Annotated in this window: 102 protein-coding genes, 1 tRNA gene and 2 pseudogenes (2 of these 105 cut by a window edge); 41 read left to right on the top strand and 64 right to left on the bottom strand. The window is 62.1% G+C overall.

Annotation, left to right across the window (positions count from 1 at the left end; all coding sequences use genetic code 11):
* The 4 genes from AC1RL5_RS09740 to AC1RL5_RS09725 form a co-directional block, all read right to left on the bottom strand.
* Positions 1–422, bottom strand: partial view of a 5-oxoprolinase subunit C family protein gene (locus tag AC1RL5_RS09740; protein WP_072451006.1) — the 5' end (the start) only. The gene continues 496 nt to the left of window position 1, outside the view; only the first 422 of its 918 coding nucleotides appear in the window; it begins with the start codon at positions 420–422; the stop codon falls past the left edge of the window.
* Positions 419–1,123: a 5-oxoprolinase subunit B family protein gene (locus AC1RL5_RS09735; RefSeq protein WP_072451007.1), complete on the bottom strand. Its 705-nt coding sequence runs from the start codon at positions 1,121–1,123 to the stop codon at positions 419–421. Before AC1RL5_RS09735 ends, AC1RL5_RS09740 begins: the two co-directional genes overlap by 4 nt.
* Positions 1,120–1,872, bottom strand: coding sequence for a 5-oxoprolinase subunit PxpA (locus AC1RL5_RS09730; RefSeq protein WP_011059851.1), 753 nt, complete (start codon positions 1,870–1,872; stop codon positions 1,120–1,122). Before AC1RL5_RS09730 ends, AC1RL5_RS09735 begins: the two co-directional genes overlap by 4 nt.
* A 72-nt stretch (positions 1,873–1,944) precedes the next feature.
* Positions 1,945–3,228 carry an MFS transporter gene (locus tag AC1RL5_RS09725; protein WP_492589271.1) on the bottom strand — a complete coding sequence of 428 codons (1,284 nt, stop codon included), beginning with the start codon at positions 3,226–3,228 and terminating at the stop codon, positions 1,945–1,947.
* Between the two features lie 137 nt (positions 3,229–3,365).
* On the opposite strand from AC1RL5_RS09725, the gene AC1RL5_RS09720 reads away from it, so the two are divergent.
* Positions 3,366–4,286: a LysR family transcriptional regulator gene (locus tag AC1RL5_RS09720; RefSeq protein ID WP_093404118.1), complete on the top strand. Its 921-nt coding sequence runs from the start codon at positions 3,366–3,368 to the stop codon at positions 4,284–4,286.
* A 108-nt stretch (positions 4,287–4,394) separates the two neighbouring features.
* On the opposite strand, the gene AC1RL5_RS09715 is transcribed toward AC1RL5_RS09720, so the two are convergent.
* Genes AC1RL5_RS09715 through AC1RL5_RS09705 form a run of 3 tightly spaced genes read right to left on the bottom strand, consistent with a single transcriptional unit; the run spans position 4,395 to position 6,255 of the window.
* The gene (locus AC1RL5_RS09715) at positions 4,395–4,937 is read right to left on the bottom strand and encodes a DUF2937 family protein (protein WP_011059848.1); all 543 of its coding nucleotides are present in this window, start codon (positions 4,935–4,937) and stop codon (positions 4,395–4,397) included.
* 10 nt (positions 4,938–4,947) lie between these two features.
* Complete coding sequence (locus AC1RL5_RS09710; protein ID WP_011059847.1) at positions 4,948–5,724, bottom strand: class II glutamine amidotransferase; 777 nt, start codon at positions 5,722–5,724, stop codon at positions 4,948–4,950.
* 33 nt (positions 5,725–5,757) lie between these two features.
* Positions 5,758–6,255, bottom strand: a complete 498-nt coding sequence (locus AC1RL5_RS09705; protein WP_011059846.1) for a hypothetical protein — start codon at positions 6,253–6,255, stop codon at positions 5,758–5,760.
* A gap of 100 nt (positions 6,256–6,355) precedes the next feature.
* Here AC1RL5_RS09705 and AC1RL5_RS09700 point away from each other — a divergent pair, with 100 nt between their 5' ends.
* Positions 6,356–8,410: a S9 family peptidase gene (locus AC1RL5_RS09700; protein ID WP_207239879.1), complete on the top strand. Its 2,055-nt coding sequence runs from the start codon at positions 6,356–6,358 to the stop codon at positions 8,408–8,410.
* Positions 8,411–8,512: 102 nt separating this feature from the next.
* A complete protein-coding gene (locus AC1RL5_RS09695; RefSeq protein WP_011059844.1) occupies positions 8,513–8,986 on the top strand; it encodes a cyclic nucleotide-binding domain-containing protein in 474 nt (157 codons plus the stop codon).
* Positions 8,987–9,016: 30 nt separating this feature from the next.
* On the opposite strand, the gene AC1RL5_RS09690 is transcribed toward AC1RL5_RS09695, so the two are convergent.
* The gene (locus AC1RL5_RS09690; protein WP_011059843.1) at positions 9,017–9,328 is read right to left on the bottom strand and encodes a hypothetical protein; all 312 of its coding nucleotides are present in this window, start codon (positions 9,326–9,328) and stop codon (positions 9,017–9,019) included.
* A gap of 75 nt (positions 9,329–9,403) precedes the next feature.
* Between AC1RL5_RS09690 and AC1RL5_RS09685 the strand changes: the two genes are divergently transcribed.
* The 4 genes from AC1RL5_RS09685 (at position 9,404) to AC1RL5_RS09670 (ending at position 11,636) form a co-directional block, all read left to right on the top strand.
* The gene (locus AC1RL5_RS09685; RefSeq protein ID WP_015634551.1) at positions 9,404–10,090 is read left to right on the top strand and encodes a spermidine synthase; all 687 of its coding nucleotides are present in this window, start codon (positions 9,404–9,406) and stop codon (positions 10,088–10,090) included.
* A gap of 49 nt (positions 10,091–10,139) precedes the next feature.
* Positions 10,140–10,517 carry a YajD family HNH nuclease gene (locus tag AC1RL5_RS09680; protein WP_011059841.1) on the top strand — a complete coding sequence of 126 codons (378 nt, stop codon included), beginning with the start codon at positions 10,140–10,142 and terminating at the stop codon, positions 10,515–10,517.
* 197 nt (positions 10,518–10,714) lie between these two features.
* Entirely contained in the window at positions 10,715–11,182 is a 468-nt protein-coding gene (locus tag AC1RL5_RS09675; RefSeq protein WP_011059840.1) for an RNA methyltransferase, read from the top strand.
* Positions 11,183–11,264: 82 nt separating this feature from the next.
* Positions 11,265–11,636, top strand: a complete 372-nt coding sequence (locus AC1RL5_RS09670) for a YgaP family membrane protein (RefSeq protein WP_011059839.1) — start codon at positions 11,265–11,267, stop codon at positions 11,634–11,636.
* Between the two features lie 43 nt (positions 11,637–11,679).
* Here AC1RL5_RS09670 and AC1RL5_RS09665 read toward each other — a convergent pair whose 3' ends face one another.
* Positions 11,680–12,915: a hypothetical protein gene (locus AC1RL5_RS09665; protein ID WP_207239878.1), complete on the bottom strand. Its 1,236-nt coding sequence runs from the start codon at positions 12,913–12,915 to the stop codon at positions 11,680–11,682.
* A gap of 45 nt (positions 12,916–12,960) precedes the next feature.
* Positions 12,961–13,410, bottom strand: coding sequence for a YcgN family cysteine cluster protein (locus tag AC1RL5_RS09660; RefSeq protein ID WP_015634549.1), 450 nt, complete (start codon positions 13,408–13,410; stop codon positions 12,961–12,963).
* A 274-nt stretch (positions 13,411–13,684) separates the two neighbouring features.
* On the opposite strand from AC1RL5_RS09660, the gene AC1RL5_RS09655 reads away from it, so the two are divergent.
* Positions 13,685–14,278 (top strand): nitroreductase family protein, encoded by a 594-nt coding sequence (locus tag AC1RL5_RS09655; protein WP_207239877.1) that lies wholly within the window; start codon positions 13,685–13,687, stop codon positions 14,276–14,278.
* 113 nt (positions 14,279–14,391) lie between these two features.
* On the opposite strand, the gene AC1RL5_RS09650 is transcribed toward AC1RL5_RS09655, so the two are convergent.
* The 4 genes from AC1RL5_RS09650 to AC1RL5_RS09635 form a co-directional block, all read right to left on the bottom strand.
* Positions 14,392–15,324, bottom strand: a complete 933-nt coding sequence (locus AC1RL5_RS09650) for a D-2-hydroxyacid dehydrogenase (protein WP_093404133.1) — start codon at positions 15,322–15,324, stop codon at positions 14,392–14,394.
* 120 nt (positions 15,325–15,444) lie between these two features.
* Positions 15,445–15,738, bottom strand: a complete 294-nt coding sequence (locus AC1RL5_RS09645; RefSeq protein WP_011059834.1) for a YcgL domain-containing protein — start codon at positions 15,736–15,738, stop codon at positions 15,445–15,447.
* Positions 15,735–16,868 carry a ribonuclease D gene (gene rnd, locus AC1RL5_RS09640; RefSeq protein WP_011059833.1) on the bottom strand — a complete coding sequence of 378 codons (1,134 nt, stop codon included), beginning with the start codon at positions 16,866–16,868 and terminating at the stop codon, positions 15,735–15,737. Before rnd ends, AC1RL5_RS09645 begins: the two co-directional genes overlap by 4 nt.
* Before the next feature lie 122 nt (positions 16,869–16,990).
* Complete coding sequence (locus AC1RL5_RS09635) at positions 16,991–17,653, bottom strand: class I SAM-dependent methyltransferase (protein WP_492584556.1); 663 nt, start codon at positions 17,651–17,653, stop codon at positions 16,991–16,993.
* A 163-nt stretch (positions 17,654–17,816) separates the two neighbouring features.
* Between AC1RL5_RS09635 and AC1RL5_RS09630 the strand changes: the two genes are divergently transcribed.
* Positions 17,817–18,605 carry a transporter substrate-binding domain-containing protein gene (locus tag AC1RL5_RS09630; protein ID WP_019093311.1) on the top strand — a complete coding sequence of 263 codons (789 nt, stop codon included), beginning with the start codon at positions 17,817–17,819 and terminating at the stop codon, positions 18,603–18,605.
* Here AC1RL5_RS09630 and cynR read toward each other — a convergent pair.
* Positions 18,578–19,468 (bottom strand): transcriptional regulator CynR, encoded by an 891-nt coding sequence (gene cynR, locus AC1RL5_RS09625; protein WP_011059830.1) that lies wholly within the window; start codon positions 19,466–19,468, stop codon positions 18,578–18,580. The two genes, AC1RL5_RS09630 and cynR, sit on opposite strands and share 28 nt — an antisense overlap.
* Before the next feature lie 109 nt (positions 19,469–19,577).
* Here cynR and AC1RL5_RS09620 point away from each other — a divergent pair, with 109 nt between their 5' ends.
* The 5 genes from AC1RL5_RS09620 (at position 19,578) to AC1RL5_RS09600 (ending at position 24,181) form a co-directional block, all read left to right on the top strand.
* A complete protein-coding gene (locus AC1RL5_RS09620) occupies positions 19,578–20,237 on the top strand; it encodes a carbonic anhydrase (protein ID WP_011059829.1) in 660 nt (219 codons plus the stop codon).
* Positions 20,238–20,273: 36 nt separating this feature from the next.
* Positions 20,274–20,744, top strand: a complete 471-nt coding sequence (cynS, locus tag AC1RL5_RS09615; RefSeq protein ID WP_011059828.1) for a cyanase — start codon at positions 20,274–20,276, stop codon at positions 20,742–20,744.
* 208 nt (positions 20,745–20,952) lie between these two features.
* Positions 20,953–22,137, top strand: a complete 1,185-nt coding sequence (locus AC1RL5_RS09610; RefSeq protein WP_019093310.1) for a cyanate transporter — start codon at positions 20,953–20,955, stop codon at positions 22,135–22,137.
* Positions 22,138–22,153: 16 nt separating this feature from the next.
* Positions 22,154–23,062 carry a DMT family transporter gene (locus tag AC1RL5_RS09605; RefSeq protein ID WP_207239874.1) on the top strand — a complete coding sequence of 303 codons (909 nt, stop codon included), beginning with the start codon at positions 22,154–22,156 and terminating at the stop codon, positions 23,060–23,062.
* A gap of 180 nt (positions 23,063–23,242) precedes the next feature.
* Positions 23,243–24,181 carry a LysR family transcriptional regulator gene (locus AC1RL5_RS09600; protein ID WP_072451020.1) on the top strand — a complete coding sequence of 313 codons (939 nt, stop codon included), beginning with the start codon at positions 23,243–23,245 and terminating at the stop codon, positions 24,179–24,181.
* A 3-nt stretch (positions 24,182–24,184) separates the two neighbouring features.
* Here the strand turns inward: AC1RL5_RS09600 and AC1RL5_RS09595 are convergent, their stop codons facing one another.
* The 7 genes from AC1RL5_RS09595 to AC1RL5_RS09565 form a co-directional block, all read right to left on the bottom strand.
* Positions 24,185–24,550, bottom strand: a complete 366-nt coding sequence (locus AC1RL5_RS09595) for a 5-carboxymethyl-2-hydroxymuconate Delta-isomerase (RefSeq protein WP_011059824.1) — start codon at positions 24,548–24,550, stop codon at positions 24,185–24,187.
* A gap of 82 nt (positions 24,551–24,632) precedes the next feature.
* Positions 24,633–25,820 (bottom strand): low temperature requirement protein A, encoded by a 1,188-nt coding sequence (locus AC1RL5_RS09590; protein ID WP_492589269.1) that lies wholly within the window; start codon positions 25,818–25,820, stop codon positions 24,633–24,635.
* Between the two features lie 237 nt (positions 25,821–26,057).
* Complete coding sequence (locus AC1RL5_RS09585) at positions 26,058–26,978, bottom strand: LysR substrate-binding domain-containing protein (RefSeq protein WP_011059822.1); 921 nt, start codon at positions 26,976–26,978, stop codon at positions 26,058–26,060.
* A gap of 99 nt (positions 26,979–27,077) precedes the next feature.
* The gene (locus tag AC1RL5_RS09580) at positions 27,078–28,406 is read right to left on the bottom strand and encodes an MFS transporter (protein ID WP_492589268.1); all 1,329 of its coding nucleotides are present in this window, start codon (positions 28,404–28,406) and stop codon (positions 27,078–27,080) included.
* A 72-nt stretch (positions 28,407–28,478) separates the two neighbouring features.
* Positions 28,479–29,411: a 3,5-dioxohexanoate:acetyl-CoA acetone transferase gene (gene kce / locus AC1RL5_RS09575; protein ID WP_011059820.1), complete on the bottom strand. Its 933-nt coding sequence runs from the start codon at positions 29,409–29,411 to the stop codon at positions 28,479–28,481.
* 99 nt (positions 29,412–29,510) lie between these two features.
* The gene (locus tag AC1RL5_RS09570; protein WP_011059819.1) at positions 29,511–30,299 is read right to left on the bottom strand and encodes an SDR family oxidoreductase; all 789 of its coding nucleotides are present in this window, start codon (positions 30,297–30,299) and stop codon (positions 29,511–29,513) included.
* Entirely contained in the window at positions 30,296–31,012 is a 717-nt protein-coding gene (locus AC1RL5_RS09565) for a GntR family transcriptional regulator (RefSeq protein ID WP_011059818.1), read from the bottom strand. The genes AC1RL5_RS09570 and AC1RL5_RS09565 overlap by 4 nt, the downstream gene beginning before the upstream one ends.
* Positions 31,013–31,308: 296 nt before the next feature.
* Between AC1RL5_RS09565 and AC1RL5_RS09560 the strand changes: the two genes are divergently transcribed.
* The 5 genes from AC1RL5_RS09560 (at position 31,309) to AC1RL5_RS09540 (ending at position 38,475) form a co-directional block, all read left to right on the top strand.
* A complete protein-coding gene (locus AC1RL5_RS09560; RefSeq protein WP_492589267.1) occupies positions 31,309–33,429 on the top strand; it encodes a 3-hydroxyacyl-CoA dehydrogenase NAD-binding domain-containing protein in 2,121 nt (706 codons plus the stop codon).
* Between the two features lie 17 nt (positions 33,430–33,446).
* Positions 33,447–34,628 (top strand): acetyl-CoA C-acyltransferase, encoded by a 1,182-nt coding sequence (locus AC1RL5_RS09555; RefSeq protein ID WP_207239871.1) that lies wholly within the window; start codon positions 33,447–33,449, stop codon positions 34,626–34,628.
* Positions 34,629–34,638: 10 nt separating this feature from the next.
* Positions 34,639–35,826 carry an acyl-CoA dehydrogenase family protein gene (locus AC1RL5_RS09550; RefSeq protein ID WP_103407534.1) on the top strand — a complete coding sequence of 396 codons (1,188 nt, stop codon included), beginning with the start codon at positions 34,639–34,641 and terminating at the stop codon, positions 35,824–35,826.
* 10 nt (positions 35,827–35,836) lie between these two features.
* Positions 35,837–36,970 (top strand): acyl-CoA dehydrogenase family protein, encoded by a 1,134-nt coding sequence (locus AC1RL5_RS09545; protein ID WP_047284350.1) that lies wholly within the window; start codon positions 35,837–35,839, stop codon positions 36,968–36,970.
* A 251-nt stretch (positions 36,971–37,221) separates the two neighbouring features.
* A complete protein-coding gene (locus AC1RL5_RS09540) occupies positions 37,222–38,475 on the top strand; it encodes an OprD family outer membrane porin (protein WP_072451347.1) in 1,254 nt (417 codons plus the stop codon).
* 56 nt (positions 38,476–38,531) lie between these two features.
* Here AC1RL5_RS09540 and AC1RL5_RS09535 read toward each other — a convergent pair whose 3' ends face one another.
* The 3 genes from AC1RL5_RS09535 to AC1RL5_RS09525 are packed head-to-tail and all read right to left on the bottom strand — an operon-like array spanning position 38,532 to position 42,639.
* Positions 38,532–39,500: an NAD(P)H-dependent flavin oxidoreductase gene (locus tag AC1RL5_RS09535; RefSeq protein ID WP_093404159.1), complete on the bottom strand. Its 969-nt coding sequence runs from the start codon at positions 39,498–39,500 to the stop codon at positions 38,532–38,534.
* Between the two features lie 31 nt (positions 39,501–39,531).
* Entirely contained in the window at positions 39,532–40,887 is a 1,356-nt protein-coding gene (locus AC1RL5_RS09530) for an MFS transporter (RefSeq protein WP_083533702.1), read from the bottom strand.
* A gap of 48 nt (positions 40,888–40,935) precedes the next feature.
* Complete coding sequence (locus AC1RL5_RS09525) at positions 40,936–42,639, bottom strand: long-chain fatty acid--CoA ligase (RefSeq protein WP_492589266.1); 1,704 nt, start codon at positions 42,637–42,639, stop codon at positions 40,936–40,938.
* Positions 42,640–42,961: 322 nt separating this feature from the next.
* Here AC1RL5_RS09525 and AC1RL5_RS09520 point away from each other — a divergent pair, with 322 nt between their 5' ends.
* Together AC1RL5_RS09520 and AC1RL5_RS09515 are read left to right on the top strand one after the other, a co-directional pair.
* Positions 42,962–43,411 carry a PaaI family thioesterase gene (locus AC1RL5_RS09520; protein ID WP_015634532.1) on the top strand — a complete coding sequence of 150 codons (450 nt, stop codon included), beginning with the start codon at positions 42,962–42,964 and terminating at the stop codon, positions 43,409–43,411.
* 158 nt (positions 43,412–43,569) lie between these two features.
* Positions 43,570–44,358: an IclR family transcriptional regulator gene (locus AC1RL5_RS09515; protein WP_015634531.1), complete on the top strand. Its 789-nt coding sequence runs from the start codon at positions 43,570–43,572 to the stop codon at positions 44,356–44,358.
* A gap of 379 nt (positions 44,359–44,737) precedes the next feature.
* On the opposite strand, the pseudogene AC1RL5_RS09510 reads toward AC1RL5_RS09515, so the two are convergent.
* The 19 genes and pseudogenes from AC1RL5_RS09510 to AC1RL5_RS09420 form a co-directional block, all read right to left on the bottom strand.
* Positions 44,738–46,171: pseudogene (locus tag AC1RL5_RS09510) on the bottom strand (two-partner secretion domain-containing protein); the annotation flags it as partial.
* A gap of 318 nt (positions 46,172–46,489) precedes the next feature.
* Positions 46,490–48,886, bottom strand: a pseudogene (locus AC1RL5_RS09505) (two-partner secretion domain-containing protein); the annotation flags it as partial.
* Between the two features lie 311 nt (positions 48,887–49,197).
* Positions 49,198–52,188, bottom strand: coding sequence for a two-partner secretion domain-containing protein (locus tag AC1RL5_RS09500; protein WP_492589265.1), 2,991 nt, complete (start codon positions 52,186–52,188; stop codon positions 49,198–49,200).
* Positions 52,189–52,331: 143 nt separating this feature from the next.
* Positions 52,332–53,474 (bottom strand): fimbrial protein, encoded by a 1,143-nt coding sequence (locus AC1RL5_RS09495; protein WP_239690660.1) that lies wholly within the window; start codon positions 53,472–53,474, stop codon positions 52,332–52,334.
* A gap of 217 nt (positions 53,475–53,691) precedes the next feature.
* Positions 53,692–56,751 carry a two-partner secretion domain-containing protein gene (locus AC1RL5_RS09490; RefSeq protein WP_072451029.1) on the bottom strand — a complete coding sequence of 1,020 codons (3,060 nt, stop codon included), beginning with the start codon at positions 56,749–56,751 and terminating at the stop codon, positions 53,692–53,694.
* Positions 56,752–56,826: 75 nt separating this feature from the next.
* Positions 56,827–58,578 carry a ShlB/FhaC/HecB family hemolysin secretion/activation protein gene (locus AC1RL5_RS09485; protein ID WP_492589264.1) on the bottom strand — a complete coding sequence of 584 codons (1,752 nt, stop codon included), beginning with the start codon at positions 58,576–58,578 and terminating at the stop codon, positions 56,827–56,829.
* Positions 58,553–59,311: a fimbria/pilus periplasmic chaperone gene (locus AC1RL5_RS09480; RefSeq protein ID WP_492589263.1), complete on the bottom strand. Its 759-nt coding sequence runs from the start codon at positions 59,309–59,311 to the stop codon at positions 58,553–58,555. The genes AC1RL5_RS09485 and AC1RL5_RS09480 overlap by 26 nt, the downstream gene beginning before the upstream one ends.
* Complete coding sequence (locus AC1RL5_RS09475; protein ID WP_158267415.1) at positions 59,311–61,887, bottom strand: fimbria/pilus outer membrane usher protein; 2,577 nt, start codon at positions 61,885–61,887, stop codon at positions 59,311–59,313. Before AC1RL5_RS09475 ends, AC1RL5_RS09480 begins: the two co-directional genes overlap by 1 nt.
* Positions 61,888–62,062: 175 nt before the next feature.
* Positions 62,063–62,806: a fimbrial biogenesis chaperone gene (locus AC1RL5_RS09470; RefSeq protein WP_072451033.1), complete on the bottom strand. Its 744-nt coding sequence runs from the start codon at positions 62,804–62,806 to the stop codon at positions 62,063–62,065.
* Positions 62,807–62,833: 27 nt separating this feature from the next.
* Positions 62,834–63,400 carry a fimbrial protein gene (locus AC1RL5_RS09465; protein ID WP_093404178.1) on the bottom strand — a complete coding sequence of 189 codons (567 nt, stop codon included), beginning with the start codon at positions 63,398–63,400 and terminating at the stop codon, positions 62,834–62,836.
* 1,731 nt (positions 63,401–65,131) lie between these two features.
* Positions 65,132–65,659 carry a fimbrial protein gene (locus tag AC1RL5_RS09460; protein WP_072451038.1) on the bottom strand — a complete coding sequence of 176 codons (528 nt, stop codon included), beginning with the start codon at positions 65,657–65,659 and terminating at the stop codon, positions 65,132–65,134.
* Entirely contained in the window at positions 65,656–66,141 is a 486-nt protein-coding gene (locus AC1RL5_RS09455) for a fimbrial protein (protein WP_072451039.1), read from the bottom strand. The genes AC1RL5_RS09460 and AC1RL5_RS09455 overlap by 4 nt, the downstream gene beginning before the upstream one ends.
* Before the next feature lie 14 nt (positions 66,142–66,155).
* On the bottom strand, positions 66,156–66,638 hold the full coding sequence (locus tag AC1RL5_RS09450) for a fimbrial protein (protein ID WP_083533719.1): 483 nt from the start codon (positions 66,636–66,638) through the stop codon (positions 66,156–66,158).
* Positions 66,639–66,652: 14 nt separating this feature from the next.
* Positions 66,653–67,180: a fimbrial protein gene (locus tag AC1RL5_RS09445; protein WP_239690662.1), complete on the bottom strand. Its 528-nt coding sequence runs from the start codon at positions 67,178–67,180 to the stop codon at positions 66,653–66,655.
* Complete coding sequence (locus AC1RL5_RS09440; RefSeq protein ID WP_072451040.1) at positions 67,173–67,466, bottom strand: hypothetical protein; 294 nt, start codon at positions 67,464–67,466, stop codon at positions 67,173–67,175. The genes AC1RL5_RS09445 and AC1RL5_RS09440 overlap by 8 nt, the downstream gene beginning before the upstream one ends.
* 42 nt (positions 67,467–67,508) lie before the next feature.
* Positions 67,509–68,261, bottom strand: a complete 753-nt coding sequence (locus tag AC1RL5_RS09435; RefSeq protein ID WP_176876745.1) for a fimbria/pilus periplasmic chaperone — start codon at positions 68,259–68,261, stop codon at positions 67,509–67,511.
* Between the two features lie 107 nt (positions 68,262–68,368).
* Positions 68,369–70,930: an outer membrane usher protein gene (locus AC1RL5_RS09430; protein ID WP_239690663.1), complete on the bottom strand. Its 2,562-nt coding sequence runs from the start codon at positions 70,928–70,930 to the stop codon at positions 68,369–68,371.
* 562 nt (positions 70,931–71,492) lie between these two features.
* Entirely contained in the window at positions 71,493–72,056 is a 564-nt protein-coding gene (locus AC1RL5_RS09425) for a fimbrial protein (protein ID WP_072451042.1), read from the bottom strand.
* Between the two features lie 171 nt (positions 72,057–72,227).
* Complete coding sequence (locus AC1RL5_RS09420; protein WP_072451043.1) at positions 72,228–72,854, bottom strand: response regulator transcription factor; 627 nt, start codon at positions 72,852–72,854, stop codon at positions 72,228–72,230.
* Between the two features lie 202 nt (positions 72,855–73,056).
* Here AC1RL5_RS09420 and AC1RL5_RS09415 point away from each other — a divergent pair, with 202 nt between their 5' ends.
* Both AC1RL5_RS09415 and AC1RL5_RS09410 read left to right on the top strand, forming a co-directional pair.
* Positions 73,057–74,268 carry an EAL domain-containing response regulator gene (locus AC1RL5_RS09415; protein WP_072451044.1) on the top strand — a complete coding sequence of 404 codons (1,212 nt, stop codon included), beginning with the start codon at positions 73,057–73,059 and terminating at the stop codon, positions 74,266–74,268.
* Between the two features lie 254 nt (positions 74,269–74,522).
* Positions 74,523–78,026 (top strand): transporter substrate-binding domain-containing protein, encoded by a 3,504-nt coding sequence (locus tag AC1RL5_RS09410; protein ID WP_492589262.1) that lies wholly within the window; start codon positions 74,523–74,525, stop codon positions 78,024–78,026.
* A 38-nt stretch (positions 78,027–78,064) separates the two neighbouring features.
* On the opposite strand, the gene AC1RL5_RS09405 is transcribed toward AC1RL5_RS09410, so the two are convergent.
* Together AC1RL5_RS09405 and AC1RL5_RS09400 are read right to left on the bottom strand one after the other, a co-directional pair.
* On the bottom strand, positions 78,065–78,361 hold the full coding sequence (locus tag AC1RL5_RS09405; protein ID WP_143031427.1) for a hypothetical protein: 297 nt from the start codon (positions 78,359–78,361) through the stop codon (positions 78,065–78,067).
* 676 nt (positions 78,362–79,037) lie between these two features.
* On the bottom strand, positions 79,038–79,238 hold the full coding sequence (locus AC1RL5_RS09400; RefSeq protein WP_219737568.1) for a hypothetical protein: 201 nt from the start codon (positions 79,236–79,238) through the stop codon (positions 79,038–79,040).
* A 153-nt stretch (positions 79,239–79,391) separates the two neighbouring features.
* Between AC1RL5_RS09400 and istA the strand changes: the two genes are divergently transcribed.
* Positions 79,392–80,891 carry an IS21 family transposase gene (istA, locus tag AC1RL5_RS09395; protein ID WP_106286594.1) on the top strand — a complete coding sequence of 500 codons (1,500 nt, stop codon included), beginning with the start codon at positions 79,392–79,394 and terminating at the stop codon, positions 80,889–80,891.
* Entirely contained in the window at positions 80,884–81,687 is an 804-nt protein-coding gene (gene istB / locus AC1RL5_RS09390; RefSeq protein WP_093404189.1) for an IS21-like element helper ATPase IstB, read from the top strand. Before istA ends, istB begins: the two co-directional genes overlap by 8 nt.
* Positions 81,688–82,066: 379 nt before the next feature.
* Here the strand turns inward: istB and AC1RL5_RS09385 are convergent.
* From AC1RL5_RS09385 to dapA, 5 genes are all read right to left on the bottom strand, one after another.
* Positions 82,067–82,156, bottom strand: a tRNA-Ser gene (locus AC1RL5_RS09385).
* Between the two features lie 84 nt (positions 82,157–82,240).
* Positions 82,241–82,954 carry a phosphoribosylaminoimidazolesuccinocarboxamide synthase gene (gene purC / locus AC1RL5_RS09380; protein WP_011059799.1) on the bottom strand — a complete coding sequence of 238 codons (714 nt, stop codon included), beginning with the start codon at positions 82,952–82,954 and terminating at the stop codon, positions 82,241–82,243.
* Between the two features lie 28 nt (positions 82,955–82,982).
* Complete coding sequence (locus AC1RL5_RS09375; protein WP_011059798.1) at positions 82,983–83,741, bottom strand: MBL fold metallo-hydrolase; 759 nt, start codon at positions 83,739–83,741, stop codon at positions 82,983–82,985.
* A 4-nt stretch (positions 83,742–83,745) separates the two neighbouring features.
* Positions 83,746–84,861, bottom strand: a complete 1,116-nt coding sequence (gene bamC, locus AC1RL5_RS09370; protein WP_072451049.1) for an NlpB/DapX family lipoprotein — start codon at positions 84,859–84,861, stop codon at positions 83,746–83,748.
* 17 nt (positions 84,862–84,878) lie between these two features.
* Complete coding sequence (gene dapA / locus AC1RL5_RS09365; RefSeq protein ID WP_011059796.1) at positions 84,879–85,757, bottom strand: 4-hydroxy-tetrahydrodipicolinate synthase; 879 nt, start codon at positions 85,755–85,757, stop codon at positions 84,879–84,881.
* A gap of 327 nt (positions 85,758–86,084) precedes the next feature.
* On the opposite strand from dapA, the gene AC1RL5_RS09360 reads away from it, so the two are divergent.
* Positions 86,085–86,645, top strand: a complete 561-nt coding sequence (locus tag AC1RL5_RS09360; RefSeq protein ID WP_011059795.1) for a glycine cleavage system transcriptional repressor — start codon at positions 86,085–86,087, stop codon at positions 86,643–86,645.
* A gap of 9 nt (positions 86,646–86,654) precedes the next feature.
* Entirely contained in the window at positions 86,655–87,128 is a 474-nt protein-coding gene (locus AC1RL5_RS09355) for a peroxiredoxin (RefSeq protein ID WP_072451050.1), read from the top strand.
* A 36-nt stretch (positions 87,129–87,164) separates the two neighbouring features.
* Here AC1RL5_RS09355 and AC1RL5_RS09350 read toward each other — a convergent pair whose 3' ends face one another.
* Together AC1RL5_RS09350 and AC1RL5_RS09345 are read right to left on the bottom strand one after the other, a co-directional pair.
* The gene (locus tag AC1RL5_RS09350; protein ID WP_047284335.1) at positions 87,165–88,235 is read right to left on the bottom strand and encodes an AI-2E family transporter; all 1,071 of its coding nucleotides are present in this window, start codon (positions 88,233–88,235) and stop codon (positions 87,165–87,167) included.
* Between the two features lie 40 nt (positions 88,236–88,275).
* The gene (locus AC1RL5_RS09345) at positions 88,276–88,515 is read right to left on the bottom strand and encodes a sulfurtransferase TusA family protein (protein ID WP_011059792.1); all 240 of its coding nucleotides are present in this window, start codon (positions 88,513–88,515) and stop codon (positions 88,276–88,278) included.
* Positions 88,516–88,747: 232 nt separating this feature from the next.
* On the opposite strand from AC1RL5_RS09345, the gene AC1RL5_RS09340 reads away from it, so the two are divergent.
* Positions 88,748–90,181 carry a M48 family metalloprotease gene (locus AC1RL5_RS09340; protein WP_492589261.1) on the top strand — a complete coding sequence of 478 codons (1,434 nt, stop codon included), beginning with the start codon at positions 88,748–88,750 and terminating at the stop codon, positions 90,179–90,181.
* Between the two features lie 75 nt (positions 90,182–90,256).
* On the opposite strand, the gene AC1RL5_RS09335 is transcribed toward AC1RL5_RS09340, so the two are convergent.
* The 4 genes from AC1RL5_RS09335 to rpoE form a co-directional block, all read right to left on the bottom strand.
* A complete protein-coding gene (locus AC1RL5_RS09335) occupies positions 90,257–91,687 on the bottom strand; it encodes a DegQ family serine endoprotease (RefSeq protein ID WP_011059790.1) in 1,431 nt (476 codons plus the stop codon).
* A 224-nt stretch (positions 91,688–91,911) separates the two neighbouring features.
* The gene (locus tag AC1RL5_RS09330; protein WP_011059789.1) at positions 91,912–92,868 is read right to left on the bottom strand and encodes a MucB/RseB C-terminal domain-containing protein; all 957 of its coding nucleotides are present in this window, start codon (positions 92,866–92,868) and stop codon (positions 91,912–91,914) included.
* Between the two features lie 8 nt (positions 92,869–92,876).
* Positions 92,877–93,464, bottom strand: a complete 588-nt coding sequence (locus tag AC1RL5_RS09325) for a sigma-E factor negative regulatory protein (RefSeq protein ID WP_011059788.1) — start codon at positions 93,462–93,464, stop codon at positions 92,877–92,879.
* Between the two features lie 31 nt (positions 93,465–93,495).
* Positions 93,496–94,077 (bottom strand): RNA polymerase sigma factor RpoE/AlgU, encoded by a 582-nt coding sequence (gene rpoE / locus AC1RL5_RS09320; RefSeq protein ID WP_007930230.1) that lies wholly within the window; start codon positions 94,075–94,077, stop codon positions 93,496–93,498.
* Positions 94,078–94,635: 558 nt separating this feature from the next.
* Here rpoE and nadB point away from each other — a divergent pair.
* On the top strand, positions 94,636–96,252 hold the full coding sequence (gene nadB, locus AC1RL5_RS09315) for an L-aspartate oxidase (protein ID WP_093404192.1): 1,617 nt from the start codon (positions 94,636–94,638) through the stop codon (positions 96,250–96,252).
* On the opposite strand, the gene AC1RL5_RS09310 is transcribed toward nadB, so the two are convergent.
* Together AC1RL5_RS09310 and AC1RL5_RS09305 are read right to left on the bottom strand one after the other, a co-directional pair.
* Positions 96,221–96,673, bottom strand: coding sequence for a protein YgfX (locus AC1RL5_RS09310; protein WP_093404195.1), 453 nt, complete (start codon positions 96,671–96,673; stop codon positions 96,221–96,223). The two genes, nadB and AC1RL5_RS09310, sit on opposite strands and share 32 nt — an antisense overlap.
* Positions 96,657–96,911: an FAD assembly factor SdhE gene (locus tag AC1RL5_RS09305; RefSeq protein ID WP_011059785.1), complete on the bottom strand. Its 255-nt coding sequence runs from the start codon at positions 96,909–96,911 to the stop codon at positions 96,657–96,659. The genes AC1RL5_RS09310 and AC1RL5_RS09305 overlap by 17 nt, the downstream gene beginning before the upstream one ends.
* Positions 96,912–97,060: 149 nt before the next feature.
* Between AC1RL5_RS09305 and ygfZ the strand changes: the two genes are divergently transcribed.
* Both ygfZ and AC1RL5_RS09295 read left to right on the top strand, forming a co-directional pair.
* Positions 97,061–98,002: a CAF17-like 4Fe-4S cluster assembly/insertion protein YgfZ gene (ygfZ, locus tag AC1RL5_RS09300; RefSeq protein WP_011059784.1), complete on the top strand. Its 942-nt coding sequence runs from the start codon at positions 97,061–97,063 to the stop codon at positions 98,000–98,002.
* Positions 98,003–98,039: 37 nt separating this feature from the next.
* Positions 98,040–98,861 (top strand): HDOD domain-containing protein, encoded by an 822-nt coding sequence (locus tag AC1RL5_RS09295; RefSeq protein WP_011059783.1) that lies wholly within the window; start codon positions 98,040–98,042, stop codon positions 98,859–98,861.
* A 7-nt stretch (positions 98,862–98,868) separates the two neighbouring features.
* Here AC1RL5_RS09295 and AC1RL5_RS09290 read toward each other — a convergent pair whose 3' ends face one another.
* Both AC1RL5_RS09290 and AC1RL5_RS09285 read right to left on the bottom strand, forming a co-directional pair.
* The gene (locus AC1RL5_RS09290; RefSeq protein ID WP_492589259.1) at positions 98,869–100,254 is read right to left on the bottom strand and encodes a sensor histidine kinase; all 1,386 of its coding nucleotides are present in this window, start codon (positions 100,252–100,254) and stop codon (positions 98,869–98,871) included.
* Positions 100,247–100,918 (bottom strand): response regulator, encoded by a 672-nt coding sequence (locus AC1RL5_RS09285; RefSeq protein ID WP_011059781.1) that lies wholly within the window; start codon positions 100,916–100,918, stop codon positions 100,247–100,249. The genes AC1RL5_RS09290 and AC1RL5_RS09285 overlap by 8 nt, the downstream gene beginning before the upstream one ends.
* 236 nt (positions 100,919–101,154) lie before the next feature.
* Here AC1RL5_RS09285 and AC1RL5_RS09280 point away from each other — a divergent pair, with 236 nt between their 5' ends.
* The 5 genes from AC1RL5_RS09280 to AC1RL5_RS09260 all read left to right on the top strand — a co-directional run bounded on the left by AC1RL5_RS09280 (position 101,155) and on the right by AC1RL5_RS09260 (position 106,570).
* Positions 101,155–102,447: an OprD family porin gene (locus tag AC1RL5_RS09280; RefSeq protein WP_072451053.1), complete on the top strand. Its 1,293-nt coding sequence runs from the start codon at positions 101,155–101,157 to the stop codon at positions 102,445–102,447.
* Between the two features lie 79 nt (positions 102,448–102,526).
* A complete protein-coding gene (locus AC1RL5_RS09275; RefSeq protein ID WP_011059779.1) occupies positions 102,527–103,513 on the top strand; it encodes a Bug family tripartite tricarboxylate transporter substrate binding protein in 987 nt (328 codons plus the stop codon).
* 58 nt (positions 103,514–103,571) lie between these two features.
* Complete coding sequence (locus AC1RL5_RS09270) at positions 103,572–104,030, top strand: tripartite tricarboxylate transporter TctB family protein (RefSeq protein WP_093404201.1); 459 nt, start codon at positions 103,572–103,574, stop codon at positions 104,028–104,030.
* 1 nt (position 104,031) lies between these two features.
* Positions 104,032–105,546, top strand: coding sequence for a tripartite tricarboxylate transporter permease (locus AC1RL5_RS09265; protein WP_011059777.1), 1,515 nt, complete (start codon positions 104,032–104,034; stop codon positions 105,544–105,546).
* The gene (locus AC1RL5_RS09260; protein ID WP_011059776.1) at positions 105,539–106,570 is read left to right on the top strand and encodes an AbrB family transcriptional regulator; all 1,032 of its coding nucleotides are present in this window, start codon (positions 105,539–105,541) and stop codon (positions 106,568–106,570) included. Before AC1RL5_RS09265 ends, AC1RL5_RS09260 begins: the two co-directional genes overlap by 8 nt.
* A gap of 154 nt (positions 106,571–106,724) precedes the next feature.
* Here AC1RL5_RS09260 and ung read toward each other — a convergent pair whose 3' ends face one another.
* Complete coding sequence (gene ung, locus AC1RL5_RS09255) at positions 106,725–107,417, bottom strand: uracil-DNA glycosylase (RefSeq protein ID WP_041120579.1); 693 nt, start codon at positions 107,415–107,417, stop codon at positions 106,725–106,727.
* Between the two features lie 132 nt (positions 107,418–107,549).
* On the opposite strand from ung, the gene dspII reads away from it, so the two are divergent.
* Positions 107,550–108,662, top strand: coding sequence for an enoyl-CoA hydratase/isomerase DspII (dspII, locus tag AC1RL5_RS09250; protein WP_492589258.1), 1,113 nt, complete (start codon positions 107,550–107,552; stop codon positions 108,660–108,662).
* Between the two features lie 115 nt (positions 108,663–108,777).
* Here dspII and AC1RL5_RS09245 read toward each other — a convergent pair whose 3' ends face one another.
* The gene (locus AC1RL5_RS09245) at positions 108,778–109,173 is read right to left on the bottom strand and encodes a hypothetical protein (RefSeq protein ID WP_065364737.1); all 396 of its coding nucleotides are present in this window, start codon (positions 109,171–109,173) and stop codon (positions 108,778–108,780) included.
* A gap of 274 nt (positions 109,174–109,447) precedes the next feature.
* Positions 109,448–109,657, bottom strand: a complete 210-nt coding sequence (locus AC1RL5_RS09240; RefSeq protein WP_492628923.1) for a hypothetical protein — start codon at positions 109,655–109,657, stop codon at positions 109,448–109,450.
* A gap of 339 nt (positions 109,658–109,996) precedes the next feature.
* Between AC1RL5_RS09240 and AC1RL5_RS09235 the strand changes: the two genes are divergently transcribed.
* The 4 genes from AC1RL5_RS09235 to AC1RL5_RS09220 all read left to right on the top strand — a co-directional run.
* Positions 109,997–111,484, top strand: coding sequence for a sensor domain-containing diguanylate cyclase (locus AC1RL5_RS09235; RefSeq protein ID WP_072451055.1), 1,488 nt, complete (start codon positions 109,997–109,999; stop codon positions 111,482–111,484).
* Complete coding sequence (locus tag AC1RL5_RS09230) at positions 111,477–111,695, top strand: cysteine-rich CWC family protein (protein WP_072451056.1); 219 nt, start codon at positions 111,477–111,479, stop codon at positions 111,693–111,695. Before AC1RL5_RS09235 ends, AC1RL5_RS09230 begins: the two co-directional genes overlap by 8 nt.
* Before the next feature lie 29 nt (positions 111,696–111,724).
* Positions 111,725–112,417 carry a pseudouridine synthase gene (locus tag AC1RL5_RS09225; protein ID WP_077933484.1) on the top strand — a complete coding sequence of 231 codons (693 nt, stop codon included), beginning with the start codon at positions 111,725–111,727 and terminating at the stop codon, positions 112,415–112,417.
* Positions 112,418–112,742: 325 nt separating this feature from the next.
* Positions 112,743–113,171 carry the 5' end (the start) of an alpha/beta fold hydrolase gene (locus AC1RL5_RS09220; RefSeq protein ID WP_015634505.1) on the top strand. The gene runs 456 nt beyond the window's last position, so only the first 429 of its 885 coding nucleotides appear in the window; the start codon lies at positions 112,743–112,745; the stop codon falls past the right edge of the window.

Below are 113,171 nucleotides of genomic sequence, written 5' to 3'. Positions count from 1 at the left end.
GGGCCACCCAGGGCTTCACGCAACACACTGGCGCAACTGCCCAACACCTTGGGCGCGTCGAAACCGCCAGGGGCGGCCAGATAGGCCCGGGCCCCAGAAAATGGCTGGGTGAATCGCAGCCGCTGGCCCTTTTGCAGGATGAAACTGCGCCCCGGGGTCAAAGGCCGCTCATCCACATAGGCCCCAAGATCAGCCCCGGCCAAAGCTAGCAGGCAATAGTCCTCGGCCTGCAGGGTGAAACCGCCCAGGGTGATTTCCACCACCGGCGCATCCAGGGCATTGCCCAGCAGCCAGTTGGCCCAGGACATCGACACCCAGTCCAGCGCCCCGCCCTGGGTCACGCCCAGGTGGCGCACGCCAAAGCGCCCGGCATCCTGCAGCAGGCACAGCGGGGTGCTGGCCTCGATCGTCAGTCGGCTCATGCCGGCACCTCCAGTGGCGTGTCATCGCCCCCCAGGCGCAGGAACTCGGCCCGCTCCACTGGGGCAAAGCGCACCCGGTCCCCCGGTTGCATCAGGCTGTAGCCGTCGCGCTCGCGGTCGAACAACCGGCTCGGGGTGCGGCCGATCAGGTTCCAGCCCCCCGGCGATACCACCGGGTAAGCCGCGGTCTGCCGTTCGGCGATCCCCACACTGCCCGCCGCCACCCGCTTGCGCGGGGTGTTCAGCCGCGGCGCCGCGAGCGCCTCCTCCACCAGCCCCATGAAGGCAAACCCGGGAGCGAAGCCCAGGGCAAACACTTGATATTCACGCTGGCTGTGACGCTCGATCACCTCGGCCACCGGCAGCCCGCTGCGCCGGGACAACAGCACCAGTTCCGGCCCGACACTGAGGTCGTACCACACCGGCAGCACGTGCTCGCGCCCGGCCTGGGTGGTGCCGGGCGCCAGGTCGGCCAAGGCGATCTCGATCCGCTGCCGGGCCTCGGACGGGCTCAGGGCCAGCAAATCGTAATGCACCATCAGCGTGGTATAGGACGGCACCAGGTCGACCAGAGACTCGCCGAAGGCCCGCCGCAGCCCTTCGGCGGCGGCCAGCATCCAGGGCATGTTGTCCTCGGCGATCACCTCGAACAGCCGCACCATCAGGCAGTCGATGGCGACTACTTCAACCTGTGGCTTCATAGGCCGGACTGCTGGTTCAGGGCCTCGCGAATGCGCTGCACCGCCGCCACCGAACTGGCGTTGTCGCCATGCACGCACAGTGTGTTGGCGTGCAGCAGCAAGGCGCTGCCGTCGCTGGCGGCCAGGGGCTCGCCGCGGGCGATGGTCAGGGCCTGCTGGAGGATGGTTTGCGCGTCATGGTGCACCGCCCCCGGCAACTGCCGCGACACCAGATGCCCGGCGTTGTCGTAGGCGCGGTCGGCAAAGGCTTCGAACCACAGGGTCACGCCGTACTCATCGCCCAGGGCCTGGGCCGCGCTGTTGTCGCGGGTGGCCATGAGCATCAGCGGCAGTTGCGGGTCGTAGGCTGCCACGGCCTGGATCACCGCCCGCAGTTGCGCAGGCTTGGCCATCATGTCGTTGTACATCGCGCCATGGGGTTTGACGTACTCGACCCGGCCACCCTGGGCCCGGCAGATGCCGTCCAGTGCTCCGACCTGGTAGTGCAGCAGGTCCTGGATCTCCTCGGGCGAGTAGCTCATGGAGCGGCGGCCGAAGCCGGCCAGGTCCTGGTAGGCCGGGTGCGCACCGATGCGCACGCCATTGGCCAGGGCCAGGGCCACGGTCTTGCGCATGATGCCCGGGTCGCCGGCGTGGAAACCGCAGGCGATGTTGGCGCAGTCGATAAAGGGCATGACTTCGGCATCCAGGCCCAGGGTCCAGTTGCCAAAGCTTTCGCCGATGTCGCAATTCAATAACAGGCGGCTCATGGTCAGTGTTCCTGTGTTTTTTATAAGGGGTCCGCTGCGGGGCAGCGCTGGCAATGCCCCGCAGATTATCAGTTAGCGTGCCTCAAGTTCCTTGCCGCGGGTTTCCGGCAGGCTCAAGACTGCCAGCACCACCACGCCGTAGGACACCGCGGCAAAGGTGCCGATGGCTGCGCCCAGCGGCACATGCTGGCTGAGCAGGCCGATCAGCAGGGGGAACAGCGCCGCCAGCGCCCGGCCGCTGTTGTAGCAGAAACCCTGGCCGGAACCGCGGATGCGGGTGGGGAACAGTTCGGTGAGGAACGCTCCCATGCCGCTGAAGATGCCCGAGGCGAAAAAGCCCAGGGGAAAGCCCAGCCAGAGCATCACCGCGTTGCTCACCGGCATTTGCGTATAGAGCAGGACGATGGTGAAAGAGCCGGCGGCGAACAGTACGAAGTTCTTCTTGCGCCCGAGAATATCGGTCAGGTAGGCGCTGATCACATAGCCCATGTAGGAGCCGAAGATCACCATGGCCAGGTAGCCGCCGGTGCTCAGCACGCTCAGGCCGCGCTCGGTCTTGAGGAAGGTCGGCAGCCAGAAAGTGATGGCGTAGTAGCCGCCCTGGGCCCCCGCCGCCAACAGCGATGCGCGCAGGGTGGTGCTGAGGATCCCCGGGGCGAATATCTCGTAGAACCGGGCCGGGTTGCTGGGCTCTTCCCGGGCCCGGGTTTGGCGATAGACCTCAGGATCCTTGACCAGGCGGCGGACGAAAATCACGAAGATCGCCGGCAGGATGCCCAGCAGGAACAGCCCGCGCCAGGCGTCTTCCGGCGGCAGCAGGGAAAACAGCAGCGCATATAGCAACGCCGTTATGCCCCAGCCCAGGGCCCAGCCGGACTGCACCATGCCCACCGCCTTGCCACGGTTCTTGGCACGGATCACCTCGCCGATCAGTACCGCCCCGGCGGTCCACTCGCCACCGAAGCCGAAGCCCATCAGGGTCCGGGCGATCAGCAACTGCTCGTAGTTCTGCGCCAGGCCACACAAAAAGGTAAAGAATGCGAACCACAGGACCGTGAGTTGCAACGTGCGTACCCGGCCAATGCGGTCGGAGAGGATCCCGGCGATCCAGCCCCCCAGGGCGGAGGCCAGCAAGGTACTGGTATGGATCAGCCCGGCTTCGGCGGAGGTGATGCCCCACAGTGCGATCAGGGTCGGGATCACGAAACTGAGCATCTGCGTGTCCATGCCATCCAGGCCATAACCGAGCTTGCAGCTCCAGAATGTCCGGCGCTCCTGCTGGTTGATGTCCCGGTACCAGTCAAACGGGCCGGCGCGGCGCGGGGCCTTGGCGGCCAGTGTTTCGGGCGCACTCATGGCGATCTCCAGGGTAATTTATTGGTGTTGTTCTGGGCCCCGACGACGCATATCGTGGGTTGGCGCATTCTTCGGCTCGAGCGCCAACTGCGTCCAACTAATAAAAACTGCCCTTATGCATAAGAAAAGTTGATCCCATGAACCTCAAGTTCCTCGAAACCTTCGTCTGGGTCGCGCGGCTGAAGAGCTTCAGCCACACCGCGGAAAAACTCTTTACCACCCAGGCGGCGATCTCCAGCCGCATCGCGGTGCTGGAGGGCGAGCTGGGCGTGAAGCTGTTCCTGCGCGACTCCCGGGGCGTCAGCCTGACCCCGGAAGGCGTCAAGGTGCTGGAGCACGCCGAGCAGATGCTCGACACCCTGCAGGTGCTGAAACAGTCCATCCAAGCGCCGTCGAGCAAGGTCGGGCGGGTTCGCATCGGGGTCATGGATACGGTGATCCACACCTGGCTCAGCCCCCTGGTGGCAGAGATGATGGACCACTACCCGCAGGTGGAAATCGAGCTGGTGGCCGACACGTCGCTGAACCTGTGCGAACAGTTGCAAAAGGGCTTTCTGGACCTGGTGCTGCAAACCGACCTGCTGCGCCAGGAAAGCATCCGCAGCCTGGAACTGGCCAGCTATCCCATGGGCTGGATCGCCGCCAGCAACTCGATCTACAACCGCGACTACGCCAACGTCGCCGAGCTGGCCCGGGAACGGATCGTCACCTACTCGAAGAACTCCCTGCCCCACCAGCAGGTGCTGAGCCTGATGCAGGCCAACGGCGTGCTGGCGCCGCGGCTCAACTGCGTCAACTCGGTGTCGGCCATCACCCGCCTGCTGCGGGACGGCTTCGGCATCGGCGCCCTGCCGCCGGTGCTGGTGCGCGAGGAACTGGCCCGGGGCGAACTGACCCTGCTGGCCATCGAACAGCGCCCGCCGAACCTGCAAGTGGTGGTGTCGTGGCGGGTGGGAGTGGAATTGGTGGAGGACATAGTCGAGCTGTGCCAGCGCGTGGTGCAGCGCTATGGGCAGAAGGTCGGCGCGGATTACCTGGTGCTCATCGAACCCCAGTGAACATCGCCATCCCCTCTCTCGTAGGAGCTGGCTTGCCAGCGAAGGCGATCTTCAGTCAGGCGCAAGCCACGCGGCCCCCTTCGCCGGCAAGCCGGCTCCTACAGGGGGTCAGAGGCCTTTGAGGTCGCGCTCTTCAATCGGGCGGCTCTGGCGCAGGCGCTTGCCGCCCAGCACTACCCAGTCGATCAGCCGGTACAGGCATTCCAGGCCGAAGGACAGCAGCAAGGCGCCACTGATACCCCAGATCATGGCTTCCGGGGTCAGCAGGATCTGGTAGCTGTAGCCGTCCCAGGTTTCCTTGCGGATTTCCGGGTCGGGGGCCAGGGCCACTTGCAGCAGGCGGATGTACCAGGGCCCCTGCATCGCCTGGTATTGCTTGTCCAGGGCCAGCTGGCGGCTGAGCAAGCCGCTCAGGCTCTCGGCATCGCTGCGAAACACCGGATCGTCGCTGGCCCGGTAATGGGCCACCAGGGCGTTCATGTCGCCCTTGAAGAATTGCTGCGCGGTGCCCTGGAAGCCCTGCAGGCTGTGCTGCGACTCGATCAGATGCGCCTCGACGCGCTTGGCGTAATCACTGATGAAACCCGGCACTTGCACACCGATCAACAGGCCGGCGGCGAACAGCACCAGCCGCAGATAACTGAGCAACATAGGGATGTCCTTATTCGGTCTGGCCATGGCTGACGCATTCACCGCGCCGCCACAGGCTCCACTGGCCCGGCTGGTAGCGGGTCCAGGTTTCGTTTTCGGTCAAGGGTTCAGTGGCGATCACCGTGACCACGTCGTTGGGCGTGGTTTCGGCCTGGAAGTCGACGATCACATCCACATCCTTCAGCCGCGCCGGGCCGAATGGGGCGCGCCGGGTGATCTGCGCCAGTTTGGTCGAGCAATAGCAGAACAGCCAGTCACCGTCGCTGAGCAGGCCGTTGAACACGCCCTTGCTGCGGTATTCGCTGCAGGCCTGGATCAGGGTCGGCAGCAGCTCCTCGATTTCCACCGGCTCGGGAAAGGCGGCCCGCACCCGGTTCAGCAGGTCACAGAAAGCCGCTTCGCTGTCGGTATCGCCTACCGGGCGGTAGAAGCTGGCCTGGGGCTGGAAATCCGCCAACTGGCCATTGTGCGCAAAGCACCAGTTGCGGCCCCACAGCTCGCGGACAAAAGGATGAGTATTGGCCAGGCAGACCTTGCCGACGTTGGCCTGGCGGATATGGCCGATCACCACTTCGCTCTTGATCGGGTAACGCTGAACCAGGTTGGCCACTTCCGACTCGCTGCTGGCCGCCGGGTCCTGGAACAGGCGCAGGCCGCGGCCTTCATAGAAAGCGATGCCCCAACCGTCGCGATGGGGGCCGGTGCGGCCGCCGCGCTGCATCAGCCCGGTAAAGCTGAAGACGATATCGGTCGGTACATTGGCGCTCATGCCCAACAACTCACACATGCTCGGACTCTCGCTTCAATGCCGGGGGCAGCGTTACAAACGCGGTTCGACCCGCGTATTCAGAGGGGTGCCGGCTGCAGGCTGGCGGCCGTAACGGTCATTGCCGGCGCCACCGAAGGGCTGGTCATCCTCCACTTCGGCAGCCTTGGCGGCAGCTTTCGCCGCTTCGTTGCGTTCCCGGCGCTCCCTGGCCGCGCGCTCGATGGGCCAGCGGATCAGCACGAACAGCAGGTAGACGCCAAAGGCGATCATGCCGTACATGAACAGATCGGATACCGCACGCCAGGCGTTGTTGCCGACCTTGAAGGCTATATCCAGGGCGGTGATGGCCACGGCCGGGGCAAATTTTTCCTTGACCGGGTCGATGATGGTCGGGCTGAACAGCAGCACCGCCACCAGCACTCGCAGCGGCTCGCGCAGCCAGCGCCACATCCAGCGGGTCAGGCGCATCCACACCAGCAGGCAGCCCAAGGCGGCGAAGGCATAGAGCCCCCAGGCGATCAGATAGTCGTTCTCGGTCATGGTGTCCATGGCAAGGCAGGCAAAGAGGCGCTTATGATAACGACTTTTGCCGTGTCAGGCTGCACCGCCGTCTGCCCAGCCCTCATTTGTCATCGCCCGAGAGCCACCCATGCCCTTAACCGCCAACGACAGCAGCGCCCCGATTGCCCACAAGGCCGAAGGCGCTGACCCGTATGCCTGGCTGCAGGAACGCGACACCGACGCGGTGCTCGATTACCTGAAGGCTGAAAACAGCTACCTGGACGCCCAGTTGGCGCATCAGGGGCCCCTGCGTGAAACGCTGTTCCAGGAGATCAAGGGGCGGATCCTCGAAACCGACCTGTCCCTGCCCTCGCCCTGGGGCCCGTACCTGTACTACACCCGCACCACCGCCGGCGACGAATACGCCCGCCACTACCGCTGCCCGCGCCCGGCGGACGACAGCCTGACGGTGGACGAAAGCCGCGAGCAACTGCTGCTGGACCCCAACGCCCTGGCCAATGGCGGCTTCTTCTCCCTCGGGGCCTTCAGCATCAGCCCCGACCACCAGCGCCTGGCCTACAGCCTCGATACCACTGGGGAGGAAATCTACACCCTGTTCGTCAAGGAACTGGCCAGCGACAAAGTCAGCGAGCTGTCCTTCGACAACTGCGACGGCAGCATGACCTGGGCCAACGACAGCCTGACCCTGTTCTTCGGCGAGCTGGACGATACCCACCGCCCGCACAAGCTGTTGCGCTACCGGCTGGATGGCACCGCCGCCGAGGAAGTGTTCCACGAGCCGGACGGACGCTTCTTCCTGCATTGCTACCGTTCCAGCTCCGAACGCCAACTGCTGCTGTCCCTGGGCAGCAAGACCACCGGCGAGACCTGGGCCCTGGACGCCACGCAGCCACAGCTGCCGTTCACTTGCCTGGCGCCGCGGGTCGAAGGCCATGAATACGATGTCGACCACGGCCTGCTGGACGGCCAATGGACCTGGTTCATCCGCAGCAACCGCGACGGCATCAACTTCGCTCTCTACCAGGCCGCGGACAACGGCGTGATCCCCGAGCAGGACGACTGGCAACTGCTGGTGCCGCACAACCCCGAGGTGATGCTCGACGGCGTGACCCTCAACGCCGCCGCCATGACCCTGAGCCTGCGCGAAGGCGGCCTTCCGATCATCGAAGTGCACCCCCGGGACCTGCCGGTGTACCGCGTGCAACTGCCGGATGCGGCCTACAGCCTGCACGTGCAGAACAGCCTGGAGTTTTCCAGCGAGCGCATCCGCCTGCGCTACGAGGCCCTGAACCGCCCGGCCCAGGTGCGCCAGCTGCAACTGGCCGACGGCCAGCAGCAGGTGCTGAAGGAAACCCCGGTACTGGGCCCGTTCGACCCCGAGGCCTACGTCAGCCAGCGCCTCTGGGCCACCGCCGCCGACGGCACCCAAGTGCCCATCAGCCTGGTGGTCAAGCGCGACTGCCTGGGCCAGCCGACGCCGCTGTACCTCTACGGCTACGGTGCCTACGGCGAAAGCCTGGATCCCTGGTTCTCCCACGCCCGCCTGAGCCTGCTCGATCGCGGCGTGGCCTTTGCCATCGCCCACGTGCGCGGCGGCGGCGAGTTGGGTGAGGCCTGGTACCGCGCCGGCAAGCAGGAACACAAGCAGAACACCTTCAGCGACTTCATCGCCTGCGCCGAACACTTGATCGCCCAGGGCCTGACCAGCGCCCAGCAGTTGGCCATCAGTGGCGGCAGCGCCGGCGGCCTGCTGATCGGCGCGGTACTCAACCAGCGCCCCGAGCTGTTCAAGGTCGCCATCGCCGAAGTGCCCTTCGTCGATGTGCTCAACACCATGCTCGACCCGGAGCTGCCACTGACCGTCACCGAATACGACGAATGGGGCAACCCCGAGGAGCCCGAGGTCTACGCACGGATCAAGGCCTACGCGCCCTACGAGAACGTGCGCGCCCAGGCCTACCCGGCAACCCTGGTGATCGCCGGCTACAACGACAGCCGCGTGCAGTACTGGGAAGCGGCCAAGTGGGTGGCCAGGTTGCGGGCCACCAGGACCGACGACAACCCGCTGCTGCTCAAGACCGAGCTGGGGGCCGGCCATGGCGGCATGAGCGGGCGTTACCAGGGATTACGTGACGTAGCCCTCGAATACGCCTTTATCCTGAACATTCTGGGCCTGGCCTGAGGAACTCCCGGCGGCGTTCCTGTCTTAACCCAGAACGCCACCGGCAACCGCCGGACCGGGCCCGCGCCCGTGTAACAGACACAAGAAAAAGACCGTGACCCCATGTCCGAACCCACCTTACTGAACAACGAGATCCGCGACTGGCTGATGGACTGCGGCCTGTTCGACCAGTTGTTGCCCGCCGACTTCAACGCTGCGGCCGGCTACTTCAGCATCAGCAGCATCGCCGAGGGCGAAGCGATCTTTCATGAGGGCGATGCCGGCAGCTTCATGTGCATCATCCACAGCGGCCAGGTAGCTGTGCAAAAGCGCAACCACGACGGCCAGCCCCTGACCATCGCGACCCTGCGCAGCGGCCGGGCCTTTGGCGAAATGGCGGTGCTCGATGGCGAGCGACGTTCGGCTACCTGCGTGGCCGCCAGCCATTGCCAGTTGCTCAACCTGGGCAAGGACTCCCTGGAGAAGATGCTCAACGATGCGCCAAAGATCGCCGCCAAGATCATCCGCGCCCTGGCCGTGTCGCTGTCCAAGCGGCTGCGCATGGCCGACGGCCAGTTGCTCGCGCAGCAGATCTGAGCCCCGGGGTACCCACGCCCACTACATCCATCAACCCTGAACCTTGGGTTTGCTGTCGTTCTGCTCCAGCCCTGGCAGGGTCTGGTCCTTGGGCGGCTTGGGCATGTCGATCGGCGGCAGCAGGGGCGCGCTGCCACTGCTGCCGGCTTTCGGCGTGCTGGGCGGGGTGACTTGCGGATAAGGCGTAGGGGTCGCGGTACCCGGGGTGCCGAGGGTCGGCGCCGGGGTCACCACCGGGGCACTTTGCGGCTCGTCGGCCAAAGCCGGGCCGGCACCAAGCGCCAGGGCAGCGGTGAGGGCGAGCGCCGCTTGGGCAATCACCGTTAGAATAGTGCGCTTCATCAATGGCTCCATTGCTATTGTCTGGCGTCAGGCTACTCCCAACCGGGGCGTTTTGCCTTCCTCAATGAGATCTCCATGAAACGTTTCGTACTGCTGGACACTACTGCGATTCCTGAAAACGGCGGTGCCTTGTGCCTGTTCGAATACGGTGAGGATTTCGTCATCAAGATCCAGGGCGGCGACGGCGGCCAGTTGATGAACACACGCATGCACGGTTCCGAGGACGCCCTGGCGCAGATCCCTTGCAGCAAGGTCGCCGGGCGCCCGAACTCACGGGTGCTGATCGGCGGCCTGGGCATGGGCTTCACCCTGGCCGCGGCTCTCAAGCACCTGGGCAAGAGCGCCGAGGTGGTGGTCGCCGAGCTGGTGCCCGGGGTGGTGGAATGGAACCGTGGCCCGCTCGGCGAAAAGTCCGGCCGGCCGCTGCTGGACCCGCGCACGGTGATCCGCCTGGAAGACGTGGCCAAGGTCCTGCAGGCCGAGCCCCAGGGCTTCGACGCGATCATGCTCGACGTCGACAACGGCCCCGAAGGCCTGACCCAGAAAGCCAACAGCTGGCTCTACTCCAGCGCCGGCCTGGCCGCCTGCGCCCGGGCCCTGCGGCCCAAGGGCATTCTTGCGGTGTGGTCGGCCAGCGCCGACCGGCAGTTCTCCGAGCGCCTGCGCAAGGCCGGCTTCAAGGCCGAGGAAGTACAGGTCTTCGCCCATGGCAATCGCGGCACCCGGCACACCATCTGGATTGCCGAGAAGCTCAAGGCCTGAGCTAAACTTTGTCCATTACCGTCATTAGTCCTTCTACAAAGGTGAACCCATGAGTTCGTCCACTCCCCCGTCCAACACCGCCAAGCTGGACCGTATCCTTGCCGACGCCCAGCGCGACCGGGAAATGGGCTACCGCGACAAGGCACTGAAAATGTACCCCCATGTCTGCGGCCGCTGCGCCCGGGAGTTCTCCGGCAAGCGCCTGAGCGAGTTGACTGTGCACCACCGCGATCACAACCACGACAACAACCCCCAGGACGGTTCCAACTGGGAACTCTTGTGCCTGTACTGCCACGACAACGAGCACTCGCGCTACACCGACCAGCAGTACTTCGGCGAAGGCTCCCTGAGCACCCCGAAAGTCGCCAAGGCGACCCACAACCCGTTCGCCGCCCTGGCCGGGTTGATGAAGAAAGACCCGGAGTAAGCACCAGCCGCCGGGCATATTGTGGCCAGCGAGCGTGCTCCCGTTCGGCGGCAAGGCAGCCGTAAACCCTGTGCCCCCGGCCGGCCTGCTACACCGCATTGGCCGGCGTCGGGAGCAAGCTCCCTCGCCACAACAAGCCACCGAGCCGTGGGCAATCCTCGTATAATCGCGCTCTTTTCCCCCAAGGCGCTTTGTTCGTGGCAAACAAAAGGTACAGCTGCATCGGTTTGTATAACCCCAAGTCACCGGAGAACGTCGGTTCGGTGATGCGCGCCGCCGGCTGCTATGGCGTCGCCTCGGTGTTCTACACCGGCAAGCGCTATGAGCGGGCCCGCGACTTCGTCACCGACACCAAGAAGGTCCACCAGGACATTCCGCTGATCGGCATCGACGACCTGAAGAAAATCCTCCCCCTGGGCTGCATACCGGTGGCCGTGGAACTGGTCGAGGGTGCCCGCCCACTGCCCGAATACACCCACCCGGATCGCGCCCTGTACATCTTCGGCCCGGAAGACGGCTCCCTCGACAAGGAGATCCGCGACTGGTGCGAGGACGTGGTCTACATCCCCACCACCGGTTGCATGAACCTGGCAGCGACAGTCAACGTGGTGCTCTACGATCGCCTGGCCAAGGGCAACAACACCCGCTCCGGTCCCAAGTTCTGAGCACACGCCGGTCATTGTCCGGGAACCTGTGACGCCTTCGTGCAGTCAGCCTTGTATCCCTTACCGCCCTTGGAGACAGATCATGAGCGAGCGCAAACAGCTGCAAACCATCGAATCGACCCCGTTCCAGAGCCAGCCCACCCAGAATGTCCAGGGCTGGGAGCGCATCGGCTCGCTGGCCGGCGGCGTGGTGATGATGGGCAAGGGCCTGCGCCGTGGCGGCGTATTCGGCCTGATCCAGGTAGCCATCGGCGGCGTGGCCCTGGCCCGGGGCATCACCGGGCACAGCTCGGCGAAAAGCCTGCTGGAGAAAAGCCGCCAGGACATGAACAACGTGCGCAACAAGATCGAACGCGCTGCAGAAGAGCTGCGCAACCTGAAAGCCGATGCCGAAGCCGCCGGCCGCAACGCCAAGGCCGCCAGCAATGATGAAGTGAAGGTGCCCAAGGCCTGAAGCCGGGGCGTCCTCATGGACGCCTGGGGCCAACCGCGCCGGGTCAGCGCAGCAGGCTGGTGTCGAGGACCCTGGAGGACTCGCCCAGCACGCTTTCACTGAGCTGGATGAATTCGGCGGTGCTGACGCTTTCCAGGCGCATCGCCGCTTGCAGGACATCGTCCAGGGAGCGCTTGTTGCGGGTCTTGAGGCGAATCTCTCGATCCAGCTCCTGCAATAGCAACACCGCCTTGGCCACTGTGGCGCTGTCCACCTGTTCGCCGCGCAGGCTGGTGACCTTGTGGCCGTCCCGGGCCAGGCGCTTCTCCAGCACCTGGTAACGTTCATCGCTGATGCCACCGGCACGGCGCAGCAGCTCGATGGCGTAGTACTGCGCCAGCCCTTCACTGATCCAGTCGCTGCGCTGGCTGTCGTTGATCCGTGCCAGAGATTGCACCAGCTCCCGCAGCAAGGGGCTGGCGCCGCTCTCGCTGACCAGCGGCAGGCGGCTGTGCAGGAACAGTGAATCGCGCCCGGCCAGGCTGCCGCGCCACATCGGATCGGCCGCGCCGACGATCAACAGCTTGCTCGGCTGGCGGGGAAACACCGCCTGCACCTGCGGCCAGACAAAGGTCAGCAGGGTCAGCACATCCATGCGCCGCATGCCCTGGCCCAGTGGCGAGACCACGCTGACGTCGGTTTCCCCCAGGCGCGTGCGGCGGCTGCCCAGGGTGCCGGCGAGCATCCAGCCGGCGGGACGGTCGAACAGCCGCGAGGGGTTGTCGATGCGAAAACGGTGCTTGCCAATCCGCGGCCAGGCGGTCTCGATGCTCTTCCAGCTGGCTGGCAGTTCGAAATCCAGGCGCGCCACCAACTCGATGCCGTCCTGCTGGTCCAGGTGCGCCGGCGGCACCAGGGTTTCGCCGCGCAGCAGGGCCCAGTTGGCAGTACTGCGGCTGTCATAGCTGCCCTTCTTGATGCTGTGGTTCAGGCGTACCCGGTAGCTCAGGCTGGCCTTGCCGCTGGCCGGGCGCCAGACCCCACGCTGACCGCCGGCACCGGCGGGGGCGGCCTGCCATTGGCCGTCAGCCTTGAAGTCGCTGTAGTCGCCGGTCGAGCCCAGATCGAAATCCAGGCTGCGCAGCGCCGCGCCGTCGGCCAGGGTCAGGCGCACTTCGGCCTGATCGCTCTGGGGCAGGAAGCGCACGTGATAATCCAGATCGACCTTCTTCGCCGCAAACGCCGATGCGCTCAATGCCAGCATCGCAGCGGCCAGCGCCAGCTTCGCCCCCACCCTCATACCCTCTCCTTGCTATTGAAACCTTGAAGCCGGCGCGGCGAACCCTCAGCCTGCGCGGAAAATCAGATGATCCTCCCAATCCTCTTCCGCCACGCTGCCTTCGGCGAGCATGCGGCCGGACTGGGAAATACGTTCGTGGTGCACCGCATCGCGGTCGCCGCACACCAGGTGGTGCCACAGGGGCAGGTCCTTGCCCTCGCTCACCAGGCGGTAGCCGCAGGTGGGGGGCAGCCACTTGAATTCGTCGGCCTTGCCCGGGGTCAGCTGGATGCAGTCGGGCACCGAGTCGCGGCGGTTGGGGTAATCGCTGCACTGGCAGGTCTTGAGGTCCAAAAGCTTGCAGGCGATGCGTGTGTAATAGACGCTGTTGTCGTCCTCGTCTTCAAGCTTTTGCAGGCAGCACAGACCGCAGCCATCGCACAACGACTCCCATTCGTCCTGGTCGAGTTGTTCGAGGGTTTTGCGTATCCAGAAAGGTTCGACTTTGGCGGCCATGGCTCAAGCATCAGTATCCGAGGGTGAAAAGGCCGCCAGTCTAGTGCCGAAGAACCGGCGGGCCAAGCGCTGGCGACTGTCGGTAGGCCAGGACTTGTCAGCGGGCCATGGGCACAGTAGCTTTGCCCCTCGGACCGACCCGCGTCCGTGTGCCATTAACGCTTGACCGCGTTGCACCCGGCAAACCGCACGGGGTCAGGAATACCCCTTCGCTCAGCTCATCTGCGCTTGCCGGTTTATTCCACTCATCTCACATGCTGCCAGGAGTTTTTCCATGAGCGCCAACACTCGCGTTGCCGACTACGCCATCCACCCGCAGTTCACCCAGCGCTGGTCGCCCCGGGCCTTCACCGGCGAAAGCATCCCCGAAGAAACCCTGCTGAGCTTCTTCGAAGCCGCACGCTGGGCGCCTTCGGCATACAACTCGCAGCCCTGGCGCTTCCTCTATGCCCGCCGCGACACGCCGAACTGGGAACGCTTCCTCGGCCTGCTCAACGAATTCAACCGTGGCTGGGCGCAACACGCTTCGGCCCTGGTGATCGTGATTTCCAAGACCACCTTCACCGTGCCCGGCGCCAGCGAGGAAACCCCGGCCCTGTGGCACACCTTCGACACCGGTTCGGCCTGGGGCCACCTGGCCCTGCAAGCCAGCCTCAGTGGCTGGCACACCCACGGCATGGCCGGTTTCGACCAGGAACTGACCCGCAAGGAACTGAAGATCCCCGAAGGCTATGCCGTGCACGCCGCCGTGGCCGTGGGCAAGCTGGGAGACAAGTCGACCCTGGCCGACTACCTCCAGGCCCGGGAAGAGCCAAGCCCGCGTCGCCCCCTGAGCGAAACCGTGGCCGAAGGCGATTTCAACCTCTAAAGCCGCGATCGCCTCTGTAGGAGCGAGCTTGCTCGCGAAGCCCTGAAGGGCGCCGCGCTTGCCTGGCAAGCGCGGCTTTCGCGAGCAAGCTCGCTCCTGCGATCAGGTCCGTTTCAGTAGCCGCGAGCGAAATCCACTTCGCCGCGCAGGGCCTGCCCAGCCTGATAAGCCCGCAGGTTGTCGACGAACAACTGCACCATCAATTCCGGCGAGGTCGGCGCCGAACTGTGGCCCGTCAGCAGCAAGCCCCAGGCGGTCCAGAACGGATGCCGTTGCGGCAAGGGCTCCTGGCGGCAGACATCGATCACCGCCCCCGCCAGATGCCCATCCTTGAGGGCCTGCACCAGGTCCGCATCGACCACCGCCACGCCCCGGCCAACATTGATGAACAACCCCGTGGGCTTGAACTGCTTGAACAGCGCCGCGTTGTACAGGTCGTGGGTGCTCGGGGTGTTGGGCAGCAGGTTGACCACGTAGTCCACCTCCCCCACCAGGCGCCCCAGGTCTTGCAGGCCGGCCACTTCGATAAAGGGCGCCTGCTCCCGGGGCTGGCTGGCGATGCCGTACAGCTTCACGCCAAACGGCAGGAGGAACTGCGCCACGCTCTGGCCGATGTCGCCGGTGCCGACGATCAGCACCTTGCGCCCCACCAGGCTCTGGCCCAGGCGGTTGTCCCACTTGCGCTCGACCTGGCTCACCAGGCGCGCCAGCACCTCGCGCTCATGGCCCAGGATGTAGGTCAGCACGTACTCGGCCATCACCTGGCCGAAGATGCCCACGGCCCGGGTCAGGCGGTAGTGCCGCGGCAGGCCGTCGGCCAGCAGCGGGGTAATGCCGGCCCAGGTGGATTGCAGCCACTGGGGCTGGTGCCCCTGGCGCAGCAGGGTGGCCAGCAGGTCCGGCTGCCCCAGCCAGACCGGACAATCCGCCGCCAACCGTGCCAGCTCGGCGGAGTCGCCACTGGTCAGCACTTCCAGCTCCGGGGCCGCCTGACGCAACAGGCGGGCATAAACAGCGTGATCGTGTTCGGCAATCAGAACGCGCATGGCTCAAACCTTAAAAAACGGTGCAGGCAGCCGCCGACGGAGAATCGCTCCATCGATCAAGGCGGCTGCCAGGTCAGTCAGTTGCACTTACAAGGACGCCCGGGACCGGGCGTCTACAGGTCAGACCGGATCATTGCGACGCAGCAGCTCTTCGGGCAAGTGCTCGATGTACTCGTCCTCTGCCGGTGGCATCTGCAGGTGGTAGCCCTGCTTGTCGAGGTTTTCCAGCACCTGGTGGATGTCCTCGCGGGACAGCTTGCGCTCCGGGCTCAGCACCAGGTCGAAGGCATGTTGCGGCTTGCCGAAGGCCAGCAGCAGGTTTTCCGGCACGCGTTCCAGAGCCTCGCTTTTAAGCACGTAGAGGTACATCTCGTTCTTGCGCGGGCTTTTGTAGATGGAGCAGATACGTTTCAAGGCTGTTCTCCGGCGGTGGCCAGGCTGTCCAGCAGCGCCTGGCCCATCAATTCGCGGCGCCAGCCACGCAACGAATCAGGCAATTGGTAAGGCCCGTTGGGGAAGCCGCTCTTGAGCAGGCTCTCCAGGGTTTTCTTGCGCAGCATCACTTCCGGGGCGATCCCCAGGCGCTCGGCCTGGGCCTGGCCAACGGCCTTGAGGCGCTTGAGCAGGGCTGCGGCTTCGATCGGCAGGGGTTCGGGCACGGCCGGCGGCCATTGATCCGGGCCGACGCTGGCGGTGCGCTTGATCAGGTCGAGGAGGAACTCGCCGTCCTGGCGCACGGTACGCGGGTGCATGTCTTCGATCTTGGCCAGCGCCGACAGGTTGTCCGGCTGGGTCTTGGCCAGGGGCCACAGGGCATGTTCGCGCACGATACGGTTGCGCGGCAGGTTGCGGGCACGGGCCTCGCGCTCGCGCCAGGCACACAGCTCACGCAAGACCGCCAGCTGGGCGCGGGACAGTTTCCAGGCCAGCTTGGCTTCGCGGTAGACCTCGTAGGGGTCCACTTCGCGGCGCAGGTTGGCCACCAGCTCGGCGCCGTCTTCCAGCACCCAGCGGTACTTGTCCTCGGACAACCTGGGCCGCAGTTCGGTGAACACCTGGGCCAGGTGCACGGCGTCTTCGGCGGCGTAGCTGACCTGGGTTTCCGACAGCGGGCGCTGCAGCCAGTCGGAACGGGTCTCGCCCTTGGGCAGATCGATGCCCAGGACTTCCTGCACCAGGCGCGAATAGCCCATGGAGAAACCCAGGTTCAGGTAGGCGGCCGCCAGTTGCGTGTCGAACAACGGCGCCGGCAGGCTGCCAGTCAGGCGCAGCAGGACTTCAAGGTCCTCGCTGCAGGCGTGCACCACCTTGACCACTGCCGGATTCTCCAGCAGGGCCGCCAGTGGCTGCCAGTTGTCGATGGTCAAAGGGTCAATCAGGTAGGCGCGCTGCCCATCGCCAATCTGCAACAGGGCGGCAATGGGATAGAAAGTGTCGACCCGCATGAATTCGGTGTCGAGGGCGACGAATGGCAACTGCTGCCACTGGGCGCAAAGCTGACCGAGGCTATCGTTGTCGCGAATCCAATGTATATCGATGGCCACACGGCTCTCCCTTGAAGAATGGCGCGCAGTATATATCGCCTCCGGCGATTTCCGAGCATTCACCCGACAAGAGCAAGTGAGAAACCATCTGCCGGAGGGCAAGAATAGTCCGAGACTCTGGGCTAACCCTGTTTTCTCAGCACATAGACTCGCGAAGGCGCCCAACCGGGCAGCAGGTCCCGATGGTCGAGCACTTCAAAACCGGCTTCGCGGAACTCCGCTTCCAGCCGCACCTTGCTGGCCAGCGGCGGCATGCCGGAGCTGGCAGAAGCGGGTCGGGCGATCTGCAACAGCGGTTCGATCCGCGTGGCCAGGATCACCGTGTCCCGGCTGACCCGGTAGAACTCGCGCAGCAGGGCCAGGCGATCCTCGCCCCGGGTCACGTGGGCAAAGAGTTGCATGCAGATGATGCAGTCCACCGCATTGGCCGACAGGCCGATATTGAACGCCGAGCTGTGAAAGGTCTTGACCCGTTTCAGCAGGCTGGCCGGGTGGTGGGTCTGGGCATGGTTCAACATGTCCTGGGAAGGGTCCGCCGCCAGAATCACCCGGTTGCCGTGCTCGCCCAGCACCGGCCAGTAGCGCCCGGCGCCGCAGGCCACATCCAGGATCAGCCCCGGCTCGCCGGCTTCCTTCAGGGCGTGACGCACCAGGCGTGCCGTGCGCCAGACGGCCAGGCGCACGCCAATCCCGGCTGGCCGGGGCTCGCGGCAGACGCGCGCGTGCTCCTGGTCGTAGCGCCGAGCGAACTCCAGTTCGATGGACGGTGGGGGATGGGACGACATGAACGGCGAACTCTTTTTGGAATCCAGGGGCCACAGGTTAACGTGCCATTCGTGAAAAAAAGGTCGAAAGCCCGCATCGCCTTCCAGCACCGGTACTTGCCTTGCCTGGCCGGCGGCTGGCGCCAATAATGCTCCGCCCCCCTGCCCCTCAAGGAACGATTCCATGCTCCCGCGCCTGCTGTTGTGTACCCTGCTGGGCCTCAGCGCCCCTGCCCTGAGCTTCGCCCAGGAGCCCACCTCGCACCTGGACCAGGTGATCGAGCGCGGCCACCTGACGGTCTGCACCACCGGCGACTACAAGCCCTACAGCTACCTGCGCGACGACGGTCACTACGAAGGCATCGACATCAGCCTGGCCGAATCCCTGGCCGAGAGCCTCGGGGTGCGGGTGAAGTGGGTCAACACCACCTGGAAAGGCCTGATGGCGGACTTCCAGAGCCAACAGTGCGACATCGCCGTCGGCGGTATTTCTGTGTCACTGGAGCGGCAGAAAAAAGCCTTCTTCAGCCAGCCCCTGGGCATCGACGGCAAGATCCCCCTGGTGCGCTGCCAGGATCTCAAGCGCTACCAGACCCTGGAACAGATCAACCAGCCCGAGGTGCGCCTGATCGAGCCACCGGGCGGCACCAACGAAATCTTCGCCCGGGCCCACCTGCCCAAGGCCAGCCTGACCCTGTTCGCGGACAACGTGACGATCTTCGATCAGTTGCTGACCCACCGCGCCGACGTGATGATCACCGACGCCTCGGAGGCGCGCTTCCAGCAACGGCACAAGCCGGGGCTGTGCGCAGTCAACCCCGAGCGCTACCTGCAATACAGCGAGAAGGCCTTTCTCCTGCCCCGGGACGATGTGGCCTGGAAAAGCTACGTCGACCAATGGCTGCACCTGAGCAAGGCCACCGGCGCCTACGACCGGGTGGTCAATCAGTGGCTGGCCGCGCCCTCGTCCTGATCCAGCAGCAGCTGCCGGAAAGCCTGGCAGGCGGCGCTGCGATAGGCGCCCTTGCGCCCCAGCAGCACCACGCTGCGCGGCGCTGGTGGTGACTGCAAGGCCAGGGTGCGCAGCCCCGGCTGCTCCCGGGCAATGGAGCTGGGCAGGATGGTCGCCAGTTGCCCGCGCCGGACCATCTCGACAATCGCACTGACCGAATTGGCCTCGGCGGCGATCGGCGGGGCAATGCCCTGCTGCCGGCAATACAGGTCGATGTGCCGGCGGGTGGCGAAGTCGGCGCTGAGCAGCACCAGGGGCTGGCGGCCCAGGGCCTCGGCACTCAGGGGCAGGCGCTCGGGCTGCGGATACTGCGGGCCGACCATCAGGCTCAGGGTCTCGATGAACAGCGCCTGACTCTCGATCTCCGCCAGGTGCTCGCCGGCGAAGGCGATACCCAGGTCCAGGCGGTCTTCGGCCAGGGCCGCCTCCAGGCGGTCCTGGGTCATTTCCTCGATGCTCAGGCCGATTCCCGGGTGCTGCCGGTAAAAGCGGCTGAGCAAGGGCCCGGCCAGGTAGGCGGTAAAGGTCGGGGTCAGTGCCAGGCGCAGCGAGCCGCGGCTCAGGTCCTGCACATCGTGGATCGCCCGCCTGGCCGCCTCCAGGTCCTGCAGGGCGCGGCGGGCATAGGCGACATAGGCCTGGCCGGCATCGGTGAGGCGCACGCTGCGCCCGGAACGGTCGAACAGCGGCGCCCCCAGGCCCTCCTCCAACTGCTTGATCTGTTGCGACAGGGTCGGCTGGGACACATGCAGCGCCTCGGCAGCCCGGGTGAAGTTGCAATGCTCGGCCACGGCCAGCAGGTAACGGATATGACGCAACAGCATGGGGAATTCCAACTATAGGCTGTACTTATGGAAAGAATAATAAGCCGGTCTTGGACGCTATAGCTGAAAACTTCCATCCTTGCCCCATCAGCGACGCAAGGAGAACCCCATGCAGAACATCATCGACGGCTTCCTCAAGTTCCAGCGCGAAGCCTTTCCCCAACGCAGTGAACTGTTCAAGCAACTGGCCAGCACCCAGAACCCCGGCACCCTGTTCGTCACCTGCTCCGACAGCCGGGTGGTGCCCGAACTGCTGACCCAGCAAGAGCCCGGCGACCTGTTCGTGATCCGCAACGCCGGCAACATCGTGCCCAGCTACGGCCCCGAGCCGGGTGGCGTATCGGCCACCGTGGAATACGCGGTGGCAGTACTGGGGGTGAGCGACATCGTCATCTGCGGCCACTCCGACTGCGGCGCGATGACCGCCATTTCCACCTGCAAGTGCCTCGACCACCTGCCCGCCGTGGCCAACTGGCTGCGCCATGCCGAGTCGGCCAAGGTGATCAATGCCGCCCGCCAGCACGCCTCGCCCGCCGAGCACCTGGACGCCCTGGTGCGCGACAACGTGATCGCCCAACTGGCCAACCTCAAGACCCATCCTTCGGTGGCCCTGGCCCTGGAGCAGGGCCGGCTCAACCTGCATGGCTGGGTCTATGACATCGAGAGCGGCGCCATCGTCGCCCTCGACGGCAACACCCAGCGTTTCGTCTCCCTGGCCGAGTACCCGCACACCTGTGCCCTGGCCAGCCAAGCTTCCAGCGCTGCCTGAGCAGCCCCCGTTTCGTCACTCAAGAGGAGTCACCCCATGCTGCAATCCCAATTCGCCCAAGCTCCACGCCTGGCCCTGGCCGACACCATCATCGACGCCAAGGCGCGCAAGAACCTGTCGTGGCAGGACCTCACCGACGGCACCGGGCTGAGCCTGGCTTTCGTCACCGCCGCTCTGCTGGGCCAGCACGCCCTGCCGGCCACCGCCGCCGACCTGGTGTGCGACAAGCTGGGCCTGGACCAGGACGCCAGCCGCCTGCTGCAGAGCATTCCCCTGCGCGGCAGCATCGCCGGCGGCATCCCCACCGACCCGACCGTGTATCGCTTCTATGAAATGCTCCAGGTCTACGGTTCGACCCTCAAGGCCCTGGTCCACGAGCAGTTCGGCGACGGCATCATCAGCGCCATCAACTTCAAGCTGGACATCAAGAAGGTCGAAGATCCGGAAGGCGGTTCCCGCGCAGTGATCACCCTGGACGGCAAGTACCTGCCGACCAAGCCGTTCTGATCCCGGGTTGCAGGTTGCTCCAGCGGTAGGTGCCTGCCGGGCGTGCGTATCGTCCGGTTTGCGGCCCTGCGGCCCGGATCGCGGCCTGCGGCAGCGGCTACAGGTCCGCGGTGTTATTTAGTTTTTAAATAACACCGCGGACTTTCTGATTTGCCCCCACTCCAGACCGAGCCGCCTAATCGGGTCCTTGTTTGTTGAAGGTCCGACCATGGAAAACGTTCGTGCAACTTCCCGCCCCGCACTCTGGCTGATGGTCAGTGTGATTCTGGTGGCGCTCAATCTGCGTCCGTCGATGGCCGCCGTCGGCCCGCTGCTGTCGGGCATTCGCGGCGATATCCCCTTGAGCTTCAGCCTGGCTTCCCTGCTGACCATGCTGCCGGTCATGGCCATGGGCCTGGCGATGTTCTTCGGCATGGGCATCAGCCAGCGCCTGGGCGAGCACCGCACCGTGGTCCTGTCGCTGCTGGTCATCGGCCTGGCCACGGTCTCGCGGCTGTTCATGGATTCGGCAGCCGAGCTGATTCTCAGCGCGGTGCTGGCCGGCATCGGCATCGCCCTGATCCAGGCACTGCTGCCGGCGCTGATCAAGTCGCGCTTTGCCGACAATGTCTCGTTGTTCATGGGCCTGTACGTCACTTCGATCATGGGCGGTGCAGCGCTGGCCGCGTCGTTCTCGCCCCTGGTGATGAACCACAGTGGCAGTTGGCGCCTGGCCCTGGCGATCTGGGCCGCCCTGGCGCTGCTGGCCCTGGTGTTCTGGTACGCCCAGCGCGCGGCCCTGCCCAGGCTGCCGGGCAAAGGTGGAGCACGGGAGTCCTTTGCCGGTAATCGCCGGGCCTGGCTGCTGGCGGTGTTCTTCGGCCTCGGCACCGCTTCCTATACCTGCGTGCTGGCATGGCTGGCGCCCTACTACGTGGAGAACGGCTGGAGCGAGCAGAACGCGGGCCTGTTGCTGGGCTTTCTCACCGCCATGGAAGTGATTTCCGGGCTGGTCACCCCGGCCATCGCCAACCGCAGCCAGGACCGGCGCCTGGTGCTGGTGGCCCTGCTGGTACTGATCATCGCCGGCTTCTGCGGCCTGATCCTCAGCCCCAAACACCTCAGCCTGCTGTGGCCGTGCCTGCTGGGCCTGGGAATCGGCGGGCTGTTTCCCATGAGCCTGATCGTCTCCCTGGACCACCTCAGCGACCCGCGCCGCGCCGGTGGCCTGACCGCTTTCGTGCAGGGCATCGGCTACCTGATTGCCGGGCTGTCGCCGTTGCTGGCGGGGATGATCCGCGACCAGCTGGGCAGCTTCGAATGGGCCTGGTGGTCACTGGCCGCGGTGATGCTGGTAATGATCCTCATGGCGCTGCGCTTCGATCCGAAGCATTACCGCCAGCACATCCGCTGAGCCGGGAGAGGCCATCATGAACCCGGTGAACTTCACCCAGGCCAACCTCGGCATGCTGCTGTGGGCGGTGCTGATTGCCGCTTCGTTCTTTGCCGCCGCCGAGGTCAGCCAGGCCATCGACCCGGTGCTGCTGACCGCCCTGCGCCTGTTGTTCTCGGCGCTGATGTTCGTGCCTCTGTTGTGGCTCAAGGGTTCGGCGCCCATGACCCTGGCCGGCTTGCGCGCCCATGGGCTGCTGGGCCTGCTGCTGGCGCTGTATTTCGGTTCGCTGTTCGAAGCCCTGCGCCATACCTCGGCGGTCAACACCGGGACCCTGTTCACCCTGGTGCCGCTCCTGACCCTGGTGTTCGAAGCCTGGCTGCTGCCTGGCAGCGGCCTGCGGCGCCGCCTGCTGCCGATGCTGGTGGCGGGGGCCGGGGCGCTGCTGCTGATCCTCAAGGGCGGCGCGCCAGGGCAATTGCCGTCGCTATACGCCATGGGTATCTACGCCCTGGGCTGCCTGGCCATGGCCGCCTACTCGCCGCTGAGCCAGCGCTTCACGGCCGGCAGCCTGCAAGGGCGCAGCCCGGCGGCCATGACCTTCTGGAACATGCTGTTCGGATCGCTGTTCCTGTTTGTCGCCAGCCTGGCCAGTGGCGGCTGGCGCAGTGCCGCGCTACTGCGCGGCAACGACCTGCTGTGGCTGCTGTACCTGGCGCTGTTCGCCACCCTGGCAACCTTCTGGCTGCTGCATCGGGCCATCGGCGTCATCGCCCCGTCCACGGTGATTTCCTACATCTACCTGAGCACCCTGTTCCTCACGCTGTTCCACTGGTTGTGGCTGGGCCAGGGGCCACAGTTGACAGAAATGCTCGGCGCCCTGCTGGTGGCCCTGGGCATGCTCGGCCTGGTGCGCGGCAGCCGCCCGACAGCCGCGGCGGCCTGAAATCTACCCGGGACAAGCACCATTGCAGTGCGCGAAACTGCGCAGGTCGTGTTATCGGACATTTATGTCCCGATGCTGTCCGCGAATCCCCGCCCCGGGCATTTAATTAGGACGATCGTTCCGCTAGCATCGATCCGGTTTGCGCGCCACCGGCGCCAGGTGCTCAGCGGGATGGAACGGATGCTCATCAGCAATGTGCTCAGAAAACTCGACATGCAGGACCTCATGGTCTTTATCGCGGTGTACGAGCAAAGCAGTGTCACCGGGGTTTCGGAAACCCTCTGCGTCAGCCAGTCGACCGTCAGCTACTGCCTGAAGAAACTGCGCAACGGCTTCGAGGACGAACTGTTCATCAACACCCGCACCGGCATGCGTCCGACCTACAAGGCCACCAGCATGTACAACCACGTGCTGAGGATCCTGGAGAGCATCAACCTGTGCCACAGCGGTGTGCCGGCCTTCGACCCGACCCGCCAGGCCGTGACCTTCAACCTCTGTGCCCCGGAATACTTCGAGCTGCTGATCCTGCCGCGCCTGCTCAAGGGCTTCGACTACGCCGACCTGCCGGTGACAGTCAACGTGCAGAAGCTGGAAAGTGATATTCCCGCCGAGGACCTGCGCGATGGCAGCGTCGACCTGGTGATCTGTTTCGGGCCCGACTTCCATCGCGGCCACGCCGACTTCAAGTCGCAGATGCTGCTGGAGGACGACCTGGTGTGTGTCTTCGACAAGCGTGCGACCCCGCCCAGGGAACCGCGCTTCAGCCTGCAGTCGTTCGTCGAGCGGCGGCACGTGTTTCCCACGCCCTGGACGTCGGACAGCAACATGGTGGACGGCTGGCTGGCGCGCCAGGCCCACAAGCGGCAGATCGTCGCCCGCTCCAACAGCTACAGCGCAGCGCTGAAGATGATCACCGGCACCGACTTCCTCCTCACCCTGCCCCGGCGCATCCAGGCACTGCTGGCCAACGAGGCAGTGTTCAACCATTGCGAGGCCCCCAGCGGCCTGCCGGGATTCAGCCTGGACATGCAATGGAGCCAGCACACCGATCAGGACAGCGCGCAGACCTGGTTCCGTGAACAGATAGTCAAGGTCTGCGCCGAGCAGGGCCTGGCCTGATCCTCAGCGGCCGACGGCGGCCTTGCTGTAGGACGCGCGGTCGATATCGACGATCTCCACGCACAGTTGCACCTGGACATCCGCCGGCCACGGCGCCAGATCCTGCAACACCGCCAGCAGGCTCTCGGACAACTGCTTCTTGACCTCTGGCGAACGGCCGCTGAGCAAGGCCAGCTTGACGTGGACAAAGCCGCGCTCGCCAATCCCGGTGCCGACCCGGAACGCTTCGACCTTGACTGCGCGGCTCTTGATGTCGAACTCGTCGGAGAACTGCCCGGACGCCACCAGCCCATGATTGAGTCGCAGCAGCGCCTTGTCGACGTCCAGTTGCGGCAGGTTGGCGGTGTATTCCATATGCAGGTGCGGCATGGCAAAGCTCCCGGTCAGTCAGGGGTAAAAAGGCGCTCCATACTACACAACCCGCCCCACGCCGCCGCAGTAGCCGTTAGCCTCATTGCCTGGACGCCGCCCTTTCCCGCAGGGCCAGGGTTTCCCAGGCCGCCACCAGCAGCATCACCAGGGTGGTCAGGCTGCCCAGCGCCAGGGCGGAAAACCACTGGTTCCAGGCCGCGGGCAACAACAGCAGCAAGGCCGCGAGCCCGGCCAGGTGCGACAGCGGCGGCAACGGCCGCTCGTTCATCACCCACTTGAACAGCGCGCAACCCAGCAGGAACAGCCAGGGCCCGCCGAGGATCACCAGCACCGCGGCCTGGCTGGCATGCTGCGGGTGCACCAGCACCAGTTCGTCGGCCACCGCACTGACGATGATCCCGGCGACGATCAGCACATGCAGGTAGGTGTAGGCAATACGTGCCTGGCGCCCCGGGTCGCTGGAGTGGGCGATGCGGTGGTGGGCACGCTCGGCGCCGCTGTCGAAATACACCCACCACATGGCAATGCTGCCCAGCACCGCCACCACGAAAGCCAGTACCCCTTCGGCACTGGTGGCCAGCTCGGCGAAGGTGGCGCCGGTGACCAGCAGGGATTCACCCAGGGCGATGATCACGAACAGAGCGCAGCGCTCGGCCATGTGGTTGCCTTCGACATTCCAGTCTTCCAGGGTCGAGCGGCCGAGCCCCGGTACCCAGAAATACAGCGACGGCGACAGCACCTCGATGGCCAGGGCCAGCCCCCAGCACGCCAGGCGCTGCGGGCCTTCGAGCAGGCCACCGGTGATCCAGAAAACGCCCGAGAACATCAGCCACAAGAGGATCCGCTGGAAGTTGCGGGTCATGTTCAGCGGCTCGCCGCGCACTGCCCACAGTGAATAGGCGGTGCGCCCCACCTGCATGAACACATAGGCGCCGGCGAACAGCAGCCCACGCTCGCCGAAGGCCTGGGGAATCGACGAGGACAGCAGCAACCCGGCCACCATCAGCACGAACAGGCCGAGGCGGATTGGCAGGGCTTCCGGGTCCAGCCAGTTGGTGATCCACGAGGTGAAGATCCACACCCACCACACCGCCACCATCAGCAACGCCACCTGCAGCGCTCCGCCCAGGGACAGATGAGCCAGCAGGGAGTGGGACAGTTGGGTCACGGCAAACACGAACACCAGGTCGAAGAACAGCTCGACCATGCCAACCTTGCCGCTGTCGTGGCTGCCACGCCCACGCAACAGGGAACGGGAACGACTCATGGGCACACTCCACCGATCAATGTTTCAACAGACGATTCACACAGCAAAGCAGCCGCCTGTGCCTATGCCAAGCTGGCGGCCTCCGTTCACTGCACCGCTGTCGCCGCTGCCGCAGGCTGCGACCCGGTCCGCAGGACTGGCAAGGCCGCCACCCGATCCGCCAGGCAGACCGCATGGGCAGGTTTGGGGCCCGCTGCGCGGTCCATCGCAGCCTGCGGCAGCGGCTGCAAGGCACGATTAGCTCGCGAGGGGCGCCCGCTCGCTCATGAAGGCTTCCAGCCGCGAGCGCAGCCAGCGTTCGGCGGGGTCGGTGTCCACATGGCTGAGCCAGACCATGGACAGGTCCAGGGTCGGGGTCTTGAACGGAAACGGCTCGCAGTACAGTTGCCCCGAGGCGGCCATGGCGGCGGCGGCATAGTCGGGCAGGCTGGCGATCAGCTTGGTGCCGGCGAGCAGGGCCGGCAGCGAGCTGTACTGGGGCACCGACAACACGACCTGGCGGGTGCGGCCGATCTCCGCCAGCCACTCATCGGCGAAGCCGGCGACATTGGCGGTGTGGGACACCAGCACATGGGGCCGCGCGCAGTACTCATCGAGGGTCAGCGGTGTGTCGCTGGCATCGGCCCGCAGCACGCTGGGCTGGATATGCCGCAGCAGCTTGCGCTTGGCGTTGGCCGGCAGGCCGCGGGTCTGGCTGATGCCCACGGTGATATCGCCGGACGCCAGCAGGTCGGGAATCCGCCAGTAGTCCACGTGCTGCACCACGACCACCACTTGCGGCGCTTCCTGGCGCAGGGCCCGCAGCAGGGGGGGCAGCAGGCCGAACTCGACATCGTCGGACAGGCCGATGCGAAAGGTCATGGTGCTGCTGGCGGGATCGAAATCGTGGGTCAGGCTCAGGGCCGAGGACAGTGCGTCCAGGGCCGGCGACAGGTGCTGGATGATCTGCTCGGCACGGGCCGTGGGTTCCATGCGATGGCCGACGCGAATGAACAGCGGGTCGTTGAACATCGCCCGCAGGCGGTTGAGCGCGGAACTGATGGTGGGCTGGCCGAGGAACAGCTTCTCCGCCACCCGGGTGACATTGCGCTCGAGCATCAGCGCCTCGAACACCACCATCAGGTTGATATCGGCCTTGCGCAGTTCATTGCGATTCATTGATGTTGCCCCCGGTCCCCAGACGGGAAGCAGTGTAGAAAGGCCGGAGGGCTGGCGTCCAGGCAAGATCTGCCAAGCGACGCCGCCCCCGGGCAGACCTCAGGCGGAGTTTCTCGCCAGCCCACTCGCCCTTTGCTCACAGCGGTCCTCCTGGCCCTGGCGCAAACGCAGGGCCGCCAATGCCGCCACCAGCAGCACCAGGGCAATCACCTTGAGGCCATTCATGGCATTGCCGGTGCTCATCTCGATCGCGCCCATCACCGAAGGGCCGACAAAACCGCCCAGCAGCCCGCAGGAATTGACGAAGCCCAGGCCACCCGCCAACGCCGCGCCTTTGAGCCGTGAAGCCGGGTACAGGAAGATGATCGACTGCACCACGAAGAACATCAGCGCCGCCACGCAGAACCCCAGCAGGCTGAATACCGGCCCGGAAAACGCCGCGATCGACAGCCCCGCCGCCATCACCAGCAAGCCACAGACCAGCAGGCGCCGCGAGCGTTGCGGGCTGTTGGCCAGCCGGGGCAAGGCGATAGCCCCGACGGCTGCGGCGATCCAGGGCAGCGAGGTCAAAAGGCCAACGCTCATGATGCTCAGGTTGCCGTACTTGCCGATGATGCTGGGGAGGAAAAAGATCACGGTGTAGATGGTGATCTGATGGCAGAAGTAGACAAAGATCGCCAGCAGGATCTGTGGCGTGAAGCATTGCCGGAACGAGTGCCCGCCCTGCCCCGCGCCCTCGTCGGCTTCCCGGGCCAGGCGCTGTTCGATGGCCGCCGCTTCCTCGGCGCTCAGCCAGGGAGCACGGCTCGGGCGGTCCGGCAGGCGCCGCCATACCACCCAGGCGAAGAACACCGCCGGCAGGCCTTCGAGCAGGAACATCCACTGCCAGCCGTGCCAGCCCAAAAGGCCGTCCATCTTCATCAGCGCCGCGCCCAGCGGGCCGCCAATGATATTGGCCAGGCACACCCCCAGCAGGAAATAGCCGGTGGCCCGGGCCCGCTGCTGGCGGTCGAACCAGTAGGTCAGGTACAGCATGACCCCGGGAAACAGCCCGGCCTCGGCAATCCCCAGCAGCAGGCGCAGCACATAGAAGGAGGTCTCGCCCTGGACGAAAGCCATGGCGGCGGAGATCAGCCCCCAGGTCACCATGATCCGGGCGATCCAGAAGCGCGCGCCGACCTTGTGCATGATCAGGTTGCTCGGCACTTCGGACAGCGCATAGGTGAGGAAGAACAGTCCGGCCCCCAGCCCGTAGGCCGCGGCGGAAATCCCCAGGTCCACATCCAGCTGATGCTTGGCCAGGGCGATATTGGTGCGGTCGAGAAAACTCAGGACATAGGCCGCGATCAGCAGCGGCATCAGCTTGAGGAACATCAGCCGGGTCAGTTGTTGCGGGGCCCGGGGCGGCGCGGCGGTTGCAGTATTCATGGGCATATCCCTTTGTAATTGTTATGCGGGATCGCCAGCGCCCGGAAGGCGCCGGCAGCGGGCCTGCGGGGCTTAGAACGCGACCTGGTCGCGTCCCTTGAGCCCGAGCAGGGTGCGGGCTTCGTCCGCCGTCGCCACCCGGCCGCCCAGGGCCTCGATGACGCTGCGGATGCGTCGTACCTGGTCGGCGTTGCTCGCCGCCAGCTTGCCGGGGCCGTCCCACAGCGAGTCCTCCAGGCCGACCCGGGCATGGCTGCCCATGGCCAGGCCCATGGTCGCCAGGGGAATCTGGTTGCGCCCGGCGCCGAGGATCGACCAGTGATAGGCATCGCCGAACAGCCGGTCAGCGGTGCGGCGCATGTGTGCCAGGTCCTCGGGGTGGCCGCCGATGCCGCCCCGCAGGCCGAACACCGACTGGATGAACAGCGGCGCCTTGAGCAGGCCGCGCTCCAGGAAATGCGCAGCGGTGTAGAGGTGGCCGATGTCGTAGCACTCGATCTCGAAGCGCGTGCGGTTCTCGGCACAGGCGCTGAGGATATGGGCGATATCGCGGAAGGTATTGCGGAAAATCCGGTCGTCGCTTTCCTCCAGGTACGGCCGCTCCCAGTCGTGCTTGAACTCGGTGAAGCGGTTGAGCATTTCGTACAGGCCGAAGTTCATCGAGCCCATGTTCAGCGAGGCCAGTTCCGGCTTGAACTCCAGCACCGGTTGCAGGCGCTCCTCGACACCCATGGTCGGCGCGCCGCCGGTGGTGAGGTTGATCACCACGTCGCAGGCGGCCTTGATCTGCGGCAGGAAGCGCCGGAACAGCTCGGGGTCCTGGCTCGGCCGGCCGTCCTCCGGGTCCCGGGCATGCAAGTGGACGATGGCCGCCCCGGCCTCCGCGGCGGCGATGGCCTCGGCGGCGATCTCCCCGGCCGTGACCGGCAGGTGGGGCGACATGGACGGGGTATGAATGGCACCGGTAACGGCGCAAGTGATGATGACGGGTGTTTTTCCAGGCATGACGGTACTCCGACTTTTATTCTTGATGAAAAAAATCCCAGGGTGTCGCTACAGGTTTCAGCGCCGGCGGTCCTCGCCGGCGCGGCCAGCCGGCGGGAGCTAGAGGTATTCGACGTTGCCGTCGACGCTGATCGCCTGGCCGGTGACGTTGCATGCCGCCGGCGAACAGAGGAACAGCGCCATGGCCGCCACGTCTTCGGCACTGACCATGCGCTTGAGAGAGATCTTCTCCAGGTACTGCTCGCGCATCTGCGCCACCGGTACCCCGGTCTGTTCGGCCCGGGCCTGGATCACCGCCTCCATCCGCGGCCCCTCAACTATCCCCGGCAACAGCGCGTTGACCCGGATATCGCTGGCACCCAGCTCCGCCGCCAAAGACTTCATCAACCCGACAATCGCCCATTTGGTAGCGGCATAGGGCGTGCGCCAGGCGTAGCCCAGGCGCCCGGCCACGGAGGCGATGTGCAGCAGGTGGGCCTTGTCCGATGCCTTGAGCAGGGGCACCGCGTGGTGGGCGAAGCGGTATTGCGCGGTCAGGTTGATATCGATGGTGCGCTGCCAGTCGGCATCGCTGACGGCATCGATGCCCGCGGTCGGCCCGGCAATGCCGGCGTTGTTGACCAGCACATCGAGGCCACCGAAGTGCTGCACCTGAAGCTTGAACAAGGCTTCGATCTGCGCCGGGTCGGCGACATCGGTACGGGTTGCCAGGGCCTCGGGGTAGCGATCGCGAAAGGCCGCCAGGGCCGCTTCACTGACATCGCACACATGCACCTGGGCGCCGGCTTCAAGGTAGGCAGCGGCCAGCACTTCACCGATGCCCGCCGCGCCACCGGAAATCATCACCCGCAAGCCCGGATAAGGCTGCAAACGCTGAAGGATGCTCATGCCCGGCCTCCTTTGCGCTGTGCTGCGCCGTCGCTCTTGGCCAGCAGGCGGCCCAGGGAATCCGCCGCCTGCATGATGTCGTCGGTGACCGCTGCTCGCGCCGCCGGGCCATCGCCGGCGACCAGGGCCTCGACGATTCGGTTGTGGGCTTCCATGGAACGTTGCAGGTGGGCCTTGTCCGGCGCCACCAGGGCGAAGCAGGGGCCCATGTGCAGCCAGAAGTTCTCCACGGCGGCCATGGTCAGTTCGGCCCGGGCCACTGCATAGATGCGCCGGTGGAAAGCGAAGTTGGTCCACAGGTAGCGGGAGACATCCACCTCGTCGGCGGCCTTCTGCATCTGCCGGCAGAGATCGGCGATCTCCTGCATATCGGCCTTGTGCAGATGCTGCACGGCCTTTTCCGCCAGCAGCCCCTCCAGGGCCACCCGTGCATCACGGATTTCCCGCAGGCGCTCCACCGTCATCATGCGTACCCGCAGGCGGGAGGTTTCCGTGACCTCGAAGGCATTTTCCGCACTCAAGCGCTGCAGGGCTTCACGCACCGGCATCGGGCTGGAACCCAGGGCTTCGGCCAGGCCACGAATGGTCAGTTTCTGGCCGGGCTGGAATCGGCCACTCATCAAGGCTTCGCGAATCTGTCGATACACCTGTTCCTGCAAGGTATCGCGAGAAACCTGACGCAAGGTAGGCAGGGGGATAGGACCTTCGGACATGGGGGTGACACCTGTGTTGTGATTCTTGTGGGCAGCAATATGTGATCACAAATCAAATATGTCAAATATTCATCCTCAAGTCTCTGAAGCAATCAAGGGCTTAAATCAAGTAAAAAGAATCTTTTTATTCCGCACTGCGAAACACTATTCCGTATTGACCCACTAATTTATTGATGACAGGATTATTTTCACCAGCCGATTCAAACAGCGGAATCCAATCCTGATTTCCGTTCAGCGCCCGGAGCCCCTGGGCAACCATCGGCCTCACGCTGCCCTTTCCTCCGGAGACTGCTGCAATGAGTCGCGACACCGCCCAGCCCTCTGTGGCATCCGCCCTGCACGGCAACATCCTGGTCCTGACCCTCGACAACCCGCCGGTGAACGCCCTTGGCGTGGAGGTCAGACGCGGGCTGCTGGCCGCCATGGACAGCGCCGCCGACGATCCGACGGTGGCCGCCATCCTGCTGGTCGGCGCCGGGCGCCACTTCTGTGGCGGCGCCGATATTCGCGAATTCGGCCAGACGCCCCAGGCCCCGGCATTGCCAGCGGTGGTCAAGCGCATCGAGGACAGCGCCAAACCGGTGGTGGCGACCATCCAGGGCGTGGCACTGGGAGGCGGCCTGGAAGTGGCCCTGGCGGCCCACTACCGCCTGGCCCTGGGCAGCGCCCGCCTCGGCCTGCCGGAAGTGCTGCTCGGCCTGCTGCCCGGGGCCGGTGGCACTCAGCGCCTGCCACGCCTGATCGGTGCCCGGGCGGCCCTGGAACTGATGCTCAGCGGCCGTCACCTGAATGCCCGGGAGGCCCTCGACCTGGGGGTGGTGGACCGCCTGGCGGAGGGTGAGGATGCCCTGGCGGCCGGCCTGGCCTATGCCCGCGAGCTGGTGGACAGCCATGCCGGCGTGCGGCGCACCCGGGACGCCCGGGCCCTGGGCGATCAGCATCTGCAACGCGAACAGATCAACGCCGCCCGCGAACAGCTCACGCACAAGGCCAAGGGCCTGCTGTCGCCGCAGAACATCATTCGTGCGGTCGAGGCGGCCCTTGACCGGCCCTTCGATCAAGGCCTGGAGGAAGAACGCCGGCTGTTCCAGGAATGCCTCGACAGCCCGCAGCGTGCCGGGCTGGTACATGCCTTTTTCGCCGAGCGCGAAGTGCTCAAGGCCCCGGAAACCCGCATCGCCCAGCCTCGCCCCATCGAACAGGTGGCCGTGGTCGGCGGCGGCACCATGGGCGCCGGCATCGCTGTCTCGGCCCTCGACGCCGGCCTGCAGGTCACCATGATCGAGCGCGACCAGCAGGCCCTGGACCGCGGCCGGGGCAACGTCGAGAAGGTCTATGACGGGCTGATCGAAAAAGGCCGCCTGGATGCCGCCGGCAAGGCCGCGACCCTGGCCCGCTTCCGTGTCAGCCTGGACTACCAGGACCTGGCCCGGGCCGACCTGGTGATCGAAGCGGTGTTCGAGGACATGGCCGCCAAGCAGGCGGTGTTCAAGGAACTGGACCGGGTGTGCAAACCTGGCGCGGTACTGGCCAGCAACACCTCCTACCTGGACCTCAACGCCATCGCCGACAGCGTCTCGCGGCCTGCCGATGTCATCGGGCTGCACTTCTTCTCCCCCGCCAACATCATGAAGCTGCTGGAGATCGTGGTCCCGGCCAAGGTCGCACCGGACGTGGTGGCCACGGCCTTCGAACTGGCGAAGAAACTGCGCAAGGTGCCGGTGCGTGCCGGGGTCTGCGATGGTTTCATCGGCAACCGGATCCTCGCGGTCTACCGTCAGGCGGCGGACTACATGATGGAGGACGGCGCTTCGCCCTATCAGATCGACCAGGCCCTGCGCGACTTCGGCTTCCCCATGGGACCCTTCCAGGTGGCCGACCTGGCCGGCGGCGATATCGGCTGGGCGACGCGCAAACGCAAGGCCGCCACCCGCAATCCCGACGCGCGCTACGTGCAGATTGCCGACCGCCTGTGCGAGCGCGGCTGGTTCGGACAAAAGACCGGCCGTGGCTACTACCTCTATGCCCAGGGCCCGCGCAGCGCCACCCAGGACCCGGAAGTCCTGGCCATCATCGACGCCGAGCGGGCCCGGGCCGGCATCACGCCCCGCCCCTTCGGCAACCCGGAGATCCTGCGGCGCTACATGGCGGCGATGATCAACGAAGGCGCCAACGTGGTGCACGAAGGCATCGCCCTGCGCCCCCTGGATGTGGACATCACCTTTATCCATGGCTACGGCTTCCCGCGCTATCGCGGTGGCCCGCTCAAGTACGCCGACCAGTACGGCCTGCCCCAGGTGCTGGCGGACATCCGCGAATTCGCCGAACAAGACCCGCTGTTCTGGAAAGCCTCGCCGCTGCTGGAGCAGTTGGTGGAGCGCGGCGAGAACTTCGACAGCCTCAACCACAGCCATTGACTCAAGGAGCACGCGCCATGCGCGAAGCCGTCATCGTATCCACCGCACGCACGCCCCTGACCAAGGCCCACCGCGGCGAATTCAACATCACTCCCGGCCCGACCCTCGCCGCTTTCGCGGTACGCGCCGCCGTGGAACGGGCCGGCATCGACCCGGGGCTGATCGAGGACGCCATCCTCGGTTGTGGCTACGGCGAAGGCACCACCGGGCGCAACGTCGCGCGCCTGGCGGTGGTCCGCGCCGGCCTGCCCATCGGCATCGCCGGCACCACGGTGAACCGCTTCTGCGCCTCCGGCTTGCAGGCCATCGCCATGGCCGCCGGGCGTATCGTGGTCGATGGCGCCCCCGCCATCATTGCCGGTGGCGTGGAAAGCATCTCGCAGATCCGCGGCCGCGGCAGCGACGACCCGGACCTCGACCCCTGGCTTGTGCAGCACAAGCCGGAGCTGTTCCTGCCGATGATCGAGACCGCGGACATCGTCGCCGCGCGCTACGGCATCAGCCGCGAGGCCCAGGACCGTTTCTCGCTGCGCAGCCAGCACAAGACCGAAGCGGCGCAACGGGCTGGGCACTACCGCGAGGAAATCATTCCCTGCACCACCACCATGGCCGTGACCGACAAGCAGAGCGGCGAGGTCAGCCAGCACCAGGTCACGGTGGACGCCGACACCTGCAACCGCCTGGGGAGCACTTACGAGGCCCTGGCCAAACTGGAACCGGTGCTGGGCCCGCAGCGCTTCATCAGCGCCGGCAACGCCTCGCAACTGTCCGACGGCGCCTCGGCTTGCGTACTGATGGAGGCCCGTGAAGCGGCCCGCGCCAACCTGCAACCGCTGGGCGTGTTCCGTGGCATGGCGGTGGCCGGTTGCGAACCCGACGAAATGGGCATCGGCCCGGTGTTCGCCGTACCCCGGCTGCTGGCCCGGCACGGCCTCAAGGTGGACGACATCGGCCTCTGGGAACTCAACGAAGCCTTCGCCTCCCAGGCGCTCTATTGCCAGCAGCGGCTGGGCATCGCCGATGAATGCCTGAACGTCAACGGCGGGGCCATCGCCCTCGGCCACCCGTTCGGCATGACCGGTGCGCGCCTGGCCGGCCATGTGCTGCTCGAAGGTCGGCGCCGCGGGGTCAAGTACGCCGTGGTCAGCATGTGCATTGCCGGCGGCATGGGCGCCGCCGCGCTGTTCGAAATCTATTGAGGACGCCGACATGGACCTGAGTTTCACCCCCCAAGAAGAAGCCTTCCGCAATCAGGTGCAGGCCTTCCTCGCCGAACACTTGCCCAGCGAACTGAGTGACAAGGTGGCCAATGGCGAACGCCTGTCCAAGGCCGACATGGAGCACTGGCATTCGACCCTCAACACCCGCGGCTGGCTGGCCAACCACTGGCCCGAGGCCTTTGGCGGGCCGGGCTGGAGCGCCGTGGAGAAATTCATCTTCGAACTCGAATGCGGCCTGGCCAACGCGCCGCGCATCGTGCCGTTCGGGGTCAACATGCTGGGCCCGGTGCTGATCAAGTACGGCACCCCACAGCAGCAGGACTACTGGCTACCGCGCATCCTCGACGGCCGCCACTGGTGGTGCCAGGGCTATTCGGAACCCGGTGCCGGCTCGGACCTGGCGGCGGTCAAGACCACGGCCGTGCGCGACGGCGATCACTATGTGGTCAACGGCCAGAAGACCTGGACCACCCTGGGCCAGCACGCCAACATGATTTTCTGCCTGGTGCGCACCGACCGCGAGGCCAAGCCCCAGGAAGGCATCAGCTTCCTGCTGATCGACATGGCCAGCCCCGGGGTCGAGGTGCGTCCGATCATCACCCTGGAAGGCGACCACGAGATCAACGAGGTGTTTTTCACCGACGTGCGGGTGCCGGTGGCCAACCTGGTGGGCGAGGAAAACAAGGGCTGGACCTGTGCCAAGTACCTGTTGACCTACGAGCGCACCAACATTGCCGGGGTCGGCTTGTCCATGGCCGCGCTGCAACGCCTCAAGCGCGTGGCAGCACAGCGCACCCGCAATGGCCGGCCGCTGCTGGAAGACCCGCAGTTCGCCTCACGCCTGGCCCGGGTCGAGATCGACCTTGAGAACATGAAGACCACCAACCTGCGGGTGATTGCAGCGGTGGCCGGTGGCGGCGCGCCCGGCGCGGAAAGCTCGATGCTGAAGATCTGCGGCACGGAAATCCGCCAGGAGCTCACCGCTCTGCTGCGCCGGGCCATGGGCCCCGCCGCCCGGGTCATGCAGGACGAAGGCGACACTGGGGCGATGGACCTGGGCCCGGCCTTCGCCAGTAGCGCGGCGGCGCAGTACTTCAACAATCGCAAGCTGTCGATCTTCGGCGGCTCCAATGAAATCCAGAAAAACATCATTTCGAAAATGATTCTCGGGCTCTGAGGGGGCGCACATGAATTTCGAACACAGCGCAGAACGGCGCATGCTCGGCGACAGCTTGAACCGCTTTATCGCCCAGCACTACAACCTGGAAAAACGCCAGCAGAGCCTGCAGTCAGGCCAGGGTTTCAACTCCGGGATCTGGCAGCAGTTGGCAGAGATGGGGGTGATCGGCGCCCTGTTCAGCGAAGCCGACGGTGGCTACGGCGGCGGTGGCTTCGACCTGGCCCTGGTCTTCGAGGCCGTGGGCCGCGGGCTGCTGGTGGAACCGCTGCTGGGCAGCGCGGTGCTGGCCGGGGACGCCATCGCCAGCGCCGGTAGCGAAACGCAGAAGATCGAGCTGGCGCAGATCATCGACGGCAGCCTGATCGCCGCCCTGGCCCATGACGAACCCGACAGCCACTACGAACTCAACCGGGTCGCCTGCCGCGCCGAACCCCAGGCCGACGGCTGGCGCCTGGATGGCACCAAGAGCCTGGTGCTGCACGGCGAGCAGGCCGGGTTGCTGGTGGTGTCGGCCCGCACCGCCGGAGCCATTGACGACAGCCAGGGCATTTCGCTGTTCCTGGTGCCCAGGGACACCCCGGGCCTGGAGATCCGCGGCAGCGCCACCCTCGATGGCGGCCCCGTGGCGCAGGTGCGCCTGAACCAGCTGCTTGTGCCGGGCTCCGCCCTGCTGGGCACCCTGCACCAGGGCCATGCCACCCTGGAGCGGGCCATTGGCCGCGGCGTGCTGGCGTTGTGCGCCGAAGCCCTGGGCGCCATGGAAGTGGCCAAAGTGGCCACCCTGGATTACCTGCGCACCCGCCAGCAGTTCGGCCGCCCGATCGGCAGTTTCCAGGCACTGCAACATCGCATGGCGGTGCTGCTGCTGGAGATCGAACAAGCGCGCTCGGCGGTGATCAATGCCGCCTCGGCCCTGGAGGCCGATCGCCTGGACCGTGAGCGCGCGCTGTCAGCGGCCAAGGTCAGCATCGGCCGCATCGGCACCCTGGTGGCGCAAGAATGCATCCAGTTGCACGGCGGCATCGGCATGACCTGGGAGCTGCCCCTGGCCCATTACGCCAAGCGGCTGGTGATGATCGACCATCAGCTGGGGGACGAGGATCACCACCTGCAACGCTACATCGCCCTCGGCAAGCAATAGGCCCCATGAATCGCGGCCCGGGCGGCCACCTGGGCCTGTCGCAAGGGCAGCAGGTGTCGCCGCCTTCCTTGCCCGGTGCGCAGCGCGCTGCCCGACGCTGCGCTCAATCCCCCTACTGAACCCAAGCCAAGCCTGGCGCCGCATCAGCGCGGCGCCCGACAAGGGCGTGGCCGGCGCTTTTCCCGGGCCACGGCGACAGCGGCCTGGCCAAGGCTCCACTCACTATAAAAACAACAACACCGGTGAATACCATGCACTCGACCTCCCACCCTTGCCTGCCCCTGTCCACCCTGATGGGTGGCTGCATGCTGCCGCTGATGTGCCAGGCGCAGTTCATCGACGACAGCCAGCTGGCCCTGGGGGCCCGCAACTTCTACATGAATCGCGACATCCACGGCGACCGGCCGCCCCAGAGCAAGGCCGAGGAATGGGCCCAGGGATTTGTCCTGCGTTACCAGTCGGGCTTCACCGAAGGCAGTGTCGGCCTGGGGGTCGACGGGCTCGGCTTGCTGGGCCTCAAGCTCGACTCCGGCGGTGGCACCGCCCATACCGGCGCGCTGCTGGCCGACCGCAATGGCGATGTGGCCGGCCAGTACGGCTCCCTGGGCCTCACCGCCAAGGCTCGGGTTGCCCGCAGCGTGTTGAGCATCGGCACCCACGAGCCCTTGTTGCCGGTGGCCTTTCGCAACGACACCCGGCTGCTGCCGCAGACCTTCAACGGTGCACGACTGGAGTCCAGGGATATCCGCGACCTGGACGTGACCCTGGGGCGTTTCCAGGATGTGCGCCAGCGCAACTCCACCGACTACGAGGACCTGCAGATGTCCGCTCTGGCCCGGAACGGCAAGCAGGTGAACGGCCGGGTCGCCAGTGACAGTTTCAGTTACAGCGGGGCCAGCTACGCCCTGCGGCCGGACCTCAAGGCCAGCTACTTCTACGCCCAACTGCGGGACAACTATCGCCAGCACTACGCTAACCTGGCCCATAGCGCGGCGCTCGGCCGGGGCCTGTCGCTGAAGTCCGAGCTGCGCTACTTCCACAGCACCGGCCTGGGCCAGGCCGAGGTCGACAACCGCTACCTGGGGGTCATGGAAACCCTGGCCTACCGCGGCCACGCCCTGAGCCTCATCTACCAGGACCAGCGCGGGCGCAGCGGCCTGCCCCACATCAGCGGCACCGACCCCTACGGCTTCAATACCTCGACCTACAAGTCCTTCATCAACGCCGGGGAGAACGCCTGGCAGTTGCGCTACCGCTATGACTTCACGAGCCTGGGCCTGCCCGGCTTGAGCCTGATGAGCCGTTATGTGCGCAGCAATGAGTTCCGCATCGGCCAGCAGGCTGCTCGGGAACGGGAACTGGACACCGACCTGGCCTATGTGATCCAGAGCGGCCCGTTCAAGGACCTGGGGCTGCGCTGGCGCAATGTGGTGTACCGGGCCAACTATGCGGCCAACGTGGATGAAAACCGCCTGATCCTCGAATACAGCCACAGATTCTGGTAGATCGCGAAAACGACGCTGCCGGCCATTGCCGGCAGCCTCCCCTTCCCATTTGTGCGTTACAGCAACCGGGTGCTCAGCCCCTGGCAGGCCTGCTGATACTCCCTGCCCAGGCGCGCCACCAAGTCTCCGGCGCTCGGTACGCCGTCAACCACGCCAATCCCCTGGCCGCAGCCCCAGATCTCCTTCCAGGCCTTGGGCTTGTGCCTGTCTGCGCCGAAGTTCATCTGCGAGGGATCGCTGCTGGGCAGGTCATCGGGGTCCAGCCCTGCGGCCACCAGCGAGGCCTTCAGGTAATTGCCGTGCACCCCGGTGATCAGGTTGGTGTAGACGATATCCTCGGCCGTCGACTGGCTGATCATCTGCTTGTAGCCCGCCACCGCGTTGGCCTCCTGGGTGGCGATAAAGGCCGAGCCGATGTAGGCCAGGTCCGCCCCCAGGGCCTGGGCCGCGAGGATCGAACGCCCCGAGGCAATGGCCCCGGAAAGCAGCAGCGGGCCATCGAACCATTGGCGGATTTCCTGCACCAGGGCAAACGGCGACTGGGTGCCCGCATGCCCTCCGGCGCCGGCCGCCACGGCAATCAGGCCATCGGCGCCCTTGTCGATGGCCTTGCGCGCAAAACGGTTGTTGATCACGTCGTGCAGCACGATGCCGCCGTAGCTGTGCACCGCCTGGTTGATCTCGGGGCGCGCGCCCAGGGAGGTGATGATGATCGGCACCTTGTGCTGCACGCAGACCGCCATGTCCTGCTCCAGCCGGTCATTGGAGCGGTGGACGATCTGGTTCACCGCAAACGGCGCGGCGGGCCGCTGCGGGTGCAGCCGGTCGTGCTCGGCCAGGGCCTGGGTGATCTGCTCGATCCACTCCCCCAGGCGCTCGGCCGGCCGTGCGTTCAACGCCGGAAAGGAACCGACGATCCCGGCCTTGCACTGGGCGATCACCAGCTCGGGAGTGGAAATGATGAACAGCGGCGCGGCCACCACTGGCAGGCGCAAATGCTGGGTGAGAATCTTCGGCAGGCTCATGTTCGGGCTCCTGGGCAATCCAATGGGTAGTTCATGATTCGGCGACGACCGCAGCGACCTTGGGCGCCCGGGCGATGCGCGCGGTCACCAGTACCAGCCCGCCCGCCAGCAGGTACATGACAATCCCCAGGTACATGCTCGACACGTGGCCGCCGGTATGGCTGTTGATCACCCCGTTGAGCCAGGGTGTGACCGCCGGGCCGAGGTTGCCCAGGCTGCTGATGAAGGCAATGCCCCCGGCGGTGGCCGCCACCGACAGGTACTCGCTGACCAGGGCGAAGAAGATCGGCGTGCCGGCCTTGATCCCCACGTAGGCAAAACCCAGGGCCGTAACCGACAGCAGCAGGTGGCCGTTGAGCAAGGTGGTGACCGCCAGGCCGAACACCGCGATGGCCATGCAGCCGACGAAGTGCCAGCGCCGCTCCCGGTGCTTGTCGGAGTGCTGCCCGATCAGCACCATGCCGACGATCCCGACGATATTGGGGATCGCGGTGATCAGCCCGACCTGCAACAGGTCCTTGCTGCCCCAGCCCTGGATCAGGCTGGGCATCCAGAACACCAGCATGTAGGTGGCGCCCAGGAACATGAAATAGGCCGTGGACAGCAGGTAGATCCTGGGGTCGCGAAACATCTGCGCCAGGCTGTCTTGGGATTTGTCCCGGGCGTTCGCCAGATCCTGGGCCATGTCGGCGTCCAGCAGGCGTTTTTCCCCGGGGCTGAGCCAGCGAGCCTGGGCCGGGCTGTCCTGTAGATAGAGAAAGGCCACCACCCCCAGGACACTGGCCGGCAGCCCCTGGATCATGAACATCCACTGCCAGCCGTGCAGGCCGACCGTGCCATCCAGGTACTTGAGGATGCTGCCCGAGACCGGCCCGGCGATCAGCCCGGCGACTGCGGCGGCAGTCATGAAGATGGCGATCACCTGCCCCCGGCGCGGCGCCGGGAACCAGTAGGTGAAATACAGGATCACCCCGGGGAAGAACCCGGCCTCGAAGGCCCCCAAAAGAAAACGCAGAACGTAGAACTGCATCGGGGTGCTGACGAACATCATCGCCGCGGCCACCAGGCCCCAGCAGAACATGATCCGTAACAGGGTCTTGCGCACGCCGCTGCGCTTGAGCATCAGGTTGCTGGGCACTTCGAAGATGAAGTAGCCGATGAAGAAGATCCCCGCCCCCAGGCCATACACCGCATCGCCGAACGGCAGGGTCTGCTTCATCTGCAACTGGGCGTAGCCGATGTTCACCCGGTCCAGAAAGGCCACCATGTAGCACAGCATCAACAGCGGCAGCAGGCGCCAGCGGATCCTGGCGTACAGCGTGTCGAGCTGCCGGGCATGCTCGGGTGAGGCGTGGGAATCCTGGACCGTTATTGTTGTTGTAGTCATTGTCGTCTCCGACGCAGTCGCGGGTTGGCCCGCCTGGGAAATCACTCTTCAGCTATGGGTCGCCTCGCGATCCTGGAGCACGCGCCACATCACCTTGCCGGAGCCGGACTTGGGCAGGCTGTCGACGAACTCCAGCACCCGCGGCACCTTGTAGGCGGCCATGTGCTCGCGCGCCCAGGCGATGATCTCTTCGCTGGTGGTGCGGCCCCGGGCCTCGCTGCGCAGCACCACCAGGGCCTTGACGCTTTCCCCGCGGTAGGCGTCCCGGGTGGCGATGACACAGGCTTCGTGCACCGCCGGGTGCTTGAACAGCAGCGCCTCCACTTCCGCCGGCCAGACCTTGAAGCCGCTGCTGTTGATCATTCGCTTGAGGCGGTCGGTGAGAAAGAAATAGCCCTCCTCATCCATGCGCCCCAGATCGCCGGTGCGCAGGAAACGCTTGCCCTCGAACTCGACGAACGCCGCCTCGGTGGCTTCAGGGTTGCGCCAGTAGCCTTTGAACAGCATCGGGCCAAAGGTGATGATTTCCCCCACCTCGCCGGGTGCAAGTTCCTCCAGGGTGCGCGGGTCCACCACCCGTGAATCGACGCCAAAGAACGGCATGCCCAGGCATTGCAGCTTGGCCCGCTCAGGGGGGTTGCCATGGCTGGCGGCGGCGGTTTCGGTGAGGCCGTAGCCTTCGAGAAAAGTCAGGCCGAACTCCTGGCGCAGGCGCTGCGCCACCGCCTCGGGCATCGCCGCCCCGCCACCGTTGATATGCACCAGGCTCGACAGTTCGAAGTCCTGGTAATGGGGGCTGGCGAACAGGTCGATGACCATGGTCGGGATGCAGGTCCAGTGGGTCACCCGGTACCGCGAGATCAGCCGCCCGGCCAGCTCCCGATCCCAGCGCGGCATGATCACCGTACTGGTGGCATCGAACACCGCCCGCAAGACAAAGCACACCAGGCCGGTGATGTGGAAGAACGGCACGACCCCAAGGCCCACCGACTCCACGGTGGATTGGGTCCAGCTGCCGCTGACCGCGTTGCTCATCAGGCTGCGATGGGTGTGCATGCAGCCCTTGGGATGGCCAGTGGTACCCGAGGTGTATTGCAGCAGCGCCAGGTCATCGGCCTGGGCAGTGTGCGGGCCGGGGCAACGTGCCTGGGCCAGGGCCTGGTTCCAGCGCTGGTAGCCCTCGGGCAGCGGTGGCTCGCTGCGCAGCCAGGCATCGATCTCGGCGCTGGCGACCTCCGCCGGGTGCATGTCCGCCGATGCCGGCATGGCATCGCTGTAGCGGGTCACCAGGACCCGGTGCAGTCGCTGCTCGGGTTCGAGGCTGGCATTCGCCGCCTGGGCGATGGGCGCCAGGTCCGCGGCGCAGATCAGTACCCGCGCCTGGGCATCGCCGAGCTGGTAGCTCAGCTCTTGCACCTTGTTCATCGGGTTGATCGGCACCAGCACCGCATTGGCCCGCAGGATGGCGTAGCAGGCGACGATGAATTGCGGGCAGTTCTGCAGGTACAGCGCCACCCGGTCACCGGGCTCGACCCCTTCGCCCTGCAACCAGCCGGCCAGCGCCAGGGCCTCGGCCTGCAACTGGGCAAAGCTCAGCGTGTGGCCGAAAAACCGGTAGGCGACCTTGTCCGGGTAACGCCGGGCCGCCACCTCCAGGTTGAACCAGAGCGAGGTGGCCGGCACCGACAAGGCCAGGGGCAGGCGCTTGGGCCAGACGCGGTGATGGGGGCGCAGGGTACGAGCGGTGGACATGGAAGACTCCTTCAAGCCCGGGAATGATCGAGGGAACAGCCATGGACAGCGTCATCCGGTGCCGGCTGGCCAGCCAGGCCGCACGTTGATTGGCCACCGCCCCGGGTTGATCCTGCCCCATGCAGGGCGTGATTTTCAACCACTTATATTCCGCTGTGCGAAATAACATTCCATATTGACCGGTAGAATATTCGCTGACATCCTGCATTTCAACGAGCCATTTGCCCTGCGAAACACAATCAGAACAATCACTGCTACCTGGCCACGGGGAACACCTGCCCTCCAGGACACCCGACCGGGACTGACCCAAGAGCCATCGCCCATGAGTGCCGTACCCGAAGTTTCGATGCTGCAAGGCCTGTTCAGCGGATTCGCGGCCCATCTCGGGTTGAACCTGCGGGAATATCAGCAGGCGCAAACCGTCATCGCGGTCACCGTCCAGCCTCATCACCTCAACCAGGCCGGCAATCTGCACGGTGGTGTCATCGCCTCCCTGGCCGACACCGCCATGGGCATGAGCGGCACCTGGCATGCCGACCCCGCCCAGTGGCGGCTGGCCCTGACCCTGTCCCTGAACATCAACTACATGGCGGCGATCCCACCGGCCACCGAGGTCCGGGCCGTGGCCCGCCTGCGTGGCGGCGGGGCCAAGATATTCATGGCCAGCTGCGACCTGCTGGATGCCCAGGACCGCCTGCTGGCCAGCGCCGAAGGGGTGTTCAAGCGCGGCCGCCTGCGCGCGGCAGCCACTGAGGTTGTGGCGTGCCCTTGATTGGCCGGTGACGGCGTCAGGAACGGAATCGGGTTTCGTCAGGGAATCGCAGATTTCAATTGCGGCGGTTCCGGGATAACATTTTTCCTTTGTTTCCACGAATCCGCTGCGTGGTCAACTGGCATTGCGCCCGGCACCAGCCCCTACCGGAAGACCCCATGCAAGACCCGAACGACTCCCCGGAACAAGCGCCCAAAGACCGTAAGTTCGTCGAAGCCCTGGCCCGAGGCCTGGAAGTCCTGCGGGCCTTTACCCACGGTCACGCGGTACGCGGCAACCAGGACATCGCGCGCATCACCGGCCTGCCCAAGCCCACGGTGTCGCGCCTGACCTACACCCTGACGCAGCTGGGCTACCTCAAGTACAACCAGGACCTGGAGAAGTACCAGCTGGATTCAGCGGTACTGGCCCTGGGCTACGCCTACTCCGCCAGCCTGCGGGTGCGCCAGCTGGGCAAGCCGTTCATGGACGAGTTCTCGCGCCGCACCAACACCACCGTCAGCCTGACTTGCCGCGATCGCCTGTCGATGATCCACGTCGACAGCAGCCGCCCGCCGGAAGTCGCCAGCCTGCGCATGGAGCCGGGGCTGCGCCTGCCCCTGGCCACCAGCGCCGCCGGGCGCGCCTACCTGGCCGCCACGCCGAAAATCGAGCGTGACCACCTGTTGGGGGAAGTGGCGAAAAAGCTCGGTGATGAATGGCCTGCCCTGGAAAAATCCCTGGAAGACTCCTTCCGTGAATACGAAGAGTTCGGCTTCTGCCTGTCACTGGGCGAGTGGGACCGCAACGTCAACGGTGCCGGCGTGCCACTGCGCCTGGCCGACGGCAGCATCATGGCCCTGACCTGCGGCGCCCCGAGCTTCCAGCTTTCCAGCGAAAAACTCGAAAGCTCCCTGGCCCACCAACTGGTGATGCTGGCGCGGGACCTGGAAAGCCTGGGCGTCTGAGCCCATCATCGCGGATGGCCGGGCGTGAGTCCCTGGCCATCGACAGCGCCCCATCTGGCTGATGATCGTAGCTTTCGAGCAGCTGTCGATCAGCGACAACGGCTCACAGCTGGCTCATATAGCAGACAGTGGCTGGCGGCCAATTCCATGCATGATCGGATGAACTATCGATAAAAAAAGTTGCTTTCTTGTGCAGAAAAAACGGCGTTTTTACTTGACGGCTTGACCTTGGGCACAGGGCCGGGCCTGTTGACTGATAGCCGGCTTGAAGCTACAGGTCTCAGGGTAATCAGGATTTGGCCTGACGCTCCTGAAACCTGCACCTCCTCGGTACTAGCGGAGACTCTTCATCAGTTGCCCATCAATTGGGAACATAGAAACCATTGACGCTTTTCCAGAAACCATAGCCGGACCAATCGAACGAGCCATTCGGACTCAAGACGATACCCTTCCCGTGCTTCAGATCAAGGCTGCTATAGACGCCGGAAATTTCCGAGTGACTGTTGAAAACAATGCGGTCCTTGGCATTGAGTTCGATTCGAGCCATGTCCCCCTTGGCTGCCAGCTTGGCATTGAGCTGAATGTCCTTGGCCGACGAGAGGGTCAATCGATTACCGCTGTTCCAACTGATTGGTGAATTCAACACCACATCCCCCTTGCTGGTGGCCAACTCGATATTGGTCGTACCCAGGTTTCTCGACAGGATATCGCCATGATTCGCCCCAACGTACTCAGCTAAGGGCCCGCCAATCTCCAAGCGCTCCGCTCCGATCTTCCAGGTTCCCGTCTGGCCGTTTTTAGCCTGGGTGTCGACCAAAGCGGAGCTTGTCAACACGGTCATCGCGCCACGGGTTTCGATCACTCCACCGTTACCCTCTCCTGGAGCCCCGGCCTTCAATAAGCCGCCGACGTTGACCACACCCACAGCACCACCGTCCAGGGTAATGCGACCGGTCTTTTGCGACAGGGTATTGGCTTCGATGGTGCCGCTGTTGTTGACCACCAGCCCGAACATCGAGCCAGAACTCTTGGCAGTCATCAGCACCTGCCCACCATCGGCCATGATCAGGCCGTTATTGTCTACCAGCGCATCGATCGCGGCGCCATCCACTTGCAGACTCAGTAGGTTGTCGTGGTCAAGGCTGACTTTGAACGCGTTACCCGCGCCCAATACCACACGGCCGTTCTGCGCCTGGATGGTGCCGTCGTTGACAACGTTCGCGGCCAAGAGCGCAACGTTGCCGCCGTCAGCGGCGATGATCTGGCCGCGATTGACGATTGCTGCGTTGGAGGTACCGGAGAACTGATAGTTGCCGGCGTTGAACTGCTTATTGCTGATACCTTGAGTGGAGGCCACCAGACCGCCGACATTCACTTGCGCTCCCTGGCCGAAGACCACACCGTTGGGGTTGATCAGGAACACTTGACCATTGGCTTTGATCGTCCCCTGGATATCAGTGCCATTGGCACCCATCACCCGGTTCAAGGCGATCGAAGTACTGGTGGGCTGATTGAAGGTCACCGATTGACCGGTTTGAACACTGAAGTCGTTCCAGTTGGTAATCAGCTTGTTGGTGTTCTGACTAATCAACATGTGATCGCCCTGGGTCGAAATATCCGCGCTCCCGGACACCACCGCGCCCCCTGTCGGCAAGGCAAATGCCGATGGCAGGCACGCCAGGGCAAGAACACTGGCTGCGGCCACAATCAAGCCTTTGCCAGCCCCCGAACGACGATGGCGGCGAGCGCCTTCGTGAGCCACATTCCAGCGGCCCTGGGCCTGGTTCCATACCAATGCATAAATCTTGTTCATCTGAAACTCCTGTAATTTTGAACAACGCCCTACAGACACTTGTAAGGCGGCACAGCGTCTGCTGGGTACAACACCCCAACAGAAATACACTTGAGCACTTGCACCAACGCGCTTCATCTCTCAGCTTTCGCCGATTGACTCGATGGGTAGTTGGGTCAGGAGATTGATCGAGACGGCTTGGTCTTGCCCGCTGCGTGGGGCCTGTTGACTGATAGCCGCCTTGAAGTGGCGGGTCCCAGGAACGCCAGGGTGTTGGACTGACGTTCCTGGAATATTTACATCCCCGGTATCAGCGGGTGCTCCTCATCACTTATCCAGCACGTTCTTACCGACCAGGCTGCCGACGTTCGAGACGAATTGCGTGTTTAGCCGACCCGTGGCCTTGACGTTCCTCAGAACACTGTTCTGGTTGAGCCCCACCAGACCACCGGCGGTGTTCATCCCTAAACCACTTACCATTCCACTGGCTGACGAGTCAGTGATCTGGCTGGAGTTGTTGAAACCCACCAACCCCCCTACGTGGTTTCCGAAATACCCAACTACGTGGCTTGAAGAGTTGGAGCGCAGGATGCTGCCATCCTGGTTGTAGCCCACCAGGCCACCCAGGTTCCGAAGGGCGTGGTAACTATTCTGATCCATCGCCACCACTCCCGAGCTTGAAGAGTCGCTGATCGAGCCGCCCCGGTTGACACCCACCAAGCCGCCCATACCAACCACTGCACTGCCGCCCATGGTGCCCCCGACTCGGACATTGGCATGGCTCTCAGTCACCGAGCCCGTGTTCAGGCCCACCAGGCCACCGGATGCCGAACTGAAGGTATTGCCAACCACCGAACCGCTAACCGATGAACCATCGACGGAACCGCCATGGTTGCCCCCCACCAGCCCACCGATCAGGTTCTCCTGATTATCGAGGGCCAGTACCTGGAGATTGCTGGCCTGGACGTTGCTAATACTCCCGCTGTTGCTGCCAACCAGACCACCGACTGCACTAGCACCCTGGGCATTGGCTGCCCCCTTGATGGTGAGCGAGGCGAGCTTGAGGTTGCTGATGCTGCCGGACGAACTGGCGAACAGACCGCCATTACCGCCATTACTGTTGACGGTGAAACCGCTGATACTGTTGCCCAGGCCGTTGAATACACCGGTGAACGTGTCGGCACCACCAATCGAGGTGAGGCTACCGGAGCCTTTGAGGCCAGTGCCCAGGACATAGTGGCCATCCAGGCGCTTATCGATTGCCTGCAACTGCGCAGCGTTCTGAATGACCTCGTACTTGGCCCCATTGGCGTCGAACCTGGCCCCGTTGCCGGACAGGGTCACCTGGCTGTTTTGACCCAAGGTGAAGCCAGCACCGTGGTTCAGGCCCAGGCTGCTGTCGCTCCCGGTGAGTTGCACTTTACCCTTGAGCTCAATGCGCCCATTGGCATTGAGTTCGGCCCGAGCCTTGGCCCCATTGGCTGTCAGGTTGCCATTGAGCTGAATGTCCTTGGCCGCCGAGAGAGTCAACTGATTGCCGCTGCTCCAGTTGATCGCTCCGTCCACCACGACATCACCCTTACTGCTGGCCAACTCGATATTGGTCGTCGCCAGACTCCGCGACAGGGTATCGCCATGATTGATCCCGAAGTAGTCGGCCATGGGGCCGCCAATCGCAACGTTCTCAGATTCGATCTTCCAGGTTCCCGTCTGACCATTGTTGGCCTGGGTGGAGACACGAGCGTTTTTTTGCACCCAAGTCATCCCGCCGCGGGTTTCGATCACACCACCGTTACCCTCGTCCGGGGCATTGGCCAGCAATGCACCGTCGACGTTGACCATGCCCACATCACCGCCGTCCAAGGTGATGCGACCGGCTTTTTGCGACAAGGTATTGGCTTCGATGGTGCCGGTGTTGTTGACCACCGTCTGCGTCATCGCGCCGGCACTCTTGGCGGTCATCAGAACTTGACCGCCATCGGCCTTGAGCAGACCTCCGTTGGCTACCAGAGCATTGAGCGCAGCGGAATCAATTTGCAGATCCAGCAGGTTGTTGCCGTCAAAGCTGACGGTGAACGCCTCACCCGCACCCAATGCCACACGGCCGTTTTGCGCCGTGATGGTGCCGTTGTTGAGAACATCTGCCGCCAAGAGTGCAACACTGCCACCATCAGCGGCGGTGATCTTGCCGAGGTTGACGACTCTTGCCTTGGAGGTGCCGGAGAACTGATAGTTGCCGGCATTGAACTGCTCGTTGCCGATGCCCTGTGTCGAGACCACCAGGCCGCCAACATTCACTTGAGCGTTATTGCCGAACACCACCCCGTTGGGGTTGACCAGGAACACCTGGCCGTTGGCGTTGATCGTCCCCATGATCATGCTGCCATTGACGCCGATCACCCGGTTCAGGGCAATCGAAGTATTGGTGGGCTGATTGAAGGTCACCGATTGACCGGTCTGGACATTGAAATCCTTCCAGTTGGTGATCAGCTTATCGGTGTTCTGGTTAACGGACATGTGATTGCCCTGAGTCGAAATATCCGCGCTCCCGGACACCACCACGCCCCCTGTCGGCAAGGCGAACGCCGATGGCATGCACGCCAAGGCAAGGACACTGGCTGCCGCCACAATCAAGCCCTTTCCGGAGCCCGAACGACGACGGCGGCGAGCGCCTTCGTGAGCCACATTCCAGCACCCTTGGGCCTGGTTCCATACCAACGCGTAAATTTTGTTCATGAAGATTCCTTATCGATTTATCAAAACCCTGCAAACCTTCGCAAGGCGACACAACATCTGCGGGAGCACAGCGGCTCCCGCAGAAATACGGCTAAGCACCTACGCAACCTCGGGCCTTGTATTGCGTCCGTCACAACGGGTCACTCAGAAAAAAGTGCCATGCAGCAACGGCTGACTTCCGCCAGCCGTCAGAAAGAAGAGAAAAGAGAGAAAAGAGCCAATAGCGGCCCTGGATCAGGCAGGTCTCGGTATGCCGTGCTTGCGCACGGAATACCGAGGGGGTACCCCCCCTTTGGATCAAGCGGTGCAGGTCACCAGTTGCGAGGCTCGTCCTGGTTGACGCGGGCCGCTTGATTCGATCCGCGGTCGTTGGCAATGCTTGCGTAGTTGGGCGCAATCACCTGGATATTGCCGAAGGCTGCGGATTGACGAATGTCACCCAAGTCCACCCCCGCCAAGCCGCCAAGCCGTGCATCCCGGCTGCCCGAAACCTCACCACTGGCGAGCGTGTTGACGATTCGCGCGTTGTTCTGCCCCACCAGGCCGCCGGCCTTGCTGTAACTGCCCCCGGAGACATTGCCCTTGGCCGAAGCGGTGTCGATAAGGCTGTCACCCTTGAGAACGCCATGCGTACCCACCAGACCGCCGACCGCGCTCTTGGCACCGCCACTGACATCACCACGGGCCTCGACTGACTTCAGGTCCCCGGCGTTGTAGCCGACGAGCCCGCCGACATGGCTTTGGTCCTTGCCCACGACGTTGCCCCAGGCCGTTGAATTGGCAACCAGCCCGCCCGCGTTGTAACCGACCAGACCGCCCACGTTGCTGTTGCTCGCGCCCTGAACCAGGCCGAAGGCCTCGGCAAGGCTGATGCGGCCGTCAATGTTCTTCCCCACCAGACCACCGATGTGCAGGCTGCTGCCGCCATTGACCGAACCATTGGCCGTGACGTTGTGCAACGTGCCGTCCTGGTTCAGGCCCACCAGGCCACCGGCCGTGGCAAAGCTCTTGCCCTGCAGCCCGCCGCTGGCGACAGAGTCACTGATGTGGCCCGACTCGTTGCGACCCACCAGGCCACCGGCATGGCTCGCACCATTGCCCGAGACCGCCGTCGAAGACTGGGAACCCTCGATTCGACCGCTCTGGTTGTAACCCACCAGGCCACCCAGGTTGGTGCCCTTGTAGCTGTAGCTGTCACCACTGGAAACCGTTCCCGAACTGGAGGAACCGGCAATCAGCCCTTGATGGTTGACACCCACCAACCCGCCCACACCACCCTCGGCATTGGCGGCGATGCTGGCGGTGAGCCGGACATCGGCGCTGCTGTTGGTCACGGTGCCACCACTGCCCTCCACCTGACGGTTCTCGCCCACCAGGCCACCAGCCGCCGAGGTAAAGCTATTGCCCAACACGACACCGCCCACCGACGACGCGTCGATGGAGCCGCCGGCGTTGCTGCCCACCAGGCCGCCGATCAGGTTGTCCTGCCGGCCCTTGGCATTCACCTGCAGGTTGCTGGCACTGACGTTGGCAATTTTCCCGCTGTTGCGCCCCACCAGGCCACCGACGGCACTGCTACCGGTGGCAGACGTGGCGCCGTTAATGGTCATCGAGGCCAGCTTGAGATTGCCGATACTGCCGGACGAACTGGCGAACAGCCCGCCGTCGGTACCGTTGCTGTTGACCGTCAGACCGCTGAGAGTGTTGCCCAGGCCATCGAAGATGCCACTGAAGGCCTGCAGCCCACCGATGGAGGTCAGGCGGGCGCTGCTGTTGATGGCGTTGCCCAGCACGTAGCGGCCTGCCAGGTCCTGGTCGATCGCCTGCAACTGCGTGGCGTTTTGAATGACGCTGTAGGCTTCGCCGTTGGCATCGAAGCCGGCGCCGTTGCCGGACAGAGTGACGCCGCCATTCTGGCCCAGCGCAAAGTTGCCGCCATGGTTCAGCCCGAGACTGCTGTTGCTGCCGCTCAGCGTCAGCTGACGATTGAGCTTGATGTCCCCCTGGGCGTTGAGTTCGACCCGGGCATTGGCGCCACTGGCAAACAGGCGGTCATCCAGGCGGATGTCTTGTGCCGAGGAGAGGGTCAACTGGTTACCGCTGGACCAGCGCAGCCCGTTCTCCACTGCTATATCGCCCTTGCCACTGGCCAGTTCAATATTGGTCGTGGCCAGATTGTGCGACACGGTGTCGGCATGGACGGTGTTGCTGTTGGCGGAGAAGAAGGAGCCCACCTTGACTTCGTTGCTGGTGATCTTCCAGGTGCCCGTCTGGCCATCTCTGGCCTGGGTGTCGACCTTGGTCGTCAGTTGTACCCGAGTATTGGCGCCCCGGGTCTCGATCACCCCACCATCACCCTTGCCGTCCAGTGCGCTGGCTTGCAGCGAGCCATCGACGCTGACCACGCCCACATCGCCGCCATCCAGGGTAATGCGCCCGGCTTTCTGCGACAGGGTGTTGGCTTCGATGGTGCCCTGGTTGTTGACCACTGTCTGCAGCATGGAACCTGCGCTCTTGGCGGTCATCAGCACCTGCCCGCCATCGGCCTTGAGCAGGCCGGTGCCGGTGTTGTGCACCAGCGCGTCGAGCGCTGCGCTGTCGACATGCAGGTCCAGCAGTTGGTTGTCATCGAAGCTGACAGTGAAGCCATCGCCTGCGGCCAGCGCCACACGCCCGTTCTGCGCCTTGATGGTGCCCTGGTTGGTCACCTTGGCCCCGAGCAGCGCCACACCACCGCCGTCAGCGGCAGTGATGGAGCCCTGGTTGACCACCTGCGCTGCCGAGCTGCCGGCGAACTTGTAGTTGCCGGCCTTGAAATCGGCATCGCTGATATCCCGGGTCGAAGCCACCAGGCCACCGACATTCACCTGAGCGTCCTGGCCGAACACCACGCCGTTGGGGTTGATCAGGAACACCCGGCCATTGGCGTTGATCTGTCCGTGAATCTGGCTGCCATTGACACCCACGACCCGGTTCAGGGCGATCGAAGTGCTGGAGGGCTGGTTGAAGGTCACCGACTGACCGTTCTGGACGTTGAAATCCTTCCACTGAGTGACCAGCTTGTCCGTCTGCTGATTGATGGACATGTGCTGGCCCTGGGTATGGAAATCGGCACTGCCGGACACCACCTCCCCTCCCGTGGGCAAGGCAAACGCCGAAGGCAACCCAGTCAATGCCAACAGACTGGCAACTGCCACCACCAGGCCCTTGCCGGAACCGGCACGCCGACGCCGAGCGCCTTCGTGAGTGACGTTCCAGCAACCCTGGGCCTGGTTCCATACCAATGCATAGATCTTGTTCATGAAAACTCCATATCGATTTATCTACGTACTACAAACCTTTGCAGCACGGCACTGCCGCTGAAGCGCTCGCTAGGCCTTCAAACTGGACGACGGTGTTGGGTAGAACTCGCCCACGGACGGCCCCTCTCAATCAAAGGTCGCGATCATGGGAAGGTAAAAGTGAACTCTGCAGCCCCGTTGGCAGCCCCTCCGGCGTGAACCTCCTGGTCATTACCGATGCGGATGTAGCTGGCTCGCAGGGGAATGCTTGCGCCATCGCCGATGCGCTGCATCTCGTAGCTCTGGCCGCCGTACTCGATGCGCTCCGAGGTCAGTCCATTGGTCATGACAATGCCGAACCCGCGGGTGGTGGAGTCGATCAGACCCAGCACGCCCTTGACCGAAGAGCCCCCTGACTTGTCGATAAAGCTGATGCGAGGCCGGGCCTGCATCGAACAGCGGCTCAACCCGATGCTGAAGGGAACCTCAGGCGAGGTGGCATTGACCTGGGGAAAGTCCGCCAGGGAATAGCGCCCCAGGCGCACGCCGATCTCCTTGTAGGCTTCCACCACACAGGTCTTGGGCAGCTCGATGTCCATGTTGAAGTCCAGGCCGCCCATGACCAGGCTCTTGCGGCAGCTGTAGGTCAGCGGCGGGCTGAGCTTGCCCAATTGGGATCCCAGGGTTGATTCGTTTTTTTCCAGGTCGTACGCATACAGCTGCAGGTAGGACGAGCCTGTTACCTGGGTCACTTTGAGGGTGCCCGTGGGCAACTGATCCGGCGGTACGGTCAGGATCAGCGATTGAACAATCTGGGTGACCATGGTCTGAGCGGGTAAACCGTTCTCGTAGATCAGGTCATCATTTTTTTCCAGGGCAATGGGAGAAGTGACCTGGGTCACCCGTATTCTCTCCCGTCCTTGCGGAGCTGCGTCCAGTCGCAGGCCAATGCCGGCGACATCGGTAGGCGCGGCGTCATCGGTCTGCGGCGTACCGGGGCTCCAATGTCCGGCGGTCACCAGCTCCCGCGGTTTCCCGGAGATCGCCAGGTTGAAACTGGTATGCAAGGTCACCGTACGCTCCCACAACACGGTTCCCACCGGGGTATTGGTGTTCAAGGGGTTGACCAGCCTCCAGGGGGAACCGGCCTTACTGCTGAGGTTGCAGTCCCTGGCATAACCGTTCAACCAGGCCGCTTGCGCCTCTGCGCCGCCCCAGCCGCAAAGCACCCCTGCGAGCATGACGCCATGAACCCACAGGGGCAGCGGTCTGCAATCGGCTACAAGCCTCAGCCATTGGCGAATCATCTGTCTTTCTCCCTGCTTGCACCTTGGTGATGCCGCCCCTGACAAGGGCAGCGTTGTGCACAAACGAGATGGATTGCCCAACAGTGGCCGGCTGCTTCCGGCCACCCTTAAAAGATCATCAAGGAACGAGACAAGCAGGTGCCCGTCAGCAGCCAGACTCCGGTGCGCCAGGCACACCGGAGGAACTGCCATTCCTCAGATCAGCAGGTACAGGTCATCAGTTGCGGATATCGCCCTCATTCAGGCCAACCGCTGGTACCTGGCTCGCCAGCTCCAGCGCCTCGTTGTAACGCATGTCTCCGTAGTTGACCCCGACCAGGCCACCGTAGGTCTGGTTGTTGCGCGGAACGAAGTTGATCTTGCCGGTGGCCACGGAGCTACGCAGATCGCCCATGTTCAAGCCGACCAATCCGCCCAGGCGGGCAGAGACGCCGCCGCTCACCTGACCATCGGCCAGGGAGTTGGTGATGTACGAATTGTTCTGACCGACCAGGCCGCCAACCGAACTCTGATTACCGCCCACCACGTCGCCTTTGGCCGAGGTGCTGTTAATGCGGTGATCGACAAGATCGCCATTGGTACCCACCAGACCGCCGACGTTGCTGTTGACGCCGCCGCTGACGTTACCGCTGGCCTCGGCCGAACTCAGGTCGCCGTCGTTGTAACCCACCAACCCGCCGACATTACTGATATTGCCGCCGCTGACATCGCCACGAGCCACGACATATTCAGTGCTGCCGCCAAAGTTGTGTCCGATGAGGCCGCCGACATTGCTGTTGGCACCACCGATCACATTGCCGCTCGTTTCCGCCGTGTCGATCCGGCTATCCTCGTTCTTGCCCACCAGCCCGCCAATGTTGGTGCCGGTGGAGTCAGTGACCGTGCCAGTGGCCTTGACGTTCGTCAGCGTGCTGTTCTGGTTCCAGCCCACCAAGCCACCTGCGGCCAGGGACGTTGCCCCCGTAACCGCACCACTGGCGCTGGAGTCGATGATGGTGCCATTTCTGTTGGTCCCCACCAGGCCACCGATGCGGCTGGCGGCATAACCCCAGACATTGACCGAGGAACTGGTGTTCTCAATCCGGCCGCCTTGGTTGTAGCCCACCAGCCCACCCAGGTTCGGGTCTATGTAAGGTGGGCGAACGGGTGGGTTAACGGGTGGGCGGAAACCAGTTCCGATCGTACCGGCACTCGAAGAACCCTTGATTTCCCCGCCCTTGTTGACCCCCACCAGGCCGCCCATGCCACCCACTTCACTGAGCTGTACGGTGCCCAACACCTGCACGTCGGTGGAGCTATTGGTAATGGTCCCCACACCAGCGCGACCGACATTGTTTTCGCCTACCAGGCCGCCCATGGCCAAGGTGTTACCGTTACCTGTCACCGTACCGGTCACCGATCCACGGTTGATGGAGCCGCCGGCGTTGACGCCGACCAGGCCACCGACGGTGTTGGTCTGATTGCTGTTGGCGTTCACGGCCAGGTTGATGCCACTGACGTTTTCGATGAGGCCAGTGTTCTCGCCCACCAAGCCACCAATTTTTCCGAAGCCGGAGCTGGAGGTGGTGCCGTTGATTTTCATCGACGCCAGCTTGAGGTTGCTGATACTGCCGGATGATCGGCCGAACAGACCACCGTAAGGCCCATCGGTATTGACGGTGAAACCACTGATGGTGTTGCCCAGGCCCTCGAAGATTCCGCTGAACTGTTTGTTGCCACCAATGGTCTTGATGATGCCGGTGCCCTTGATGTCATTGCCTAGTACATACAGGCCACCGAGGTTGGTGCCGATCGCCTGCAACTGCGTATCGTTCTGGATCACTGTGTACAAGTCACTATTGACATCGAACGAGGCGCCGCTGCCGGACAGGGTGACCTGGCCGTTCTTGCCCAGGGCATAGCTGTTGCCGTAGTCCAGGCCGAGGCTGCTGTTGGTACCGGTCAGTGCTATCGCGCCGTCGAGCTTGATGTCCCGATCGGCCTGGAGCTCGATACGGGCGCCTGCACCAGTAGCCGTCAGTTTTTTGTTGAGATTGATGTCCTGGGCCGACGCGACGCTCAATTGATTGCCGCTGGTCCAGTTGATGTCACCGTCGATCGAAACGTTGCCGGACTTGCTGCTCAACTCGACGTTGGTGGTCGACAGGTTATGCGACAGGGTATCGGCATAGACATTGTTGCTGCCGGGAGTGGAGGTTGGGCTGACATTGACATCAGTGGAACTGATCTTCCAGGTACCGGCCCTGCCGTTGGTGGCCAGGGTGTTGACCCGGGCGGCCAGTTGCACCTTGGTGTTGGCGCCCTTGGTTTCCACTACGCCCCCATCACCGATCGAAGCTAGAGCGCTGGCGCTCATCGAACCACCGACGTTGACCACGCCTACATCACCACCGTCCAGGGTAATCTTGCCGGCCTTGCGCGACAGGGTATTGGCTTCGATGGCGCCCTGGTTGTTGACCACGGTCTGCAGCATCGAGCCTGCGCTCTTGGCGGTCATCAATACCTGCCCGCCGTCGGCCTTGAGCAGCCCGCCGTTGCTCACCAGCGCATCGATCGCCGCGGCATCGACTTTCAGGTCCAGCAGGTTGTTGCTGTCGAAGCTGACGGTGAACTCGTTGCCGCCACCCAGGGCCACGCGGCCCTTTTGTGCCTTGATGTCGCCTTCGTTGCGCACGGTCTTGCCGATCAGCGCCACGCTGCCGCCATCGGTGGCGGTAATCATGCCGTTGTTGACGATTTCAGCCTGCGAGGTCCCGGCAAACCTGTAGTTGCCGGCGGTGAAGTTGGCATCCGTGATGTTCTGGGTCGAAGCCACCAGGCCGCCGACGTTGACCTGGGCGTTGTTGCCGAATACCACCCCGTTGGGGTTGATCAGGAACACCAGGCCGTTGGCATTGATCTGCCCCTGGATGTTACTGCCATTGACGCCAATTACCCGGTTCAGGGCCACCGAGGTCTTGGTCGGCTGGCTGAAGGTCACCGTCTGGCCACGGTTCACGCTGAAGTCGTTCCAGTTGGTGATCAGCTTGTCGGAGTGCTGGTTGATCGACATCTGCTTGCCATTGTCGAACGTCAGGATGTCCGCCGTGCCGGAGACCACCGTGCCTCCCGTCGGCAACGCGAAGGCCACAGGCAGAACACCAATGCCCAGTAGCCCGGCCACCATCACCACCAGGCCCTTGCGTGTTCCGGAGCGGCGACGACGGCGTGCACCCTCGTCGGTCACACTCCAGCAGCCCTGGGCCTGATTCCACACCAATGCATAAACCTTATTCACGTTGACTCCTTATCTACTTATTAACGCCCTGCAACCTAAGCAGGACGGCACCCACTCCGAAGCACACGCAGGCCTTCAGAAATACTGTGTCGCGCTGGCCCAGATCCGCGGCGTGCGCTCGGGCCCGCTGCCTTCCTGGTTGTTGTCCAGGGCCCAGGCACTGGTCACGCTGATTTGTTGCGATGGACCGCTCCAACTGGCACCCACACCGGCGCCCGACAACTGGCGGCGGTTCTCGTCGTGGATCCAGGGGCTCTTGTTGACCTGCACCGCGCCGTGGTCGACAAACGCCTTGAGCTGCCAGCGCGGGGCCAGGAGAAAGCGCAGTTCCAGGCTGGCCTGCCAGCCCTGGTCGCCACTGCTGGTCCCCTGGGGATAGGCGCGCACATCGAAGGGACCGCCGATGCCGAATTTTTCCGAGCTGTCCAGGTTGGTCGAGGACCATTGGCCGTTGAACTGGCCATAGAGCTGAAAGCGCGGGCTCAGGTACTGCAGGCGCGCGGCATTGAGGTTGAGCTTCTGAAAGCCACCGTTGGTGCCGGCCGTGAAATGGTCGCGCCACTGGTCCATCGGGTCGTCGATGCTCAACCGGCCACTGCCGTAGGTGAGGTAGAAGAAGTTCTGCCCGCCGCCGAGAAGGCTGTCCTGGGAGTTGCCGTTGAGGCTCAGGCTCCACAGTTCCACATGCTTCTGGCTGCTGACTTCGAACAAGTCGATGTCGTCCCGCAGGCGCTTGTCCTCGTACTGCAACTGGGCGCTGAGGTCGAAGGTGCGGCTGCGAATCAGCGGCTGAGTGATGAAGACACTGCCGATGCTCGCCTGGCCGTGGGCCTCCAGGACCTCGAAGTCCCGGCTCAGCTCATAGTTCATCCGCGAATAGGCAACGCCCACACTGGTGGACCAGGGGCCCAGGGGAAGCTTGTAGGCGGCGCGGTAGTAGCGCTGGTCCTCGTCGCTGCCGAGCAGGCGCAGGTTGAACTGATCGCCCAGGCGCAAGGGGTTGTTGAGGTTGAGGCTGCCCCCCAGGCGGTATTCGCCGGTGTAGTAGCCGCCGAAGTTGTCGGCTTCCAGGGTGCCGCTGGCCCAGGGCCCGGGCTGCGCATTGACCAGCAGGTCGGTGGTGCCGCGCTGCTCGCCGGCACTGAGGGTACCCTTGACCCGGACCCCGGGAAGGTCGCTCAACAGCAGCAGGCTGCGTTCAAGATCTTCACTGCGGACCGCGGTATCGCTGTGCAGTGACGACAGTGGGGCTGTGATCACCGAGTTCAGGGCCCGGGACTGGTTGTTCACTTGAATACGACCGTAACGACCTTCCATGACCTCGATACGCACCACGCCGTCCTCGATGTCCTGGGCCGGCAGGAAGGCCCGGGCCAGCATGTAGCCCTGGCCCTGGTAATAGGTCGTCAGGCGCTCGGCGGCCGCGCGCAGCTGGTTCAGGTCCAGCTCCTGGCCCTTGAGGTCCGCCAGCAGAGCTTGCAGCGTCTCGTTGCTGAACACCTGGTTGCCGACGATCACGAAGTCGTTGACCTGCAAGCGGATGCCAGAGGTGTCCGTAGCCTGGGCAGGGGCACTCGGCGGCTTCGCCGGCAGGTCCAGCTCCGGTGCCGGCTGCTCCGGCAAGGCCGGTTGCGTGGCCTCGATGTCGCGCATCGCCTGTCCGGCGTTGGGCACATATACCGCGGCAGTTGCCACAGTGGGCAGCATCAGCAGCAAGCCCAGGCAGCCCCCGAACAATCGCTGCCAGCGCCGTTCAAGGCGCCCCGCAAGCGAGCTGTTCGATGGCTTGCCCAAGGCAACTTCAATCTTGTATCCGCGCACTTCCACTCAGCGTCTCCCCGCTGTCAGTTGCCACTTGGTAATGAACCACCGCCTGATCCGGGGTAATTCCCTGCATGTCGGGCAGAGCGATCCGCGCCGAGCCAAAGGGCTCCACGGTGATCCCCTGCAAGGTGATCGAACGGGCGCCGCCGCCCAGCTCCAGCCCGGCGAAGGACACGTAGTACGGGGTCGGGTTGCCGGCCCGCAGCGCCGCGCCGCCCTGCCCCGCCGCCACAAGGCTCCAGCGCAACTGGCGGACCGCTTCGTCAGCCTTGCCGGACAAGCTCTGGGGGCGGTACAGCAGCTTCATGCGCATGCGCGATGCCAGCCGCAGCAGGTTGTCCCTCTCTGCCGCCCGGGGCGGTACTTCAAGAAAGTTGATCCAGAACACCGACTCCCGATCGCCGGGCAATGGCTCGCCGCTGTAGCGCAGGACCAGAGCTGTGTTCTGCCTTGGCTCGAGCCGGGAGATGGGTGGCGACAGCACGAACGGCACCACCAGGGCGCTGGGATCGGCCTCGGCGTCGCCCTTGTCCAGCCAGGCCTGCAACAGGATCGGCGCACGGCCGCTATTGCCGACCCGGATGCTGATAGCCGGCTTGCCGGCGGGATAAATGAAGCGTGTGCCGACAATCGACAGGTCGGCCTGGGCCCAGCCGCTGGACAAAGCCAGCAGCCCCAGCAGCCACCGGCAACCACGCTGGGAGCAAAGACAGCCATATCCGCCTTGATAGCCCATCAAGGCCGCTCCTCTACGGAACCTGCCGGCACCGCCCGGCAGGGGCGCTGAAGCACCACATAGCCCGTGGCGGAGGCCGGATCGCGTGGCGGCAACTGGTAGTCGATCAGGCACTGCTGATCCGGCTCCTGGCCCCATTCCACGCGAATCGTGCCCTGGTCCTGCTCGGTGCGCAGCACCAGGCGGCTGCCCTGGCCCACCGCCCCCAACTCGGTACCGTCCTGGGCATCGACGGCCACGGCAGCAAACGGCAACTGCTGGCCGTCGGGCTGCTGGCTGTCGATCAGCACCGCACGAGCCCTGCGGGTCGGGTACGAAAGCATCACCACCGCCCCCGCCACCGGCGCCACATGGCGTGAGCTGAGCAGCAGCTCTACATCGTCGGCAACGCCAGTGGGGTCGATGTCCACAGTGTTCAATTGATAGGGGCTCAGGCTGGAGACCACGGCATAGCCGCTTCCATCCACCCGCGTGTCGGCATAGCCGACCCGGGCACCCTTGGCATCGGGAGCATGCACCAGGCCCGTGGTTTCACCCAGGGTCTGGGCGAAGGTCAAGCCACCCGAATGCAGCACCATGCCCCCGGAAGCCCCCAGAGACTGCTGGCGATAATCGCGGCCCTGGGAAAAGCTCGAACTCAGGGAAACCTCCGGCAGGAAATAGTTGAGGCTGGCGTTGGTCGAGGTTTCGCCCTGGCGCTGGTCATGGGCGGCGGACAACGAATAGGTGGCGTCACCATCCTTGTCCAGTACGCCGGAAATACCGCTGGTGTAGTGCGCGCCAGAACGCTTGTCATGGCTGGCGTAGCTGTTGATCGTGGTACCCCGGCGCCCTTCCCGCCCCAGGGGAATCGACAGGCTGAAGCTGAAAAACGTGTTGTCCGCCCCCGCGCCTGCCCGTGAACCACTGCTGGAAGCACGCATGCGCTGAGCCATGAAGGAGTAGCTGTTACCGCGCCACTGGTTGCTGTAGCCCATGGCGAAGTTCAGGGTCTGGCCCTGGCGATTCCAGTACTGGAGGCTGGAGCCCGTGGCATAGAGCTGCCCTGCGCCGTCGCCCAGTTGCTGGTTGATGTTGATATCCAGGCGATCACGGACCCGGGCGAGCGAGTCGACGCTCTCACCCTGGTTGAAGTGGTCCTGCAGGGTGATGGCGTCATGCAGGCCCAGGTAACCGCTGGTGGAATAGCGGTAGGCCAGCAATGAGAAGTTGGTCCCGCTGTTGGGCAGGTTCTTGCTGTAGGACAGGCGCACGCTTTGGCCCTGCATGCTGCCGCCCCGGGGCAGCTCGGTTCTGGCCTGGGTCAGGTCCAGCCCGAAAGCCCCGAGGGAGGTATTCAGTGCGCTGCCGATCAGCGCCGACATGTAGCTACCGGTGAGTGCCGTGCCGGCATAACCGGTCAATTGGTTATCCAGACCGTAGTGCAGCGTGCCCTGGGCCACATATTGCTCGCTTCCACCGAGCCCGGGGTTCGCCACCTTGCCCGCCGTAAGGCTGTAGCGTGAGGTGCCGGGGCGCAGGGTTTGCACGGTGGTGGCAAAAGGTACGGTAAAGCGGCTGGTCTGGCCGTTGGCCTCGGTGACCGTCACGTCCAGATCGCCACCAAAGCTTGCCGCTTGCAGATCGGAAATCTCGAATGGCCCCGGTGCAACGGAGGTTTCATAGATCATGTAGCCGCGCTGATAGACCGAGACCTTGGCATTGGTGCTGGCCGTGCCGCGGATCTGCGGTGCGTAGTAGCGCTGGCTCTCGGGCAGCATGCGCGGATCGCTGGCCAGCCGGACACCGCGAAACGATACCGAGTCGAACAGATCGGCTTCGGTCGCGCTCTCTCCCACCAGCAACTGCGAGTGCCAGGCTGGCAGGTCGGTCTGGGCATAGATGTAACCGCGCTGATAATGGCCGCCCAGGTCCGGTGACCAGGTGGCGGTGCCGCTGTGACGCAGACGCCAGTCACCCAGGTTGAACCCCAGGTTGAGCCCGGCATAGCCATCGGTCTGGCTTCGCCCATTGCTCTGGGAACTGAACAGGCTGGTGTTGTAGTTGAGCGTGGCTGCGGACACGCCGTAATCCCAGCTCGCCGGATCGACATAGGTTTTCGACAGGTTCTGCTGCAGGAAAAGCTGCGGCACCGACAACTCGATCTTCTGTTCCGCAATTTTGACGCGGGTGGTCGCGCCTGGGATGTAGCTGCCCAGGTCGCCGCAAAACAGCCCATCACCCATGAGAGGGTGAAAGGAACCGGTGCCCAGGCTCTCATCGATCTTTTTCAAGTCGATACCCAACTGCTGCAACAACGAACGGTCGTAGCACGGCTGGCTGCCCTGGGGGTCATCGCTGGCGCGGAACTGGATTTCCTGCAACGCCCGCCACTGGCTGCTCACCAGCACATCAAGCAAGTACTTGCCGGGCGCGACATAACCCAATTGTTGAAAGCGCGAGGTATCGATGGGAGTGCCCTTACCTTGAAATAGCATCTGGCTGTCGAACAACACATCCTGGCTGGAGCCTGTATCCGCTGCCGTCTCCGGCCCAATGCCGCCCTGGTCAGCCACCAGCACCATGGAATTGCTCATCAGCACCGCCGCCAGACACAGTGACTGCGTCGCCGGAACCCGTCTGCGGCCGGATGAAAGCCCAGAACAGTCCGCACGCAAATGCCGATGGCACGGAATACGCGACATAACGAGGCCCCTGCCCCTCAAGAAAACCAAGCCACTGAAAAGCTCGCAAAAGTGATGAGTGACCCCGTCAAAGAAGCGACTTTTTCAGCTGGCCTCGGCCGCCGAAATCATCGATCACCTCATATTCAATTGATGCCTTGGCCGGCTGTGACGGAGCGCTCGCTGGCCAGGGAAAAGATTCATACCCGAACGGCGCGACCATGCCTGGCTTCAAATCGAATCGACGGTCTGACACAGCAACTTCCATGCGCCCGAAGGACACGTAATAAGGCGTTGGGTTGAACACTTTGATAACCGAAACTTGCGAAGCGCCTTTTCGACCTAACTCCCACTTGAGCTTTTCGCCAGCCATGCCCGCATTGCCAATCAAGTTTTCAGGACGGAAGAAAATCTTGATCCGAGTCCTGAATGCAAACTGCAATACGTTCTCGTCCTGTTTTCGCCGTGGTGGCGTTTCCAGTACATTCAGCCAGAACAATGACTCGCGATCTTTTGCCAAGGGTTCTTTTGAATAAGACACACGCAATATTGCCGAGCCTCCCGCCTCCACCCGGCTGACTGCTGGTGCCAGAAGAAAAGGAACCTTGATTTCCTCAGGAGATTTACTCGCATCGCCTTCGTCGATCCAACTTTGCGTCAATAAAGCCACAGAGCCGGTGTTACTCAACTTCAATGTAACTTCACGAGCATCTGCTGGATAAACCAGGCGCGTACCTTCCAGTACTATCCCGGCATGCGCGACCCCCGACAGTATCCCCAGGAACATGACACCGATAACGAGAGAATTAACAAAACGCGCAGTCGGCGTCATGACCTGCCCCTTAATAACTAATTGCTGTTATTGGTACGCAAGGGTGTAGCGGATGTAGGACACGCCCGAACCTGCACCGACAGTAGCTGCCGTAGATACGTATGCGGCCTGGTACTTCAAGGTTGCAGCATTGTCATCGGAGATCGTAGCGACCTGTGGTGCGCTCTCGGCCTGGCCCAGGAAGATTTTCGCCGGAGTAGTGCCATGGTCGTTGTAGACCTGAATCTGCACGCCAGTTGCCGGCTTGCTACCGATCAACTTGAGGTTGCCGGAGGCAGGATCGACGTTGCCGAGTTGGTCGAATTCAATGGAAACGCTCTTTTCGGGAGTACAGCTGGCACCCGAAAGTTGCAGTACAAACGGTTTCAACGGAGAAGTATCACCGATATTTTTAAACACAGTTGGGTTGACAGTACCGAGTTCAACATTGAGCTCGTTACCTTCGCCCGGCGCCTTGCCGTTGATATCGCAAGTTACGCTAGTGATGCTACCAGTGAACTTCACCACACCATCTGTGGCTTGAGCAAAAGCTGGAATAAATGCAGCCAGCACCAACCCGGTAGTGGCCATGGACAAGATAGTCTTGCGCTTCATCTGATTTCCTTTCCCAAATGACTATAAGGAATTAACAGCAAAACACTTCCCTCCGAAAGCAACCGGTAATAATACTGCCACCAGCCTGGAAGAACGGATTTACCTAACCTTATAAAAGTTAATTAATGCTGCTTGTTCCCGGCACCCCGGCCGGCTTGAACTAAAAGTTCGGACCGGGTCTGCCAGCAGCGACCAAGCATATAGAAGAGTCGATTTATTTGGATCAAGATCACTACAGCTTGATTTCCGGGAATGCTCCCGCAGAGAAACAGGAAATTTCTCGGAAGGGAAAACCAACTTAAACAACAGACAAACTAAAGTTATTCGCTAATAACAACTTCCTGGAATATCAATCCTATAGCCGATAGCAGCATCAAGTATTGTGGACTATTGATATTTGGCCACGCACCGCCGAATCGACCGGGCGCAGGACGCACTGATTCCGCCGGCGCTAACAGTTCGGCAGAAGGCGTTGCTGGAAAACGAGGGGGGCAGTCCAGTTTTAGGCAAAGAGGTGTCTACGAAACCCGGGGCGATTCATTAGCCAGCTACACCCGGTGCCCCCCAATAACGAGATAATTCGCGCTTCAAAGACTTTGTTTCCGCCCGTGCTTAGGCTGCTCGGACCCTCGGCGGGGCTTAATCCCCTTTCACGTATGCGAAGTTTCATAAGCTTTTGCGCTCCGCTGTCAGTGCATGTAGGCGGATGAAAAAAGGGTCGTATATTCACAATACCTCGAGGAGGAGCACTGAAGAGCCCGTGTAGGTCCCTGCGGTGGTTGGTGATTTGGTCAGTTCACCAATAATTGCAATGATAGGGTTGAAGTCATCTATATTTAGAACATTTGTTCCACTCTGGTGGAATGTTAACCGGACCGTCCCACCTCCCGTGGTTGTAACCTCCCCCCGGTTTGAAATAGTCATGCGGAGGGCAGTAGGCGAGGTGCATTTGATGTCCCACGTAGTGTTTCCTTTCAGCCTTTCTCCAACTTTCCCCGCAAGAGTGAGGCGCGTGTCATTGGCACTACAAGATACAGGGGGTGGAGTAGGAGTCGTGTTCTGCCTGCCTCTGACCGCCAATCCATTGCCCTTCTGCCCTCCGCACTGGATCATCCAAGAGTTCGAACTCCCTCCTAAGTAAATCACGGTTCCCACTGCACTGCGGAACAGGGCCGCAGCTTGGTTTATGTCATCGCATTGAGAGTTCCTATAGGCCCACGAAGGGGTCGCGCAATCATACCCTGCCTCGTAGCCCACGCCGCACGCAGCCCGCAGCAAGCTCCCCTCATACAACCTGATCGAGTAGTGCTGGCCCTGCAGGAACCCGTTCACGCCGATTTCGTTATTAGTGAAGTTGACGCTGGTCACGGTGTATTTAGTTCTGCCGTCGGCGGTAGTTCCGCCCGCTTGTAATCCTAGAGTAGCAGCGGGTGTCTGGATACCCACCAGGCTGCCGAGGACGAAGATAAAGGTCAGTATGTATTTGTTCATCATTGGGATTCTTTTATCCATGACAGGGAACAGGTGTTGCCCGCCCTAGTTCGGTGTGATTATAGGGTGCCCTGTATCTCGAGAGATTGAGGAATAACAAGTACTTACGCCCGACACTGGTGTGGGCGTAAGTACGGTATTGATTCCAACAAACGCAGGTGCCACACATCCGCATCTGGCGGCGCATGCAGGCGCCGTTTTCCCAACCAGACATAGGCCACCAATCAGTCACTCTCAGCCTTATTCATATTCCAGGCTAAAGGTGGCGATAGCACTGAAAGGTCCACGCTCAATGCTCTTGTTGGCTATCGCCTGCGGTTCGCCTTGCACATAGGCCAGCATCGTCAGGGTGTTGCTGCCGTTGACCAATCGAAAGCCTTCGCCAGGCTTATTCAGGGGTAGTTTCTGGCCGGCGAGGGTTTCCATTCCGATGGCAATACCGTTGGCCTGGCTGCCACCCGCAACCGCCAGCAACCCGTTCAGATTTGAGTTTTCAATACCGCTGAAGGCCACCTTCACGGTTTTACCCAGCCTCGCGTCGCATTCCGTCAGGCGAATTTCAAACGTCTGGCCGTGAGTGCGCTGGTTGGTATACAGGTACTTGTCTGTCACCGTGCCAAAGTCCAGTGTCACGCTCTCACTCCCAGGCGCAATCACACAAGGCTCCGCCACCAAGGCGCCGTGTAGCCGAACATTCTCGGCCTGCACCGTCTGGTTAAACATCAACACCAGCGGCAGTGCATAGAGGTGCCTTTTGCTCCAGCTCATTGGTACACCGCCCGCAGGGTCGCGGTGGCCTCAAATGGCCCCTCCATCAAGACTGCGCCCGCCCGTTTGACTGGTACGGCGTACAGCTTCGGCGGACTGGTCTGACTGATGGGGATCGCCTTGTTCAATTCAAAAGGAACGCCGTTTTGCTGGATCTGGATCGCCAAATCAGTCACGTTGCTGGTCACTGCCGCGGCATCGAAATCCGCCGGGGTACCCATGATTTCCAGCGTCATGTCGCTGGCATTGGAATTCGGGTCGCAGGTGATTTGGTAATTCATCACTTGCTTGTGGTTCACGCCATCCACTTTTTTCACGCCTACCCGAGTACCAAAATCCACATCCACCTGGCCGCCTTGGTTGATGGTGCACGGCGGTGACTCAATCAAGGTGCCGCGCAGCCTCACGTTATCGGTCTCCCAGTCGGCCGCGCTCAAGATGCCACTGACCAGAAAAAGCAACATGCCTGCATACAGTTTCATGACGTTAAACCTGCTCACCGGTACTCCACCCTCATGGTCGCGATCGAATTGAAGACACCGCCACTCAGCGTGGCGCCGGTACGTTTGACCGGCACTGCGTAAAGTTTCGGCCAGTTCGGGTAGGTGAATTCCTTGGCGCTGTTGATAGGTAGCCGAGTGTCATCATTCAGTATTGCAATGCCGAAGTCGGTGATATTGGTCAACAACACATTGCGATCAAACGCCGCGCCCGAGCCCTCTATCCGGATACTCATTGCACTGGGGGCTCCCGTCGGGCATTGCACGGAGTACGGAACTTGCATTTTTTTATAAGTGCCGTCCACCAGGGTGGTCTGCACGTCGCTGCCGAAGTCAACGACAATAATGTTATTGCCACTCACCTTGCACGGCATTGACTCAATCAGGGTGCCGCGGAATCTCAGGTTATCTACCTCCCAATCTGCTGCACTCAAGATGCCACTGACCAGAAACAGCAGCATGGCCGCATAAAATTTCATCACGTTATACCTGTTCACTGGTACTCCACCCTCATGGTCGCCACCGCAGAGAAGACACCCCCCCTAAGAGTGGAACCGGTACGTTTGACCGGCACTGCGTAAAGTTTCGGCCAGTTCGGGTAGGTGAATTCCTTGGAGCTGTTGATAGGTAGTCGAGTCCCACCATTCAATATTGCAATGCCGAAGTTGGTGATATTGGTCTCCAACACATTGCGATCAAACGCCGCCCCGTATCCTTCTATCCGGATATTCATCGTTCTGGGGGCTCCTGCCGGGCACTGCAGTGTGTAAGGCACTTGCATTACTTTATAGCTGCCGTCTACCAGGGTGGTCTGCACATCGCTGCCGAAGTCAACTACCACAATGCTATTGTTGTTAACCGTGCACGGCGGCGCCGTGAGGATCACCGTCACATTGATGGTGCTGGATGAGGACGCCATGACCGACTGAGCTGTAGCTACCAACACAACCAAAGCAACGCACAAGGCACGGCGCACATACCGGTGTGACATTTCAGTGGCCACACTGCTCACGTTACTCATAGTCAGTTCGCAAACTTAGTTGGGCTGAACACGCCTGCGTCAATCCGTTGCTAACAATGTCTCCCAGCTCCATAGCCCATTGCGTCGAGGGCATTTCCAGCCGGCAGACACTTCCCGTGAACGCGCCATGCACACGCAACACGCCATTAACACTTTCCACATTGGCGTTATCTTCAGCCGGGTCAACCGGCTGTAGCGGCGCCACTTGCACCGCCGCCGGCTTTACCCACAGGAATTGCCACTCCTTGAGAGACAAAGCTGTATTGGCTTTTTTTCGCTGTTGCATGTTTGGCTCCTTCATTGCGTCATGCCCCCCATACACCCGTCATCAATTTGGCTTGACGGGCTTGGCCTTGCAGTCCTCACCAATGCAGGTGAACTGCAATTGCGGGCGACCTCCGTAGTCATTGACATAGGTCAGTACCGGGGTCGGGCCCAGCACGGAAACGCTCAGGTTCAGCGTTTCCTTACCCTGTGGCGCCACCATAATCGGTTCAAACCCCTCTGCACCGGTGCTGTCGGGTTTGCTGCCTGCGTCGACTATCGTCACGTAATACGGCGTCGGGTTATTCACCTGGTATTTGTCACCCTGCTTCTTCAGCGTCAGTTGTTCCTGCCAGGGCACCATTCCCATGGTTGCGCCCAGGGCTTTTGGCCGATAAAACAGCTTGATGCGCGTCTGGAGTGCCAACTGCAACGTGTTGGGTTTTTCGCTCTTGGGCGGGATTTCACGCAGGTTGAAATAGAACAGCGTCTCGCGGTCCTGCACTAACAGATTGGCGGCCGGCATGGCCTGTACCTTGATCTGGCTTTTGGCCCCAGGCTCCAGGCGCTGCAGGGGCGGAAGTGCGGTCAAAGGGCTGGTGATCTTATTGCCCTGCTCATCCTCCACCCAGCCTTGCGCCAGGTAAGGAAGCGTTTTGTTTTCATTGCTGATACTGAGACTGATGGACTTTTCTCCACCGTTAAATACCGCCCGGGTCCGATCCAGCGACACGGCGGCTTGCACCTGTTGCAAGCCCAGCACGCTCAACAGCAAGCCGCCAACCACGCTGGAAAGAGGATTACTCTGTATGTTCATCTTTAGTTACTCACCGTTTGTGTCACTGAAAAAATAAAAAGAAGTCCGCCGAAAGGAACGTCACGCCAGCCTGCCAAACGTGCAGCAGGTGTCTTTGCAGTACGGCGTCAACTCAGCGGTTTTTTTGGCGAATCGCTGGAAGGTATTTGTGTGCAAGGCAACACCAGTTCTGCCATGTCGCCCTCGGAAATCTGCGCTGGCATCTGCAGCGCACACTGCGCTTGACCATTCCAATACACGCTCATTTCCCCACCGGGTTGAATGCCGCTGAGGTAGACGCTGCCATCGTCACTCACGAGGCCCACTTTCTGGCCCTTGGGGTTTTTCACCGTGGCACCAAAGGGTGCGGTTGAACCATCGCTCAGTTGGATGATCACCATCGCTTTCTCACCGGCCACTACCTCAAACCGGCGATAGCCAATAGCTCCCTCAGTCAGAGTGGCTTGTGTTACCGAGCGTGCCACTTCGGCATTTTCCGGCAATTTATTAAGGTCAATGCTGACCTGGTTACGGTGATAACTGTTGACGTCGGTGACCACGGCTTTACCAAATCGGTTAGTGCGAACAGAAGCGCCATACCCCGAGATCGGAATGTCCGCGACGCCATCGGTGTCGACCAGGATTCGAGTACCGCCAATAATGTTCGAGCGGTGCAACGCTGCCCCCTTTGTGGACGCCGTCGCGCCGCCCTGCAGCGACATACCGACCGACGCATAACGGCCCTCCTGATAGCTGGTATTGGCATTGACCCGGGCCAGGGTACCGTCATGGCTGTAGAAGCCACTGGCGGTGGAACCGCTACTGTTTTTGCCGCCATTGAGCTGGTAACTGTCACCATTTTCGAGACGGTCGTAGTAGCCCACCTGATGACTGTTTGCATCACGATCGTAGCTACCGCTATAGCTGACAGAACTGTTACCTCCGCCCAGTGGTAGTGAGAGCGAGAGGTACATGCCATCATCGTTGGAACCGTTGTACTTATTACGGTACGCCGTCATCGACAGGTTTAGTGCCCTGAACTGACCGACGCTGAAGTTCTTAGACAAGGTAAACGTGTATCGGTCGTTGGCCTTGGTATTCCAATAGGTCTGGTGGTCGTAATTGAGATAGGTACTCAACCCGCTGTCGCGGAAGTTCTGCCTGAAACTGACGTTGTATAGTTCTTTGCTGTTTTCATTACGTGTGCCGAAGCTACGGGCATTCAGATAATCGCTCATGGACATGTAGTCTTCTTCCGAAAAACGATACCCGGCAAAGGTCACTTGACTGTCGTACTTGTCGAAGTTTTTCGAATAGCGCAGCCGATAAGAGGCGCCGCTCAGGGTGTCTTGCTCCGTTTGAGGCAGTTGGGCCCGCGACTGGGTGACGTCAAACGACAATGCCCCATATATCATCAAGTCACGTCCCATGCCTAAGGCCAGGGCTTTGTAATCACCGCCGTCTACACCTCCTCCGTAAAGCGACCAACCATTACTCACCCCCCACGAAGCTTCTCCGGCGATGAACATCTGCCCTTCGGTGCTATGGCTGAAGTCTGAGGGTTGGCCGCTGCTTAGCTTGTAACGCACGGCGCCTGGCCTGGTCAGGTAAGGAACGCTGGCGGTTTCGACAGTGAACGACTGTACGCTGCCATCTTGCTCCTCTACCCGCACATCCAATTGCCCAGAAACGGCATCATTAATGTCTTGAATGCGGAACGGCCCCGAGGCAACCTGAGTTTCATATAACACCCGGCCCTGCTGGCTGATCACCACTTTGGCGTTAGTACGCGCAACGCCTGCAACTTCCGGGGCGTAACCACGCAGATTAGGCGGCAACATGCTGTCATCGGTGATCAGGCTGACGCCGGTAAAGCGAAAGCTGTCAAAAATATCGGAATACAGGAAGTTCTCACCCAGCGAAACCTGCGCCCCGAGGCTTGGGATAGCCTTGTAGGCGTAGTAACGGCTCCAGTCCCAGCTATTGCCCGAGCCCTGGCCATTGCTGCGATGATCCAGCCGCGTTTGCCAGTCGGCACGCAACCGCCAGGCGCCCATGTTGGCCCCCACCGTGCCGTTGCCGCTCAGGCTGTTGGAGGTACCACCGCCTTGCTCCTCGCGCTGACTTTGGCCGTTCATGTAATAGTCGACGAACAGGCCAGGGATACCTTCGTCCCAACGCGACGGAGGATCCCAGCTATCTATGGCATATTCCAGATAGGCCTGCGGTACGCTCACCATCAGGCTGGAAGTTCCTAGTTCAGCACGTGCTGTGACGCCCGGAAGACTTTCAAGTAGCAGGCATTCCCCCTGATGCCACCATGTTAGTTTTTTGGTGATATCTGGCTTCAATCCGAACTGCTCGACCAGCGCCGGACTGAGACACGCCACACTGTCGTTTGCATCCTGCTCTGAGTGGTAAAAAACCACAGACTGCTCAGGCTGCTCCTGCCTGTTAATACGCACGAGCATCGTGTAATCGCCCGGCATAATATAAGCACCACGGGAAAACTGGCTCAAATCAATATTCTCGCGATCTTTAACATCTAGAACGTCAGTATTGAATTGTATTTCTTCCGCACTGGCATAATAACCTACACCGCCAAATGTGCAGACTATAAAAACACCAAGTGTGCGCAAGCAGAAAGTTAACAGCGCCCAGCTAGGCCCCCTCATACTTAATCTATCCAATTAAATTCTTTTTCGCGCCGCACATACGCCAATCACTTTCAAAATATTGTTGTGCCCGGCCACATATCACTGCTAACCAACAGTCCCAAAACAAACAAAAAAAAAACCCGGGCGCCGGCGGACTGTCCGCGAGCACGAGACTAAAAACCGTTAAATCACCACTCACCTTGACTAAGGTTATAACGTGGGATAACTGCTCGAGACTGTAACGATTGGGCTAGTGCGTACCAACTGCAGAGCATAAATATGTGCATGCACATAAACCCCGAAAAACTCTACCCCCACCTAACTATCAAATATCAAATTAAACATGACACCTATAAATTTAATACTTAAGCGGCAGGCGTTAACTCAAGACCAATATTCACAATACAAAGACTCATTTCACACCTTCGAGCACCGACGAGCAGCCAATCAGGCAACAGGCTGCAAATAGAAGACTATCTTTTAGAATCGGTAAAATATTAGAAGACCGCAAGCGACCAGACGACTGGTGTTAAGCAGATAAAAAATGCATGTGGTAATATTTCCCACATGCATAAAAATTTATATTGAGATCAAATCAGTTGTAGGACAGCATAAAGTTAGCGACGCTATTGAACGCCCCCGGGTTAATGGTGTCCGCAGCACCACCGTTACCTTTGAGATAAGCACTGAACGCCAGAGTGGCGTTAGTAGCACCTACGCTAATTAGTTGGCCTGCTGTCGCGGTACCCATAACAACCTGCGTACCGTTACCATCAGTAATTGCAATGCTTGCACCGCTAGCATCGCCAGTGATACCCAGCAAACCACCTGCACCGGCCGGACCATCGAACGTTGTCTTGACATTTTTAGCGGTCGCAAGGCTGCACTTTTCAAGGCGAATTTCAAAAGGTTTCGGCTCGGAGTTACCGCTGTTAGCCAGGGTAATGTTAGATATCGAACCCAATTCAACAGTTTGATCGACAGAGTTCGGATCAATAGAACAAGGAGCGTCAATAATAGCGCCGGTAAACGTAATTCTACCGTGACCCTGGTCTTTGGCTGGAGCTGGAGCTGGAGCTGGATCTTCGTCAGCAGCCTGTACGCCACAGGCAACACCTAACATCAACGCTGTCACTATGGCCAGTTTGTTGAATTTCATTTTACATTCCTAAATTAATTTTTTGTCCTATCGGGAGTTCAGTTGAGCCCTCGAAGCTCAAATGTCGCGAAACCATCGAGCCTGGGCCAGAATATGCGTTAGGAATGTAGAAGTACGCAGGACGTTACCCAAGACAGGCTAGGAAATATCCTACATAATTTCAGATGCCGATCAGATAGTCAGCGAGTTGCGCTTGGCAAATTCAGCTAGGTCCACCAACGAAGCGACGCCGATCTTTTGCAATAAACGGGTCTTATAGGTGCTGATGGTCTTATTGCTAAGGAATAACTTTTCACTAATCTTCTTGTTCGAAAAACCCTGGGCAAGATACTGCAATACTGTCAACTCTCGGTCGGTCAGCGATTGGATCTGCTTAAGTTCAGTCAACTGATCAGCTGAAATTACACTGTCAGAGACCAGCGAAGGGAAGAAGGTATAGCCCGCATCCACAGCCTTGACGGCAGCGATTAAGTTGTCGAGCCCCTCTTCCTTGTTGACAAAACCACGGGCGCCGAGCTGGATGCAGCGTCGGCAGACGGCGTCGGCCGGCTGCGAAGTCAGCATAAGTATCTCGCTGCGCACGTTCAGGGCCTTGATGCGGGTGATGACGCTGAAGCCATCAAGCTTGGGAATGCCAATGTCGAGAATCACCACCTGCGGGGTTAACTCACGTACTAGCTGAACAGCATCAAGTCCATTGTCTGCCTCGCCGACCACGCGCATACCGTGCTTTTCCAGCAGTATCTTGACCGATAGCCGAACCACCGGGTGATCGTCAACTATGAGAACACTATGCATCGTATTTTTACCTCTTGAGCGCGGCGGTGCGCAGCAGTGCAACTTAAGGATAGCTAAGGCTAACACCATTAGACGAACCGGTCCTACTGTAGGACCTTCGGCTGTCTGCCTTCGGAAATTTCCTAGAAAAGATAGGAAGCCTCTCATTTAGACTCTAGTCGCACCCTCTCACACTGCCCCCCCTTTTTTGTGTAGATGCGCAATGCAAAACTTGACTGTGATGGTGCTGGAAGATGAACCATTCCAACGCCTGGTCACTGTGACCGCGCTGGAGAAAATACTGTCGAGCCCCGTCCTGCAAGCCGCTGACGGAGACGAAGCAATTGCTGCCCTCGAAACTTGCAGCCACATAGATATCGTTCTCTGCGACCTTAAAATGGCAGGTACCGACGGGCTAGCCTTCCTACGCCATGCCAGCAGCAGTAGAAAAGTCCGTGCAGTAGCGCTGTGCAGCGAACTGGATCCAGTTCTACGCCATGCCACTGCATCGATGATCCACTGCCTTGGTCTAACCTATCTCGGCGATCTGGGGAAACCATTCAACAAGGAGGGTTTCAATGAATTAATCACGCGCTACCAAGCGCACTGTAATGCCACGCCCAGGTTATTACTTCCGTCCGAACTGCCAACTCTAAACGACGTGCTGCTAGGTTTGGACAACGGCGAGTTCGAGGCTTATTACCAACCCAAAGTCACCCTTCAAGGGCAAGCGTTGGTAGGAGCAGAAGTGCTCGCACGCTGGGCCCATCCGCAACTGGGGGTGCTAACACCTGCGCACTTCTTACCGGTGATGGAACAACACCACCTGATAGACAGAATGTTCTGGCATCTGTTCGAGCAGGGTTTGGCGCTGCATCAGCGACTGGTGGAGCTAAGGTTGGAGTCCCACTTAGCGTTTAACCTACATCCTATGCAATTAGCCAACCGTGCTTTGACTCATCGTATACCGATACTCCTCAGACAGGCGCAAGTGTCACCGTCTAGCGTGATGTTCGAGATCACCGAATCAGGTCTGCTCAATGCACCGGCCAATAGCCTGGAAAACCTCGTACGCTTGCGCATTCTCGGATGTGGTCTTGCCATGGATGATTTTGGAGCAGGCTACTCATCGCTAGACAGGCTCAGCGAACTGCCGTTCAGCGAGATCAAACTTGACCGGGCATTTGTACACAAGATGCAAAGCCAACCCAGAAGCGCGGCAATCATCAGCTGTTCGGTGGCCCTCGCGCAGTCTCTGAACATCGAATTGGTCATCGAAGGTGTAGAGACCCTCGAGCAGCAGGCTCGACTGATTGATCTGGGCTGCACCGTTGCCCAAGGCTTTCTATTTGCCCGACCTATGCCGGAAAGTCACTTCATAAACTACTGCATGGACCGAAGTACTCGCCGGGCTGAGACATCACCTGATGAATGAACGAAGGCAATAGTGCTGAACTAAAAGCGCGCTATCCGAATCGCTGACGACTACTATCGTTACGTCACGCCCCCAATACCACTCCCGCAAGGGTTGGCTCCGCCCCCCTGGGCACTTTCGGTCTGACCCCCATGTACCTACGCTCTCTCTGGCTAATCCTGTGCCCACTCCTGATAACCACTCCTGCAGTGTATGCACAGATACCTTTGCCCTATCAGGCGCTTGCCAGCAAGTTACATATTGACCACCACGAAATGGAAGCTTCGCCTGAAGATTGGCTCTGGCTGCGACACAAAAGTGAGCTGAAGGTCGGTGTATCCGCCAGCGAATCGGCACCGTTCTCGATCAAGACTGCAGAAAATCAGTACGAGGGTATCAGTGCTGATACAACGAACCTCATTTCGCAGCTATTGGGGGTGCCGTTGAAGGTCGTTCCATTCGCCAATGACGAGGAAGCCGAACAAGCGCTGATAGCAGGTACTATAGATTTGATCAGCGGAAATCATGGCCAAGCATCGCCCCTGGATCTGATTTTCAGCAAGCCTTACACCCAGGATCGGCTTGCCGTGTTCAAGCGTCGTTCGGAGTCTCGGCATTCGCCCGCCAATTTGGCAGGCTTGAGTGTGGCGGTCACCCGCGAGCACATTAACGAGTTACAGCAGCTGTATCCTCGGGCTAATTTCAAGGTCTACTCCGACCACGACAAGGCGATTGCCGCTGCCGCCTTTGGGCAGGCAGATGTTTATCTCGACGACCTGTATAGCGCTTATTACCAAATTAATCGTTCATTCTACGGTTATTTGAGCTTTGAGCGATTCAGCGAACTATCCATCGACGGTTACCGCTATGCCTTTCGCGGAGACAATACGCGACTCCAAGGCTTGGTTAACAGCGCCATCGTCGCCATCGGTGAGAATCAAATGAGGCACTTCGCGATGCGCTGGGTTGGTAACAACTTCGTTCCCAGATCAGATCCCATCGACCTCACGGTGCAAGAATCCCGATGGATTGAGCGTCATCCGGTGGTTCGACTGGTGATCAATGACGACTTGGCCCCAAGTGCATACTTCGATTCCAATGGGGTATTTATCGGCAGTGTAGCCGATCTTCTTGAAGTGATAACACTCAGTACCGGTCTGCATTTTCAGGTGACGTCGTATAGCGGTAGTTTCTCGCAAATCATGAATGCGCTACAAACGGGCGACTCCGATTTGGCACTTATGACTGCCAGCCCTGAACGTGAAGAGTTCCTGCGCTTTTCCCGACCGCTCTTCGTCGATCCCTTTGTGCTGCTCACCAACAGTCAAGAAAAACACAAGTTAGTAGACCTGGCCGATAAACGTGTGGCGATTGCCACCGGCCACGTCGCTATAAAAAGCCTGCACGAACTCTACCCCAAAGCGATACTGATCGAAGCTGGTAGCACAGTGAATTCAATGAATCTTCTCTATGAGGGACAGGTTGATGCCGCGGTCACAGCGCTACCCGCAGCACGCTATTACATCGAGAGGTTATTTCGCGACAAACTGGTCGTCACTCAGGCGCTTGATATCGAACCTGGCACGATTAGCTTTGCTTACCAACGACGTGACGCGGAATTGCAGTCCATAATAGAGAAGGTATTGCAAAGCATGGAGCCGGATGAGCTCAATACCCTTTACAACCGCTGGCGCTCCCCACCGGGTATGAGCGGAGAGACCTGGATCAATTATGAACGGGTGATCCGTCAAATTGTATTAGCCGCAGTGGTGATGCTGTTGCTCGCGTTGGTCTGGGTGTTTTACCTACGTCGCGAGGTCAAAGTAAGAACCAAAGCCGAGCAGAAACTCAACGACCAACTACGGTTTGTCGAGACCTTGACTGACTGTATGCCCCCTTCCCTTTACGTGTGTGACTCCAATGGACGCATGGTGTCGTGCAACCGCAGCTTCCTCAAGAGTGTTGGCTTGAGCAGTGAACAGGTGCTGAACAAGACACCCGATCAGCTACCTAGGCAACATTTTGAGAGCTCGCTTGAGTTTCACCAGGAGCACTTGCATGCCATACGTGACAGCCAGACGATCGAATCGGTACATACCATTCAGCTACAAGGAAAAGAGGTATGGATTAGCCACTGGGTACAACCGTTCCAAAACTCAAAGGGCATCACCCAGGGAATTATCTGCGGCTGGCTGGATATCACCGAACATCGACAACTGGTGCAGCAGCTACAAGAAGCGAAGAGTCATGCGGACGAAGCCAGCAGGGCCAAGAGTAGTTTCCTGGCGACGATGAGCCATGAGATTCGTACGCCAATGAACGCCGTTATTGGTATTCTTGAGCTAGCGCTCAAGCGCGCCGATAGCGTACCTATCGATCGTGCCAGTATCGAAATTGCCCATACCTCTGCGAAAAGTCTCCTGGAATTAATCGGCGATATTCTCGATATTGCACGCATCGAATCTGGCCGTCTGAGCCTCTCGCCAAAACGCACCAACCTGAGGGAGTTGATTGAGTCGGTCGCACGGGTGTTTGAAGGGCTGGCCCGGCAGAAACGCCTGAACTTGGTACTGGAGATCGACTCGAGCATCAATTGCGACGTACTGGTTGACACACTGCGTTTTAAGCAAATCCTCTCCAACCTCGTCAGCAACGCGATCAAGTTTACTGAAGAGGGCGCGGTAAAGGTCAGCATTACAGGTGTCTTGATCGATAGCAGCCTACTCAACGTAAGGCTTAGCGTCGAAGACACGGGGGTTGGCATCAGTCTGACTGATCAGCAGCGGCTGTTTCGCCCCTTTACCCAAGTGCAACGAATTGTGCAGCAAACCGAAGGTTCTGGCTTGGGCCTGGTAATCTGTCGTTCACTCTGCGAGATGATGGGTGGCCGGTTAAGCATGAATAGCGCGCTAGGCCGCGGCACGCAAATTGACGTTGAGTTGCGCTTACAAGTTCTGGAGCGCATCAGCATCTCGCCGATGCTAGCGACACCTGTGCACAAACAACGTTATCGTTTGCAGGTACTGGTGGTGGATGATCATAAGGTCAATCGAAAGGTGTTGTCTCAGCAGTTGGCGTTTCTCGGCCACGATGTCAGCGAGGCCGAAAACGGCCGGGAGGGCTTCGAACACTGGCGCGAGCAACCTTTTGATATTGTCATCACCGACTGCCATATGCCGATCATGGGCGGTATCGAACTGACACGGGCAATTCGGCGAGCAGAGCTGGAAAGCGCACAGGAACCTACGGTGATAATCGGCCTTACCGCCGATGCACAACCAGAGGAGTTAGAGCTGTGTATTCTCGCGGGCATGAACGATTGCTTGATCAAACCGATCGGAATTGATGATCTGGACGCCCGCTTGTTGGAGCACTATTTGGCTGATGACGTAGATCAGCCTGCCACGGAGCAACTAATATCCATACCTGATTCGTTCAAACTGGTAGATCTTGCACCGCTGGAGCTTCTAATCAGTAACGAACCGATCAAGTTTCAGCAGATCCTTGATGAACTGATCAAAAGCAATCGAAAGGACTGTCAGATGATGCAGGTACTACTGCAAAACGGTGAGATAGACAGCCTTGTAGAGCTGGCCCACCGGATCAAAGGCGCTGCGCGAGTAGTAAAGGGCGAGCAATTGGTGGAGTGCTGTAGAAGACTGGAAACCGCATGTCAGAATTCAAAGATTGATTCGGGACAGCTCCAGCAGTTGGTAGGGCAGGTCGAGGTAGCCATTGCTGCACTAGAGCATGCGTTACTGAGTCTTCGCCAACAATAACCTAAATAACCTTGCGCATCAAAAAGTATCCTCAGAGGTTACTCGACCTGCATCCCTATTCGTGTAGCACTTGATTTAAAGGCTGCACTCCCCAAAATCCAACACTCATCCAAAGAGCGTGGATAGTTTTCAGCGAGCCAAACCATTGGTACATACACATGATTATCTCGAATACGGACAGATATTTTATCCCTTAAGGTGGAAGTCGAAACGGCTTTTTCGATACCGCCAATAGCAGCCGGAACAAAAATACTCCCATCTTTCGAGATACCCACAGTACGCTTCCACACTGGTAGTTTTTCTATTTCACCAGAGCTAACAACTAACCATCGCATTTAGCGCACCACTTGACTCGCCATAATTTTATTATGGTCTCTCGCTATTTCATCTAATACAACAGGAGTTTTCCCAAACTTTTACTGACTCCTTCTGCATCTCTACTGCGTCGGCTTGCTAAGCTGCCCTTACGCAAACATCTAGATCCTTTAGGCTTCATCCGCAAATGCTGGGTGCCTTCATCCTTGGCCAACTAGTGCATTGCAAGCTCCCAATGCCATCTCAAACTGATAACTACCTACCAACACATCCCACTCGCAGACATCGAGTTCCCCAGGGTTTCAGCCGTAGCTGCTGATCATCCTTGACCAGGTAGCGCATCGCATAGTGGACATGCGAACGGACCTCCCGGTCATTGCGAAGGATGACTCCGATTCCCAGACTGTCCCCGTACCTGCCATTGTCCTGATTGCAGCTGTCGAAATAGCCCACTCCCCGCGTCATCCCCTCCCATAACTCGCCAATCTGCCGTGTCTTGTAGATATCCCGACACACCTTGGCACTGTTGAAGAAGAAAGCAGCGTGGATGTGGTAGCCCCGATCCTGCCCTTGCTCGACGCTACAGATATAGCCCGTCTCATGATCAAAAATTGGGTTGCGCTCACGCTCGGCAATTAACCTGTCGAGATCATTAAAAACGTGCTCAACACGCTGACTAGCTTGAGACTCCTTGTGCTAAGACAGATTGACCCTGACCACAACGGTACGTGCGTAACGATCCAGCACGGCATCCGTGTAATCAGTGACCCTAACTTCCTGCTTCTTGGACTGATACCGACGATCGTCCTTCTTACGGCGATACCATTGCCCCCGAATCAACTGACGAATCTTCACGACCAGCAGATTCATGCTGCGGTGATGGTCCAGATAGGCCATTCTCCCTTCATTCAGGCAGACAGGACCGGCTGGGCTCCTTTCCAACCTGATATGCTGACAGGCTTCCCAGAATGTTGCCGCTGACCGAAAACTGACCCAGGTGTTCAACTGCTTCTGCTCACTTTCCGAGCAGGAGAACACAGGGTGATCAGCATGGAAATGTTGGGAAAAATCCGGCGGATGTACTTCCGCGACAAGCTCTCGCTGCACCAGATAGCCAAGCGTACCGGGCTGTCGAGAAACACCATTCGAAAATGGGTCAGAGCACCCGAAGCCACTCAGCCGGCGTACCAACGGTGCGCAACCTTCAACAAACTCAGTCCATTTCACGAGACGCTGGAGCAGGCGCTCAAGGCCGATTCGTTTCGGGCAAAGCACAACCGCAGAAGCGCCAAAGCACTCTTCGAACAGATCAAGGCTCTGGGTTACGACGGCGGCTACAGCCAGCTCACCGCCTTCATACGCTCGTGGCGCGGTGAGCAAGGCAAATCGTTACGGGCCTTCGTACCGCTGACCTTTGCACTCGACGAGGCCTTTCAATTCGACTGGAGCGAAGAAGATCTGCTGATTGGCGGCCTGTTCCGACGCATCCAGGTCTCCCATATGAAGGTGTACGCCAGTCGCGCATTTTGGTTGGTTGCGTATCCCAGCCAAGGCCACGAGATGCTGTTCTATGCCCATACCCGCTCGTTTGGTGCGTTAGGTGGGGTGCCGCGTCGTGGCATCTACGACAACATGAAGACCGCTGCCGATAAGGTCAACAAGGGTAAAGGCCGCATGGTCAATGCCCGGTTTGCCGTCATGTGTGCCCACTACCTATTCGATCCGGACTTCTGCAACGTGGCCTCCGGCTGGGAAAAAGGCATCGTTGAAAAGAACGTCCAAGACAGCCGGCGGCGCATCTGGCTCGATGCTCAAAACTGCATATTCCACACCTTCGAGGAACTGAATGCCTGGCTCGGCAAACGCTGTCGTGCGCTCTGGAGCGAGCTGGTGCACCCGCAGTACAACGGGCTGACGGTGGCGGACGTCTTGGAGTTGGAACGGGTCGAAATGATGTCGATGCCGACGGCCTTTGATAGCTACGTCGAGCGCACCGTACGGGTCTCCAGCACCTGTCTGATCAGCGTGGCGCGAAATCGCTATTCGGTGCCGTGTGAGCGGGTCGGCCAGTGGATCAGCAGCCGTCTGTATCCTTCCCGGATTGTAGTCATCGCCGATGAAACGACGATTGCCAGTCATGAGCGCCTGTTTGATCGAGATCAGGTCAGTTTTGACTGGCAGCATTCCATTCCGCTTATCGAGCGCAAGCCCGGAGCGCTGCGCAATGGCGCTCCGTTTGCTGATCTGCCGGAGCCTTTGCAACTGCTAAAACGCGGTCTGAGGCGTCACACCAACGGTGATCGAATCATGACGCAGGTACTGGCGGCTGTGCCCATCGCCGGGCTCGATGCCGTGTTGGTGGCGGTGGAATTGGTACTTGAATCAGGCAGCTTGAGTGCTGACCACATCCTGAATGTCCCGGCTCGACTGACATCGACAGCAGCCCCACCGTCCGCCGAAACCAGCCTTCAACTCAAGATAGTGCCTGTCGCCAATACGGCACGGTACGACCGGCTCCGTACCACCGATGAGGAGACTCGCAATGCGTGATCTTAAGGCGGAACTCAAAGAACTGCGTCTGCATGGTATGGCCAGCGCCTGGGAAGAACTGGCCTCGCAAGGCGAAGCCTCAACGACCTCGTCGAAATGGCTGCTTGCGCATCTCCTCCAACAAGAACATGCGGATCGAGCGGTGCGCTCAGTGAACCACCAGATGAATATGGCCAAACTCCCCATGCATCGTGATTTGGCCGGCTTCGACTTTAGCGCTTCCAGCGCAGACGCCCGCCTGGTCAGGGATCTGTCCAACCTGGAGTTCACCGATACCGCGCAGAATGTGGTGTTCATCGGCGGGCCTGGCAAAGGCAAAACACATCTCGCCACTGCCTTGGCTGTGTCCGGGATCACGACGCATCACAAAAGCGGGCGCTTCTACTCCATGGTGGATCTGGTCAATCTGCTGGAGCGCGAAAAGTACGACGGCAAGACGGGCCGCATAGCTCAAGGGCTGTTACGAACAGACTTGGTGATACTCGATGAACTGGGGTATTTGCCCTTCAGCCAGAGCGGTGGTGCCCTGTTATTTCACTTGCTGTCCAAGCTGTACGAGCACACCAGCGTGGTGATCATTACCAACCTCAGCTTCTCGGAATGGTCGAGTGTGTTTGGTGACGCCAAGATGACCACGGCGTTGCTGGATCGGCTGACACACCACTGCCACGTCGTCGAAACGGGCAACGAGTCCTACCGCCTGCAACACAGCAGCTTGGTCGCCCAGACGAAGATCAAGTCACGTGAACGAAAGCGCAAAGACGATGATGGTGCCGAGGACGATGAGCTGTTTTGATCTGCACCGAAAATACCCTGCCGCATGCCCACATGCGGTGGGGCTTAATGCCTCTTCCTCCGGGACACGATTGCTAAGCTTATCCATAATTGCTGATGTCAAATCAGCAATCCGCCCTGGGTCAATTTTCAATCGGCAGGGTGGGTCAGTTTTCAATCAGCGCCGACAGTCAACATGCGCTAGAGAACGCTATGGCAGTGCCAATGCGACACAGACGACCCTGGAGCCTGACGCACTCGCCAACACGGTAAAGCACTAGATCCCAAGCCACCTAACGACACGGATAACTTTTCAAAATCCACATGGGGGGAACAGATGGGGGAACAGAAACCGCAGAATGCAAAAAGGCCCCGCAAAGCGGGGCCTTTAGGCTAAATAATGGCGGAGAGATAGGGATTCGAACCCTAGGTACCGGTGAAGGTACAACGGATTTCGAATCCGTCCCATTCGGCCACTCTGGCATCTCTCCAACGGCGCGCATCATAACAGCACCTTTGCTCGAAGCGAAGCCCCCCGAGCAATTTTTTTCCGTGCTATCAGATGCTTGCGTCGATTACAGCGGTACGCCGAGGCGCTGGGCCACTTCTTCGTAGGCTTCGATCACATCGCCCAGGCCCTGGCGGAAGCGGTCCTTGTCCATCTTCTTCTTGGTGTCCTTGTCCCACAGACGGCAACCGTCCGGGCTGAACTCGTCGCCCAGAACGATGGAGCCGTCGCTGAACACGCCGAACTCCAGCTTGAAGTCCACCAGCAGCAGGCCGGCGTCATCGAACAGCTTGCTCAGCACTTCATTGACCTTGAGCGACAGCTCTTTCATGCGCGCCAGTTGCTCGGCAGTACCCCAGCCGAATGCCACCACGTGGGATTCGTTGATGAACGGGTCGCCCTTGGCGTCGTCCTTGAGGAACAGCTCGAAGGTGTAGGGGTTGAGCTTCATGCCCTCTTCCACGCCCAGGCGCTTGACCAGGCTGCCGGCGGCGTAGTTGCGCACCACGCACTCCACCGGAATCATGTCGAGCTTCTTAACCAGGCATTCGTTGTCGCCCAGCAGCTTGTCGAACTGGGTCGGCACGCCGGCGGCTTCGAGTTTCTGCATGATGAAGGCGTTGAACTTGTTGTTCACCATCCCCTTGCGGTCCAGCTGCTCGATGCGCTTGCCGTCGAACGCCGAGGTGTCGTTGCGAAACAGCAGGATCAAGCGGTCGGCGTCGTCGGTCTTGTAAACCGATTTGGCTTTGCCGCGGTAGAGTTCTTCACGTTTTTCCATGATGGGCTCCGCTTGCTAAGTAGGTGGGCTAGGCGATGTGGCGCCAGTCGAGCCCTGAATCTTGATCGGCCAGTTGCAGCCAGTCCGGGTCGCACCCGAGGGTGTCGACAAAACATTGCCGGGCCAGCTGCGGCAGGTTGTTCTTGCTGCTCAGATGAGCCAGGACCAGGTGCTGCAGGTCCTGCCATCCCAATTCGGCCACCAGGCTTGCGGCCTGATGGTTGTTCAAATGTCCCAGGTCGCCGCCAACCCGCTGCTTGAGAAAGTACGGGTAATAACCCCGTGCCAGCCGATCCCGGCAATGGTTGGCCTCGATCATCAAGGCATCCAGGCCACGGTAGCCGTCCAGCACCCCGGCGCAGTAGGAGCCGAGGTCGGTCAGCAGGCCGAAGCGCCGCTGGCCATCACTGAAGACAAATTGCGTAGGTTCCTGGGCGTCGTGGGCCACGGCAATCACGTCGATGCGCAAGGCGCCGATCTGCAGCGACTCGCCACCGCGGACAAAACCCGCGACCTCCACCGGTTTGCGCATCCCGCGCAACGTGCCCTGGCTGAGGTAGACCGGTAGATTGTAGCGCCGAGACAGCAAACCCACGCCATGCACGTGGTCGGCATGTTCGTGGGTTACCAGGATGGCGCTCAACTGCGCGGGATCGACTCCCAGACGCAGCAGGCGCCGCTCGGTTTCCCGCAGGGAGAAACCACAATCCACCAGAACGCAGGTGTCGGCACTGACGATCAGCGTGCCATTCCCTTGGCTACCACTGCCGAGAACGGCAAAACGCATCGGATCAGCCCAGGTTGTCCTGAATCACGCCCAACACCTTGCGTGCCACATCGGCCGGCGCCACGGTGTTGATGTTCTTCTCGACGGTGACCTGGACGTTCTCGCCTACCTTGCTCAGGCGAACCTGATAGCGCTCGGCACGGGCTTCGACCTCTTCCTTGGCCGGCTTGCTGCCGAACAACTTGCCGAAGAAGCCCGGCTCGTCGTCTTTCTTCTCGGCTTTTTCCGCCAGGTTGATGTAGTACAGGCCCAGGCTGCGGTTGATGTCCTCAACCCGCCATTCACCCTGTTCCAGGGCACGGCCAACGCTGGACCAGGCGCGATCGAGGTCGGCGCCCAGGTTCAGCACCGGGTTGCCGCTGCCATCCTCGCTGAGGCTGACTCGGCTCGGGGTATCGAAATCGCGGGCCGCCAGCAGAGACACCGAACCGCCCTTCTCGGAGGTGCGGCTCATGCTTGCCAGCATGTCGTCCACCAGCGCTGCGTCCAGGCCGGTGTTGACCGAACGGTTGGTGAATTCCACGTCGGCAGTGCTGCCGGCGGGACGCTCGGCACTGACCACATAGACTTCACTGGTGTTGCGCTGCACGCCTGGCTCGATGCGTACCCGCACACGGGTTTCGCTGTCGGCGGCGACGCCGGCACTGCTCAGGCGCTTGGCCACGGCAGCGGAAAGTTCGTCGGAACGCTGCCAGCCGGTGGTGAACTCACCGGTTTGCGGGCGCTGTTGATCCAGGCGGAAACCGTTGTCCTGGAAGAACTGCACCGCCACTGGCCAGACTTCGGCCGGTGGATGCTGGGCCATGACCCAACGCGAATCGCCGCTCTTTTGCAGGGTGTAGTCGCTGGCATCGGCAATGGCCGACAGCGGCTGTGGGCGAGGCACTTCGTACTCGCCCTTGACGTTGTCGTCGGCCACGTTGCGCGGAATCGGCAGCAGAGGGTCCAGACGCTTGGCGGTCTGTACATCCGGCGGCAATTGCATCGGTGCTGTTTGTTGCGCTTGCAGGTAATCGCTACCCCGGTCACGGAAGTAGCCTTCCGGGCCCCAGATCCAACCGCAGCCACTGGTGCTGGAGATAATCAAGGCAAGTGCGGAAAGTCCGGCCATTCGCTTCATGCGTTGTACTTCCTCAATTAAACCAAGACGCCGGACTGGCGCATGGCCTGCCGCAGCGGTTCGTGACAGGCGGCACTGAGCCAGGTGAGCGGCAGACGGATACCGTCCGGCATCAAGCCCATTTCGTGCAGGGCCCATTTCACGGGAATAGGGTTGGATTCGATGAACAGAGTCTTGTTCAGCGGCATCAGGGTCTCGTGGATCTCCCGGGCCTTGGCGGCATCGCCGGCCATGGCCGCGGCGCACATCTGGCTCATGGCCCGTGGCGCGACGTTGGCGGTCACCGAGATATTGCCCTTGCCGCCCAGCAGGATCAGCTCGACTGCGGTGGCGTCATCGCCGGAGTACACCAGGAAATCGCCGGGCACGCCGGCCAGGATGGCCTTGGCGCGCTGCAGGTCGCCGGTGGCTTCCTTGATCCCGATGATGTTCTTCACGCTGGACAGGCGGATCACGGTCTCGGCCTGCATGTCGCATGCGGTGCGGCCCGGAACGTTGTAGAGGATCTGCGGGATGTCCACGGCCTCGGCAATGGCGCGGAAATGCTGGTACAGGCCTTCCTGGGTCGGCTTGTTGTAGTACGGGGTCACCAGCAGGCACGCATCGGCGCCGGCGATCTTCGCATTGGTGGTCAGCTCGATCGCTTCGCGCGTCGAGTTGGCGCCGGTACCGGCGATCACTGGAATGCGCCCTGCAACCTGGGTGACCACCCGACGAATCACTTCGATGTGCTCGTTCACATCCAGGGTGGCCGACTCACCTGTGGTGCCGACCGCCACGATGGCGTTGGTGCCCTCTTGCAGGTGGAAGTCCACCAGTTTGCTCAGGCTGTCCCAGTCGAGATTTCCCTGTGCATCCATGGGTGTGACCAGTGCCACCATACTGCCCGCAATCATGCAACCGCTCCTGCCGGAAAAAGAGAGCGGTAATGGTACTGGCGCCAAGTTCCTTGCACAAGCGAAGTCCCGCGCCATGAGCATTCCCCTGAGCGATGGTTTTCGCTACCCTTCAGGCTTTGATCGCTACTGATAAGCGTGTAGACCGGGTTATCGCCTGCCTGTTGGATCTGCAAAGCCCCATTCCCGCGTTGCCAGCCTGTGTTCCGAGCGTTTCGGGGCCAGTCGCCGGCTTGTGGTCCGAGGCCTTGAAGTTCCGCCGGCGACGCTTGCCCGGTACAGGCTTGTCAAAAAAGTACCGACCGCTCATCGCTTTAGGAATGCTGCATGTCCACCCCCACAGTTCGCGAACAATTCCTTGTCATCAGTGCCCTCGGCGCCAACCCCATGGAGCTGACCAACGTCCTGTGCCGCGCCAGCCATGAAAACCGCTGCGCCGTGGTGACGTCGCGCCTGACCCGGCATGGCGAGTGCAGCGCGCTGGTTCTGGAGATTTCCGGCAGCTGGGACGCCCTGGCGCGCCTGGAAAGCAGCCTGCCGTTCCTGGCCAAGAAGCATGCCTTCACGGTCAACGTGGTGCGCAGCGCCGCCCTGGAAAGCCGCCCCCAAGCCCTGCCTTATGTGGCCTACGTCAGCGCCGCGTACCGCTCGGACATCGTCAATGAGCTGTGCCAGTTCTTCATCGACCATCAGGTCGAGCTGGAAAACCTCACCTGCGATACCTACCAGGCTCCACAGACCGGCGGCACCATGCTCAATGCCACCTTTACCGTGACCCTGCCCGCCGGCACCCAGATCAGTTGGCTGCGCGACCAGTTCCTGGACTTTGCCGATGCCATGAACCTCGACGCGCTGATCGAACCCTGGCGCCCACAGAACCCTATGTAAGGAAGCCCCATGGCCGTTGCTATCGATCAACCTATTGCCGATTTCCAGGCCCCCGCCACCAGCGGGCAGACCGTCAGCCTGTCCGGCCTCAAGGGCAAGCAAGTGGTGATCTACTTCTATCCCAAGGACAGCACCCCGGGCTGCACCACCGAGGGCCAGGGCTTTCGCGATCAATACACAGCCTTCCAGGCTGCCAACACCGAAGTCTTCGGCGTTTCCCGCGACAGCCTGAAGTCCCACGAGAACTTCAAGTGCAAGCAGGAATTCCCCTTCGAGCTGATCAGCGACAAGGACGAAGCCGTCTGCCAGCTGTTTGACGTGATCAAGCTGAAGAAGCTCTACGGCAAGGAATACCTGGGCGTGGACCGCAGCACCTTCCTGATCGACAAGGACGGTGTGTTGCGCCAGGAATGGCGCGGGGTGAAGGTACCCGGGCACGTCGACGCCGTACTGGCCGCGGCCCAGGCCCTGAACAAGGCCTGAAATGACCGGGGCGGCTGTATCAGCCGCCCCGCGTATCTAGAGTAGAGGTGCCACCACCGGGTCCTTCCTGGGCCAGGCATCCAGCACCGCCTTGAACAGGGTCGCCAGGGGAATCGCGAAGAATATCCCCCAGAACCCCCACAGCCCGCCAAACAGCAGCACCGCACAGATGATCGCCACCGGGTGCAGGTTCACCGCGCCGGAGAACAGCAGCGGCACCAGCACGTTGCCATCCAGGGTCTGGATGATCCCGTAGACCGCCATCAGGTAGATGAACTGATCGCTCCAGCCCCACTGGAACAGCGCAATCAGCGCCACCGGTACCGTTACCACCACGGCGCCGACATAGGGCACCACCACCGAGATCCCCACCAGCAGAGCCAGCAGGGCCGCATAATTCAGGCCCAGGGCGACGAAGGCGATGTAGGTCACCCCGCCACAGATGACGATCTCGATGACCTTGCCGCGAATGTAGTTGGCGATCTGCCGGTTCATTTCATGGGCCACGCGAGTAATCAGCGTACGTTCGCGGGGCAGATAGCTGATCACCCAGCGGCTGATCATCGCCCGATCCTTGAGGAAGAAGAACACCAGGATCGGCACCAGTACCAGGTAGATCATGATGTTCACCAGCAAGGGCAGGCTGGACAGGGAGAAGGTCAGCGCCCACTGGCCGAACTTGCCGATCTCGCCCCTGGCCACTTCGATGGCCTGCAGCACCTGCTCGTCGGACACAAGATGCGGGTAGCGCTCGGGCAACAGCAGCAACAGCGACTGCCACTTGGCGAGCATGCCCGGCAGCTCGTTGAACAGGGTGATCAACTGATGCCAGAGCAACGGCACCACCACCAGGATGAACACCAGCAGCAGCCCCATGAACAGCGCGAACACCAGCCCCACGGCCGCCCCGCCAGGCAGGCGCAGCCGCTCCAGGCTCACCACCAGCCCCTGCATCAGGTAGGCCAGGACCATCCCCGCCAGCACCGGCGCGAGCATGCCGCCCAGGGTCAGGACGGCAGTGAAGGCCAGAAACAGCAGAACGGCCAGCACCACCGCCTCTTCATCCGAGAAGTAGCGCTGGATCCAGTCACGTAGCACTTTGAACATCGATGTTCCTTAGATGAAGGCCCTCAAGGGCAGACTGCGCTCAGGCCTTTTTCAACCAGTAGCGATACACCCCGGCCTCATCCTCTTCACGCAGCAGGGTATGACCGGCCAGGCGGGCGAAAGTGCGGAAGTCACGCTGGGAGCCGGCATCGGTGGCAATGACCTTGAGTACCGCGCCACTGGCCAGGCGATTGAGTTCCATCTTGGCCTTGAGCAGCGGCAGCGGGCAGTTCAGGCCGCTGGCGTCCAGCTCGGCATCATGGGCGACAACATCGGTCATTGGGTTACTCCGATCATCAATTCAAGGTGTCTAGAATACCCTGCAAGCCAGGCTCGCCGGCAATAAAGAAGGCCGACACCAGAGCACTGCCGCGCGCTGCCGGAGCCACGATCAGATAGACGCCGGAATTTACCCAAAAGCACTTTTTATCCTCAGAGTTTTCACTGGCTTTGTCTGGTCCCCGGCCAGGTGTCCAGCTACAGTAGAGCCTTTGTCGATTAAGGCTTTGTGCATGAATGTATTGCGCCCTACCCTGCTGACGCTCGCTTGCCTGCTCGCCTCACCGGGCTTCGCCGACGACCTGCCGTCACTTGGTGATGCCAGTTCAGCCATTGTCTCTCCGCAACAGGAATACCAACTGGGCCGTGCCTGGCTGGCGTTGCTGCGCAGCCAGGTTTCGCAGCTCAACGACCCGCAACTCAAGGACTATGTCGAAACCAGCGTCTACAAACTGGTGGAAACCAGCCAGGTCAATGACCGGCGCCTGGAGTTCATCCTGATCAACAGCCCGCAGCTCAACGCCTTCGCCGCTCCCGGGGGAATCATCGGGGTCAATGGCGGGCTGTTCCTCAATGCCCAGACCGAAGGCGAGTACGCCTCGGTGCTGGCACACGAACTGGCGCACCTTTCCCAGCGCCACTTCGCCCGGGGGGTCGAAGCCCAGCAGCGCATGCAGGTGCCGATGATGGCCGCCCTGCTGGCCGGGATCGTGATTGCCGCAGCTGGCGCCGGGGACGCGGGGATCGCCACCATCGCCGGCACCCAGGCCGCAGCCATCCAGGAACAGCGGCGCTTCTCCCGGCAGAACGAGCAGGAAGCCGACCGCATCGGCATCCTCAACCTGGAAAAGGCCGGCTACGACCCGCGCTCGATGCCCACCATGTTCGAACGCCTGATGCGCCAGTACCGCTTCGATGCCAAGCCGCCGGAATTTCTCCTGACTCACCCGGTGACCGAATCGCGGATCGCCGACACCCGCAACCGTGCGGAACAGGCCCGGCAAGGCGGCACCGAAGACAGCCTGCGCTACCAGTTGATCCGCGCCCGGGTGCAACTGACCTATGAGGAATCGCCAGGGCTGGCCGCCAAGCGTTTTCGCGCGCAGCTCGATGAGAACCCGAAGAACGACATCGCTCGCTACGGCCTGGCCATCGCCCAGATCAAGGGCAGCCAGTGGAACGAAGCACGGGAAAACCTCAAGCCCCTGCTGGCCAAGTCGCCCAACGACGTGACCTACAACCTGGCTCAGATCGAACTGGACATGGCCAACAGCCGCCTGCCGGACGCGCAGGCTCGGGTCGAAAGGATGCTCAACCTGTACCCGGGCAACTACCCCTTGAACCAGATCCGCGTGGACCTGCTGCTCAAGCAGAACCGCCCGGCCGATGCCGAAAAGGCCCTGGAAGGCCTGCTGAAAAGCCGCCCGGACGACCCGGATGTCTGGTACCTGGTGGCGGAAACCCGCGGCCTGTCGGGCAATATCATCGGCCTGCACCAGGCCCGAGCCGAGTACTTCGCCCTGGTGGGCGACTATCGCCAGGCCATCCAGCAGCTGGACTTCGCCAAGCGCCGGGCCGGCAGCAACTTCCCCCTGTCGTCGAGGATCGACGCTCGCCAGCGCGAGATGATGGACCAGGAACAGATGGTCAAGGACATGATGCGCTGACATTGACGCAAACCACAAAAAAGCCCGCCTCTTACGAGGCGGGCTTTTTATTGGGCAACCTCAGGGGCTGGCGAATTACTCGGCCAGCTTGAAGGTGATGAAGCTGGCTCGCCCCTGACGCAGTACCCGCATGGACACCGAGCGGTTCTTCGGCAATGCCTTGGCGATTTCAGTGAACTCCTTCGCCGAAGTGATCGCCTGATTGTTCAGGTGAGTGATCACGTCGCCCGGCTGCAAGCCGATCAGCGCCGCAGGACCGTCCTGGACTTCCTTGATGACCACCCCGCCCTTGAGGTCGAAGGCTTTCTTCTGCTCATCGTTGAGCTCGACCACCGCTACACCCAGACGGTTGCTGCTGCGCTCGACACCCGACTTGGGCAGCATGCTCAGGTCTTTGTCTTCTTCAGGAATAGCGCCGACGGTCAGCTCGACATTCTTGCGCTTGCCGTCGCGGATCACTTCCAGGTTGGCCTTGGCCCCGGCCTTCAGCGCGCCTACCAGGTGCGGCAGGTCGGCCGACATGACAATGGGCTGGCCATTGAGGCTGAGGATCACGTCACCCACTTGCAGGCCGCCCTTGGCCGCCGGGCCATCATCCTGGATCTGTGCAACCAGCGCGCCGGCCGGTTTCTCCAGGCCGAAGGATTCAGCCAGGTCCTTGTTGACCTCCTGGATTACCACGCCAAGCCAGCCACGGCTGACTTTGCCACCGGTTTTCAGCTGGTTGGAAACGTCCATCGCCACATCGATCGGGATGGCGAAAGACACGCCCATGAAACCACCGGAGCGGGTGTAGATCTGCGAGTTGATCCCCACCACTTCACCGGCCAGGTTGAACAGCGGGCCACCGGAGTTGCCCGGGTTGATCGGCACGTCGGTCTGGATGAACGGCACGTAGTTTTCGTTCGGCAGGCTGCGACCGATGGCACTGACGATACCCTGGGTCACGGTATGGTCGAAGCCGAACGGCGAGCCGATGGCCACCACCCACTGGCCGGCCTTGAGGTCCTGGGATTTACCCAGTTTCAGCACAGGCAGGTCTTTGCCATCGATTTTCAGCAGTGCTACGTCGGAGCGTGGATCGGTACCGATCAGCTTGGCTTTCAGCTCACTGCGATCGGCCAGACGCACAAGAATTTCGTCCGCATCGGCGATCACGTGGTTGTTGGTGAGGATGTAACCGTCCGCGGAGATGATGAACCCGGAACCCAGCGACTGCGCTTCGCGCTGACGATCCCCACGCGGAGAGCGAGGCTGGGGCATGCCCCGTTCGAAGAACTCGCGCAGCATTGGCGGCAGGCCTTCGAGGTCGGGCATCTGCGCCGAATTGGAAACCCGGCGGTCCGGCAGTTTCTGCGTGGTACTGATGTTCACCACCGCAGGCGAGGCCTGCTCGACCAGCTGGGTGAAATCAGGCAGCTCGGCCGCCTGGGCAGAAACGGCCTGCCCAAGCACCAGCACGGTGGCAAGAATGGTGAAGTAGGACTTCAAGCGTGGTATCGACATACGGCTCCCGTTACGACGAGCGTGGTTAAGCGATATGGAACAGCAAATACCGAAACTGCAGGGACGGCATCTTTGTTCCAGGAACGACAAATAAGGTCAGAACCGAGGGGGTTCTGACCTATAGAAAAACTCTGGGAATTTTGCAAATGAAATTGCTGACCAAACATTTCATCTTCTCAATTGTGGAGCGGGCATCACTGACCTCTTACACAACCAACAAAGGCTCATTGCTTGGCAGTGGTATCGGAACGCATCGACAGCGCAATACGTTCAGCAGTACCAATGGGGATCTCCCCGACCACCGTGACCATCATCTCGCCATCGGGGGTAGTCAGGCGGCGTGATACAGCCACCGTAGGTCCGAGCTGAGTGCGGGTATCGGTGACCGTCGCGCCGTTGAGCGGCTCGAGAAACACCGAAAAGCGCGCAAGACCATCGTCATACAGCAGGCTGTTGACCATGGATTTGGTTTCCGGATCCTTGCGGGCACTGCTGCTGGTCAATTCGAAGCCCGGAGGCAGCCAGTCGGAATGCCAGGTTTGCACAGTCTTGACCGCCGAGGCCTTGTCGCTGTCCAGAGACACCGGCTTGCAGCCAGCGCTGGGACGCAACTCGACGTCGTCAGGCACATCCGCAGTATCCAGGCGAGTGAACTGGAAGCGCTCCAGCAACTGCCCCTTGTCGTTGAGCAACAGGGACTTGAGCGGCAGCCCGGTCTCACGATCCAGGTGCAGCTCGAAACCATAGCGGTGCTGGTCCTTGGGCGTGACCGAAACGATCACCGCCTGGCGACCGGCCACGCGCGACTTGCCGATGACAGCAAGGTTGTACCAATTCTTGAGTTTTTGCGGGTCCAGGGCTCGGGCGGCACCGTCAGGGGAATCCCCGAGACCTGCCACCAACTCGCCACTGACGCACTGGGTACGACCATCGACACGCACCACCTCTTGAGCGGACCCATCGAGCTGGATCAACCGCTCACGGACCTTTCCATCCTGGACGCGATGCCAGATGTTATGGGTAGAAAAACTACCGTTGCGCTCGTAAACGAAAGTGCCCTGAAAGCTTTGCTGCTGTTCCGCTTGCCCAAGACGCTGCAACCAGTCCTGGGCTTCGTCGGCATGGGCTGGAACCACAAACCAGCCACTGAGCAGAAGCGTTAATAGAGGTATGGCGCGCATGATCCTCCTTAGCGGTTTTCCAGGCTTGCCGCACGGGCGTAAGGCAGAGCGCTTTCAGTGCCTTTGAGTGCAGCTTGCTGGGCGTGCTGGCGCAAGTAGCTTGGCAGACGCTGATCGTGCCAGCCTGGCTGCCCTTGCAGTACGCCATTGGCCATGGGGCCAGTAGCTTCCGAGCTTTCATTGTAGCCGGCCAGTACTGCCGGCCCTTTGACTTGTGGAGTCGCCAGGGTGGGCTGGCCGGTTTGCTGCGCCAGCTCGACACCTGCGATCTCGTCCTGGTTGTACAGGCGAACACCGGCCAGCACGGCCACGGTCACCGAGGCAGCTACTGCCAGACGGCCCAGGCTGCGCCAAGGTCCGCGGGAGGCTTTGGCCGGCACGGCCTCATCAGCCAGAGCTGCAGAAACGGCAGCGGCGATGTCCAGACGCGGAAGCAGCAACTCCTTGTGCATGGCTGCCCGGGCGATTTGATAACGGGCCCAGGTCTCACGGGTTTCCACTTCGTCGACGGCATTCAATACCCGACGCAATTCCAGTTCGTCCGCTTCGTTATCCATCACCGCGGACAGCGATTCCTGCAGGGCTTCACGACTCATGGCGGTTCCTCTCTTGGCTGTCGCCGCTGTCTCAGGTTTCCTGCAACAACGGCTGCAGGGCTTTATCGATGGCTTCCCGAGCGCGGAAAATCCGGGAGCGCACGGTACCCACCGGACACTGCATGACGCTCGCAATGTCCTCGTAACTCAGACCATCGAATTCACGTAAAGTTAAGGCCGTACGCAAATCTTCAGGCAGTTGCTGGATGGTTCGATGGACGGTGCCCTCGATCTCATCCCGCAGCAACGCACGCTCCGGCGATTCGAGATCCTTCAGGCCATGATCGCCGTCATAGAACTCCGCATCCTCAGAACTTACATCGCTATCCGGCGGCCTGCGGCCGCGTGAAACCAGATAGTTTTTCGCCGTGTTGATGGCGATACGGTACAGCCACGTGTAAAACGCGCTGTCACCCCGAAAATTACCTAGCGCACGGTAAGCCTTGATAAAAGCTTCTTGTGCAACATCCTGGGCTTCATGGGTGTCGTGCACGAAACGCACGATCAACCCGAGAATTTTGTGCTGGTACTTCAGCACGAGCAGATCGAACGCTCGCTTGTCGCCACGCTGAACGCGCTCGACCAGCTGCTGATCCTCTTCCTGGGTTAGCATGAACACTCCTCGATAAGCTCGGAGGAGGCTTGCATCACTAAACGATCAGGCTTGCAAACATAGACTCGGGCTTTTCGCAAAAGTTCTCCCCCTCCAAGCAAGTTTCCTGCGGGCTCTGATCCGGCACGCACGAAAAACGCAGCACGGGCGAGGCCGGCTGCGCGAATAATCCTGTCGTCGAATTCTGTCACAAGGGACACACTGTAAACCTTGGATATAACCGACGCTGTCCCTTCTTTCAGGCAACCTTCTATTGAGTTTGGGGCCTTGGCAAAAGTTCCCAATCTTTATAGCTGCGCCAGACGAAGATTGTGTAACGGTGGCAAGAAAAACCGCCCTATGTCTTCGATCAGCCGCTCCAGAGGCTGGAATGCTCCGAATATCGGACTGACCGAGAGCAACGCTTTTGCTCGGTGAAGTCGCACAATGCCATGAAGGCGCGACTATTGTGCCGATCCCCCCCTCTATATACTAGTGGGCTGTGTGGCTGCTTTGACTTGCCGATTCAGGCGTCTTGCGCCAACCCCTTCCCGGGTCGCTTTGAGCGGAATCCTTCAAATGAGCCAACAGTTTCAACACGATGTTCTGGTGATTGGCAGCGGTGCCGCCGGCTTGAGCCTGGCCCTGACCCTGCCCAGCCACCTGCGTATTGCCGTCTTGAGCAAAGGCGACCTCGCCAACGGCTCGACATTCAGGGCCCAGGGCGGCGTCGCGGCCGTGCTGGATGATACTGACACCGTAGAATCCCACGTCGATGACACCCTCAATGCCGGCGGCGGCCTGTGCCACGAGGATGCGGTGCGCTTTACCGTTGAACACAGCCGCGAGGCCATCCAGTGGCTGATCGACCAGGGCGTGCCCTTTACCCGCGACGAAGACTCCAGCAGCGACGACAACAGCTTCGAATTCCACCTGACCCGCGAGGGCGGCCACAGCCACCGGCGGATCATCCACGCGGCGGATGCCACCGGTGCGGCCATCTTCAAGACCCTGCTGGCCCAGGCTCGGCAACACCCCAATATCGAATTGCTGGAACAACGGGTCGCCGTCGACCTGATCACCGAAAAACGCCTGGGGCTGGAAGGCGACCGCTGCCTGGGAGCCTACGTGCTCAACCGCAGCACCGGCCAGGTCGACACCTTTGGCGCACGCTTCGTGATCCTCGCCTCCGGCGGCGCAGCCAAGGTCTACCTCTATACCAGCAACCCCGACAGTGCCTGCGGCGACGGTATCGCCATGGCCTGGCGCTCGGGCTGCCGGGTGGCCAACCTGGAATTCAACCAGTTCCACCCCACCTGCCTGTATCACCCATTGGCCAAGAGCTTCCTGATTACCGAAGCCCTGCGTGGCGAAGGCGCCCACCTCAAGCTGCCCAACGGCGAACGCTTCATGCCGCGCTTCGACCCTCGGGCCGAGCTGGCACCACGGGACATCGTGGCCCGGGCCATCGACCATGAAATGAAGCGCCTGGGCATCGACTGCGTGTACCTGGACATCAGCCACAAGCCGGAAGCCTTCATCAAGAGCCACTTCCCCACCGTTTACGAGCGTTGCCTGGAGTTTTCCATCGATATCACCCGGCAGCCGATCCCGGTGGTGCCGGCCGCGCACTACACCTGCGGCGGGGTGATGGTGGACCAACAGGGCCGCACCGACGTGCCGGGCCTGTACGCCATTGGCGAAACCAGCTTCACCGGCCTGCACGGCGCCAACCGGATGGCCAGCAACTCGTTGCTGGAGTGCTTCGTCTACGCCCGTTCGGCGGCGACCGACATCCTTCGGCAACTGCCCCAGGTGTCGATCCCCATCGCCCTGCCCGCCTGGGATGCCAGCCAGGTCACCGATTCCGATGAAGACGTGATCATTGCGCACAACTGGGACGAGTTGCGGCGGTTCATGTGGGACTACGTAGGCATAGTGCGCACCAACAAGCGCCTGCAGCGGGCCCAGCACCGGGTGCGCCTGTTGCTGGACGAGATCGACGAGTTCTACAGCAACTACAAGGTCAGCCGTGACCTGATCGAGCTGCGCAACCTGGCCCAGGTGGCCGAACTGATGATTCTCTCGGCCATGGAGCGCAAGGAGAGCCGCGGCCTGCACTACACCCTGGACTACCCGCAGATGCTGCCCGAGGCCCGGGACACTATTCTGGTGCCGCCCACCTACGCCGGCTGAACTTGAGCCGCAGCCGCAGGCGCCGATGCTGGTCGGCGGCCTGCGCGTCCCGCGGCACACAGAGGGAGCGCACCCAGCGCTCCCCCCGCAGCCGAAAACGCAGCACCACGATCAATGGCAGCGCCAGGCTGTCGGGGCGCAACTGCACGGCCTGCCACCCCTCGGATCGACTCCACAGCTGCCAGCCTTCGGGCGAATGACGCAACCCGGTGAAGGCCCGTGGATGGCTCAAGAGAATCTGCCGCGGCAACACCCAGCCGGCGTGCAGCAGGCACAACCCTAGCCCCACGAACCTGGCGACAGACGGAAGATCCAGCAGGAAAAACGCGCCCAGGGCGAACGCCTGGGCCAGCAGGTAGGCCGCCAGCAGTTGCCGTGAGGCACGCCAGCGGCATTCGAACAACCTACTTGGGTTGGACACGGTCCAGAATCATGCGGACCATGCGCTGCAGCTCGGGGTCCTCGGACTCGCTGCGCTCCATGAACCAGCCAAACATGTCCTGATCCTCGCACTCCAGCAGCTTGCGATAGCACTCGCGGTCGGTCTCATTGAGATGCGGGTACACCTCCCTGACGAACGGCACCAGCAATACGTCCAGCTCAAGCATGCCGCGGCGGCTGTGCCAGTAGAGGCGATTCAGTTCAACATCTTCAACCATGGAGCGCTCCTCAAATAGAGCGCAAGTATACAGCCCGGGGGAGACGAGAACAGTCGGCTTTGGTCGGTGGCCACCCATCCTTTGTGAACTATCCATTTCAGGGGCGCCCCCTTATGATGTGCTCCAGACTTTTTACCCTGCGATGAACCATGGCTGACTCCGCTTTTTTCTGCCCCCTCTCCCACGAAGGCGTGCTCGCTGTCCGCGGGCCTGACGCCAGCAAATTCCTTCAGGGTCAGTTGACCTGCAACCTCAATTACCTCAGTGACAGCCAGTCCAGCCTCGGCGCCCGCTGCAATCAGAAAGGCCGCATGCAATCGAGCTTCCGCATCCTTCTGGAAGGCGACGGCTGCCTACTGGCCATGGCCCGCGAGCTGATCGAGCCGCAACTGGCGGACCTGAAGAAGTACGCGGTGTTCTCCAAGGCCAAGCTTGCCGACGAAAGCGCCAGTTGGGCGCGTTTCGGCCTGGCCGATGCCCAGGTCGCCCTGAGCGGTCTGGGCCTTGAGCTGCCCGAGGAAGACGGCTCCGTGGCCCGCGCCGATGGCCTGATCGCCTTGCGCGTATCCAGCCAGCGCGCCGAACTCTGGGTGCCGGCCGAGCGCGCCGCCAGCCTGCGCCAGCAACTGGCCGCGCAACTGCCCGAGGGCGAGCTGAACCAGTGGCTGCTGGGGCAAGTCCGCGCGGGCCTCGGCCAAGTCATGCCCGAGACCCGTGAACTGTTCATTCCACAGATGCTCAACCTGCAGGCCGTTGGCGGCGTCAGCTTCAAGAAAGGCTGCTACACCGGCCAGGAAATCGTCGCCCGCATGCAGTACCTGGGCAAGCTCAAGCGTCGCCTGTACCGCCTTGCCCTGCCTGGCGACGCCCTCCCCGTTCCAGGCACTGCGCTGTTCGCTCCCAGCCACAACAGCGCCATTGGCGAAGTGGTCCTGGCCGCCCGGGCGCAGCAGGGCGTGGAACTGCTGGCCGTGCTGCAGGCCGAAGCGGTGGAAGGGGGCGAACTGCACCTGGAAACACTCGAAGGGCCAACCCTGCAACTGCTGGACCTGCCGTACCAGCTGGATCGCGACCGCGAGATCCAGCGCTGATTGCCTGCCTTTTCTTGCAACACCCTAGAGAACTTACATGACTGAGCTGGCGCAAAAGGTCCAACAGGATTTGCTGGAGGCCATCGGCAACGATGACCTGGTTCTGCCAACCCTGCCGGAGGTGGCCCTGCAGATTCGCCAGGCCGCCGAAGACCCGGAAATCAGCGTCAGTACCCTGAGCAAGGTGATAGGCCGCGATACCGCGCTGTCGGCGCGGCTGATCAAGGTGGTCAACAGCCCCTTGCTACGGGCGGCCCAGGAAGTCACCGACCTGCACACGGCAATCACCCGCCTGGGGGTCAACTACAGCAGCAACCTGGCCATCGGCCTGGTGATGGAGCAGATCTTCAACGCCCGCTCCGAAGTGGTGGAACAGAAAATGCGCGATGTCTGGCGCCGCAGCCTGGAGGTGGCCGGGGTCAGTTATGCGCTGTGCCGCAGCTACAGCCAGCTCAAGCCGGACCAGGCGGCCCTGGGCGGCCTGGTGCACCAGATCGGCGTGCTGCCGATTCTTACCTACGCCGAAGACCACTACGAACTGCTCTCCGACCCGGTCAGCCTCAATCACGTGATCGAGCGCATCCACCCGTTGCTGGGAGACAAGCTGCTGCGGGTCTGGGAGTTCCCCGAGCAACTGGTGGAGATCCCCGGGCAATACCTGGACTTCAGCCGCCAGTCGAGCCGGATCGACTACGTCGACCTGGTCCAGGTGGCGACCCTGTACTGCCACAAGGACACCGAGCACCCGCTGTCGCGGATCGACGCCTTCAGCGTGCCGGCCTTCAAGAAGCTGGGGATAGACCCGGACAACAAGGCCATGTGCCTGGACCTGGAAGAATCCCGCTCCATGCTCTATTGAGCATCCCCTAGCCGGCTGTAAAGCTCACCCGCACCTTCAACCCCGACGGCTCGCCATCGTGCAGGCTGATCTGTGCCAGGTGCACGCGACAGATCTCACCGACGATCGCCAGCCCCAGGCCCGAACCCGCACCCTGCTGATTGCGCCGGTAGAAGCGCTCGAAGACCCGGTCACGGTCTTCCAGGGGAATGCCCGGCCCATCGTCCTCCACCTCCAGCACCCCGGGCGGTGACACCCGCAGCACCACATTGCCACCCGGCGGAGTATGGGCCAGGGCGTTGTCCACCAGGTTGCTGAGCAGTTCATTGAGCAGGGTCGGTTCGCCCCTGAGCCACACCGGTTCGTCGGCCTCCAGGGCCAGGGCCACGCCCCGGGCATAGGCCAGAGGCGCCATGGCCATGCCCAGTTCCCGGGCCAGTTGGCTGAGATCGAGCAACTGCGCCCCGCCCTCGGCGATCGCCCGGGCGCCGTTTTCCACCCGGGCCAGGGACAGCAACTGATTGGCCAGGTGGGTCAGGCGGTCGGTGCCCTGGGCCGCACTTTCCAGAGTGGCGCGCCAGGTATCCGGCTCACTTGCGCGCAAGCCCAGTTCCAGGCGGGCCTTGAGCGCAGCCAGCGGGGTGCGCAACTCATGGGCGGCCTCGGCGATGAACTGCGCCTGGCGCTCGAACTGCCCGCGCAGGCGCTCGGTGAAATGGTTCAAGGCGCGTACCAGCGGCCACAGTTCGCGCTGCACCGAGACCAGGGGCAGCGGCCGCAGGTCGTCCGGCTGGCGCTCTTCCACCGCCCCGCGCAGGCGTTCCAGGGGGCGCAAGGCCGCACTCACCGCAAACCACACCAGCACCAGGGCGCCGATGGCCAGCATGCCCAGGCGCAGCAGGGTATCGGCCATCAGGCTGCGGGCCATGGCCACCCGCGCCTCGTCGGTCTCCGCCACGCGGATTTCCGCCATGCCGTTCATGTTCGGCTCGCTGACCGCCTTGAGCAGGCTCACCACCCGCACGTTCTGGCCCTGGTAGCGGGCGTCGTAGAAGCGCGCCAGGGCCGGGTAATCATCGGTTCGCGGCGTGCCGGGCGGCGGCCCGGGCAGGTTCTCATAACCGGAAATCAGTGTCTGATGGATGTCGTTGACCTGGTAGTAGATGCGCCCGGCGCTGTCGTAGGCAAAGGTGTCCAGGGCCACATAGGGCACGTTGGCACTCAGGCTGCCATCGCGCTGGGACAAGCCGGCGGCGATGGTTCGCGCCGAAGCCAGCAAGGTCCGGTCATAGGCGGTATCGGCGGCCTCACGGCCGTTCCAGTAGGCGCTCAGGCCGCTGGCCAGCATCAGCACCACCAGCAGCAGTGCGAGGTTCCACAGCAAGCGCCAGCGCAGGCTGCTGGGCTTATGCATCGCGGCTTTCCAGCAGGTAGCCCAGGCCGCGGAAGGTGACGATGGCGACCGCATGGCCGTCGAGCTTCTTGCGCAGGCGGTGCACGTAGATCTCGATGGCGTCGGGGCTGGCCTCTTCGTCCAGGCCGAACACCTGGGAGGCCAGTTGCTCCTTGCTCATGACCCGGCCAGGGCGGGCGATCAAGGCTTCGAGCACCGCCTGTTCGCGGGAAGTCAGGGTCAGCAACTCCTCGCCCAGGGTGAAACGCCGGGTGTCCAGGTCATAGGCCAGCACTCCGCAACGCTGCTGGCGCTCGCCCCCCAGCACGCTGCGGCGCAACAGGGCCTTGACCCGGGCCTCCAGCTCGGTCAGCTCGAAGGGCTTAGCCAGGTAATCGTCGGCCCCCAGGTTCAGGCCGTGGACCCGGTCCTTGACGTCGCTGCGGGCGGTCAGCATCAGCACCGGCAGGTTCTTGCCGCGGGCCCGCAGGCGCGCCAGCACTTCGAAACCATCCATGCGCGGCAGGCCGACATCAAGGATCGCCACGGCGTATTCCTCGCTGCCCAGGGCCAGGTCGGCCGCCACCCCATCGTGCAGCACATCCACGGTCAGGCCGGTGCTCTTGAGCGCCTGGGCGATACTTTCGGCCAGTTGCAGGTGGTCTTCCACGAGCAGGACTCGCATGGCTGTTTACCTCGTTTCAGGGGGGATCGACGCCGCTCTTTGGCGCGGAGTGTACCGCCGCAACCGCCGCTGTGAAGCCCGAAAACCACGAAAGTGCACTGAAAGGTTAGCGAAAGGTTGGCCCTTTAGAGTCCCGCCACGGACAGTCTCGACTGCCCTGGCCGTGAAGGCCGCTGACCCGCAAAACGCCTCGAAGCGTTTTCGTCAAAATAAGAACAATAACGGAGTACTCCAGGATGCCATCCACGCACCCTCAGGCTGTCCAGCCCGCGCGTTTTTCCCGTCTGACCCCGACTGCTCTTGCCAGCGCCGCCACCCTTGCCGGTTTCGCGCCCTTGAGCCAGGCCGCCTTTATCGAAGACAGCAGCGCCACCTTCGAAACCCGCAACATGTACTTCAACCGCGACTTTCGCGACGGCACCAGCGCCCAGCAGTCCAAGCGCGACGAATGGGCCCAGGGGTTCATGCTCAACCTGCAGTCGGGCTACACCGAAGGTACCGTGGGCTTCGGCCTGGACGCCCTGGGCATGCTCGGGGTCAAGCTCGACTCCAGCCCCGACCGCACCGGCACCGGCCTGCTGCCGACCCACGATGACGGGCGCGCGGCCAACGAGTACTCCAAGCTCGGCCTGACCGGCAAGGTGAAGATTTCCGCCACCGAACTGAAAATCGGCAGCCTGATTCCGGAACTGCCGATCCTCAAGCCCAACGACGGGCGCATCCTGCCGCAGACCTTCGAGGGCGGCTTGCTGACCTCCAGGGAGATCAAGAACCTGACCTTCACCGGCGGTCGCCTGGACAAGGCCAAGGACCGCGATGACAGCAACTACGAGGATATCCGCCTCAACAACAAGAACAGCCGCTTCGTCGGCACCGTGGCCGGCAAGCACTTCAATTTCGGCGGCCTGGACTACAAGTTCACCGACAAGATCACCGGCAGCTACCACTTCGCCCAACTGGACGATGTCTACAACCAGCACTTTCTCGGCCTGGTAACCTCCCAGCCCATGGGCCCGGGCACCTTCGGCACCGACCTGCGCCTGGCCATCAGCGACGACCAGGGCCAGGCCCGCGGCGGCAAGATCGACAACAAATCCCTCAACGGCCTGGTGAGCTACGCCCTCAACGGGCATAAACTCAGCGCCGGCTACCAGCACATGTCCGGCGACAGCGCTTTCCCCTACGTCGATGGCAGCGACCCATACCTGGTGAACTTCGTGCAGATCAACGACTTCGCCGGGGCCGAGGAACGCTCCTGGCAAGCCCGTTACGACTTCGACTTCGCCAAGCTGGGAGTGCCCGGCCTGAGCTTCATGACCCGCTACCTCAGCGGCGACAACATTGCCCTGAAGAACGGCGACACCGGCAAAGAGTGGGAACGTAACACCGAGGTCAAATACGTAGTGCAAAGCGGCACCTTCAAGGACGTCGCCGTGCGCCTGCGCAACGCCACCTACCGTTCCAACTATTCGGCACGCGATGCGGATGAAGTGCGCCTGCTGGTGAGCTACAGCGTAGCGCTGTGGTAAGCCCCCCCTATCACGCTCCTACGAAAAACGGGTCGGGGATGACCCGGACATACCTACAACAACTCCTGTGGAGACGCTCATGGACCTTTCACTGCGCAAACTCGCCCTCGCCGCCGGCTGCATGTTGTTCGCCGGCCAGTTGCTGGCAGCCTCCGCCGAGCCCAAGCGCCCGGAATGCATCGCCCCGGCCTCACCTGGCGGCGGTTTCGACCTGACCTGCAAGCTGGCGCAAAGCGCCCTGGTCAACGAGAAACTCCTCTCCAAGCCGATGCGCGTGACCTACATGCCCGGCGGTGTCGGGGCCGTGGCCTATAACGCGGTGGTGGCCCAGCGTCCGGCCGATGCCGGGACCCTGGTGGCCTGGTCCAGTGGTTCGCTGCTGAACCTGGCCCAGGGCAAGTTCGGCCGCTTCGATGAAAGCGCGGTGCGCTGGCTGGCGGCGGTGGGCACCAGCTACGGCGCCATCGCGGTGAAAAGCGATTCGCCCTACAAGAACCTCGACGATCTGGTCCAGGCCCTGAAGAAAGACCCGAGCAAAGTGGTGATCGGCTCCGGTGGCACCGTCGGCAGCCAGGACTGGATGCAGACCGCGCTGATCGCCAAGGCCGCCGGGATCAACCCGCGGGACCTGCGCTATGTCGCCCTGGAAGGCGGCGGCGAGATCGCCACTGCCCTGCTGGGCGGGCATATCCAGGTTGGCAGTACCGACATCTCCGACTCCATGCCGCATATCCTGGCCGGCGACATGCGCCTGCTGGCGGTGTTCTCCGAGCAGCGCCTGGACGAGCCGGAAATGAAAGACATCCCCACCGCCAAGGAGCAGGGCTACGACATCGTCTGGCCGGTGGTACGCGGCTTCTACCTCGGGCCTAAGGTCAGCGATGCGGAGTACGCCTGGTGGAAAGAGGCCTTCGACAAGCTGCTGGCCTCCGAAGAGTTCGCCAAGCTGCGCGACCAGCGCGAGCTGTTCCCCTTCGCCATGACCGGCCCCGAACTGGATACCTACGTGAAGAAGCAGGTAGCCGACTACAAGACCCTGGCCAAAGAGTTCGGCCTGATCCAGTGACCGTCCCTTTCTGACGGCCCGGCCCTCGCGCATCGGGGGCCGGGCCCGGGAGTTAGCCATGCTCGTTCAACGTCTCTTCGCCGCGGTGTTGCTGCTGGCCTGTGCCGGCCTGGCACTGATGGCCTGGCCCTACCAGGCGGCCTTTTCCTACGAACCGGTGGGCCCGCGGGCCTTCCCCCTGCTGATGCTCGGGCTGATGGGCCTGGCCCTGCTGTACATGCTGTTTCGCCCGGCACCGATCAAGCACAGCGAAGAAGAACCGCCCCTGGACCGGCAGACCCTGACCAAGATCGCCCTCTGCGTGGCCTTGCTGCTGGTCTTCGCCGGGGCCTTCGAGCCCTTGGGCTTCATCGTCGCCAGCATTCTCATCGGCGTGCCCATGGCCCGCCTGTACGGCGGCCGCTGGCTGCCCAGCCTGGTGATCATCTGCCTGCTCAGTGTCGGCCTCTACTGGCTGTTCGACCGGATCATGGACGTCCCCCTGCCCCTCGGCCTGCTCGACGTTCTGGAGAATTGATATGGATACCCTCAGCTATCTGGGCCAGGGCTTCGGCGTTGCACTGACCCCCTACAACCTGGTCACCGCTTTGTCCGGCACCCTGATCGGCACCGTGGTCGGGCTGCTGCCGGGCCTGGGCCCGATCAACGGCGTGGCGCTGCTGATCCCCATCGCCTTCGCCCTGGGCCTGCCGCCGGAATCGGCGCTGATCCTCTTGGCGGCGGTGTACCTGGGCTGCGAATACGGTGGCCGAATCAGCTCGATCCTGCTGAACATTCCCGGCGAAGCCTCCACCGTGATGACCACCCTCGACGGTTACCCCATGGCACGCAAGGGCCTGGCGGGCGTAGCCCTGTCGTTGTCGGCCTGGAGTTCGTTCATCGGTGCCTTCATCGCCACCTGCGGCATGGTGCTGTTCGCCCCGCTGCTGGCCAAGTGGGCGATCGCCTTCGGCCCGGCGGAGTACTTCGTGCTGATGGTGTTCGCCATCGTCTGCCTGGGCGGCATGGCCGGCGACCGACCACTGAAGACCTTCATTGCCGCCTTGATCGGCCTGTTCCTGTCGGCCGTGGGCATCGACGCCAACAGCGGCGTGTACCGCTTCACCGGGGACAACATCCACCTCACCGACGGTATCCAGTTCGTGGTGCTGGTGCTGGGCCTGTTCTCCATCAGCGAGATTCTCCTGCTGCTGGAAAAGACCCATCGCGGCCAGGAAGCGGTGAAGGCCACCGGGCGCATGATGTTCAATTTCAAGGAAGCGGCCTCGGTGTTCGTGGTGAACATCCGCTGCGGCCTGCTGGGCTTCATCATGGGCGTGCTGCCCGGAGCCGGCGCGACCCTGGCCAGCGCCGTGGCCTACATGACCGAGAAACGCATCGCCGGTGCCAGCGGCACCTTTGGCCAGGGCGACAAGCGCGGCCTGGCAGCCCCGGAAACCGCCATCGGCGCCTCGGCCTGTGGCGCCCTGGTACCAATGCTGACCCTCGGCGTGCCCGGTTCCGGCACCACCGCGGTGATGATCGGCGCCCTGTCGCTGTACAACATCACCCCCGGCCCGCTGCTGTTCCAGCAACAGCCGGATATCGTCTGGGGCCTGATCGCCTCGCTGTTCATCGCCAACATCATGCTGGTGATCCTCAACATTCCGATGATCCGCATCTTCACCCGCATCCTTGCGGTGCCGAACTGGGCCCTGGTGCCGGTGATCGCCATCATTACCGGGATCGGCGTCTATGCGGTACACGCCACCACCTTCGACCTGTTCCTGATGGTGGGCATCGGCATCTTCGGCTACATCCTGCGCAAGCTGGACTTCCCGCTGTCGCCAGTGCTGCTGGGCTTCATCCTCGGTGGCCTGATGGAGCAGAACCTGCGCCGGGCGCTGTCGATTTCCAACGGCGCCATGGAGATCCTCTGGTCGAGCCCGATCACCGTCGGGGTCTGGGTGCTGACCGTGATCATGCTGCTGATGCCGCTGCTGCGTATCTGGCGCAAGCGCGCGGCCCAGCAACGTGCCGTGGCCGATGTCTGAATCCACTTGGAAACAGTGGTGGGGCACGCCCCTGGTGGGCCTGGTTGGCGGCTACCTCGCCAGCCAGATCGGCTGGCCGCTGCCGTGGATGGTCGGCTCGTTGCTGGCGATCATCCTGGTGCGCTGCCTGACGCCCTGGCAACTGGCGGAAATCCCCGGCGGGCGCAAATGCGGGCAATGGGTGGTGGGCATCGGCATCGGCCTGCACTTCACCCCGCAGGTGATGGAGCAGGTGCTGAGCCATTTCGGCCTGATCTTCTTCGGTGCCCTGGTCACCAGCCTGTCCAGCGTGGTCGGGGTCTGGCTCTTGCGGCGCACCGGCGAGGACCGGGCCACCGCGTTCTTCTCCAGCATGCCCGGCGGCTCTGGGGAGATGGTCAACCTCGGCGCGCGCAACGGCGCTGTGCTCAGCCGGGTAGCGGCCGGGCAGAGCCTGCGGGTACTGACGGTGGTGCTCTGTGTGCCGGCGGCGTTCAAGTACCTGCTGGGGGAAGGCACGCCCGCCCTACATGCCGCTACGGTGGACTGGCGCTGGCTGGCCCTGCTGTTTCCGGCCGGTGCCCTGCTGGCCTGGCTCTGGCAGCGCCTGCGCCAGCCCAACCCCTGGCTGTTCGGCCCCCTGCTGCTCAGCGCGACACTGAGCATCGCCTGGGACCTGCACATCGGCCTGCCCGACGGCGCCAGCCAGATGGGCCAGTGGCTGATTGGCAGCGGCCTGGGCTGCCACTTCAACCGCCAGTTCTTTCGCCGGGCCCCTTCGTTCATGGGCCGCACCCTGATCGGCACCGCCCTGACCATGCTGATCGCCGGCCTCGCAGCCCTGGGCCTGAGCGCCCTGACCCGCCTGGACCTGCGCTCGCTGACCCTGGGCATGATGCCCGGCGGCATTGCGGAAATGAGCCTGACGGCCGAGGTCCTGCAACTGTCGGTGCCATTGGTAACGGCGATGCAGGTCATGAGGTTGCTGTTCGTGCTGTTTCTCGCCGAGCCCCTGTTCCGCCACTGGAACAAAGGCCCCCTGTAGCCGCAGGCTGCGACAAGGTCCGCAGGACCTTCAGTGGCCGAACCACCGCCGCGTCCCCACGGGCCGTTCGCAGCCTGCGGCAGCGGCTACAGATATGCCTTGGTTCAAGTCGCGAGCGGGGTGGCCGCCAAGCAGCCTCCCCATCGAGCACTGGTTACAACGGCGGCAGGCGCCACTCGATCGGCGTCTCGCCGTTCTGCTCGAGGTATTTGTTGGTGCGGCTGAAGTGCCCGCAACCAAGAAAGCCGCGATAGGCCGACAAGGGCGAAGGGTGCACCGAGGTCAGCACCAGGTGCTTGGTGGCGTCGATCAGCTTCTGCTTGCTCTGGGCATGGGCGCCCCACAGCAGGAACACCAGGTGCGGCTGATGCTCGCTGACCACTTCGATGATCCGGTCGGTGAAGAACTGCCAGCCCTTGCCCGCATGGGAAGCGGCGTTCGCCCGTTCCACGGTCATGGTGGTGTTGAGCATCAGCACGCCCTGGTCGGCCCAGCTCTGCAGGTAGCCATGGTTGGGGATGTCGATGTTCAGGTCGCGCTTGAGCTCTTTATAGATATTCACCAGCGACGGTGGCGCGGGCACCCCCGGCTGCACCGAGAAGCACAACCCATGGGCCTGACCCGGCCCGTGGTAGGGGTCCTGGCCGAGGATCACCACCTTGACCTTGTCCAGCGGCGTGGAGTTCAAGGCGTTGAAGATCATCGGTCCCGGCGGGTAGATTTCCTTGCCGGCGGCATGTTCCTGGCGCAGGAACTCCCGCAGTTCGCTCATGTAGGGCTGGTCGAATTCGGCACGCAGGGCCTCCTTCCAGCTCGGTTCGAGTTTGATACGATCGTCAGCAGTCATGGCCATGCCCGTGAAAAAACAATGGCCGCACCCTAGGAAAGCCCACTTCGCTTGTCAATTGATCTGACACAGAACCGGCACTTTCCCTTACAGCGATCATACTGACCGCTTAAATTTCCCATCGAGGTCACGATGAACCTGCACGTCGAAGAACTCACCGGCACCGATGGTGCACGCATCGCCATTGCCACCCTGGACGCGGAAAAATCCCTGAACGCCCTGTCCCTGCCCATAATCCAACAGTTGAGCGAACACCTCGACACCTGGGCCAAGGACCCGCAGGTAGTGTGCGTGCTGTTGCGGGGCAACGGCGCCAAGGCTTTCTGCGCCGGCGGCGAAGTGCGCAGCCTGGCCCAGGCCTGCCTGGCCCATCCCGGCGAAGTGCCGCCGCTGGCCGGGCACTTCTTCGCCGCGGAATACCGCCTCGACTATCGCTTGCACACCTACCCCAAACCACTGATCTGCTGGGGCCACGGTTATGTCCTGGGTGGCGGCATGGGGCTGCTGCAAGGTGCTGGCATTCGTATCGTCACCCCCAGCAGCCGCCTGGCGATGCCGGAAATCAGCATTGGCCTGTACCCGGACGTGGGCGCCAGTTGGTTCCTGTCGCGCATGCCCGGCAAGCTCGGGCTGTTCCTGGGCCTTACCGGCGCCTATATGAACGGCCGCGACGCTCTGGACCTGAACCTTGCCGACCGTTTCCTGCTCGATGAGCAACAGGAAGCGCTGATCGAGGGCCTGCTGCAACTGAACTGGCAGGAACAGACCCCAAGGCAGCTCAACAGCCTGCTCAAGGCCCTGCAGCAGGAAGCCCAGGAGCAAATGCCCGACGCTCAGTGGCTGCCGCGCCGGCAACAGATCGACAGCTGGCTGGATGTCAGTGACGTAGCCTGTGCCTGGCGGGCGATCAGCCAATTGCGCAACCACAGCGATGCCCTCTACAGCCGTGCGGCCAAGACCCTAGTCGAAGGCTGCCCGCTGACTGCACACCTGGTGTGGGAACAGATCCGCCGCGCCCGTTACCTGTCCCTGGCCGAGGTGTTCCAGATGGAGTACACCCTGAGCCTGAACTGCTGCCGGCATCCGGAATTTGCCGAAGGCGTGCGCGCGCGGCTGATCGACAAGGATCATCAGCCGCACTGGCACTGGGCGGATATCAGCAGCGTGCCCGAGGCCGTGGTGGAGGCGCATTTCCACAAGGCCTGGGAAGGTCGCCATCCCCTGGCGGACCTGACGGATTACTAAATCGTCACAGGCTGCGCACTGCCCGAAAGGACGCGGCGACAGTGGACTCGCCGAAGGTCCTGCGGACCTTGTCGCAGCCTGCGGCAGCGGCTACAGGGCTCAGCCCAGTACCGGCTCAATGACCGCGGCCACCGTGGCCATGGTCGCCGCGCCCGTGATCGCCGCGCCCGCCATTGTCACGCCCGCCGTGGCCGCCCCAGTCCTGGTTGCTCCAGTTGTTCGGCCGGCCATGCCCACCCCAACCCTGGTTCGGATAAGGCCGGTATACCGCGCGCGGTGGCTGGTAGTAACGCGGGGCCGGTTGGTAATAGCGCGGCGCGGGCTGGTAGTAGCGCGGTGGGTAGTAACTGCGCCCCGTGGAATAGTAGGAAGACCCGCCACCGTAGTAATAGGCCGGCGCGGGAGCGCTGTAGACCTCCGAGCTGTAGTAGCCGGAGCCTCCACCGTAATAAGGGGCACACGCAGCAAGGCTCGAACCCAGTAAGGCAATCAGTAGAAGTCGACGATACATGGCGGCCTCCTGGACCGCGAAGAAGCCTCGCCAGCGACGCTGGCAGGCGGCAATCAGCAACAGGCTGACTGACGCAATATCTGACCGCGAAAAGCGCTTGTGGTGCGATTTGCGCAACACTTTGAAACAAGTGCTGCTGACGTCCTTTCCCGCGGTTTTCCACGCCCACGAAAAAGCGCTGCCTCAGGCAAAGGCAGCGCTGTGGGCAACGACTCTCGGCCCTTGGCCTCTTGTCATCCGAGGCGGTGGCCTGTTGTACGGGCCTTGGTGCCGGCTAGTGGTGCCAGCGTCGGTAGCCGCCGTAGTAGTGCGGCCCGTAGCCCCCGTGATAGTAGGGCCGGTAATAGTAGTGAGGCCTGTAGTCGCCTCCATAGTAGGGGTAGCCATCGTAGTAATAGGGGCCTGGAACCGCATACACGTCAGTGCGGTAGTAGCCCGGCTCGACGTAATAGGGCACACAGGCGGACAGACTCAAACCAAGCACAACACCGAGCAAGATTCGACGGAACATGGCGGCCTCCCGGACCGCGTGCAAGCCGTACCAGCGACGCTGGACGACGCCAATCGAAACGGCATGACTGGCATTGCATAGGACCGCAAAAAGCCGTTGCGGTGCGCCGCGTAGCAGTGCCCCGATGACTTCACCGACCAGTGGCGGGGCCCGCTTGGCGGCCCTGCAGGCCCCAACTGCGACGAGCCTCTGGCGGGCCTTCCAGCGCCTGGCAAACGTATCGAAGTCGAGACAATTCAGGCGCGTGATGAACGAGTTATTTGCGCGCCGTGCCACTAGAATGCGTCATCGGGCCACTATCACGGAATCACCATGCCGCGCCGCTCTCCCCTGTATTCCCAGCGCTCGCTGGTTCTGGTCCTGATCGCCCTGCTGGGCAGCGGTTTTCTCGCCACCTCGCTGCTCAGCTACTACGCCTCGCGGGATTCGATCCGCGACAGCATCGTCAATACCGAACTGCCCCTGACCTCCGATACCGTGTACTCGGAAATCCAGAAGGACCTGGTGCGGCCGGTGCTGATCTCCTCGATGATGGCCCGCGATACCTTCATGCGCGACTGGGTGGTGGCCGGCGAGCGCGACCCGAGCCAGATGACCCGCTACCTCAACGAGGTCATGACCCATTACGACGCCTACACCGCGTTCTTCGTCTCCAACACCAGCCTCACCTACTACCAGGCCAAGGGCGTGCTGAAGAAGGTCAAGGCCGATGAGCCCCGGGACGCCTGGTACTTTCGCGTACGCGACATGAGCACGCCCTACGAGATCAACGTCGACCCGGACCTGGCCAACCAGGACAAGCTGACCTTCTTCATCAACTACAAGGTCTACGACTACCAGGACCGCTTCATCGGTGCCGCCGGGGTAGGCCTGACCGTGGATGCGGTGATCAAGCTGATCGACAAGTACCAGCAGCGTTACCAGCGCAGCGTGTACTTCGTCGACGCCTTCGGCCGCATCGTCCTCACCGGTGCCGACGGAGGCCCCCAGGGCGCCCGCAGCGGCCAGTCGCTGCATGAACTGGACAGCCTCAAGGAGCTGCTGAGCCAATTGCCCAAGCCCCACAGCGGCAGCTATGAATACAATTCCCAGGGCCAGGGGCACTTTCTCAATGTGCGCTTCATTCCCGAGCTGAACTGGTACCTGTTCGTCGACAAACGCGAAGACGGCGCCCTCAACAGCATCCGCCAGTCGCTGTACCTGAACCTGCTGATCTGCCTGGTGATCACCACCATCGTGCTGGTCCTGCTCAGCGCCGTGGTGCGCCGCTATCAGCGCAAGATCGAAGCCCAGGCCACCCTCGACAGCCTTACCCGTCTGCCCAACCGCCGCGGGTTCGACCTGCTGGCGGCCCAGGCACTGCAAGAGGCCTGGCGCGACCTGACGCCGCTGTGCGCCGTGCTGCTGGACCTGGACCACTTCAAGCGCCTCAACGACACCTACGGCCACCTGGCCGGGGACCAGGTGCTCAGTGGCTTCGCCCGGGACCTGGAGGGCTGCCTGCGCCAGTCCGACATCGTCTGCCGCTGGGGCGGCGAAGAGTTCATCGTCCTGCTCAAGGACACCGACAGCAGCGTGGCCCTGGGCATCGCCGAGAAGATCCGCCTGCTCACCGAACAGCAGCGCTATCACTATGAAGGGCAGCCGCTGCAACTGACCGTCAGCATCGGCTTGACCAGCCTGCAAGCCCAGGACACCCTGCACAGCCTGCTGTCCCGTGCCGACCACGCGATGTACCGTGCCAAGCACACCGGACGCAATCGAACCTGCGTGGAAATGCCTCACTCCAGCCATGAATGAACCTGAACTCTGCCCCGCCTGCGGTGCCCGCAACGACTGCACCCTGGCCGACCCGCGCCGCGCCGGCCAGGCCTGCTGGTGCTACAGCGTGGACATCGACCCGGCGATCATCGAGGCCCTGGCGCCGGAGCTGCGCAACCAGTCCTGCCTGTGCCCGCGCTGTGCCGGGGTCGACGCGCAGCTGCGCGCCGCTACCCTGCCCCGTCCCTGAGCCCCTCCAGCCGATAGCCACCGATTACCATGCGCATTGACCGTTTTCTCAGCAACCTGCCCCGTTTCAACCGCCAGCAAGTGCGCGTGCTGCTGGTGCAACGACGCATTCGCATCGATGGGCAGCCGGTCAGCGACCCCAAGGCCGAGGTCCGCGAGTTCAGCCGGGTGGAGCTGGACGACGAAGTGCTGCAGGCCGGCAAGCCGGCGCGCTACTTCATGCTGCACAAGCCCATGGGCTGCGTCAGCGCCACCCGCGACCCCGAGCACAAGACCGTGCTCGAACTGATCCATGAGCCGGACCCGCAGGATCTGCATATCGCCGGGCGCCTGGACTACAACACCACGGGGCTGATGCTGATCACCAACGATGGCAACTGGTCGCGGCGCCTGACCCAGCCCCAGACCAAACTGCCCAAGCTCTATTACGTGGAAACCGAGCAGGAGATCGGCCCCGAATACGTCGAGACTTTCGCCCGTGGCCTGTATTTCGCCTTCGAGGACCTGACCACCCAGCCCGCTCAACTGCAGATCCTCGGCCCCCGCAGCGCCCGGCTGAGCATCGTCGAAGGGCGCTATCACCAGGTCAAGCGCATGTTCGGCCACTTCAACAACAAGGTGCTGCGCCTGCACCGCGAACGCATGGGCCCGCTGCTGCTGGACGAACGCCTGGCCCCTGGTGAATACCGTGCTCTGAGCGACGCCGAAATACGCCTGATCTGAGCGTTGCGCCGCGCCACACGACCGCTGGGCAGAAGCTGTCGAACAATTTGCCCAATGACCTTGCAGGTTCCCGGTTGCCCTGCTTGAATCTGTCCGTCGGCCGTATTGTGACCGATGAGTCACAACCACACATCTAAGAAACCCTTTGCCGGCCTGAGCCCTGCCTGCTCTGCCTTCCCCCCGGCAAATCGCCCGCCTATAACAACACCCGTCGACCTGCCTTACCGGATCGACATGGGCTCCGATTCCAGGCGTATGCCTACCTGTCACATTGCCCGTGCACACTCACGTTGCGCGCATACCCGCTTGCCAGGAGTCTTATGACATGAGGCCAGAAATCGCTGTGCTGGATATACAGGGTCAGTATCGGGTTTACACGGAGTTCTATCGCGCAGATGCCGCAGACAAGACCATCATTCTGGTCAACGGCTCACTGGCCACCACTGCGTCCTTTGCCCAGACCGTGAAGAACCTCCACCCGCAGTTCAATGTGGTGCTCTACGACCAGCCCTACGCGGGTCGCTCCAAGGCCCACAACAGGCACGAACGGATGCTCACCAAGGAAGTCGAGGGGCAGATCCTGCTGGAGTTGATCGAGCACTTCGCCGCCGAACATGTGCTGTCGTTTTCCTGGGGCGGCGCCGCCGCCCTGCAAGCGCTCTCCCAGCGCCCGCGACGCATCGAGAAGGCGGTGATCAGCTCGTTCTCGCCGGTGATCAACGAACCGATGCGCGACTACCTGGAACGCGGTGTC

This window comes from Pseudomonas sp. GW822-FHT06D10 (genome assembly GCF_058799535.1).
Note: the sequence above shows the minus strand (reverse complement) of the source record. Positions and strands in the feature narration are given on the sequence as shown.

Excerpts from the sequence above, each read along its gene's own strand:
- cynR (WP_011059830.1), bottom strand. The coding sequence starts at position 19,468 with ATGCTGTTGCGTCATATCCGTTACCTGCTGGCCGTGGCCGAGCATTGC.
- AC1RL5_RS09565 (WP_011059818.1), bottom strand. The coding sequence starts at position 31,012 with ATGTCCGAAGGTCCTATCCCCCTGCCTACCTTGCGTCAGGTTTCTCGC.
- AC1RL5_RS09595 (WP_011059824.1), bottom strand. The coding sequence starts at position 24,550 with ATGCCGCACCTGCATATGGAATACACCGCCAACCTGCCGCAACTGGAC.
- AC1RL5_RS09335 (WP_011059790.1), bottom strand. The coding sequence starts at position 91,687 with ATGTCGATACCACGCTTGAAGTCCTACTTCACCATTCTTGCCACCGTG.
- AC1RL5_RS09610 (WP_019093310.1), top strand. The coding sequence starts at position 20,953 with ATGGAAAACGTTCGTGCAACTTCCCGCCCCGCACTCTGGCTGATGGTC.
- AC1RL5_RS09670 (WP_011059839.1), top strand. The coding sequence starts at position 11,265 with ATGAGCGAGCGCAAACAGCTGCAAACCATCGAATCGACCCCGTTCCAG.
- AC1RL5_RS09295 (WP_011059783.1), top strand. The coding sequence starts at position 98,040 with ATGACTGAGCTGGCGCAAAAGGTCCAACAGGATTTGCTGGAGGCCATC.
- AC1RL5_RS09305 (WP_011059785.1), bottom strand. The coding sequence starts at position 96,911 with ATGGTTGAAGATGTTGAACTGAATCGCCTCTACTGGCACAGCCGCCGC.
- cynS (WP_011059828.1), top strand. The coding sequence starts at position 20,274 with ATGCTGCAATCCCAATTCGCCCAAGCTCCACGCCTGGCCCTGGCCGAC.
- AC1RL5_RS09585 (WP_011059822.1), bottom strand. The coding sequence starts at position 26,978 with ATGAATCGCAATGAACTGCGCAAGGCCGATATCAACCTGATGGTGGTG.
- AC1RL5_RS09605 (WP_207239874.1), top strand. The coding sequence starts at position 22,154 with ATGAACCCGGTGAACTTCACCCAGGCCAACCTCGGCATGCTGCTGTGG.
- AC1RL5_RS09650 (WP_093404133.1), bottom strand. The coding sequence starts at position 15,324 with ATGCGCGTTCTGATTGCCGAACACGATCACGCTGTTTATGCCCGCCTG.
- AC1RL5_RS09680 (WP_011059841.1), top strand. The coding sequence starts at position 10,140 with ATGAGTTCGTCCACTCCCCCGTCCAACACCGCCAAGCTGGACCGTATC.
- AC1RL5_RS09475 (WP_158267415.1), bottom strand. The coding sequence starts at position 61,887 with ATGAGCAATTCCATGGTGCTGGTGGCTGACCAGGGCGGCATTGGGCCG.
- AC1RL5_RS09325 (WP_011059788.1), bottom strand. The coding sequence starts at position 93,464 with ATGAGTCGTGAAGCCCTGCAGGAATCGCTGTCCGCGGTGATGGATAAC.
- AC1RL5_RS09440 (WP_072451040.1), bottom strand. The coding sequence starts at position 67,466 with ATGCAACAGCGAAAAAAAGCCAATACAGCTTTGTCTCTCAAGGAGTGG.
- AC1RL5_RS09360 (WP_011059795.1), top strand. The coding sequence starts at position 86,085 with ATGTCCACCCCCACAGTTCGCGAACAATTCCTTGTCATCAGTGCCCTC.
- AC1RL5_RS09435 (WP_176876745.1), bottom strand. The coding sequence starts at position 68,261 with ATGAACATACAGAGTAATCCTCTTTCCAGCGTGGTTGGCGGCTTGCTG.
- AC1RL5_RS09290 (WP_492589259.1), bottom strand. The coding sequence starts at position 100,254 with ATGCATAAGCCCAGCAGCCTGCGCTGGCGCTTGCTGTGGAACCTCGCA.
- AC1RL5_RS09330 (WP_011059789.1), bottom strand. The coding sequence starts at position 92,868 with ATGCGCGCCATACCTCTATTAACGCTTCTGCTCAGTGGCTGGTTTGTG.
- AC1RL5_RS09735 (WP_072451007.1), bottom strand. The coding sequence starts at position 1,123 with ATGAAGCCACAGGTTGAAGTAGTCGCCATCGACTGCCTGATGGTGCGG.
- istB (WP_093404189.1), top strand. The coding sequence starts at position 80,884 with ATGCGTGATCTTAAGGCGGAACTCAAAGAACTGCGTCTGCATGGTATG.
- AC1RL5_RS09270 (WP_093404201.1), top strand. The coding sequence starts at position 103,572 with ATGCTCGTTCAACGTCTCTTCGCCGCGGTGTTGCTGCTGGCCTGTGCC.
- AC1RL5_RS09400 (WP_219737568.1), bottom strand. The coding sequence starts at position 79,238 with ATGGCCTATCTGGACCATCACCGCAGCATGAATCTGCTGGTCGTGAAG.
- AC1RL5_RS09500 (WP_492589265.1), bottom strand. The coding sequence starts at position 52,188 with ATGAACAAGATCTATGCATTGGTATGGAACCAGGCCCAGGGTTGCTGG.
- AC1RL5_RS09420 (WP_072451043.1), bottom strand. The coding sequence starts at position 72,854 with ATGCATAGTGTTCTCATAGTTGACGATCACCCGGTGGTTCGGCTATCG.
- AC1RL5_RS09560 (WP_492589267.1), top strand. The coding sequence starts at position 31,309 with ATGAGTCGCGACACCGCCCAGCCCTCTGTGGCATCCGCCCTGCACGGC.
- AC1RL5_RS09570 (WP_011059819.1), bottom strand. The coding sequence starts at position 30,299 with ATGAGCATCCTTCAGCGTTTGCAGCCTTATCCGGGCTTGCGGGTGATG.
- bamC (WP_072451049.1), bottom strand. The coding sequence starts at position 84,861 with ATGAAGCGAATGGCCGGACTTTCCGCACTTGCCTTGATTATCTCCAGC.
- AC1RL5_RS09705 (WP_011059846.1), bottom strand. The coding sequence starts at position 6,255 with ATGGACACCATGACCGAGAACGACTATCTGATCGCCTGGGGGCTCTAT.
- AC1RL5_RS09620 (WP_011059829.1), top strand. The coding sequence starts at position 19,578 with ATGCAGAACATCATCGACGGCTTCCTCAAGTTCCAGCGCGAAGCCTTT.
- AC1RL5_RS09465 (WP_093404178.1), bottom strand. The coding sequence starts at position 63,400 with ATGAAGCGCAAGACTATCTTGTCCATGGCCACTACCGGGTTGGTGCTG.
- AC1RL5_RS09445 (WP_239690662.1), bottom strand. The coding sequence starts at position 67,180 with ATGAGTAACGTGAGCAGTGTGGCCACTGAAATGTCACACCGGTATGTG.
- AC1RL5_RS09450 (WP_083533719.1), bottom strand. The coding sequence starts at position 66,638 with ATGAAATTTTATGCGGCCATGCTGCTGTTTCTGGTCAGTGGCATCTTG.
- AC1RL5_RS09415 (WP_072451044.1), top strand. The coding sequence starts at position 73,057 with ATGCAAAACTTGACTGTGATGGTGCTGGAAGATGAACCATTCCAACGC.
- AC1RL5_RS09660 (WP_015634549.1), bottom strand. The coding sequence starts at position 13,410 with ATGGCCGCCAAAGTCGAACCTTTCTGGATACGCAAAACCCTCGAACAA.
- AC1RL5_RS09350 (WP_047284335.1), bottom strand. The coding sequence starts at position 88,235 with ATGTTCAAAGTGCTACGTGACTGGATCCAGCGCTACTTCTCGGATGAA.
- AC1RL5_RS09690 (WP_011059843.1), bottom strand. The coding sequence starts at position 9,328 with ATGAAGCGCACTATTCTAACGGTGATTGCCCAAGCGGCGCTCGCCCTC.
- AC1RL5_RS09340 (WP_492589261.1), top strand. The coding sequence starts at position 88,748 with ATGAATGTATTGCGCCCTACCCTGCTGACGCTCGCTTGCCTGCTCGCC.
- AC1RL5_RS09600 (WP_072451020.1), top strand. The coding sequence starts at position 23,243 with ATGCTCATCAGCAATGTGCTCAGAAAACTCGACATGCAGGACCTCATG.
- AC1RL5_RS09535 (WP_093404159.1), bottom strand. The coding sequence starts at position 39,500 with ATGAGCCTGCCGAAGATTCTCACCCAGCATTTGCGCCTGCCAGTGGTG.
- AC1RL5_RS09280 (WP_072451053.1), top strand. The coding sequence starts at position 101,155 with ATGCCATCCACGCACCCTCAGGCTGTCCAGCCCGCGCGTTTTTCCCGT.
- AC1RL5_RS09540 (WP_072451347.1), top strand. The coding sequence starts at position 37,222 with ATGCACTCGACCTCCCACCCTTGCCTGCCCCTGTCCACCCTGATGGGT.
- AC1RL5_RS09355 (WP_072451050.1), top strand. The coding sequence starts at position 86,655 with ATGGCCGTTGCTATCGATCAACCTATTGCCGATTTCCAGGCCCCCGCC.
- dspII (WP_492589258.1), top strand. The coding sequence starts at position 107,550 with ATGAACCTGCACGTCGAAGAACTCACCGGCACCGATGGTGCACGCATC.
- AC1RL5_RS09580 (WP_492589268.1), bottom strand. The coding sequence starts at position 28,406 with ATGAATACTGCAACCGCCGCGCCGCCCCGGGCCCCGCAACAACTGACC.
- purC (WP_011059799.1), bottom strand. The coding sequence starts at position 82,954 with ATGGAAAAACGTGAAGAACTCTACCGCGGCAAAGCCAAATCGGTTTAC.
- AC1RL5_RS09590 (WP_492589269.1), bottom strand. The coding sequence starts at position 25,820 with ATGAGTCGTTCCCGTTCCCTGTTGCGTGGGCGTGGCAGCCACGACAGC.
- AC1RL5_RS09685 (WP_015634551.1), top strand. The coding sequence starts at position 9,404 with ATGAAACGTTTCGTACTGCTGGACACTACTGCGATTCCTGAAAACGGC.
- AC1RL5_RS09695 (WP_011059844.1), top strand. The coding sequence starts at position 8,513 with ATGTCCGAACCCACCTTACTGAACAACGAGATCCGCGACTGGCTGATG.
- kce (WP_011059820.1), bottom strand. The coding sequence starts at position 29,411 with ATGCCTGGAAAAACACCCGTCATCATCACTTGCGCCGTTACCGGTGCC.
- AC1RL5_RS09700 (WP_207239879.1), top strand. The coding sequence starts at position 6,356 with ATGCCCTTAACCGCCAACGACAGCAGCGCCCCGATTGCCCACAAGGCC.
- AC1RL5_RS09285 (WP_011059781.1), bottom strand. The coding sequence starts at position 100,918 with ATGCGAGTCCTGCTCGTGGAAGACCACCTGCAACTGGCCGAAAGTATC.
- AC1RL5_RS09470 (WP_072451033.1), bottom strand. The coding sequence starts at position 62,806 with ATGACGCCGACTGCGCGTTTTGTTAATTCTCTCGTTATCGGTGTCATG.
- ygfZ (WP_011059784.1), top strand. The coding sequence starts at position 97,061 with ATGGCTGACTCCGCTTTTTTCTGCCCCCTCTCCCACGAAGGCGTGCTC.
- AC1RL5_RS09225 (WP_077933484.1), top strand. The coding sequence starts at position 111,725 with ATGCGCATTGACCGTTTTCTCAGCAACCTGCCCCGTTTCAACCGCCAG.
- AC1RL5_RS09725 (WP_492589271.1), bottom strand. The coding sequence starts at position 3,228 with ATGAGTGCGCCCGAAACACTGGCCGCCAAGGCCCCGCGCCGCGCCGGC.
- istA (WP_106286594.1), top strand. The coding sequence starts at position 79,392 with ATGGAAATGTTGGGAAAAATCCGGCGGATGTACTTCCGCGACAAGCTC.
- AC1RL5_RS09455 (WP_072451039.1), bottom strand. The coding sequence starts at position 66,141 with ATGAAACTGTATGCAGGCATGTTGCTTTTTCTGGTCAGTGGCATCTTG.
- nadB (WP_093404192.1), top strand. The coding sequence starts at position 94,636 with ATGAGCCAACAGTTTCAACACGATGTTCTGGTGATTGGCAGCGGTGCC.
- AC1RL5_RS09460 (WP_072451038.1), bottom strand. The coding sequence starts at position 65,659 with ATGAGCTGGAGCAAAAGGCACCTCTATGCACTGCCGCTGGTGTTGATG.
- AC1RL5_RS09530 (WP_083533702.1), bottom strand. The coding sequence starts at position 40,887 with ATGACTACAACAACAATAACGGTCCAGGATTCCCACGCCTCACCCGAG.
- AC1RL5_RS09710 (WP_011059847.1), bottom strand. The coding sequence starts at position 5,724 with ATGTGTGAGTTGTTGGGCATGAGCGCCAATGTACCGACCGATATCGTC.
- AC1RL5_RS09550 (WP_103407534.1), top strand. The coding sequence starts at position 34,639 with ATGGACCTGAGTTTCACCCCCCAAGAAGAAGCCTTCCGCAATCAGGTG.
- AC1RL5_RS09730 (WP_011059851.1), bottom strand. The coding sequence starts at position 1,872 with ATGAGCCGCCTGTTATTGAATTGCGACATCGGCGAAAGCTTTGGCAAC.
- AC1RL5_RS09715 (WP_011059848.1), bottom strand. The coding sequence starts at position 4,937 with ATGTTGCTCAGTTATCTGCGGCTGGTGCTGTTCGCCGCCGGCCTGTTG.
- AC1RL5_RS09375 (WP_011059798.1), bottom strand. The coding sequence starts at position 83,741 with ATGCGTTTTGCCGTTCTCGGCAGTGGTAGCCAAGGGAATGGCACGCTG.
- AC1RL5_RS09260 (WP_011059776.1), top strand. The coding sequence starts at position 105,539 with ATGTCTGAATCCACTTGGAAACAGTGGTGGGGCACGCCCCTGGTGGGC.
- AC1RL5_RS09525 (WP_492589266.1), bottom strand. The coding sequence starts at position 42,639 with ATGTCCACCGCTCGTACCCTGCGCCCCCATCACCGCGTCTGGCCCAAG.
- AC1RL5_RS09425 (WP_072451042.1), bottom strand. The coding sequence starts at position 72,056 with ATGAAATTCAACAAACTGGCCATAGTGACAGCGTTGATGTTAGGTGTT.
- AC1RL5_RS09405 (WP_143031427.1), bottom strand. The coding sequence starts at position 78,361 with ATGCGATGGTTAGTTGTTAGCTCTGGTGAAATAGAAAAACTACCAGTG.
- AC1RL5_RS09265 (WP_011059777.1), top strand. The coding sequence starts at position 104,032 with ATGGATACCCTCAGCTATCTGGGCCAGGGCTTCGGCGTTGCACTGACC.
- AC1RL5_RS09230 (WP_072451056.1), top strand. The coding sequence starts at position 111,477 with ATGAATGAACCTGAACTCTGCCCCGCCTGCGGTGCCCGCAACGACTGC.
- AC1RL5_RS09275 (WP_011059779.1), top strand. The coding sequence starts at position 102,527 with ATGGACCTTTCACTGCGCAAACTCGCCCTCGCCGCCGGCTGCATGTTG.
- AC1RL5_RS09545 (WP_047284350.1), top strand. The coding sequence starts at position 35,837 with ATGAATTTCGAACACAGCGCAGAACGGCGCATGCTCGGCGACAGCTTG.
- AC1RL5_RS09245 (WP_065364737.1), bottom strand. The coding sequence starts at position 109,173 with ATGTATCGTCGACTTCTACTGATTGCCTTACTGGGTTCGAGCCTTGCT.
- AC1RL5_RS09555 (WP_207239871.1), top strand. The coding sequence starts at position 33,447 with ATGCGCGAAGCCGTCATCGTATCCACCGCACGCACGCCCCTGACCAAG.
- AC1RL5_RS09720 (WP_093404118.1), top strand. The coding sequence starts at position 3,366 with ATGAACCTCAAGTTCCTCGAAACCTTCGTCTGGGTCGCGCGGCTGAAG.
- AC1RL5_RS09520 (WP_015634532.1), top strand. The coding sequence starts at position 42,962 with ATGAGTGCCGTACCCGAAGTTTCGATGCTGCAAGGCCTGTTCAGCGGA.
- ung (WP_041120579.1), bottom strand. The coding sequence starts at position 107,417 with ATGACTGCTGACGATCGTATCAAACTCGAACCGAGCTGGAAGGAGGCC.
- AC1RL5_RS09345 (WP_011059792.1), bottom strand. The coding sequence starts at position 88,515 with ATGACCGATGTTGTCGCCCATGATGCCGAGCTGGACGCCAGCGGCCTG.
- AC1RL5_RS09495 (WP_239690660.1), bottom strand. The coding sequence starts at position 53,474 with ATGATTCGCCAATGGCTGAGGCTTGTAGCCGATTGCAGACCGCTGCCC.
- AC1RL5_RS09655 (WP_207239877.1), top strand. The coding sequence starts at position 13,685 with ATGAGCGCCAACACTCGCGTTGCCGACTACGCCATCCACCCGCAGTTC.
- AC1RL5_RS09410 (WP_492589262.1), top strand. The coding sequence starts at position 74,523 with ATGGAAGCTTCGCCTGAAGATTGGCTCTGGCTGCGACACAAAAGTGAG.
- AC1RL5_RS09235 (WP_072451055.1), top strand. The coding sequence starts at position 109,997 with ATGCCGCGCCGCTCTCCCCTGTATTCCCAGCGCTCGCTGGTTCTGGTC.
- AC1RL5_RS09630 (WP_019093311.1), top strand. The coding sequence starts at position 17,817 with ATGCTCCCGCGCCTGCTGTTGTGTACCCTGCTGGGCCTCAGCGCCCCT.
- rpoE (WP_007930230.1), bottom strand. The coding sequence starts at position 94,077 with ATGCTAACCCAGGAAGAGGATCAGCAGCTGGTCGAGCGCGTTCAGCGT.
- AC1RL5_RS09665 (WP_207239878.1), bottom strand. The coding sequence starts at position 12,915 with ATGAGGGTGGGGGCGAAGCTGGCGCTGGCCGCTGCGATGCTGGCATTG.
- AC1RL5_RS09480 (WP_492589263.1), bottom strand. The coding sequence starts at position 59,311 with ATGGGCTATCAAGGCGGATATGGCTGTCTTTGCTCCCAGCGTGGTTGC.
- AC1RL5_RS09515 (WP_015634531.1), top strand. The coding sequence starts at position 43,570 with ATGCAAGACCCGAACGACTCCCCGGAACAAGCGCCCAAAGACCGTAAG.
- AC1RL5_RS09635 (WP_492584556.1), bottom strand. The coding sequence starts at position 17,653 with ATGTCGTCCCATCCCCCACCGTCCATCGAACTGGAGTTCGCTCGGCGC.
- dapA (WP_011059796.1), bottom strand. The coding sequence starts at position 85,757 with ATGATTGCGGGCAGTATGGTGGCACTGGTCACACCCATGGATGCACAG.